This window comes from Paenibacillus sp. FSL F4-0236 (genome assembly GCF_038000135.1).
Taxonomy (GTDB): domain Bacteria; phylum Bacillota; class Bacilli; order Paenibacillales; family Paenibacillaceae; genus Paenibacillus_AQ.
Genome location: NZ_JBBOBK010000001.1, coordinates 6,516,093 through 6,631,435, shown reverse-complemented (window position 1 = coordinate 6,631,435; position 115,343 = coordinate 6,516,093). Strand labels below are relative to the sequence as shown.

94 protein-coding genes, 1 pseudogene and 1 riboswitch (2 of these 96 cut by a window edge) are annotated in these 115,343 nt (G+C 45.2%); of the genes and pseudogenes, 9 read left to right on the top strand and 86 right to left on the bottom strand.

What is annotated here, in order from left to right; genetic code table 11:
- From fliW to fni, 61 genes and pseudogenes are all read right to left on the bottom strand, one after another.
- A protein-coding gene (fliW, locus tag NSQ29_RS29535; protein ID WP_341126665.1) for a flagellar assembly protein FliW crosses the window boundary here: on the bottom strand, positions 1 to 86 show its start. The gene continues 370 nt to the left of window position 1, outside the view; 86 of the gene's 456 nt are visible here — the first part of the coding sequence; its start codon is at positions 84 to 86; its stop codon lies beyond the left edge, outside the window.
- Positions 87 to 194: 108 nt separating this feature from the next.
- Positions 195 to 761 carry a DUF6470 family protein gene (locus tag NSQ29_RS29530; protein ID WP_341126664.1) on the bottom strand — a complete coding sequence of 189 codons (567 nt, stop codon included), beginning with the start codon at positions 759 to 761 and terminating at the stop codon, positions 195 to 197.
- 16 nt (positions 762 to 777) lie between these two features.
- A complete protein-coding gene (gene flgL, locus NSQ29_RS29525; RefSeq protein ID WP_341126663.1) occupies positions 778 to 1,695 on the bottom strand; it encodes a flagellar hook-associated protein FlgL in 918 nt (305 codons plus the stop codon).
- A 15-nt stretch (positions 1,696 to 1,710) separates the two neighbouring features.
- On the bottom strand, positions 1,711 to 3,294 hold the full coding sequence (gene flgK, locus NSQ29_RS29520) for a flagellar hook-associated protein FlgK (protein WP_341126662.1): 1,584 nt from the start codon (positions 3,292 to 3,294) through the stop codon (positions 1,711 to 1,713).
- A gap of 54 nt (positions 3,295 to 3,348) precedes the next feature.
- A complete protein-coding gene (locus tag NSQ29_RS29515; protein WP_042192416.1) occupies positions 3,349 to 3,849 on the bottom strand; it encodes a flagellar protein FlgN in 501 nt (166 codons plus the stop codon).
- A gap of 12 nt (positions 3,850 to 3,861) precedes the next feature.
- The gene (gene flgM, locus NSQ29_RS29510; RefSeq protein WP_042192418.1) at positions 3,862 to 4,146 is read right to left on the bottom strand and encodes a flagellar biosynthesis anti-sigma factor FlgM; all 285 of its coding nucleotides are present in this window, start codon (positions 4,144 to 4,146) and stop codon (positions 3,862 to 3,864) included.
- A 102-nt stretch (positions 4,147 to 4,248) separates the two neighbouring features.
- Positions 4,249 to 4,659, bottom strand: coding sequence for a TIGR03826 family flagellar region protein (locus NSQ29_RS29505; RefSeq protein ID WP_076285720.1), 411 nt, complete (start codon positions 4,657 to 4,659; stop codon positions 4,249 to 4,251).
- A 168-nt stretch (positions 4,660 to 4,827) separates the two neighbouring features.
- Positions 4,828 to 5,646 (bottom strand): ComF family protein, encoded by an 819-nt coding sequence (locus NSQ29_RS29500; RefSeq protein WP_341126661.1) that lies wholly within the window; start codon positions 5,644 to 5,646, stop codon positions 4,828 to 4,830.
- Positions 5,643 to 7,130 (bottom strand): annotated as a pseudogene (locus NSQ29_RS29495) (helicase-related protein); the annotation flags it as partial. The gene NSQ29_RS29500 and the pseudogene NSQ29_RS29495, both read right to left, overlap by 4 nt.
- 643 nt (positions 7,131 to 7,773) lie before the next feature.
- The gene (locus NSQ29_RS29490) at positions 7,774 to 8,220 is read right to left on the bottom strand and encodes a glycosyltransferase family A protein (protein WP_076285666.1); all 447 of its coding nucleotides are present in this window, start codon (positions 8,218 to 8,220) and stop codon (positions 7,774 to 7,776) included.
- Between the two features lie 237 nt (positions 8,221 to 8,457).
- Positions 8,458 to 9,180: a response regulator gene (locus tag NSQ29_RS29485; protein WP_042131342.1), complete on the bottom strand. Its 723-nt coding sequence runs from the start codon at positions 9,178 to 9,180 to the stop codon at positions 8,458 to 8,460.
- Positions 9,181 to 9,184: 4 nt separating this feature from the next.
- Complete coding sequence (locus tag NSQ29_RS29480) at positions 9,185 to 10,345, bottom strand: sensor histidine kinase (protein ID WP_042131343.1); 1,161 nt, start codon at positions 10,343 to 10,345, stop codon at positions 9,185 to 9,187.
- A gap of 57 nt (positions 10,346 to 10,402) precedes the next feature.
- Positions 10,403 to 13,135, bottom strand: a complete 2,733-nt coding sequence (locus NSQ29_RS29475) for a stalk domain-containing protein (protein WP_341126660.1) — start codon at positions 13,133 to 13,135, stop codon at positions 10,403 to 10,405.
- 228 nt (positions 13,136 to 13,363) lie between these two features.
- Complete coding sequence (locus NSQ29_RS29470) at positions 13,364 to 17,404, bottom strand: Ig-like domain-containing protein (protein ID WP_341126659.1); 4,041 nt, start codon at positions 17,402 to 17,404, stop codon at positions 13,364 to 13,366.
- Positions 17,405 to 17,605: 201 nt separating this feature from the next.
- Positions 17,606 to 18,808: a methionine adenosyltransferase gene (metK, locus tag NSQ29_RS29465; RefSeq protein WP_339799151.1), complete on the bottom strand. Its 1,203-nt coding sequence runs from the start codon at positions 18,806 to 18,808 to the stop codon at positions 17,606 to 17,608.
- 343 nt (positions 18,809 to 19,151) lie between these two features.
- Positions 19,152 to 19,418: an alpha/beta-type small acid-soluble spore protein gene (locus NSQ29_RS29460; protein ID WP_076285662.1), complete on the bottom strand. Its 267-nt coding sequence runs from the start codon at positions 19,416 to 19,418 to the stop codon at positions 19,152 to 19,154.
- A 153-nt stretch (positions 19,419 to 19,571) separates the two neighbouring features.
- Positions 19,572 to 20,108 carry a hypothetical protein gene (locus NSQ29_RS29455; protein ID WP_234530610.1) on the bottom strand — a complete coding sequence of 179 codons (537 nt, stop codon included), beginning with the start codon at positions 20,106 to 20,108 and terminating at the stop codon, positions 19,572 to 19,574.
- A gap of 85 nt (positions 20,109 to 20,193) precedes the next feature.
- Positions 20,194 to 22,968 carry a hypothetical protein gene (locus tag NSQ29_RS29450; protein WP_341126658.1) on the bottom strand — a complete coding sequence of 925 codons (2,775 nt, stop codon included), beginning with the start codon at positions 22,966 to 22,968 and terminating at the stop codon, positions 20,194 to 20,196.
- 826 nt (positions 22,969 to 23,794) lie between these two features.
- The gene (locus tag NSQ29_RS29445; RefSeq protein WP_042131350.1) at positions 23,795 to 24,136 is read right to left on the bottom strand and encodes a hypothetical protein; all 342 of its coding nucleotides are present in this window, start codon (positions 24,134 to 24,136) and stop codon (positions 23,795 to 23,797) included.
- Positions 24,137 to 24,396: 260 nt separating this feature from the next.
- Positions 24,397 to 28,296: an S-layer homology domain-containing protein gene (locus tag NSQ29_RS29440; RefSeq protein ID WP_341126657.1), complete on the bottom strand. Its 3,900-nt coding sequence runs from the start codon at positions 28,294 to 28,296 to the stop codon at positions 24,397 to 24,399.
- Positions 28,297 to 28,502: 206 nt separating this feature from the next.
- Complete coding sequence (locus NSQ29_RS29435; protein WP_060625958.1) at positions 28,503 to 29,630, bottom strand: glycosyltransferase family 4 protein; 1,128 nt, start codon at positions 29,628 to 29,630, stop codon at positions 28,503 to 28,505.
- 116 nt (positions 29,631 to 29,746) lie between these two features.
- On the bottom strand, positions 29,747 to 30,502 hold the full coding sequence (locus tag NSQ29_RS29430; RefSeq protein WP_042192439.1) for a WecB/TagA/CpsF family glycosyltransferase: 756 nt from the start codon (positions 30,500 to 30,502) through the stop codon (positions 29,747 to 29,749).
- A 6-nt stretch (positions 30,503 to 30,508) separates the two neighbouring features.
- Entirely contained in the window at positions 30,509 to 31,645 is a 1,137-nt protein-coding gene (gene csaB, locus NSQ29_RS29425) for a polysaccharide pyruvyl transferase CsaB (RefSeq protein ID WP_340973225.1), read from the bottom strand.
- The gene (locus tag NSQ29_RS29420) at positions 31,621 to 33,657 is read right to left on the bottom strand and encodes a DUF5693 family protein (RefSeq protein WP_340973226.1); all 2,037 of its coding nucleotides are present in this window, start codon (positions 33,655 to 33,657) and stop codon (positions 31,621 to 31,623) included. Before NSQ29_RS29420 ends, csaB begins: the two co-directional genes overlap by 25 nt.
- Before the next feature lie 134 nt (positions 33,658 to 33,791).
- Positions 33,792 to 35,513 (bottom strand): phospho-sugar mutase, encoded by a 1,722-nt coding sequence (locus NSQ29_RS29415; protein WP_341126656.1) that lies wholly within the window; start codon positions 35,511 to 35,513, stop codon positions 33,792 to 33,794.
- Between the two features lie 47 nt (positions 35,514 to 35,560).
- Positions 35,561 to 35,983, bottom strand: coding sequence for a 3-hydroxyacyl-ACP dehydratase FabZ (gene fabZ / locus NSQ29_RS29410; protein WP_042192447.1), 423 nt, complete (start codon positions 35,981 to 35,983; stop codon positions 35,561 to 35,563).
- 257 nt (positions 35,984 to 36,240) lie between these two features.
- Entirely contained in the window at positions 36,241 to 36,477 is a 237-nt protein-coding gene (locus tag NSQ29_RS29405; protein ID WP_042192450.1) for a DNA-directed RNA polymerase subunit beta, read from the bottom strand.
- Positions 36,478 to 36,487: 10 nt separating this feature from the next.
- Positions 36,488 to 37,309 (bottom strand): flagellar hook-basal body protein, encoded by an 822-nt coding sequence (locus NSQ29_RS29400; RefSeq protein ID WP_076285654.1) that lies wholly within the window; start codon positions 37,307 to 37,309, stop codon positions 36,488 to 36,490.
- 51 nt (positions 37,310 to 37,360) lie between these two features.
- A complete protein-coding gene (locus NSQ29_RS29395) occupies positions 37,361 to 38,239 on the bottom strand; it encodes a flagellar hook-basal body protein (RefSeq protein WP_340973229.1) in 879 nt (292 codons plus the stop codon).
- 47 nt (positions 38,240 to 38,286) lie between these two features.
- Entirely contained in the window at positions 38,287 to 39,285 is a 999-nt protein-coding gene (locus NSQ29_RS29390) for a rod shape-determining protein (protein WP_042192456.1), read from the bottom strand.
- 129 nt (positions 39,286 to 39,414) lie between these two features.
- On the bottom strand, positions 39,415 to 39,702 hold the full coding sequence (spoIIID, locus tag NSQ29_RS29385; RefSeq protein WP_019915029.1) for a sporulation transcriptional regulator SpoIIID: 288 nt from the start codon (positions 39,700 to 39,702) through the stop codon (positions 39,415 to 39,417).
- A gap of 276 nt (positions 39,703 to 39,978) precedes the next feature.
- Positions 39,979 to 40,713, bottom strand: coding sequence for a M23 family metallopeptidase (locus tag NSQ29_RS29380; protein WP_042192459.1), 735 nt, complete (start codon positions 40,711 to 40,713; stop codon positions 39,979 to 39,981).
- Positions 40,714 to 40,774: 61 nt separating this feature from the next.
- Positions 40,775 to 41,926 carry a stage II sporulation protein D gene (gene spoIID, locus NSQ29_RS29375; RefSeq protein WP_341126655.1) on the bottom strand — a complete coding sequence of 384 codons (1,152 nt, stop codon included), beginning with the start codon at positions 41,924 to 41,926 and terminating at the stop codon, positions 40,775 to 40,777.
- Between the two features lie 335 nt (positions 41,927 to 42,261).
- Entirely contained in the window at positions 42,262 to 43,638 is a 1,377-nt protein-coding gene (gene murA / locus NSQ29_RS29370) for a UDP-N-acetylglucosamine 1-carboxyvinyltransferase (protein WP_339243784.1), read from the bottom strand.
- A 201-nt stretch (positions 43,639 to 43,839) separates the two neighbouring features.
- A complete protein-coding gene (locus NSQ29_RS29365) occupies positions 43,840 to 44,097 on the bottom strand; it encodes a DUF1146 family protein (protein ID WP_042131364.1) in 258 nt (85 codons plus the stop codon).
- 196 nt (positions 44,098 to 44,293) lie between these two features.
- Complete coding sequence (locus NSQ29_RS29360; protein ID WP_042131365.1) at positions 44,294 to 44,710, bottom strand: F0F1 ATP synthase subunit epsilon; 417 nt, start codon at positions 44,708 to 44,710, stop codon at positions 44,294 to 44,296.
- A 103-nt stretch (positions 44,711 to 44,813) separates the two neighbouring features.
- Positions 44,814 to 46,214 carry a F0F1 ATP synthase subunit beta gene (atpD, locus tag NSQ29_RS29355; RefSeq protein ID WP_042192466.1) on the bottom strand — a complete coding sequence of 467 codons (1,401 nt, stop codon included), beginning with the start codon at positions 46,212 to 46,214 and terminating at the stop codon, positions 44,814 to 44,816.
- Between the two features lie 261 nt (positions 46,215 to 46,475).
- The gene (gene atpG / locus NSQ29_RS29350) at positions 46,476 to 47,345 is read right to left on the bottom strand and encodes an ATP synthase F1 subunit gamma (protein WP_042131368.1); all 870 of its coding nucleotides are present in this window, start codon (positions 47,343 to 47,345) and stop codon (positions 46,476 to 46,478) included.
- Between the two features lie 153 nt (positions 47,346 to 47,498).
- Complete coding sequence (atpA, locus tag NSQ29_RS29345; protein ID WP_341126654.1) at positions 47,499 to 49,010, bottom strand: F0F1 ATP synthase subunit alpha; 1,512 nt, start codon at positions 49,008 to 49,010, stop codon at positions 47,499 to 47,501.
- Between the two features lie 11 nt (positions 49,011 to 49,021).
- Positions 49,022 to 49,573 carry a F0F1 ATP synthase subunit delta gene (locus NSQ29_RS29340; protein WP_042192468.1) on the bottom strand — a complete coding sequence of 184 codons (552 nt, stop codon included), beginning with the start codon at positions 49,571 to 49,573 and terminating at the stop codon, positions 49,022 to 49,024.
- Positions 49,570 to 50,058, bottom strand: a complete 489-nt coding sequence (atpF, locus tag NSQ29_RS29335) for a F0F1 ATP synthase subunit B (RefSeq protein ID WP_042131371.1) — start codon at positions 50,056 to 50,058, stop codon at positions 49,570 to 49,572. The genes NSQ29_RS29340 and atpF overlap by 4 nt, the downstream gene beginning before the upstream one ends.
- Before the next feature lie 97 nt (positions 50,059 to 50,155).
- The gene (gene atpE, locus NSQ29_RS29330; protein ID WP_039877624.1) at positions 50,156 to 50,368 is read right to left on the bottom strand and encodes a F0F1 ATP synthase subunit C; all 213 of its coding nucleotides are present in this window, start codon (positions 50,366 to 50,368) and stop codon (positions 50,156 to 50,158) included.
- A 104-nt stretch (positions 50,369 to 50,472) separates the two neighbouring features.
- Positions 50,473 to 51,240, bottom strand: coding sequence for a F0F1 ATP synthase subunit A (gene atpB / locus NSQ29_RS29325; protein ID WP_042192471.1), 768 nt, complete (start codon positions 51,238 to 51,240; stop codon positions 50,473 to 50,475).
- 29 nt (positions 51,241 to 51,269) lie between these two features.
- A complete protein-coding gene (locus NSQ29_RS29320) occupies positions 51,270 to 51,638 on the bottom strand; it encodes an ATP synthase subunit I (RefSeq protein WP_341051388.1) in 369 nt (122 codons plus the stop codon).
- A gap of 1 nt (position 51,639) precedes the next feature.
- Positions 51,640 to 51,873, bottom strand: coding sequence for an AtpZ/AtpI family protein (locus NSQ29_RS29315; RefSeq protein WP_042192476.1), 234 nt, complete (start codon positions 51,871 to 51,873; stop codon positions 51,640 to 51,642).
- Between the two features lie 177 nt (positions 51,874 to 52,050).
- Complete coding sequence (gene wecB / locus NSQ29_RS29310; RefSeq protein WP_042192480.1) at positions 52,051 to 53,211, bottom strand: non-hydrolyzing UDP-N-acetylglucosamine 2-epimerase; 1,161 nt, start codon at positions 53,209 to 53,211, stop codon at positions 52,051 to 52,053.
- A 60-nt stretch (positions 53,212 to 53,271) separates the two neighbouring features.
- Positions 53,272 to 53,901 carry a uracil phosphoribosyltransferase gene (gene upp, locus NSQ29_RS29305; protein ID WP_042131376.1) on the bottom strand — a complete coding sequence of 210 codons (630 nt, stop codon included), beginning with the start codon at positions 53,899 to 53,901 and terminating at the stop codon, positions 53,272 to 53,274.
- A gap of 423 nt (positions 53,902 to 54,324) precedes the next feature.
- The gene (gene glyA, locus NSQ29_RS29300) at positions 54,325 to 55,572 is read right to left on the bottom strand and encodes a serine hydroxymethyltransferase (protein WP_042192482.1); all 1,248 of its coding nucleotides are present in this window, start codon (positions 55,570 to 55,572) and stop codon (positions 54,325 to 54,327) included.
- Positions 55,573 to 55,685: 113 nt separating this feature from the next.
- Positions 55,686 to 56,270, bottom strand: coding sequence for a TIGR01440 family protein (locus NSQ29_RS29295; protein WP_340973238.1), 585 nt, complete (start codon positions 56,268 to 56,270; stop codon positions 55,686 to 55,688).
- 74 nt (positions 56,271 to 56,344) lie between these two features.
- Positions 56,345 to 56,427: riboswitch (ZMP/ZTP riboswitch) on the bottom strand.
- Between the two features lie 48 nt (positions 56,428 to 56,475).
- Positions 56,476 to 57,063: a low molecular weight protein arginine phosphatase gene (locus tag NSQ29_RS29290; RefSeq protein WP_042192486.1), complete on the bottom strand. Its 588-nt coding sequence runs from the start codon at positions 57,061 to 57,063 to the stop codon at positions 56,476 to 56,478.
- Positions 57,064 to 57,110: 47 nt separating this feature from the next.
- On the bottom strand, positions 57,111 to 57,683 hold the full coding sequence (locus tag NSQ29_RS29285; RefSeq protein ID WP_341126653.1) for a manganese efflux pump MntP: 573 nt from the start codon (positions 57,681 to 57,683) through the stop codon (positions 57,111 to 57,113).
- A gap of 127 nt (positions 57,684 to 57,810) precedes the next feature.
- Positions 57,811 to 59,052, bottom strand: a complete 1,242-nt coding sequence (locus tag NSQ29_RS29280) for an L-threonylcarbamoyladenylate synthase (RefSeq protein ID WP_341126652.1) — start codon at positions 59,050 to 59,052, stop codon at positions 57,811 to 57,813.
- A gap of 207 nt (positions 59,053 to 59,259) precedes the next feature.
- Positions 59,260 to 60,015 carry a stage II sporulation protein R gene (spoIIR, locus tag NSQ29_RS29275; RefSeq protein ID WP_341126651.1) on the bottom strand — a complete coding sequence of 252 codons (756 nt, stop codon included), beginning with the start codon at positions 60,013 to 60,015 and terminating at the stop codon, positions 59,260 to 59,262.
- 83 nt (positions 60,016 to 60,098) lie between these two features.
- Positions 60,099 to 61,283 carry an FtsW/RodA/SpoVE family cell cycle protein gene (locus NSQ29_RS29270; RefSeq protein WP_076285647.1) on the bottom strand — a complete coding sequence of 395 codons (1,185 nt, stop codon included), beginning with the start codon at positions 61,281 to 61,283 and terminating at the stop codon, positions 60,099 to 60,101.
- 199 nt (positions 61,284 to 61,482) lie between these two features.
- Positions 61,483 to 62,667, bottom strand: coding sequence for an FtsW/RodA/SpoVE family cell cycle protein (locus NSQ29_RS29265; RefSeq protein WP_076285646.1), 1,185 nt, complete (start codon positions 62,665 to 62,667; stop codon positions 61,483 to 61,485).
- A gap of 140 nt (positions 62,668 to 62,807) precedes the next feature.
- Positions 62,808 to 63,806 (bottom strand): peptide chain release factor N(5)-glutamine methyltransferase, encoded by a 999-nt coding sequence (prmC, locus tag NSQ29_RS29260; protein WP_341126650.1) that lies wholly within the window; start codon positions 63,804 to 63,806, stop codon positions 62,808 to 62,810.
- Positions 63,799 to 64,872 (bottom strand): peptide chain release factor 1, encoded by a 1,074-nt coding sequence (gene prfA, locus NSQ29_RS29255; protein WP_042192496.1) that lies wholly within the window; start codon positions 64,870 to 64,872, stop codon positions 63,799 to 63,801. The genes prmC and prfA overlap by 8 nt, the downstream gene beginning before the upstream one ends.
- A 234-nt stretch (positions 64,873 to 65,106) precedes the next feature.
- On the bottom strand, positions 65,107 to 66,207 hold the full coding sequence (ychF, locus tag NSQ29_RS29250; protein ID WP_042192499.1) for a redox-regulated ATPase YchF: 1,101 nt from the start codon (positions 66,205 to 66,207) through the stop codon (positions 65,107 to 65,109).
- 143 nt (positions 66,208 to 66,350) lie between these two features.
- Positions 66,351 to 67,703 carry a S41 family peptidase gene (locus NSQ29_RS29245; protein WP_341126649.1) on the bottom strand — a complete coding sequence of 451 codons (1,353 nt, stop codon included), beginning with the start codon at positions 67,701 to 67,703 and terminating at the stop codon, positions 66,351 to 66,353.
- 168 nt (positions 67,704 to 67,871) lie between these two features.
- Entirely contained in the window at positions 67,872 to 68,345 is a 474-nt protein-coding gene (locus tag NSQ29_RS29240; RefSeq protein ID WP_231573354.1) for a GNAT family N-acetyltransferase, read from the bottom strand.
- Positions 68,346 to 68,384: 39 nt separating this feature from the next.
- Positions 68,385 to 69,524 (bottom strand): type 2 isopentenyl-diphosphate Delta-isomerase, encoded by a 1,140-nt coding sequence (gene fni / locus NSQ29_RS29235; RefSeq protein ID WP_341126648.1) that lies wholly within the window; start codon positions 69,522 to 69,524, stop codon positions 68,385 to 68,387.
- A 187-nt stretch (positions 69,525 to 69,711) separates the two neighbouring features.
- Here fni and NSQ29_RS29230 point away from each other — a divergent pair, with 187 nt between their 5' ends.
- Positions 69,712 to 71,241, top strand: a complete 1,530-nt coding sequence (locus NSQ29_RS29230; RefSeq protein WP_341126647.1) for a phospholipase D family protein — start codon at positions 69,712 to 69,714, stop codon at positions 71,239 to 71,241.
- A 57-nt stretch (positions 71,242 to 71,298) separates the two neighbouring features.
- On the opposite strand, the gene cls is transcribed toward NSQ29_RS29230, so the two are convergent.
- The gene (cls, locus tag NSQ29_RS29225) at positions 71,299 to 72,807 is read right to left on the bottom strand and encodes a cardiolipin synthase (RefSeq protein WP_042192502.1); all 1,509 of its coding nucleotides are present in this window, start codon (positions 72,805 to 72,807) and stop codon (positions 71,299 to 71,301) included.
- Between the two features lie 227 nt (positions 72,808 to 73,034).
- Here cls and NSQ29_RS29220 point away from each other — a divergent pair, with 227 nt between their 5' ends.
- The 3 genes from NSQ29_RS29220 (at position 73,035) to NSQ29_RS29210 (ending at position 77,403) form a co-directional block, all read left to right on the top strand.
- The gene (locus NSQ29_RS29220; RefSeq protein ID WP_341126646.1) at positions 73,035 to 73,952 is read left to right on the top strand and encodes a TetR/AcrR family transcriptional regulator; all 918 of its coding nucleotides are present in this window, start codon (positions 73,035 to 73,037) and stop codon (positions 73,950 to 73,952) included.
- Positions 73,953 to 74,066: 114 nt separating this feature from the next.
- Positions 74,067 to 77,228 (top strand): efflux RND transporter permease subunit, encoded by a 3,162-nt coding sequence (locus NSQ29_RS29215; protein WP_340973249.1) that lies wholly within the window; start codon positions 74,067 to 74,069, stop codon positions 77,226 to 77,228.
- Positions 77,229 to 77,253: 25 nt separating this feature from the next.
- A complete protein-coding gene (locus NSQ29_RS29210) occupies positions 77,254 to 77,403 on the top strand; it encodes a hypothetical protein (protein ID WP_341126645.1) in 150 nt (49 codons plus the stop codon).
- Between the two features lie 383 nt (positions 77,404 to 77,786).
- On the opposite strand, the gene NSQ29_RS29205 is transcribed toward NSQ29_RS29210, so the two are convergent.
- Complete coding sequence (locus NSQ29_RS29205; RefSeq protein ID WP_042192508.1) at positions 77,787 to 78,479, bottom strand: TorD/DmsD family molecular chaperone; 693 nt, start codon at positions 78,477 to 78,479, stop codon at positions 77,787 to 77,789.
- A 413-nt stretch (positions 78,480 to 78,892) separates the two neighbouring features.
- On the opposite strand from NSQ29_RS29205, the gene moaA reads away from it, so the two are divergent.
- Positions 78,893 to 79,894, top strand: a complete 1,002-nt coding sequence (moaA, locus tag NSQ29_RS29200) for a GTP 3',8-cyclase MoaA (RefSeq protein ID WP_341126833.1) — start codon at positions 78,893 to 78,895, stop codon at positions 79,892 to 79,894.
- A gap of 91 nt (positions 79,895 to 79,985) precedes the next feature.
- Here moaA and NSQ29_RS29195 read toward each other — a convergent pair whose 3' ends face one another.
- The 4 genes from NSQ29_RS29195 to NSQ29_RS29180 form a co-directional block, all read right to left on the bottom strand.
- A complete protein-coding gene (locus tag NSQ29_RS29195; protein ID WP_341126644.1) occupies positions 79,986 to 83,408 on the bottom strand; it encodes an S-layer homology domain-containing protein in 3,423 nt (1,140 codons plus the stop codon).
- Positions 83,409 to 83,538: 130 nt separating this feature from the next.
- Positions 83,539 to 84,591, bottom strand: coding sequence for a sensor histidine kinase (locus tag NSQ29_RS29190; RefSeq protein WP_341126643.1), 1,053 nt, complete (start codon positions 84,589 to 84,591; stop codon positions 83,539 to 83,541).
- Positions 84,588 to 85,265, bottom strand: coding sequence for a response regulator transcription factor (locus tag NSQ29_RS29185; RefSeq protein ID WP_076285637.1), 678 nt, complete (start codon positions 85,263 to 85,265; stop codon positions 84,588 to 84,590). Before NSQ29_RS29185 ends, NSQ29_RS29190 begins: the two co-directional genes overlap by 4 nt.
- Positions 85,195 to 87,051: an ABC transporter ATP-binding protein gene (locus NSQ29_RS29180; RefSeq protein WP_341126642.1), complete on the bottom strand. Its 1,857-nt coding sequence runs from the start codon at positions 87,049 to 87,051 to the stop codon at positions 85,195 to 85,197. Before NSQ29_RS29180 ends, NSQ29_RS29185 begins: the two co-directional genes overlap by 71 nt.
- 368 nt (positions 87,052 to 87,419) lie before the next feature.
- Between NSQ29_RS29180 and NSQ29_RS29175 the strand changes: the two genes are divergently transcribed.
- Positions 87,420 to 88,652 carry an MFS transporter gene (locus NSQ29_RS29175; protein ID WP_405175197.1) on the top strand — a complete coding sequence of 411 codons (1,233 nt, stop codon included), beginning with the start codon at positions 87,420 to 87,422 and terminating at the stop codon, positions 88,650 to 88,652.
- 80 nt (positions 88,653 to 88,732) lie between these two features.
- Here NSQ29_RS29175 and NSQ29_RS29170 read toward each other — a convergent pair whose 3' ends face one another.
- Entirely contained in the window at positions 88,733 to 90,439 is a 1,707-nt protein-coding gene (locus NSQ29_RS29170; protein ID WP_339243816.1) for a glutamine--tRNA ligase/YqeY domain fusion protein, read from the bottom strand.
- A gap of 230 nt (positions 90,440 to 90,669) precedes the next feature.
- Here NSQ29_RS29170 and NSQ29_RS29165 point away from each other — a divergent pair, with 230 nt between their 5' ends.
- A complete protein-coding gene (locus NSQ29_RS29165) occupies positions 90,670 to 91,218 on the top strand; it encodes a GNAT family N-acetyltransferase (protein WP_076285633.1) in 549 nt (182 codons plus the stop codon).
- A gap of 87 nt (positions 91,219 to 91,305) precedes the next feature.
- Here NSQ29_RS29165 and NSQ29_RS29160 read toward each other — a convergent pair whose 3' ends face one another.
- From NSQ29_RS29160 to NSQ29_RS29075, 18 genes are all read right to left on the bottom strand, one after another.
- Entirely contained in the window at positions 91,306 to 91,950 is a 645-nt protein-coding gene (locus NSQ29_RS29160) for an MOSC domain-containing protein (protein ID WP_341126641.1), read from the bottom strand.
- Positions 91,931 to 92,461: a GNAT family N-acetyltransferase gene (locus NSQ29_RS29155; RefSeq protein WP_341126640.1), complete on the bottom strand. Its 531-nt coding sequence runs from the start codon at positions 92,459 to 92,461 to the stop codon at positions 91,931 to 91,933. Before NSQ29_RS29155 ends, NSQ29_RS29160 begins: the two co-directional genes overlap by 20 nt.
- 77 nt (positions 92,462 to 92,538) lie before the next feature.
- Positions 92,539 to 93,759, bottom strand: coding sequence for an MFS transporter (locus tag NSQ29_RS29150; RefSeq protein WP_341126639.1), 1,221 nt, complete (start codon positions 93,757 to 93,759; stop codon positions 92,539 to 92,541).
- 433 nt (positions 93,760 to 94,192) lie between these two features.
- The gene (locus NSQ29_RS29145; RefSeq protein WP_042192534.1) at positions 94,193 to 95,020 is read right to left on the bottom strand and encodes a formate/nitrite transporter family protein; all 828 of its coding nucleotides are present in this window, start codon (positions 95,018 to 95,020) and stop codon (positions 94,193 to 94,195) included.
- Between the two features lie 275 nt (positions 95,021 to 95,295).
- Positions 95,296 to 96,660: an FAD-dependent oxidoreductase gene (locus NSQ29_RS29140; RefSeq protein WP_076297929.1), complete on the bottom strand. Its 1,365-nt coding sequence runs from the start codon at positions 96,658 to 96,660 to the stop codon at positions 95,296 to 95,298.
- 337 nt (positions 96,661 to 96,997) lie between these two features.
- Entirely contained in the window at positions 96,998 to 98,632 is a 1,635-nt protein-coding gene (locus tag NSQ29_RS29135; protein ID WP_340973266.1) for a formate--tetrahydrofolate ligase, read from the bottom strand.
- A gap of 250 nt (positions 98,633 to 98,882) precedes the next feature.
- Positions 98,883 to 99,359: a glutathione peroxidase gene (locus NSQ29_RS29130; RefSeq protein WP_339243824.1), complete on the bottom strand. Its 477-nt coding sequence runs from the start codon at positions 99,357 to 99,359 to the stop codon at positions 98,883 to 98,885.
- Positions 99,360 to 99,507: 148 nt separating this feature from the next.
- Positions 99,508 to 100,371, bottom strand: a complete 864-nt coding sequence (locus NSQ29_RS29125) for a M15 family metallopeptidase (protein ID WP_341126638.1) — start codon at positions 100,369 to 100,371, stop codon at positions 99,508 to 99,510.
- A 201-nt stretch (positions 100,372 to 100,572) separates the two neighbouring features.
- Positions 100,573 to 102,378: a DEAD/DEAH box helicase gene (locus NSQ29_RS29120; RefSeq protein WP_339799224.1), complete on the bottom strand. Its 1,806-nt coding sequence runs from the start codon at positions 102,376 to 102,378 to the stop codon at positions 100,573 to 100,575.
- Between the two features lie 388 nt (positions 102,379 to 102,766).
- On the bottom strand, positions 102,767 to 104,434 hold the full coding sequence (locus NSQ29_RS29115; RefSeq protein ID WP_042192546.1) for an ABC1 kinase family protein: 1,668 nt from the start codon (positions 104,432 to 104,434) through the stop codon (positions 102,767 to 102,769).
- A complete protein-coding gene (locus NSQ29_RS29110) occupies positions 104,435 to 104,782 on the bottom strand; it encodes a phasin family protein (protein ID WP_042131416.1) in 348 nt (115 codons plus the stop codon). It lies immediately after the preceding gene.
- A gap of 95 nt (positions 104,783 to 104,877) precedes the next feature.
- Positions 104,878 to 105,516 carry a ThuA domain-containing protein gene (locus tag NSQ29_RS29105; protein WP_042192549.1) on the bottom strand — a complete coding sequence of 213 codons (639 nt, stop codon included), beginning with the start codon at positions 105,514 to 105,516 and terminating at the stop codon, positions 104,878 to 104,880.
- Between the two features lie 206 nt (positions 105,517 to 105,722).
- Positions 105,723 to 106,535 carry a uroporphyrinogen-III synthase gene (locus NSQ29_RS29100; RefSeq protein ID WP_341126637.1) on the bottom strand — a complete coding sequence of 271 codons (813 nt, stop codon included), beginning with the start codon at positions 106,533 to 106,535 and terminating at the stop codon, positions 105,723 to 105,725.
- A 121-nt stretch (positions 106,536 to 106,656) separates the two neighbouring features.
- On the bottom strand, positions 106,657 to 108,642 hold the full coding sequence (locus NSQ29_RS29095; RefSeq protein WP_341126636.1) for a methyl-accepting chemotaxis protein: 1,986 nt from the start codon (positions 108,640 to 108,642) through the stop codon (positions 106,657 to 106,659).
- 236 nt (positions 108,643 to 108,878) lie between these two features.
- A complete protein-coding gene (locus NSQ29_RS29090) occupies positions 108,879 to 109,274 on the bottom strand; it encodes a Fur family transcriptional regulator (RefSeq protein WP_042131422.1) in 396 nt (131 codons plus the stop codon).
- Between the two features lie 91 nt (positions 109,275 to 109,365).
- Positions 109,366 to 110,463 (bottom strand): Ger(x)C family spore germination protein, encoded by a 1,098-nt coding sequence (locus NSQ29_RS29085; RefSeq protein WP_341126635.1) that lies wholly within the window; start codon positions 110,461 to 110,463, stop codon positions 109,366 to 109,368.
- On the bottom strand, positions 110,460 to 111,560 hold the full coding sequence (locus NSQ29_RS29080) for a GerAB/ArcD/ProY family transporter (protein WP_341126634.1): 1,101 nt from the start codon (positions 111,558 to 111,560) through the stop codon (positions 110,460 to 110,462). The genes NSQ29_RS29085 and NSQ29_RS29080 overlap by 4 nt, the downstream gene beginning before the upstream one ends.
- Positions 111,560 to 112,918 (bottom strand): spore germination protein, encoded by a 1,359-nt coding sequence (locus NSQ29_RS29075; protein ID WP_341126633.1) that lies wholly within the window; start codon positions 112,916 to 112,918, stop codon positions 111,560 to 111,562. The genes NSQ29_RS29080 and NSQ29_RS29075 overlap by 1 nt, the downstream gene beginning before the upstream one ends.
- Before the next feature lie 157 nt (positions 112,919 to 113,075).
- Between NSQ29_RS29075 and NSQ29_RS29070 the strand changes: the two genes are divergently transcribed.
- Entirely contained in the window at positions 113,076 to 114,623 is a 1,548-nt protein-coding gene (locus NSQ29_RS29070) for an FAD-dependent oxidoreductase (protein WP_341126632.1), read from the top strand.
- Positions 114,624 to 114,796: 173 nt separating this feature from the next.
- A protein-coding gene (locus NSQ29_RS29065; RefSeq protein WP_042192563.1) for a 3-ketoacyl-ACP reductase crosses the window boundary here: on the top strand, positions 114,797 to 115,343 show its 5' portion. 173 nt of this gene lie beyond the right edge of the window; 547 of the gene's 720 nt are visible here — the first part of the coding sequence; its start codon is at positions 114,797 to 114,799; its stop codon lies beyond the right edge, outside the window.

Genomic DNA, 115,343 nt, shown 5'->3' with positions numbered 1-115,343 from the left:
GGAATTCCTTTGGAAAAATAATAGATCTGTTCCTCAGTTACTTCAAGTTTTCCCCAAGATAGTGTTTCTATAATCAAGTTGTTCACTCCTCAAAAGTTTTGCATAGCAAAACTGGTTCTTAACTTACCTCGTTCGGATTCTAAATAACAGAAAAGCTATAGAGGCGCTTTCCGGCACACCTATAGCTTAAGAAGCTACAATTGAACATTCAATTCTGGTGGAATAAACTGAATCGAAGCGTATTGCTGCATATATATGTTTAACTTTCCGCGAGTATATTCAATCTCTGGATTATGCCTCTCCACCTGAATATCTACTCTTGCTGCTCGAAAATCGATTTGTGGGGCTCTCGTTTCAATATGAATATCCACATTGTCGTAGGATGCTGGACCACGAATCTCTGGAAACGAATTTGGTTCGGTATCAGTGCCATACACTTCTGCAATTGAATTACCAGGTCTAAAAAACTGAGCCATTCGATTCCCTTGCTCGACCTTTCTGGCAATGCCCTGAAGGTATAACTGTTGAATGCCAGAATAAATCCGTTTGTTCATATCCAGCATCTTTCCACCGTTATAAGCCTCCCAAGCACGGGCCTGATCTATTGTCAGCTCAGGCCTAGTGGATTGAACTGTTAGTTCACCCGGAGTGGTTGTTACACTAATCTCAGCCTTAGGCTGACTGATCGAATAAGAGCCCGGGTCAGCATCAATACTCATTAGAGCAGGCGTCTGACGAATTTGCAATATCGGCTGCAGCAAAGAGAACCACCTCCGTTTATCTGATAAAGTCTACGAGAGTTGTGGATATAATCTTTGCCCCCACAGACAAGGAAGCATTATAGATATTCTCTTGGATCTTCGAATTCATAATTAAACCTTCATAATCGGCATCCTCTGTTTTTGCCTGTAGATCCGTCAGGTTAATATTCAGATCACTAAGCCGATCCTGCATCAATTCAACGCGGTTAGTCTTTGCCCCTATTTCGGAACGTGCCGATAAAATCGTCTCCATGCGCGTATCGATTATATCAAGTTGACCAGATACAGCCTTAAGATCACCAGCCTTTAACCCAGCTGAAAGATTATTAATAATTGCAAACAGATTATCCGTATCCCCAGTCTTACCGAATACGTCATTGCCAGTCATACTGATTGGCATACGCACATCTTCACCTACAATAAACTGAATCTGCCCGATATCTGTTGTAATCGGCTTAGATACATCATACGTACCATCTGCACCTTTAGTGAAATCATAAGGTTTCGTGTTGTATTGCTCGCCATTAAAGATATACTTACCATTCAACGTACTGTTAGCAATATCCACAAGTTGGTCTTTTAACTGCAATACTTCTGCATTGATACTGTCAAGTGCTGACTGCGGATTAGTACCTGTCGAAGCTTGTACGGTCAATTCACGAATCTTTTGAACGACATCTCCGGCTTGACCTAGGACTGTATCATTATAATCCAACCATGAAAGAGCGCTATCTACATTTTTGGTATATTGCTCGTTAGAGGAAAGCTCCGCACGATAGCGTAGGGAATACGTGATCCCTACCGGATCATCAGAGGGCTTGTTGATTTTGCGTCCGCTTGAAAGCTGTAGCTGTGTGTCGTTCATCGTCCGAGCATTACGGTTTAGGTTAAGCAGAAGCTGTGAATTCATCATGTTAGAGGTTACTCTCAACATATGCTATATCTCCTTTTATCTGCCGACTGTGCCGGTGGAATTAATCAATTTGTCTAGCAATTCATCAAAAGTAGTCATAAAACGCGCTGCGGCACTATAAGCGTGCTGGAACACGAGCATATTCGACATTTCCTCATCCAGAGACACACCGCTAACAGATTGACGACGGGAATTAACTTGCTCTACAAGATAATCTGAGTTATCGGTTTGACGCGCAGCCTCTTGTGATTGAATACCTAGCTGACCCACCATGGAGCCAAGAAGTCCACCAACAGTATTGCTAATGCTACCGTCCGGCGTAGTGAATTTACTATCCTTCAGATTCGTAAGCAAGAGCGCCAAGGTGTTATTTCCTTTAACGACCTGCGTATTCCCAGCTGCATCTACATTCGTGCGCAACGAGGTAGCAAATAAACTAACATCAGCAGCAATTTCGGGATTTAACTTGATCGTTCCAGCGTCACCAGAGGTTACAAAGAAATCACGACCAGAGCTTCCATCCATCGCATAACCTAACTTGTGAAGTCCGTTCAAGCCTTTGACTATAGTCTTAACATCTTCGTTTACAGAAGCGCCCTTTGGCATAGCTTGTCCAGCAGCCAATGTAACTACGGTGCCATCTGCTTGCTTAATCTTGGCATCATTAGTCAACACCGTACCTTCAGGAAGATTAGAACCTGCCGGTATTGTAATCTCAACGTCACCAGTAGCAATCGTACTAGCCATATCGTTGAGTTGTTTTTTGTAGTCGGTAACATAAGTGTTTTTGGAGAAAATCATTCCGTAAGCCTCGCCGCCCTTCAAGGTTCCAGCGGCATAAGCATTATTAAGAAATGCACTATCTACGGTTGCAGTAACTTCTCCACCCTCTACCAGTGGCTGTCCACCCAGAGAAACGTTATAACCAGCTTCTGTCTCCACGACGGTAATATTAACAATCTTGGATAGCTTGTCTGCCATCAGATCGCGTTGATCGCGTAAATCATTTGCCTGATCGCCCATACCTTCGATCTTATAGATCGATTTATTCAAGTCTGCGATAGCGGTTAGGTAACCCTGAGCCTCTTTTGCTTTAACTTCAATATTAGTAGTTAGATCCCGTTCAAGATTATCTAATTGCGTGCTCATATAATTCATGGCATCAGTCAAAGATTGTGCAGTTTGTACTACAATCTTACGAGCAGTAGGATCTTCAGGGTTCTTACTAAGGTCAGACCATGATTTCCAGAAGTTATCTAGAACGGTACGAATACCTGTATCCGATGGTTCGTTAACAATCGCTTCTAGTTTAGAGAGGGTATCTGCTTGAAGCTTCCAGTTTCCAAATGCAGAATTCTCACCACGGTACTGATCATCCAGAAACATTTCCCGAATCCGATCGATAGATGAGAATTCCACCCCTGTACCCATTTGACCAGGAACGGTAGATTTATTAAATCCGTACGCTTCAATAGGTAAAGCAGCCTTCATATTTACACGTTGACGAGTATAACCCTCGGTATTCGCATTTGCGATATTGTGTCCAGTCGTATTAAGAGCTGCGGTCTGAGTAAAAAGGCTGCGTCTCGCCGTCTCTATCGAGTGAAAAGTGGATGTCATGCTGCTTACTCCTCCTTATGTTCTGCTCTGACAGAACACTTCATCAGTACAATTCTAGCCTCGTGCATCAAAAATCCCCGACCGATTTACGCCATTGCCTTTGTCGGACGGACGATGATATGTGATATCCTGATTCGGTCTTCCGACCAGCAAATCCAAAGAATAATCTATAAAAGTAAGCGACTGCTCTATCAGCTTCTGATTAAGCTCATTTGCTTCTTTCAAGCGGTGCAAAGTGCCAGAAAGCTTCTGCTGAATATGCAGCAGTCGTGCCTTGTCTTCAGGGTCAAATATAAGTCTGGACAGCTCAGTTAGGTTCAGGTTCAGGTTGGAACGAATACCTACGCCTTGCAGAACGGTATATGCCGCCGCGATTCGCTGTTCCTCGAGCTGTCCAATCAGTTTCATTAACTTGGACTCACGGTTCAGGATGTCGATTAATGCATCCACCTTGTTGTCCATAATCGTCTGTTTTTTCTCAGCGGCCAGCTCCAGCATTTGATTATGCACTTCGTCCAGCCGCTCCAATAGTTCTATTAATGTCGTCAATGCCATGGATGGTTTCACCTAATTCTCGGAGGATTGCTTAAAGTAAGGGGCGAGTTTCTCTGCTAGCTTAGCTGCATCTACTTGATAGGTACCTGCGGAGACCTGTTGCTTCAAACTGTCGATCTTAAGTGCACGTTCAGCATCATTACCAGAATTCTGTGCTTGCAAGAGCTGAATCGCTTCATCAGAGATCGAAACCTCATCCTTGCGTGAACTTTTCTTCATTTGTTCCTGCCTTTGCGCATCCGCGCTGCGTTGATACGGATTCATCGCGTTAATTCGTCCGGTCTCGTTAATTTTCATAACTTCACCTTCCTTCTAATATAAAAAAGCCGATAATCTTTACTAAGTTTATCGGCGTAGACTGAAACATTCTTTATAGCTGCAAACGTTTTTTTGCAGATTTTATAGGTCACGCAACTTGTCTATGGCACGATATGCACCGTCTGTTGTCTTTTTGGTAGAATCCTCAGCAGCACTTTCCTTGGCGGCATTGGAGAGATCCTTCCTTAGCCGAGAACGGCAGCTATCACACATATGCCCATCGCGAATCAGCGTTCCACACACCTCGCAGGGATACATCATATTAGGAGCATTAGCTATAGATATCCGGCCCTCTCGAATAAAGCGGGTGATCTCCTTAATCGAAATTCCTGTAGCATCGGACAACTCTTGAATGTTGGTTCCTTTGTTCTCCCGCAAATAATCCACGCAGATCTCATATTCATGCTCCAGCTCTTTGATGCAGGGCTGGCACAACCCCATAAGATTCTTAACAAACAACCGGCCGCACCTTGGACAATTGTCTAGATTCATAACAAGCAGCCGCTCCTCTCCGTACATTCTGTACAACGCATAATATCCTTATGCTCCTAGATTACATGATTGCAAAGAATTCGTCTATGGGACGGAAGAAACGCTATTACGGGCATGGATCTCTTCAAAAAGTGAATGGGCTGTTCACAATCATGCATTTCGCTCTCCTCAGGAACGTGCCCAAGTTAGGCTATACACCTCTACCGCATAACCATAATCTGAGCCCATTTGTTGTATGATCTCAGCGCACGCACGAATGGTACTGCCCGTTGTATAAATATCATCAACAATAATAATCCGAACAGAACGATTTAGAGGGACCCCCCTTTTCATCCAATCCGTAAATTGTGTTGTTACTGCTGGATTCTCCGCAAAAGCGTGCTTCATATCTGTTAGTCGTTCCGCTCGGCTCTTAAAACTCTGCTTTCCCGTATGATGTGTGCGGATCAGCAGCGGAAGTTGTGGAATCTTCCTACATCTAGCTAGCACATCAGCCAATCTTTCCGCTTGATTAAATCCTCGCTCCATAAGCCGGGAATCACTGACAGGCACTGGCACTAACAAATCAGCAGACCAAGAACGATGGATGATGGATGGTTTTCGGGATAAAAGAGCGCTCTGCTTCTCTTTTTTTAGGGTTAGATAGGCTCTATCCAGCATGAGGCCAAGTAAAAGGGCATATCTTTCATTCCCGCGATATTTATACTGACCCAACCATTCTCGCATAACACTAGTGTAAGCCACTGCACTTCGATTACAAATAATCGGTGACGGTTCACTACTTCGGGTACAGTCAGGACAGCCCACATGCCGACCACATTTCAAGCAGCGTAGGGAACGTATCCAAGGAATGGATTCTACGCAATTCCTGCAAACTCCAGGAAATTGCGAGGATACAGGGTTGCGCTTACCGCAAGTTAAGCATGGAGTTACGGAAGGGGACAAGAGTGCCTGAGATTTGGTTAACCATGAGAACAGGGCACTCATCTCAGTGTCTCCTTGCTAATATAGCCTTTTCGGCGAGCAATGACGTTCATAGTACGAATCTGGCAGATCGCTCCTCGCTGGGATCGAGTCCACTGGAGAGAGGCAAATACAACCCGCCCTGCAGGATCATCCTTAGATCGCCCGGCACGCCCCGCCATCTGAGCCAATGAGGCTTCGTCAAAAAGATCGCTGTCCGCATCCAAAATAAAAACATCGCTACGAGGCACTGTAACTCCCCGTTCCAGAATCGTAGTCGTTACTAATAGGGAGATGGCACGGTTGCGGAAAGCAGTTATCTTCTCTGACCGGAAGGGATCTTTAGAGGAGGTACCCTCGATAACTACGCCGGGAAAGTTCCGACGAAGCAGAACCAGTAATCCTTCAATATGTGCAATACGCGACACAAAACAAAAGATTTGCGCCTCGCGCTCGAGCGACCTACGAAGCGTATGTATGATCGATCTAGGTAAGTTCCCACGCTTTAGGCATGTTTGAACAGATGTCATAGACAGATGCTGCGGCACAGGCAAAGGATGACCATGGAAGCGGACAGGTACTCTGGCATGTGGAAGTCTGCCTGACCGGACCAACCGCTGCATTTCTTGTGGTGGAGTGGCTGATAAGTAGATAAAAGAACCCTCTACCTTACAAGCTTGTTCTGCGGCATATGCCAGCATAGGATCATTGTGGTAGGGGTACGCGTCCAGCTCGTCTATGATAACGAGATCAAAGGCTCGATGGAAGCGCAGCAGCTGATGGGTAGTCGCGAGCGTTAAGCGACCACTCACCCAGCGTTCTGCGCTGCCGCCATAAAGCACGGCGAGAATCTCCGCCGGGAAAGCCCTCGCGAGCCGCGGAGCGAGCTCGAGTACGACGTCGCGTCGCGGCGTCGCTACGAGCGCCCGCCCACCGGCGGCGAGCACGGCCTCTAGGAGCGGGAAGATCATTTCTGTCTTCCCGGCTCCCGTTACCGCCCAGAGCAGGAACCGCTCTGGGCACGAATTGGCGGAGCGCTCACGCCGCTCCGCCAGAAAACCCAGCGCAGCGCCAGCGGCTCCCGCCTGCGCTGGGCTCAGTCCCCACCGGCCTGCGGCCGCGGTGGGGTCAAGGGCGGCCGTGCACCGCACGGCCGGAAGCGCTGCGCTGCGCAGCAGCAGCGCGCAAGCCCGGCTGCGCCCAAGTGCGAGGCAGGCCTCGCAATAGGCGCAGCCCATAAGGCCGCACGCGGCGCATGCCGTGCGGCCGGTGGGAGCGCTGCCGCAGCGCAGGCAGCGCGAAACCGCGCGGCGGGCGACAGCGCCGCGCCACAATACGTGCGGCAACTTAGCCGCCGCACGCGCCAGAGCGCCAGCTCCCTGCGGGCGCTGGCGGGCCCACGCCCCATGCGCAGCCGGGGCGTGACTACCAACGGCAGCTGTCAGTTGCAGCCGCCCCTGCAGATGCGCCAGTTGTACCGCCTGACGCCAACGACCCGTCAGCTCTGGAAAGCCCTCTGCCAGCAGCGCTTCTATTTCCGGCTGAAGTAAAGAGCGGCCGGCCACCGCATGTACGAATTGTTCTACCTCCGATTCAAGCAAAGCATAATCGAGGTCATTTCCTCTGCATTCATTGTTCTTTCTAGACTGTTCTATAAATCGCCCACTTATTTCAGAAGCCTGCCATAGCGATACCCCATCACTAAGCCACCCTTCCTTTCCCGTTCCTCCTGCTTCCCTTTCCTCCTTCAACTCAGGCTCAAGAACACTGCTTACGTATTGCCCCCACTCCTTTGCCCCCCAGTTCCTCATTCCGTCCCTTTGTTTAAAATAATCGCGCAGCTTCACCGCCCACCCCAGCGGCAGCGCAGGAGATAATAAAACCAGCTTGTCCTCCGTTACTAAGCCTCTACCTTGACTCTCCAGCCCAGCGCCAGACCACCACCATCTATCTACTGTAAGATCTAAAGAAATCCAAACACTCCAGATCCCCCTACATTCCAAGGCATATACAGCAGCTCGCATAAAATCGGCCTCCTTTAAGTCTCACCATTAATCACTCTTGCCCACACCACTTTCCCAGCCTCTAACGCAAAAAGCACACTCCTCCATTTCTTGGAGAGTGTGCTTCACCCGTTACTCACATATTCACTTAAAATCTGTCGCGCTTTGATTCGCATCCCCTACTTCCTGCCATCCCCATAAAAGGCAACGAAACAGACTGCCCTGACAACCGCAAGTCTACCACAATCCCTTGTTGCTGCAACTCTTCTTCACTCACCTGAAAAGTGTACATAGATGTTGCAAGATCGATAGAGCAGCCACTATCAGCCAGCCTGGAAACAATTCCAAGGGTTCCATCGCTCGAGCCATCATCCATGAACGTTACTCGAAATCGTTTTCCGGTTAAAAAAGCTTGAAATGTCAGCGCCCGAATGTACCATTCCACAACAGATGCATGATTGCGGGTAATCAAAATATAATGAATCCATTTCACGGACTGCGGTGTCTGCCGCACCTTCTGCCGATTATGCAGCATATGAATAATCACTGCAGCGGATACATAAACAGCCGCAATCCATATCAACTGGGCTACCATGGAGATGCACCTCCTCTGTATACCAACACTATATGCCGGCTTTAAAAGGTCGGTGACTGCCCAGAGTTCCTATCAAGCATAAACGCCTTCGGCGTCCTTGCAAGGACGGTAAGCGTTTAAGCGAGAAATATAAGACATAAAGTATGGATTGAAACTTATACTTTCTTATATTTTAAAGGAACAAGCTGTGCTCTCCTTGAATTCATTCCTATATGTACCGTAAATCTGTAAATATTCTTATAAGGTTACCCAACCATATTTGATCGAGTTAATTACAGCTTGCGTACGATCATCAACTTCCATTTTTTGCAAAATACTGCTAACATGGTTTTTGACCGTTTTTTCACTAATAAACAAATACTCACCGATCATTTTGTTACTCTTACCTTCCGCCATCAGCCGCAGTACTTCTGCTTCACGACGTGTTAGAGGATTGTTGTCACCGGCCACAAACTTAACACCGGCTTCCTTCACTACCGTATCAGCAGCTACTCCAGTCTCATTAAGGTAAGTCATGCGCCGCAATTGATTGATTAGCTTTCCGGTAACCTTTGGATGAATAAAAGCGTGTCCCTCACAGACCGAACGGATCGCATTAATAAGGGATTCAGCCTCCATATCCTTTAATAAATAACCATTGGCACCCTTACGAAGGGTTTCAAACACATAACTCTCATCATCATGAATCGATAAAATAATTACCTTAACCTCCGGGAACATTTCCCGCAGTTTTTGAGTGGCCTCCACGCCATTCTCAATAGGCATATTAATATCCATCAGTACGATGTCTGGTTTAGTTCCGTTACAGAACTCTAATACCTGGATACCGTCACCACATTCACCGATGACTTCGATATCCTCCTCCATATTCAAAATACGTTTCAGCCCTTCACGAAAAAGCTGATGATCATCCGCCAAAAGAACTTTAATGGGCGTTTTAGTAGAGTTTAAGTTCTCCATCACATTACTCCTTCCCTTTCTCCACGTTCGTCGGAATGTGGATCACGATTGTTGTCCCCTGATTCTCGGCTGATATGATTTCCATTCTGCCTTCAAGCAGTTCTACACGTTCCCGCATACCTACTAGCCCGAAGCTTTCACGATTGCCCTGCGGATTTTTTAATTTCTGCACATTAAAACCTAATCCATTATCCTTAATCACAATCTTAATTAACTGCGCTTGGTAAGTAATCTCTACCAATACGAAACTCGGGTAGGCATGTTTAGCTGCATTAGACAAAGCTTCCTGGACCAATCGGTATACCGCTGCCTCCATGGCTGAAGATAGTCGATGTTCCTGACCTCTGGTTTCCAAGGTCGTCCTCAGCTTCGTCTTCTCCTCAAAATCATGCACATATTTCCGCAAAGTCGGAATTAATCCCAAATCATCGAGAGCCATCGGTCGTAAATTAAAGATGACCTTACGCATTTCTTCCAGGCTGTATCGAACCTGTCCTTTCAAATCTATTACTTCGTCCTGCACCAACCCAAATTCCTGCTTTACCAGCATTCTTTCTACAATTTCCGTCCTAAGGACTAGATTCGCCAGCATTTGAGCAGGACCATCATGAATTTCCCGGGCAATTCTCTTCCGTTCTTCCTCTTGAGCCAGGATTATCTTGAGTCCTATCATCTGTCTGTTCTTCGCAGATTCGACAATTCTCGTCACCTGACCTAGTTCTCCCGACAAATATTCGAGCACTACGCTCATTTGTGAACCAATTGACTCTGCGCGCTCTACAGAATTTTCGACACTGCGCACTCGCATTTGTAATTCATCACGTCTTGATCGAAGATAGACCTCTCGCTCACGCGTCATCATGAGTTCGAGCTGTAGCTCCGTAGCCTTCTCATAGGCAATACGGATATCCTTCTCCGAGTAGCGGACAAAGTCCCGGCTGACCTCTGTCAGCCGGATTCTGGAGCGGTGATACTGCAGCTCCAGCTTGTCTACTTTTTTCAATGTCTCATCCGTTTCGTCCATGACCCGCTGCAGTTCTTTGTTGAGTGCAGCAAGTTCATCACGCGCAACCTGCAATATTTCAAAAATCTGATACTTGCTGCTCTCCATCACGTCGATGGTATTTTTAATGACGCGATCAATCGCATCGGCTTGAAATTCCACGGATGCTTGCCCCTTTTCTATCGAATCGTTTTAAAGGTTTTCCTTTATATTAACATATCACGATTCGATAGTTACGGTCTTCGTTTTCTGTTCCCATTTTACAGTTAATCCTAGCTGTTCAGAAACTAGTCTTAACGGTACTAAAGTCCTACCTTGTAAAATGATTGGTGCTACTTCAGCACTCTGACGTTTACCGTTCAGCAGATATTCTTTTTTATTTACGGTAAGATCCAGTGCCTTGGCCCCGCGTAATACCATGATCTTCTTATTCACCTGATCCCAAGTAGCGCTGCCTCCGAAAGCATCAAGGACATACCGAATTGGCACATAAGTACTGCCGTCTTTTACAATTGGAGCTACATCAATAGCTTTCTTATTTCCGTTTACGGTCATTGCCTTCGAGCCAATGCTCATAGAAGCTGTCCCTTTTGGTAAGCCTGCATCACTGGAAAGTGAAGGCATTGTAAAGGTGATATTATCAAAGGCAACTGTACCCGTCTTCGCCCGTTCATCCTGGCCTTCTTCTACGTTGACTACATAGAGTCTCTTCAGTGTTGCTGGGAATTTAATGCCTGAGCCTGACAAGTCAATGTTAATGTTCTTCCAACCATTCCAATCGATGATCTTCGCAAGATCCACATAAGCTGTAGCTCCACTGTTGTCTACAAATTCAGCACGCAGCCAATTCAAGCTCATATCGCCCATCACATCAACCGACATCGAAGTTGCAAGTGCTGGAACTGTTTTACCGCTTGTACCATTAAGCTGAGCATAAGCATACATTTTGCCGCTACCAGCTGTCATATCATAACTGAGTGATAGAACCTTGGAGCCTACTCTTTCAGCCGTTCCATCCACTATCGTTGCAGTACCCTGTACCGCTGGAACATTGGTAGTAAAGTCGATTGGATAGCTTACTTTCTCGAAATCTTCCCATGTTGTAGCTGCTGCTGTTGATAATACAACCACTGCACTAAATCCATCATAACGGGCAATAGCATAACCTGTAGTAACCCCTGCATCAACGGCGTTTACAGTAAGCTTGCCATCTTTCACGGCTCCTTTAAAGCCTACAAACTCCCACTTCAGTGCTGAATCCGGAACATTGATAGTTGTTCCACTCTTCGTTGACGCTGTAACAGGGACAGACACAGTAGTTCCGGCTGTCAGTGGCGCTGTAGCTGTACCTACACTCATACTGGATAGATCATTGCCACCCAGAACTGTAACTGTTGTAGAGGCGCTTGCGGCACCGCTTTTAGCCGTTAAGGTAACGGTACCTGGCTTCACTGCCGTTACTTCACCTGCACTTACCGTTGCGCTTCCACCGCTTGATACCCAAGTAGGATTACCTGCTGCTACATCAATAGGGTTGTAGTACGTGTCATAACCTTTTAAAGAATACGTTGCCTTTTGTCCAACCAGTAGTGTGGAACTTCCGCTAATTTTGATCCCTTTCACTTCACCTTGCGGTGCGTTAGTGTAGACACCAAGCCCGTTAACGATGCTGCGTTGCTCTGTGCCATACTCTGTATTAAAAGTGAGTGTAGTAGAGGTTTCACCGAGGGGCCTGTCCACCATCGTTGTAGAGCCGCCTCCATCGAGATTAAGACCTTTCCAGACTCCAATATTCGTCATAAATGATTGCAGTTCGGTTAGAGACATCCCTGAACTATTGCCATTTTTCTCAGCAGCAATTATATATACATAACGTCCGTCTTGGGAATATCCTAAAGCCGTACGAGCACGATAGCCTCCAATGCTGCTAGTAGAACGAGAGAACGTTGCTGCTTTTCCGTTATTTACTAGAATCGTATGTCCGCCAATCATTGTTTCCAGATTCGCAGGATCTAACGATTGCTGTGTAGTCTTAGATTTCAGGGAATACACACTTGTTACAGGTTGTCCTACCGTCAAATGGGCAGTAACATATCGTGCGGCTAAGCCATGTGCCCGCAAAATATAAGCTCCCTTTGGAACCGCCATAGGAAGTGCAGCATTTTCAGAGATTTGAGTAACTATACCATTCTCAACAAGTACCTCAGTTGGAGTGGTGGAGCTATTTTTAGGACGATCAAGTGCAGTCCATACATCTGTGTAAATATACATAGCATTAGCATGACTATAAGTCGAGCTTCCGCCTTCAGGGCTATAAGCACCTTTATTGATACCTGAGATCTCAAACTGTGCGCCATCTGGCGCGGTTACCATCCCCTCGAAGCTGTACTCGTCAATAATAGGTTTGCGATCTTTTGTCACTGCAAAGGCATACATTCCATCCAATTGTGAAGGGGTAGACACCAGTACTCCACCTGATACTTGTCCACCGATCGGAGCACCCTCTCCACCTGTATTAAAATAATCGCCATTTACTGCGGCCACGGCTCCAGTTTCCTTAGCCATACCACCAGTACTTTGCCGTGTAGTCAGGTTTCCGCCTTTACCAGTCATCACATCTAAAGAAACATATGGATTGTTAAGATCTACTCGAATAACATCCGCTAGACCAGAAGCACTTGCCCCAGAACGTGTAGTAGTATATTTATATTTCATCATAATGGCGCCCGAAGTAATTACTTCTTCTCCCAGCTTACTCACCTTAAAAGGAGCTGTAGCTGCAGCCGCAATTGGTGCAGATCCCTGACCAAAAAGCATCATACCTTCACTGCCGATTACCGGCATAATCCATAACACACCAGCCAATGAAGCAGCAATCCACTTTTTAGTGGAAGATAATCTTATTCCCCGTACAACCTCGCTACTCTTCTTCTCCATGAAAACTTCATTCATTTCAACGTAACTCTCCCATCTCTTTTGTACTCTATCAGTCCATATCAATGTCTGGAAACTGGTTCCTATTTTTCTAGTACTCTTTTAATAGACTGAAAATAAGCCAAAAAGTTGCGAAATTGAGAGATTTCAAGCTTTATAGAGTCAAAACTGTCATAATTAGACGACAAAAAAAGCCCGGCATAATTGCCGGGCTTTACCAATTGTTTGGTTATCTATAAGAGTTGTTTACAAGTAATCAGCCTGTTTCAGCATCCGTTGTAACATCACGGCAGCTTGAGCACGGGTGGCATTGCCTTGGGGCCCAAATTCACTTACTGTCATGCCCAAAATAATCCCTGATTGCACTGCCTTTGCGACGAACTCCGCACTTTGATTCTGAATCTTTGCCTTATCCTTGAATCTTGCAAGTGTTGAGGCAGAAGTACCGCTTAGTGTAATAGGATGATTGGTATATTCCATCGCACGGATCATCATGATCGCCATCTGCTCGCGTGTTATATTATCATTCGGACGGAAAGTACCATCCGTATTCCCTGTAATAATTCCTGCCTTAGCCGCTGCACCAATATAATCTCCTGTTTGTGTGAAAGGCCGCACATCTCGGAAGCGTTGTGCTGTCTCACGATCTCCAAGCAAACCCAGACCCCGACTAAGCATAACAGCAAACTCAGAGCGGGTAATTTTTTTCTCCGGATTAAACGCATTGCCGTAGCTGCTATCGATAATACTCTTAGCGCCAAGCTCAGCTACAATCGCATTACTCCAGTGCTTACTCATATCCGTGAAAGTCCGGAGGGACAAGAAGGTCCCTAGCACCTGATTACCATTGGTTCGAGCACGAATAATCGTATAGCTGCCTACCGTACTGATTTTTGTGGGTAGATAAGCTGCATCGTCATAAGAAGGATCTAATCTGACTACAGATGTCTGCGCACTATTTAACGAGGAAGTAGTACGTACGGTGTATTCTCCTGGTACAGCCAGTGCCTTGGAATTCGAATTACTGCCGCCAACGATCGCCGTCACACGAACATCCATGAGACTAGTAACGGTTCGCATTCCCAACGTTTGCAGCTTTTGCTCAAAAGGTGTAAACGTGCCTGCTGGAACTTTATCCAAGCGAAACACGAGCGAAATATTTTTACTTTCCGAGTTCAGGCTGCTTGCAAGCCCGTTCATATCCATATCATTGAGCCCTACGCTAAATAGGTTATCTCCATGACGAATCATAAACTTAGTATTTTTATTACGATTTACCGCATCGAGCAATGGTTTTAGCGGAACGGATACAAAAGCTGCTTGCTCGGTGGAAGGAACTTCAAAAGCTAATATATCATTGTTCATCTTATTCAGATATTCATAACTTGCAGCTATTCGATCTGCGTTTATAGTATATCTTTTTACGGATTGATTGTATAAAGAACGGTCATCCACAATTTGTGAGGAGTCGCTCTTTATCAGTAGATACTCTTTTCCAAACTCACTCGTTGCAAGTGTTCCCAGATAGGATGGACGACTTCCAGATCCGGTGGTCACGCCGGTTAGATTCTGAACTGATAATGCTGAGAATGAGGATAGTATATTCCCACTCAAATCCTTAATCATACCGTTACCAGACATATAGGATAAGTCGACAGCTTGCCCGGTTTTTACAGCTGAGGATAATGTTATCTTCAGAATATTGCCTGAGATATAGTAGGATTGCACTCCTACGCTGCTGCTATCTGCTCTAACTCCGAACTGATTGGTGAAGAGGGAACCGGATGCCTGCATATTTTTTGCAAAAGTAACTGTTAGCTCGTCACCCGACACGGCCGCTGAATTAATCTCCGGAACAGTGGTTCCGCTATTCTCCGAAATGGATACAGGCTGCAAGTTAATATACGCCGCTCGGTTTCCATTCAAATCGCTCACCCCGGCAGAACCCGGCACATAAGATATGGTCACATTCTGATTCAACGTCAGCGCTTTCTGAAGCGTTAAAGTAACCTGAGTGCCGCTGACCGATACATTAGTTACATAATTAGGCGTGCTGCCCACTAACACAGAGAATTGGCTATTCAGTGGGAGATTGGTTGTAGACAAGCCTTCATTATAATTCAGAATGATTTTAGTGCCGCCTCCGGTTGCACTTTGAAACACTGGCGCAATCGTATCGTTACTGTTACGGATATTGAAATCAGTAAAGTCCGCAATATTTTGTCCATAAGAATTTTGCAAAGGATAAGAACCTGCATAATAGGATACCCGAACATTCTGTCCATTTGATGCTTCACTAGCCAATGTTAAATATACTGTATTACCACTGGAACTGATCGAGTTGACCCCAAGTGAGCTTCCATCTGCAGTCACTGAGAACTGGTTATGAGCGTAATAGGAAACTGATTTTAGTGTATCGTTAAAGTTTAATACTACGGATCTCCCTGTGATTCTCCCATCTTTAGGTGTCGGCATGGAGGACTCGATGGAGTTCGTGATCTGTTTAGAGCTAAAAGTGCTCGCCGCATTTCCGCTTGGATCCTGAATCGTCCGCAGTCCGCCATTATAGCTGACCTTTACAATCTGCCCAACAGCTACTCCTGTACTCAGCACCAGATAAGCGCTGTCTCCCTGAATATAGACGCTTTCAATCGCTCGATTCTCGTCATTCACCGTAACTCCAAAGCTTGAGGTCAACAACGCTATGGATGAATTAAGCGACTCATTATATTTCAGACGAATCGTTCGGTTATTCTCAAGCTGTGCAGATGTGAGCTGTGGAGCAGTTTTGTCCAGAGACAAGGTCTTGAAGCTCCATGAATTCTTACCACTTAATCCTTCATATAGAACGTTGGCATCACTTGCGTCTACAAAAGCCCCTTTAGCGATATCAATGTAATAAGTTGAATCACTATCTAACGCTACAGAAGGTGTGATTATAAATTCTTTAGCTGTAGTGGTACTCCGAGTAACGTTAACCGGCACCTGAGATCCTCCGCTTTTATATAGAGCCACACCATTGACCACTGCACTGTTATAATTCACATCCCGATTAAAAGCGATCGAAAAGGATCTGTTGTTAGCAATAGATTCACTTCGATCAGATGGATTCAAAGCACTTACGCCAAGTCCAGTCAAAGATACCGTTGTGAAGGTCCAAGTGTACGGGCCCGAGGCAGGAAATACATTTCCATCTTGATCATAAAAAGCACCCTGGGGGATCGTAACTGTATATTGTGTGCCGTTTAGCAGAGGTGAGGCTGATGACGCTGGATTCAATGTTATGGTTCTGCTGCTTCCTCCAGTAACGGCTGGGGAGTTCACATCAAGCCATCTCGTTCTGGCATCGTTAGCAGCCCCTGGGGACACCGTAATATAACCTGATGCAGGCATCATAGGACGGTCAAAAGTGAGCTGTAGCGCTCCCGTGGTAGATATACCACCTGCACCGTTAGCCGGTGATGGGGTTACTGGAATTTCAGCTACACCTTTCGTAGAAAAACTCCATACATTCCCACTAGAAATACCAGCAAACGTTCGATTATCAACATCTTTAAAAGCGTAGGCATCTATTAGAACATAATAACTTCCTCCGGCTGCCAAAACTTTCTCCAACGTTAATTTAACTGTGGTAGAGTTTGCATCAGTTTGAACGTTAACTCTAGTGTCATCATCCTTTATTCTGAACTCTTGCACTGTTGTATTATCTGCTGAGGACAAGATTCTAATAGAGCCCCCACCTTTTAACAGCTGCTTATTTAGTGTCAGACTAAGTTCCTTTAAACTCCCGGCATCTACTCTTGCATTACTAGCCGGTGAAAAGTTGCCTGCCGTGATAGCCGTATTACTCTCGGGAGCGGTGGTAAATACCCATGAAGTAAGTCCTGATTCATTACCCTCGTTATCTTTGAACAATCCTTTGGGAATTGTGACCGTGTATGCCTTATTCGGAGTGAATTGTTGGTTTGGCCCTAATTTAAGCTCGTAATCTTTTGAACTACCAATTAAACCATAACTACCAATAGGAATCGTCACAAAAGGTGTACTATCACCCTGACCCGTGATGGTAATTTCTCCAGCCTGTGGGTTTACTTGACGATCAAAGCTTAATTTAAGAGATGACCCGATATTTACATAGGTTGCTCCAGGTGCTGGCGACACACTAATGCCAAATTCCGCTGCAGCATGTACTGCCGATATTCCAATTCCGATAGAAGGATACCCTGCTCCAAGTACCAGTTCTCCCGCTAGAAAAATTGCCGTCCATATTGAAATTTTTCTTTTCATGCCGTGATAGACTCCTCTCAAACCATACTAACGTCTTTATGTATATTCTTATATTTCGGTTAAAGGGCTTACAAAGTTTAGTAGTCTACTTCTCTATGATTAGAATCAATCCTAATTCTGCCCATTACATAAAAATAGCCCGCAGAGCTGACACTAAGTGCCAACTTGCGGGCTTAACGAATTATAAGAACATATAATTAACTACAATCCTGCTTGACCTCTGAGTAATTCCGCTTTATCTACGCGTTCCCAAGGAAGATCAACATCAGTCCGTCCAAAATGGCCGTATGCTGCAGTCTGTCTATAAATTGGTTTACGTAAATCAAGCATGGAGATAATACCCGCAGGGCGAAGATCAAAGTTGTTGCTGATCAGTTGAACCATCTTTTCCTCACTGATTTTACCTGTTCCGTATGTATCCACATTAATCGAGACAGGAGTAGCCACACCAATGGCATAAGCAAGCTGGATCTCACATTTATCAGCTAGACCCGCAGCTACAAGATTCTTCGCCACATAACGAGCAGCATAAGCCGCAGAACGGTCCACTTTAGTTGGATCCTTACCAGAGAATGCGCCGCCGCCGTGACGAGCGTATCCGCCATACGTATCAACGATAATCTTCCGTCCAGTCAGACCGGCATCCCCTTGAGGACCACCAATCACAAATCGTCCTGTTGGGTTAATAAAATATTTAGTTTCAGTATCAAGCAGTTCCGCAGGAACAACCGGCATAATTACATGCTCTTTAATATCTGCTTGAATTTGTTCAAGAGAAATTTCTTCCGCATGCTGTGTAGATACTACGATAGCATCCACGCGCACAGGCTTCTCATCTTGATACTCGATCGTAACTTGTGTCTTCCCGTCAGGACGCAAATATTCCAAAGTTCCGTTCTTACGAACTTCAGATAAGCGACGAGCAATACGGTGAGACAATGCGATCGGTAACGGCATCAGTTCAGGTGTCTCATTCGTAGCAAAACCGAACATTAAGCCTTGATCACCCGCACCAATATTTGCCGTTTCTTCAGCCAATTGTGCTGGATCACGGTGCTCGAGAGCAGAGTTTACACCTTGAGCAATATCAGCTGACTGCTCGTTAAGTGAGCTCAATACTGCACAAGTATTATAATCGAAACCATATTTTGCACGAGTGTAGCCAATTTCTTTAATGGTATTGCGTACGATGGCAGGAATATCTACATACTCAGATTTAGTACTGATTTCCCCGATCACCAAAACAAGACCAGTTGCTACTGCTACTTCGCAGGCTACACGTGCATTTGGATCATTAGCTAAAAACGCATCCAATACCGCATCGGAAATCTGGTCACAGATTTTATCCGGATGCCCTTCCGTCACGGACTCAGAAGTAAACAAATGACGCCCTTTAATAGACAAGTATAACAACCTCCCTTATGGTTAGTCTGACACTGTATAAGGAGTTCCTTAATAATCACAGGCCAAATTAATAAAAAAATATAAAACAAAGAAACTCAGGGGCCTGTTCTTTTTATGAAGGATGATTGCAGTATTTCATGTTTATATTCACTAAACTCTTCAAAAAAATGAACCTTTCCCATATGGAAAAGGTCTAAGGCTTTCCTCAAAAGTCATATTATCTTATTTGGGAGGTGGTGTCAATTACTCCGAAGCCCCTCCATCACAGTATAAATATTGATTCCACGGTATTAAAAAGAAATATCAGATAGGATTAATAAGAATTCTTTCACCCCTGATATTATTAAAGAAGAGACTGTTCTGCTTGCTTAATGAGTCTCTTCGTGATTTCTCCGCCAACAGAGCCATTATCTCTTGAGCTAAGATGTCCAAGATACTGGCTACGGCCAGAACCACTACCTCCTATTGCTCCTAATTCAGAAGCAAACTCCGTGTCTGCTCCGCCTCCATAATGCGCTCCATATAAACCAAATTCAGCTGCAATTTCATATTGCATTTGCTTCAGCATTGCCCGACTTTCCGGTACCACTGTACGATTGTTACGTGCCATGTTACAGCACCTCCTGTGAATTTGTAAGATTACAGGAATATTGTGCGTACAACATCTACTCTTCAATCGCGCCAATGATTTGTAACTTTGGAAATCAGTTTGAAGGTATGATTAAGTACTTTTACGGGCATTATGAATATATATTATTACAAATTATTTTAGTGTATATCCACCACGAACCATGACAACAAGCCCAAGAGTTTGTCCTGATTGCACAGTAATACCACGACCATCACGAGGGAAAGATAATAAATGGTTAGTCGGCGCAGCTACTCCATTGGCAAGATCTTTACCATCCGTTAAATCAGCAACACCATTTGCATCCTGAGAGTAGATAACCGCTTTACCCGCACGAACGATAAATTCAGCGCCTGCGGAAGCAATTAAGGTTTGTCCTGGTTTTACATCGACAATTACGGATTCATTACTGCTAGTAGTCGGGTTTGTTGTAGCTGTTGGAGCTGAGCTTGGACTCGGAGTAGCTGTAGCTACTGGAGCTGTACCTGTACCACCTGTAAGTGCTTTCTGAATTTGCTGATCAACATAGCTTTTGGTAACCACAGGGTCATCTGCTGTTCCAGGCTGTGAACCCACACCTGCACCTTCAGCAGTAACATTCAACAGTGATCCAGCCCATACACCACCAGCCAGCAATACAGCTGCTGTTGATACTTTCCATACCGATTTCAATGAAGTTCCTCCTCTTATGGGGGTAAAAACCTATAAAAAAAGAATAGCCTCCGAAGAGGCTATTCTGTGCTTCGGTAATCGGAGATTACTTAGCGGAGATTTCTGTTTCACCTTTGATAACGTTGTAATCAGTATCAATAAGTTTAGCGTCTTTAATGACTTTAACTACGATTCTGTTAACATCATTACTATTAAGGTCAAGTACTTCGTTTGTTGTTACTTTGTTGTCGATGGCATGTTTTTTGAACTTAACAGACCATTTGCCTTTGTCAGAACCATACTCAATCTTAGTGATTGAAACGATATCGTTTTGATCAACAGCGGTTGTATCGGAGTTGATGAAGAATTTCAGGTCTCTCAACATATCAACTTGAGTAGTCTTCTCGTTCAGATCCTTAGTGAATCCGAGGATCAGTTCAGTAGAACTACCGCTGGATACTACAGCAGAAGTGAAGACTGGAGCAATTCTGCTAGTCAACTTACCTGTTTTCTTAGAAGCGGAACCATCAATTGGGTTGCCCGCTACATCAGTAACACCATTAACTACGAATTCATAGTTATCAGTCTTCTCAACACTGGAGCTTGGAATGTGTACATATGCACGAGCATAAGTTGGGTTAGTTGCACTTTCAATCTTCGCACCACTAGCATTTAAAGTATCGATAGTTACGAAAGATCCTGCAGGTAGACCTTTGTTACCTAATGTGTAACTATTGATATCTTGCATAGAAGCACTATTCAAGCCACCTGCATCATACAGATTGACTTCGATTGTGATATCGCCATAAGTTGATGTTCCTACAGTCAGTTGGCTATCTTTGAACACGATGCCACTGTTATCAGCATTGAAGCTGTACAATGCTGGTACAGTAGTATCATTCGAAGCACTACCGATAGAAACAGTCAATACAGTTGCAGTGGACTCATTACCCGAGAAGGACTTATCTTTGAATAGTCCTTGTGGCAAACGTACAGAGTACGATCCAGCAGGAACATTCACGCCAGTCAATGTAAATGTTTTGCCGCTTCCCACTACGCTACTAGCGCTGTGTGTCAATTTAGTGGAATTACCATTTTTATCGTTGATCAGGTATACATCACCTTTACCATTATAAACGACATCTTCGGAGAATTTAAGAACAAGACCTTTATTAGTTGCAGTAGTTGTGTAAGTTGCAGTAGTTACTGTAGGAGCTACTGTATCCTTAGTAAAGGTGATATCTTTTTTAGTTTCAGTTCCTAGGATGTTACCCAGAGTATCCTTCACTGTTGCTCCGAAAAGAACTGATCCAGTAAATGTACCAGAGCTAGGGAAGCTGCTCAAAGGAGTTTCCAAAGTGAACTTCTTACCATTGTCAGAAGTAACTACACGGAAAGTACCTTGGCTTTCACCTACAGCGTTAAGCAAACGAACATTACCTACTAGGGAAGCACGCTCAACGGTTTTATCGAATTCAACTTCGACAAATTTGTCGCTGATAGCTGTTACGCTCTTAATTACTGGAGCAGCTACATCAGACACTACAGTAACTGTAGTTTTGATTGGGTTAGGGTTAGCTACATTACCAGCATAGTCAGTAACGTTTGTAAGCGATACGTCATAAGTCTTACCGCTTTCCAAAGTATCTGCAGTCAATTTGAACTCAGTGTAAGTGTCATTTTGAACAGATACAGAAGCACTCTTACCATTTACGTAAGCAATAATACCAGTTGTTTTAACCGGCTCGCTGAATTTAACATAAACATCTTTAGTTGTTGCTTTAGCAGTGGAGCTAACAGATGCAACAGTTGGTGCAACTGTATCAGCTACAGTCAACAACGAAGTGAATGCAGGAACCTTTTCACCAGCAGTAGTAGCCACAGCGTCACTTACAACAACTGTGTAGTTACCTTTAAGTGCTTTAACGCCCGGCAAAGTAATTACAGCTTCAGTGTTGTCTGCATTGAAAGAAACATTTGCATTAGCAACTTCATCTTCTTTGTTGCCAACCTTAGTTACTTTTACAACGCCATCGATAACTTTACTGGACTCAGCCAAAGTATCAGTATCGATCGAACGGTTGAATTTAACTACAACTTGCTTAGCATTTGGAGCTTCTACAGAAACAACCTTAGGAGCTGCCAAAGTTACTTTAGTAGTGTAGTCGTGATCGTTGTGCTTGAAGTTAATTGTAGTTTCAACGCCTGCTACAAGAGCAGTAGTCAATTCAACAGTTGTAGTAGTTTTGTCAGAGAAAGTAACAACTACTTTAGTTGGGCTTACTGCTTCAGCAGAAGCTACAGTAGGAGCTGCTGTCAGTTGATCAACTGCATAAGCTGTTTCAACTACCAAAGAACGGCTAGCGTTAGCTTTGAAGTTAGTGTCTTTAGCAATCAGACCAGCATTGATTACTGCTTGAGCATAACCTTTAGCCCATGCAGATGCAGTGTTGTCAGTTGTAGCTGGTGTTTCAAGTTTCAAAGCGCGGAACAATACAGCCGCTACTTCTTCAACTGTTACTTTACCATTGTAGTCGAAGATACCTTTAACAGTATCTTTACCTTGCATCAAGTTAGCTGCAGTAACAGCTTCGATGTAAGGAACTGCCCAGTTCTTAGCGTTGTAACCTTTGTCTTTGTAAGACAATTTGTTAGTTACTTCAGTAAGATCGAACAATTTAGTAACGATCTTCGCGAATTCAGCGCGAGTAAGATCTTTTTCAAGGTGAGCTTGACCATCTGGGTACCCATTGAGAATACCTTTTGCTGCCAAAGCGTCAAATTTTTGTTGCGGGGTTGTTGCTGCGTCACCAAACGCTACAGAGGCAAACATCGAGAATGCCATTGCTGTAGATAATGCTACGGATAAAATTTTCTTCATAACCTTTTTTTCTCCTCCTTGGACGTTCATAAACTGAGATTTTTCTTTAGTTGAGTAGCTCGTGTCACTCATTAGCCGATGCACCCCCTTTCCAGAGTTGAGCAAATTAAGTATAAATAATGTCTGTGACGGGTATCACAGAAACTGGTAAACAATGATCAGGACATGACAATACTAGATTCCTAATTATACCTAAGTATTATACAATGTGCCTCAAGTCACGTAAAGCTAATTTTTCCATTTTGTAAAATTCGCTTTACCACCGGTTAATTTCAACTGCCTGTGTAAATGACTCTACACCTTAAACGCAGAAGATTTGGAAAAGTTGCGGTTTCTCAAAAAAATCTTTTCTTTTTTTGTTTCCCGGTACAATCCCAATAGAAGATACATATGTATGTTCTACTAACTATTGTTAATCATGGGTTGCCACGGAAAATAGTATACCATAGTCGTTTTCTAAACGTCATTATGCAATATTTACTAAGTATCATTAACACTAGTGCCATTTATTTAAACATTCCTACAAATTTTGAGTATGCAGAAGAGGATCTCCTTGATTTCTCAAATCACCGTACGGCGATTATATGAGGTTCTCCTTTTGAGACTCGCCCCAGTTCTAAAGCTGTAACCTAGAAAATTTTTCTTCTAGGTTCCGATCTAACTCGCTCATTCTTCGTTAGCCTTCTGTTTCATTCTTGCATCGATGATTCTTAAGCTAATGAATACTACTTACCTTCACCTCGCGAAGCTTCCCATACAGATAACATCCATGCAGAACGCAACAAAAAAGCGCCGTTGCCGGCGCTTGCTTCTATTACAGTAGGGTCTAACGAATCTTCATAGATAACTGGATCAATTCCTGACGCTTTTCAGGACTTGAGTTTACATTGTCATACATTGCATCAATAGCTGCACGATTCTCTCGGTAGCTCTTCTCATGTTTGATTGTAGTATGAGACCATTCGATCAGGGCATTCTCAGCCACAACAAGCTCGTTGTATGAATCATGGAATCCTGTAGCCTGCACAAGCTCCTCCATGACCTCTTGTGTAATTTCCTGTAGTGCCCGTTTAGCCGCAATTTCCTTTTCTAACACTTTTGCTCTATTCTCAAACATATTCTTGGCTTTCATGTAATCCAACTGTGCTTTTGCTAAAATCGGTTTCATGGTTGGCTTTCACCTTTCAGAAAATAATATTTTCTACGTTATTGTATCGTAAATCGGCGCAGATTACAAAGATGTCTAAATGGTAATTTAAGCTGTATACATCCACGTGCTCTTCAAAACTTTGCATTTTTCTTTTTTCATTATACCCAAATGGTAATCAGATATAAAGTATACCGAATATATAGTGGCTGATAAATGAACAAACAGAGGGCGACTAAACAGCCCTCTGTAATAAAATCATACAATATGAAGCTTTCCCTCTAGCTCAGGTTTTTAGGGAATATTGTAGTACTCTTTTTCAATAGCTCAACAGCAATTTTTCCAGCTTCAGCTCTGGTCATGTTGGACTTAGGATTAAAGTTATATGAAGGTTTCTTCTGTCCTGGAGTGTTCACTTCAGTTCCATTCATGATTTTGGCTTTCGATACTGCTTGGACAGCAGACAATGCATAGGATTCTATCTTACCGGAATCCATGAACGACTTGGCGACATTGTCTTTTAATTTCTGATCATTCACTGCCAGCTTCAGTTTAAGTGCTCTGGCGATCATTACAGCTGCTTGTTCCCTGGTAATCGACTGATCTGGTCCGAATACACCATCAGAGAGTCCAGTAACGATACCTGCTCTTGCCGCTGTCTCAATATGGGCATAGTCCCAAGTAATTGAGCTTGCTCCGGGTACAAGATCCGCATATGTCTTCTTATCATCATAATTAAGCGGAAGGTTCAATCCTTTAACAAGAAGTGTTGCGAACTCTCCTCTTGTCGTCTGATCATCTGTTCCGAATTGCTCAAACCGAAGATTATTCATAATTCCTTTAGAGTACAAAGCATTCAAAATATTTCTGGCCCAAGCATGATTCGTAACATCGTTGTATCCTCGGCTCATCTTCATAACGGTATAGTATCCAAATTCATCAAACGGAACGGTGATTGTGTGTTTATTGGTATCTACAGTACCTCCAATATTTTCCCATTCCCGTTTATCATTATATTTGAATACAGTAACTTGGGTACCTGCCTCCACTACTACATTAGAGTCAAACGAAAGGGTCAGTGTACCGCGTTTGGATGGTGTAATTCTGCGTTCAGCGGGAATCTGGGGATCACCAAACAAACCATCTACAGAATATGGAGCTAATCCGTTTGTAGCAGGAATGTATCCTGCAGTTGAGACTGTGCCCAACTCCCCTAACCCACCACTAATCCAGTACATTTCCGAAATGCGTCCAAAGTTATTCGTCTCATAATCGGAGCTAAAACGAAGTGTAAACTCATCAGGAATCTTCCATGTAGGAATACCGCTATCCTCAAACGTCTCAGGGAAACCAATAACATTTCCATAATCATTACGGCGTTCTACTACACCTGTCTTCGGCTCTGCAATCCCAAAACGCAGCTTCGTGTCAGGATAATATTTCGTGAGGTTCCGTCTATCTGTACTTTGCATTACCGTTCCTTTAGGGAAGTTTAATTCTAATGCCTTGTTAAATACGCTGTATTTATCCGCTACCTTAGGTGCCATGTACTGCGAATCGACACCTACAGTCCCCGTATAGAATACGGAAATGGTATCTGTCGTGGTTGCTCCTCCGCGAACAATCGAAATCTTAATAGGATTGGCTTTGTCTTGTTTTAAGCCCACATAATCTAATACAAATCTATTAGCCCCTAAGTCAGTACGTCTAACCGCACGTTCTTTATCTACGATAACATCTGTAGCTCCTTCAGCCTCAATATCGAAGTGAATGAAGTTTTTGTTCACAACATATTGAGTCCCTACAGAAGGCTGAGGTGAAAGAAGGCGATACGCACTTACTTCTCTAACAATTTCTAGCTTCCGACTAGTCTTGGCTCCTGTGCTGTTAATCAGTTCAAGTGTGTATATATACGTTCCTGGTGCATCATTAGTGAGATCTTGGATTCGCATAATAAAGTCCTTTTGATTTCCTGCAAAGCTATAAGTGTATTCACCACCTGGAGGAAAAGTAGGAGTCTCAGACGATTGTGAATTTGTAGGAATATCAATAGAAACAATATTTTTAGTTCCCAAATTCAAATTGAGCTTAACCGCTCCACTTCCTCGAAGTACTAAATCATACGTCTTCAGACTTGTTGTATATACATTATCTTTATAAATGAAATCTGGTGTTAAATTAAAAAGTTTGGCAAGTCCTGGATCGGTTGATGGAAAATCTCGAGCCGGAAAGTCCGGTCTTCCTGTACCAACAGCAGGTTGGAACTTACTAATCGTTGACACATTCTCATCAATAATATATATACGCAATTCCTTGCGCACTTCTCTTGTCTGTCCTTTGTCATCAATACCTGTTGCAGTAAAAATGATTTTGTTCTCTCCATATACCAACGGACCTGCTGTAGCGTTAACCGCTAGTGGAACTTCAAAATTACCTGTTTGTTTGTCCACCCAAGCATCGGTGCTTGATTTAACTTTTAGTCCATTAACATACATTTCGGCTACAAAAAAAGCACTTTTTAGATTTTGGAAATCAATGTACTGCCCTTTAACTGTGAGTGTTTTGTTTGCGCTTGAATCAATAGTATAAGTCTCTCCATCAGTGAGGTTAGCGACATAGATGTAGTTCTTTGATGCAAAGGAAATATTAACATCTTTATTTGCTGTAGAACCATCGAAATTAAAGCGGACCGTCTGATTACCATTTTGAAAATCCTTTATTTTGTATATATAATCAGTATCTGATATCGTCCTAACCCACTCAGGAACTAAATTCTTAGTGGATAAAGGTAAGTAACTAGCAAGTAACGTAGTAGTATTAGGTTTGCTGTTAGTTTTGACCCGAATATAAAACTCACTGGAGTTCACCTTTGCTCCATTTAACGATACACCTGGTGGAATAGTAGCATTAGGATCTGAGAAATCAGATCCTTCTAAAAGTCTCATATCTGTGATAACTGTTTTTCCCTGCATATATTGAAAATCCACGGAACGATTTATTGTTTTAGTCCCATAAGCGACCGAAAGAGCGTGAACTTGATCTACTAAAATATTGGCTGCCGTGTCTTTCACCATAGTGAGTGGAATGCTGAATGTAACTAGACGATATGAAGGCGAATCTTTCTTCGGAGAAGGGACCAAAATTTCAGACCCAGTAGTTAAAGACAATTTACCACTAGAATCAATAGTCATCCCACTTCCATAAGAAGGGGTAACAACCGCATTATCAAGCTTTACAATTGCAGAACCAGCAAATGGAATCCCGGCATTGTCCGGAACCATCATTTGAACAAATACTTTGGCGGTATCCGCTTTCTCCGTAAATATCGGCTGATCTTTGCCAAGCAGATCCTGTACATAATTAGACGAATCCCCTAAGTATAATTTAACAATGGGATTCTTCTCATCAAAATAAAATATCGTATATTGAAAGGACAGCGTATCAGAGCCGTTCATTACGACTAACTTCAGCTCATTCACACCTGGTTTAAGTTGCATCCGCTGTGAGAAGAAGGTTCCGTCCTGCAATAGAGAGGTAGCTGATGCGCCCTCACCGTTAATGGAAACAGTAACCTTTGTTGCATTTTGTGCTTTACCTTCCAAAGTGATTTCTGAGTTCGCTACTACAAGCTGCGCACCTTCGTTCAGGTCAAGCTTATCTGAACCGCCTAATACTTGAAGCTTCTCAACATAAGGTACCTTATCAAAAAGAACATAAAAAGCCTCAGAACGATCGTTACTTCCCTGTGACCCGGTCAACGTAATCCGATTAATTCCCGGATACAGAGTCAAATTCGCGGTAAACCGGTTATCCGGGCTATCAACATCCAACTGAACAACACCTGGCATCACATGTGTAGGGTCTTCAACCCACTTTCCAGCTTGCTGATCCCAGCTCAATAGTTGTACATTTGCTCCCAGTGTAGAGCTGGTTACCTTTGTATAGGTTCCTGAAACCTTCAAGCTCGCATCGGTTACTTGCAATACATTAGTTCTGGAGATTTGAGTAGTTGTAGTTGTTGACGGTAATAGTGTCAGATCAACTGTATTTCGTAAAACTTTATTATCTGGTGTAAAATAACTGGTGGGCTTATCTGCCGCCTCTGCGGTGTTCATGAGTCCAGTGGGGACTAAAGTTACTACCAAAGCAAACAGTAGCGACCATATAAATGTCTTTCTCATGCGCTGCATGTCATTAATCTCTCCCTTTTGTTGACGTTAACTATTTTATCGGTACATAAGATGATAATTTGAAGGAATACTGCTTAATAATTTTATAGAAAAAACATTTTTCAGCTAATTTTAAGAACGTAAAAGCCCATCCTGTAACAGGATAGGCTTTTACGTAATGAGAACTAGTTGTTTCTATAATTATTATAAAGTGCAGCTTACAGCTTAGATCCGCGTTCCTGACTCACTTTCATGCGCATTCTTAAAAAGAAATTAATTACTGGACGCTTAGTCTTACCAATCAAACCAGTAATTTCAGCACCTATCTGCAGGAAGAATAGCATGATGCAGATGACTACGAACGTAACCCAGTTCGCTTCATATAGAGCTGCGGATGATTGAATGACAGCTAGAATACCGAAAAACGCAGCAATACCATAAATAATGAGTACAGTCTGGCGGTGGCTAAAGCCAAGCTCGCGTAGACAGTGATGCAAGTGACCTTTATCTGGTGCGAAGATTGGTTTCTTCTGCAGCTTACGGCGCACGATCGCAAAGAACGTGTCCGACAATGGTACACCGATAATAAGCAAAGGTGTAATAAACGAAACCACTGCAATCTGTTTAAATCCTAGCAAAGCAAGTAATGCCAAGCAAAAGCCTAAGAACAGCGAACCCGTATCACCCATGAAAATCTTAGCAGGATGGAAGTTAAAGAACAGGAATCCGATGATGCTACCCAGAAGCAACAGACACAGCATTGCCACCATGGTGTTTCCCATCACGAAAGCCATTGCCGCAATCGTAGCAATTGCAATTCCTGATACACCAGCCGCAAGCCCGTCCAGCCCGTCGATCAGATTAACGGCATTGGTGACACCGACAATCCAGAAAATCGTTAGCGGGATAGCAATCCAGCTCTCCAGTGAGGAATACGTATTGTTAAATGGAATATTCACAAAATCTACAGTAATACCAAAGCCGAAAACAACGATACAGGCTGCGATAATTTGGCCCAGTAGCTTCACTTTTGCTGATAATTCGAATCGGTCATCGAGTGCCCCGATAAGTACAATCAGTCCGCCACCACACAGCAGCGCTTTGATGAAGTTGACCTCCCGCGGAGTGAACTCGTATGGAATAATCGGCAATACGGCAAGCAGGCCTAACACAAACGCTAGAAAAATAGCTAATCCGCCAAGGCGGGGCATAATTTTCGTGTGCACTTTACGAGCATTCGGCACATCTGTTGCACCAATCTTAATGGCGAATTTCTTCACCAAAGGTGTGAGGCCAAGTGCGAGTCCCATGCATACGATAAATCCAGCGATGTATATGATTAACATTTGATCAGTCGACCCCCATTTCTCTACCGCATTGAATTATACGCTGTTACAAAAACAAATTCCAATCCTTTATTTAGGCTATTTATCTCATTTTCTAGGTGAATATCGGCATTTTGCTAGACTTTTGTTACTTTATCTTTCTCACGCACCACTTTTAATGCGAATTTCGGCAGTGCAAGCATTCGTTTGTACCGTGTAGGTTCTTTTAGGAGACGGTACAACCATTCAATTCTCATTTTTTGGAAGGCTATTGGCGCTCTTTTGCTCTTCCCAGAGATCACGTCAAAGCTGCCGCCGACCCCCATCATGATCGGAACGCCCAGTTTGGACTTATATTTAGCAATCCAAGGTTCCTGACTATCTGCACCTCTGGCAACAAATAATAAGTCAGGATTAGCTTTAACAATTCCAGCAACAATTTCTTCATCTGCATCCGGGCCAAAATAACCGTCGTGATATCCTGCAATGATAACACCCGGATATTGCAATTGTAACCTTTCAGCGGTTTCCCGAATCACTTCAGGCGTAGAACCTAGGAGATATACCTTCCAACTATATCTTTCACCCTGCCGCATCAATTCATGTAACAGATCATAACCTGCTACCCGTTCTGATACCGGCTCATTACAATAATTAGCAGCCCATACAACGCCTGTCCCATCGGGGACAACCAATTCAGCCGATTTCATAATATCCATATAAGCTGGATCTTCCAGTGCAGCCATAACCATAATTGGATTAGCTGTAATCACTTGATGCGGGATACGGGTATGAACAGCCTCCGTCAAATAGGCAACTGTTGCTGCCATATCAACTTTCGAGACTCTAATTCCAAAAATAGGAACTGTAGGTACCGCGCTTTCTGCTTTCACTTTAGATCATCCTTTATGGTGAAAATATTCTACGATTTGCCGAGCTGGTGCCTCTGCTTCTTGAATCAACTTGGAAATGACATCTTCCCGTGCCACTCTCCATTCCTGCCCTGTATTCAAAAGATGGACAGTCTCGGCAGCAACATGTTCAGCATCAAGTGTGTTCGTTGCTCCAACAGGGTGGCACTGAATTCTGTCCAGAAAATGATCGATCTTCGGATCATAAGAAATACCAATCAGTGGAACACGTCTTCCAGCTGCGTAGATCAAGCTATGAAGTCGCATACCAATCAGAACATCGCATTGTCCCACTTCCCGTAGCATATGCTGCGGGTGAATGGCATCCTCACAAATACTGACCTGCCCACCATGCTCGGTTATACTTCCCTTCAGCTTATCCATCAGATAACGTGAAGCCTCATTGTCCGAAGGGGTGTGAAAAGGGAGGAATCGCAAATGTAACGGAACCTCACGGTTGGCCTTAATCAAGCCTTGTGCAAGAGCCTCCAGTTCTCTGCGGTCTTGCTCCCAAAAACGTACCGATATCCCAATCAACGGAAGTGAATCAGATAATTCTGAAGATTGTGTAGTAGCATCCGTGTCCTCTGGCAAAGACAAGCCCATAACCGGGTCGGGAACAACCTCTATCTTTTTCTGTTCCAGTCCCATAGATAGGAGAAGCTCGCGGGATTGTTCATCCCGCACAGATATATAAGTACATTTACGAAACACGGATTTGATTAAAGGGTGAAAAAGCTTGCGATTCACTGGCCCGATACCTTGAGCATAGATAAAGGTTGGTCTCCCCATCCACTGCGCAAGCTTGATAATACCTAAATAGTAAGGAATACTCTTGCTACCTGTGACATCCTGCAGCAAGCTGCCCCCACCGCTGATCAGACCAGCGCTCTCATAAATCGCTTGACGGACTTCAACAAGCTTCATCCGGTGCACGGATTTCACTCCGTATGTGGCGCTCGTCCACTCAGGATCAATGGACAGCACTATAGGCTCAATGGATATACCCAAAGCTTGAGACTGTTTCTGCAGTGCAATTAGAATAGACTGCAACACCGCCTCATCTCCACTGTTACGGAAACCATAGTAACCAGAGATAACTATCTTTTTAGGAGTGGCGACCATCGTTTCCAACACCCTTCTGCAATCTGCCATACGATTACGGCAATTATACCAATGATCAGTCCGAGTCCAAGACCGAGCAATCCACGAACCAGCGAGATCAGAACAGGTGAATGAATATGCGCAAAGGTATCCACCATGGAGAGCTGACCAATTACGGCAATGATCATGATAAATGCTGCATTCCGATATCTAAAGGCCAGGAATGCACCAAGAATTAATAACGGATGTGCGAGCAAAAACTCTTTATTACGCGGCCGGACACCAACCGTATTCTCTAGGAATGTACGGAAGGCCATTTCTAGAGGTGTTACGTTACCACCATTTCCAGTACGGCTTAAATAATACATACCTACGACCCCAAGAACCATAGCGGCAAGAACCATAGCTAATGTGATTGGTGTACGCAGCAGCTTACCTGTCTTGTTAAAGACAAACTCTCCACGATAGAGGAGTACATAAAGTGCTACAAGGCCGATAGGCGCCATATGGAGCAGACTAACACCACGGAACTGGTCCAGCACGAGACTGTAGGTTATGTTGTTGAGCAGTGCGATCACGAATGGCACAGCGCTCAAAGAAATTAATGAAGTCTTCAAATAAAGCACCAGACTATGCGTAAACCGACGTTGCGGGCTCATAGCCTTATAGGTAAGGGTATTGCTCCGTAGAGGAGGTCCCATTTCATTGACCTTACGAATGGCAAGTACAACTGCCAGAGTTGGTGCACTTATCGCAGCCGCTAGCGCCAGTGCCTGCTCAAACAGCTCTGGTTTCAAGACCAGCAGGCCTGCACTTCCCAGTAATCCTAGCACCCACGCCGGGATCGTAAGCCAAGGAATAAAGTAAGAAATCAGCAGCGCTACTAAAGAGACTGCGCCAACTACCGCAACTAACTTGAAGTAACGCTGATAAGACGAATCTACAACCTCAAAAGCCGTAGCTTGTCCTAACTTAAACCCATTGTCTTTGATCTGCTCAACGGCACCACCAGGATCACTCAGACTCGTGACAAGGTTGTCTAGCGTATCTGTAATCTGTGCCTTAGCTGTATTCCGTGAAGGAATCGTATTTAAATAAATCATGCGGATATTGCGATCCTTTGTTGCCAGCGCAAAACGATCTGAGATCACTTTTGGATCTAAGGCAGAGTCCCCTTCGCTAAGGGAGTATAACCGTGTTACGTTATAGTCCAGCAAATAAGCAAGCTTGTTAAAGCCCTTCTGCTGCTTCTTAATATTTTCAATTGCTGCAATTCCGATTCCACGTTCCTTAAGGAGATTTGCAAAGTCAGTGATACTAGCCGTATCGGCATCATCATTAAACCCTTTAACGGACTCTCCCTCGAATAGGATTCGTTTTACACCCAATTCTTCATAACGATCTAACAGCTTCTTAACTGTTGCTTTATTATAAGTCAAAGAATCCACAAGACGCGGTACAATGGTGAACCCTTTGTCATGCAGCATCTCCAGTGTAAATGGATCCGGCTGAAGTGGCTTCAGTGTAGCATCTTCTATTGGAGTCTCAATAATAAGACCTTGTTGTCCGCGGAAACTCCATTCCTTCGAAGTAATCCCAAGATTACCGAATGCCTCTTTAATGACAGGCGCCAGGGCCTGGTAGTAATCAGGATTAGTAAAAAGAACATAAGTATAGTTCTCATTCACCGGAATGATTGTATCCGTAAGATTAGCGATATCAGCCGCACCCCACATCATTAGACGACGCGCCTTCCGATAATCTTCCAGCGTGCTTTCGTAAATCGCCATACTCTGAACACCAGCATCTTTTAGACGATCTAACTGTTCGGAAATATAATCCTGCGGATTTGCACGATAGCTTGCTACTTCAACTAAATCACGGTAATCAAATACAAATTCCACTGTCTTGGAAGACTTCTCCGTCTGCAGACGGTCATAGACAACTGGCAAGGCAGCTAAAACGCCAACCACAACTATGATCCACAGCCACTTTCGGGAAGAAATATTCCAACGTTGCCATTTTTGCTGCACCAAAAGTACCTCCTCTTTCACTTCAAAACTCTTTTTACAAAAGTAGAAACGGATCGTCATCCTTTTAGAGACGGTACCCGTTTCTACGTAAAAAATATAATTTCACAATATAGAGCGCAATCTATATTCTTATTTTATTGTTCCCCGTCAACACGAGCCATAACCTGCTTGGATAGTGTAGTTACCTTATCCTTAGCATTCTGCAAGGATTCACCCACAACCGCAAAATAAACTTTAATCTTTGGTTCGGTACCGGAAGGACGCAGGCAGAACCATGAACCGTCAGCCAACAAATACTTTAGTACATTTTCCTTCGGCAGACCATTCAAACCTAGCGAATAATCCAGCACCTCTGTAACGGTAGATCCCGCAATTTCTTGTGGTGCATTCGTACGCCAATCATTCATGATACCTTGAATTTGCGCAACGCCATCCTTACCCTTCAATGTACGGGACTCCAGGCTTTCCAAGAAGTATCCGAACTGCTCATACAATTCCTGAAGAACATCATATAATGTTTTGCCTTGAGCTTTGTAATAAGCACCTGCTTCAGCGATCAACATAGCCGCAAGAACGGCGTCCTTATCACGAGCATAGTTACCTGCAAGATAACCATAGCTTTCTTCATAACCGAAAAGATATGTGTAATCTCCGGATTGTTCAAATTGAGTCATTTTTTCCCCAATATATTTGAAGCCCGTTAGCGTATTAAATACAGTTGCACCATAATGAGAGGCTACAGCTGCCCCCATCTCGCTCGTCACGATAGTCTTCACTACTGCACCATTGCTAGGCAACTTACCTTGTTCCTGTAAACGGCTCAAATAATAATGAATCATCAAAGCTCCAGATTGATTGCCCGACAAAACAACAAATTTACCTTCATTGTCACGAACCACTGCCCCCATACGGTCTGCATCGGGATCCGTGCCAATTAAGAGGTCTGCATTCAACTCTTCGCCCAGCTTCATAGCCAGTGTAAAGGCTTCGCGTTCTTCTGGGTTCGGTGATTTTACAGTGGAAAATTCGGAATCTGGTTGTTCTTGCTCAGGTACAACATGCACCTGTGTGAAACCTATTTTCTCAAGCACATGGCGGACTGGCAGGTTACCAGTACCATGTAGCGGAGTGTATACGATTTTGAAGTCTTTTCCAAGCGTAGAGGCGATCTCTTCACTTGCAAGACTAACCGCAGCGACAGTATCGGTAAACGCTTCGTCATCCTTCTCACCAAGCCAGTGCAGCAGACCTTGACGCTCCGCTTCTTCTTGGGAAATCCGCTTCACACCATCAAAAGTGTCAACCCCTAATATGTAAGAAATGACCTTTTCGGCTTCGTCAGGGACAAGCTGTCCACCTTCAGAATTATAAACCTTATACCCGTTATATTCAGGCGGATTATGACTTGCAGTAATAACAATACCGCCCGTTGCCTTCAAATGGCGCACGCTGAACGACAATTGGGGTGTTGAGCGCAGAGAAGTAAATAAATGAGCCTCAATGCCATTAGCAGCCAATACAAGAGCAGCCTCAAGTGTGAATTCAGGCGAGAAACGACGGGAGTCATGAGCGATAACAACAGAAGGTCTTTCCTCTCCAGTATGCGTCTCCAGAATATATTTAGCGAAACCTTGTGTAGCTCTACCTACCGTATAACGATTGATACGATTACTACCTGCACCAATTACACCGCGTAGACCACCTGTACCGAATTCTAGATCTCTATAAAATCGTTCCTCGAGCTCCTGTGGCTCGTTCTCCAGAGCGCGCAGCTCCGCCTTCGTAGACTCATCAACAGATGCGTTCTCCAGCCAGCGAGATAAGGTTTCTGCCGCTTTTGGGCTTAATTGAGTCATTTAGAATCTCTCCTTCTCCATGTATAATATATATTCGCTAATTAATATTAGCTGAGCGCAAACATAATTTCCCCAGAGGCAACAACTTTCCCCTCAACCGACGCAGTAGCTTGTCCTTTTCCAATACTGCCCTTAAGGCGAGTAATCTCCACTTCAAGAGTGAGCGTATCTCCCGGTACGACTTGACCACGGAAACGGAATCCATCGAGCCCGGCTAAAAAGCCAATCCGACCGCGATTCGCTTCTACCCCTAGAATAGCAACCGCACCAACTTGTGCAAGAGCTTCTGTAATCAGTACGCCCGGCATTACCGGATAACCTGGAAAATGACCTGCGAAGAAAGGTTCGTTGATCGTTACGTTTTTAATGCCAACAGCTCGTTTACCCATTTCAATCTCAGTGATCTTGTCCACCAGCAGAAATGGAGGCCGATGGGGGATGATTTCTTGAATTTGGTTGATATCCAGCATTATTAACAAAACTCCTTTCGGATGTTACTTCATTTATTCTTCGCCGAACTGCATAAATTTAGGCAGCTTCGGTAAAAACTATATATATCCTTCACCACCTGCAGAAGTGGAGGTTGAGATAAGGGGCTTTCTCCACCGGATGCGATAGCATGGCGGAGAGGGCCCTTTTTGCTGCCCGAGGCCCCCCACCATTATACATTTATCCGTATAAAAAAGAAAACTCCCTTAAGCAAGAAGGGAGTCGTTATCATCTTAAATTATGGAGCAAAAACCAAATCATAGACATGTTTCCACGTGCTCCATTGTAGAACATCGCTAAACTCTTTTTTGCCAAGGACAACGTAACCGACAACCAGTCCGCCTCCAAGTGCAGCTATGAGAAGCAAAGGAATAAGAATCCACTGGATGAGTGTCCATTTTGATAATCCTCGCCGCTTCGGCTCTTTCTTGTCTTCTGGTTTGTCTTCCGACTTCACCTTTTTCTGACGTTCCATTCCTTCACCTCTACCCGCGCATGTTATTGGCCAGACCTAGCATCTGATCACTGGAAGAAAGCGCCCGAGCTGCGAGTTGATACGTACGTTGAATCTGCATCATTTCTGTCATTTCTGTGGTCATATCGACATTTGACTGCTCCAGCCACCCTGAGCGTACTCCAATTCCAGACGCCTCACCTGCCGCTCTTTGTACAAAAGCCTGCTGTGCTGTAACTCCATCGGCAAGCATATAGAAATTCCCGTCCACTGCCTTTAAAGCATTCTGTGTCTTAGGTTCTACAATCATTATAGTACCTGCTACCCGAACAGGTCCATTCTCTGACTGTTTCGTTAATACACGACCGGATTCATCGATAGCTGCATTCACGCCCACAGGGACCGTTAAAGGATTACCTGCTGTATTCAGTACCGGATTCCCCGTATTATCTACAAGGACCATTTTCGTTGCATCGGTGGTGTCAGGCGTAAAGTGAAAGTCACCTTGTCTTGTATAAGCTGTAGTTCCATTGACCTGAACTCCAAACAGCCCATTACCCTGAAGCGCCAAGTCGGTTGGATTACCTGTTTCTTTAAGGGGGCCTTCTTCCCAATTAGTCGTAATCGAAGGCACATAAGTCCCAAAACCGATATTAAAGCCTAGAGGTGTAGCGCGGCCCGGCTGATCATAGTCATCCGATTGCTGCTGCACACGAGTCAGCACATCCTCAAAGGAACCTTTCTTGCTCTTATAACCATTTGTATCCATATTGGCTAGATTATCCGCTATAATATCAAGCCGCTGCTGAAGGCTGGACATGGAGACTGCTGCACTAATCGTTGAGTTGTTCATAGATCAAACCTCCTATAAGCTGTACCTGTAAAACCATTTCATAAGCAGCACTTATACCCTGCCGACTTCAGTTACAGCCTTCTGCAAGCTGCTATCATAGTATTGGACGATCTTTTGGTTCGCTTCATACGCCCGGTATGCGGCATTCAAATCAACAGTAACCTGAGTAGGGTCAACATTGGAGCCCTCTAAATATCCTTGACGCACCTGTAAGTTATCAGTTGCATTGGAGTAACGAATGTCTGCCGCCGCTATATCATCAGCGTGAAACACACCTTTACCATCACGCACAAGCTCCTGCGGCTTTGTAACTACACTCACACCAATCTTGGTCCCTGTCGGAAGTCCTGTTACTGGATTTAGTACATTCCCCTGCCCGTCCACTTTAAGGGTGTCCTGATTTCCTGTCAAGACAAGAGGCTTGCCAGTGGAATCCAGAACCTTGAAGCCTCCACTGCTCAACACTTCTCCCGTAGCCGCGTTTACTGAGAAGTTTCCATTTCGGGTAAATAAGTTATTGCCCTCAGCATCCTGAACAGTAAAGAAAGCCTGTGGACGGTAAATAACCTCACCCTCAGGACTTACATATTTCCCTGAACCATCAAAGGCTATATTTTGACCCGTCACAGGGTCGGCGACTTGCAAATCTGTAGATAAAGCAAAATCCATAGACTTGCCGCTCTCCCTTAAATCACCCTGTAAATATTGGGATATTGACTGTTCTGCAAAAACTCCCGTGTTAAGGCGCCCCACCGGCGTGGTATTGCCATTAATCATAGCCGAGATCAAGACATCCGGAAAAGCATGATTAACACTGTCAACCTGCTTATATCCCGTTGTATTTAAGTTAGCGATGTTCTGTGTTGCCGTATCGTGTCTACGCTGCTGCGCAACCATACCTGCAGCGGCCGTATATAATCCTCTTATCATGAAGGTAGTCTCCTTCCGAATCTAATGCTACCTTTTATATCGGCTGCTTAGAACTTTTTCTTAACGACCTTGTCCAAATTGTCCAGCATAATTCCTGTTCCTTTTACCACACAGTGCATAGGGTCTTCCGCTACCCAAACAGGTACATGTAATTCTTCTGAGAGTAGCTCGTCCAATCCGTTAAGCAAAGCGCCTCCACCAGTAAGAACAACACCCCGGTCAATAATGTCCGCAGACAATTCTGGTGGTGTACGCTCCAGTACCGATTTTGCTGCAGCCACAATGGAAGAAACCGGATCCCATAATGCTTCCTTTACCTCAGCCGCCGTAATAGTGAGCGTTTGGGGAAGTCCGCTTACCATGTCCCGGCCACGAATATCCATTTCGGACTTCATCAAACCAGGTCGAACCGTACCAATAGTAACCTTAATATCCTCTGCTGTCCGTTCACCGATCAACAATTTATACTTTTGTTTAATATATCTTAAAATGGCCTCATCGAACTTGTCTCCAGCGACTTTAATCGAAGAAGCGGTAACGACGTCGCCCATAGAAAGTACGGCTACATCCGTCGTTCCGCCACCGATATCGACGACCATGTTTCCACTTGGCTGATAAATATCCATTCCCGCTCCAATCGCAGCGGCCTTTGGCTCTTCTTCCATAAATACTTCCTTAGCCCCGCTACGTTCTGCCGCTTCCCGAATGGACTTTTGTTCCACAGATGTAATATTTGTAGGGGCGCATATCAGAATGCGAGGCCGTGAATACCAGGTGCGACCGCCAACACGGTCGATAAAATACTTCAGCATCATTTCCGTGACTTCAAAATCTGCAATGACACCATCCCGTAAAGGACGGATAGTTGTTATATTTCCGGGTGTACGTCCAACCATGCGACGTGCCTGTTCTCCCACCGCAAGGACTCTCTTCGTATCACTTTCAAGTGTGACCACGGAAGGTTCATCCAGAACGACTCCCCTTCCCTTAACATGTATGAGCACATTGGCCGTGCCGAGGTCGATTCCGATATCCTTGCTAAACATAATGAAAGAGCCCCCAAAGTGTTATTTTAATTGAAAAAACAGCAGTTAGTACTAAATTTAAAAATAACATACTTTAGGGGAACTACACAATGTTTTAAAGCTGAATATTTCCTTAAATTTCCGAAAATCTTATGGCTTTGATGCTACAGCAACCTCACGTTTTTTCCCCGTCGTTTTTTTATATTTAATTTTTGTGGCTTCTCCCCCCCGAAGATGTCGGATGGATTTGTGATATTCAAGAATGTGCTTCACCTGATCGGCCAGATCAGGGTTGATCTCTGGCAGACGCTCCGTCAAGTCTTTGTGCACCGTGCTCTTTGAAACGCCAAATTCCTTGGCTATGGTCCGGACCGTATGCCTGGTTTCCACGATGCAGCGTCCGATTTTGATCGTACGTTCCTTGATGTAATCGTGCACGCTCCCGCCTCCCAACTGTGGATAGTTTGGTACATTATATGAGGGGCGGGCTTATATATTCGCGCTTTCAAGACATGACAAGCCTATGAAGGCTCATTTTATTTAATGGACAACCCAAGAAGCCTTGTTATTAGCAAGGCGGAATGTCATTAGTCCTTTAAAGACAATAACCGTTTCTCATAGAAAAATAAGGCTCTTTATAAGCATGCTGCTTACGAAGAGCCTTATTTACATACAAGCATAACAGGGGGCGTTAGCCCCCTGCAGTAAATATTCTTATCGACCTGGCAGTAACTCAGATGGATTAACTACTTTGCCATCCTTATACACTTCAAAGTGTACATGATTGCCAAGGTCCTTCTCGATTTCACTGCGACCTGCGGTTGCAAGCGTATCTCCTTGCTTCACAACATCGCCTTGTTTAACTTTCGTTTCGCCAAGACTTTGGTAGACGGTCTTCATATTACCTTGATGGGTAATCTCAATGACCTTACCTAACACTGCAACATCGTCCACTCTAGTAACTTCACCGCTAAGCGCTGCTTTGACGTCGAACGTATTGTTGTCTTCACGGGCAAGATCGATACCGACATTAGGAATAAATTTGTCGTTATACTGCACCATTGCGGCAACGTGATTGTCCTCTGTACCATTCTCATCATAATACGGTTTGACCACTTCTACTTCACCTGGATTGGCTACTGGCCAAACCAAGCTTTCCGCTGAAGCAAGAACTTCAAGGGCATCTGGATTACTGTTTGCAGTACCAGCTTCGTTAGTTGAAGCTCCTACTTGCTGTGATGTGGCGGCGGTGTCCAGCGGTTTTTGGCCGGCATCCTGATAGACCCACACCAAAGTTAGTATAATTGCCGCTGCCGCCGTGTAGACTGCTGGGAACACCCAACGTTTAGATAACATCTTGCTCCATGAAGAAGGTTTAGCACCTGAATCTCCCTGCGATTTTTTGAGAGATTCATCATGGTTTGTTTTGTTTTTGTCTTGTTCATTCATATGGTTATCACCTCAGTAACCAGTGTTACCGGGCTTCTATCTTTTATACGTATCTTTCAAGTTATTTTTTCAGAAGAGTTGAGATTTGCGTAAAAGAGATACCACTGTAATAGTGTTTGAGAATTTGAGTAGCCGTTCCGCCTTCCTTCGCCATCCCATTAGCTCCCCACTGACTCATTCCCACACCATGCCCATTTCCGAAGGTAGTTATATAGATTTTATTCCCTTTTCGCCCCCAACTGAATTGGCTGGAACGTAACCCTAGCTTCTCTCGCACTTCTCTTCCAGTAAAAATAGTACCTCCAATAGAGATTTCCTTAACCCGATGTCCAGTGGTGAGAGACAACACTTCTACCGGCAATTCAGAGGAAGTAGAGATATTTTTTGTCATGCCTGATTGGGTAGTATTTTTTGAAGCAGGAATTACTCTGTCGTTTAGCCCAAGTCTAGTAAGTATTTCCGAGATGGTGAATGTAGATGTCACCGCATAGTTTGGGGTAATCTCTTTCTCCCAAGGACTAGTTACACTGCGCAGATAGGGAATCGCTGCATTCCAGTATTCTTCCGAGTTCTCGGTATATCCTCCACTGGAGGCGAAAAAGGAGGCCGTAATCGGCTGCCCTTTATAGGTCATAATGACACCGCGCGTCTCAAGGACCGCGCGCTGAAGCTTTGCAAGGTCGGCGCTTCTTCCGCCGAGCTTCCACTTCCGTTCCAGCGTATCCTTAGATACGTAAGCCTGATGGCTTACCGTATCTGTTACATCCGCCCCCGGAACGGGGACGCCGCTTCTGTCGCCAGCCAGCAGGCGGCGAAGGATAAAGGTTCGGGCCGCTACGGCCTGCGCTTTGAGCGCTTCAAGCTCAAAGCTTGCCGGCATCTCGGCCGCAAGCACGCCGCTGACGTATTCCTCCAGCGGCAACGTCTCTATTTGTCCGCTACGCGACAAATAGACGGAGACCTTCGGCTGCGGCGCTTCCTGCGCAGCCGCCTCCGGCCCCGCTGGTGCGGCTGGTGAGGTCGTTACCGTCGGCAAGGCCGGAGGCGCCGGTTGTCCCCGGTGCAGCGGGACAACCGCCAGTGGAATCAGCAGCGCCGCCAGGATAGGCGCTGCGAGCCAGGCGGCGGGACTGAGGCGCCTGAGCCGGGGAGCAAGGGGACGCGAGTGCCAGCGCGTTGACTTATTACGTCGCAAGTAGCGGAAATCTTTCATCTCTATGGCTCCTTCCGTGAGTCACTGTTGATTCTTATAGATATGAATTTACAGCAACTACTAGAACAATATTTGAGAGAAAGAGACTAGCTTTCTCGTATCTATCACTATGCCCCGCGTTAAAAAATCACAAACGAAAAAAAATCCTCATTAGATGAGGATTCAGATTTACTTTCTAATAATACAAGCAAAAACGCCTTCTCTGTCCCTATAAGGACGGTAAGCGTTTATGCGAGAAATATAAGGATATTTTATAGCGTAGAACATATAAACTCTTATATTTAAAAAAAGAACAGGCCGCATCACTGCAGCCTGTTCTCACTTAATGACTGATATTATACCCAAGTTGCTTGAACCTGAAAGCGAGGTTTAACCTCATCGCTTTTGCTTGATTCGCTCTTGGCTACTTCTGATTTAAGAGTTTCGTCCTTCACCGTTTGCGCGGCTGTGTCTTCCATGGAGATACGCCATATTTCCGCACCTAGTCCAGACAGCTTCTCAGCCAAATGTACATATCCACGGTCGATATGATGAGTTCCGCTTACCTCAGTAGTGCCTTCAGCAACAAGACCTGCCAAAATAAGCGCAGCTCCCGCACGTAAATCCGTAGCACAAACCTTGGCTCCAACCAATTGCGCATTACCTGTAACGATTGCTGAGCGGCCTTCGATCTTAATCTCAGCATTCATGTTGTGGAATTCATCCACATGCATGAACCGGTTCTCGAATACAGTTTCTGTAACGACACTAGTTCCTTCAGAGCGCAGCAATAATGCCATCATTTGTGACTGCATATCCGTTGGAAAGCCTGGATACGGCAAAGTCTTCAAATCAACAGCTTTAAGAGGTTTGTCACTAATTACACGAACCCCATTCTCATCAGGAATAATGGTCACACCCATCTCTTCCATCTTAGCAATAACAGGTCCCAAGTGATCAGCGATTGCGCCTTCTACATATACGTCCCCACCTGTAATTGCTGCGGCAGCCATATAGGTACCAGCTTCAATACGGTCAGGAATCACATGATGTTTAACGCCATGCAGACGTTCTACGCCTTCAATACGGATAACACCTGTACCCGCACCGCGAACGATTCCGCCCATACCATTCAAATAATTGGCCAGGTCGACAATTTCAGGCTCCTTAGCCGCATTCTCAATCACGGTCACACCTTCGGCGAGTGCCGCTGCCATCATTATATTTTCGGTCGCACCCACGCTAGCTACATCCAAATACACTTTTGCTCCGCGCAGGCGACCGTTACTTTTCGCTTCAATGTAGCCCTGGCCGAGACTAATCTCCGCACCAAGCGCTTCAAATCCTTTCAAATGCTGATCAATCGGTCGTGTGCCAATGGCGCAGCCACCAGGCAAAGAAATTCTTGTATGACCAAGCCGTGATAACAGAGGACCCATGACTAAAAAAGATGCCCGCATTTTCCGTACCCATTCATAAGGTGCTTCACAGGAAGTGATGTTTGTAGCATCCACCTGGATAATATCGTTTTGATATGTAACCCCTGCACCCAGAGATTCCAACATTTTTGAAATCGTCATTACATCATCAAGCGGAGGTGCGTCCACAATGACGCTTACTCCTTCTTCTGCCAATAGAGAGGCGGCTATGATCGGTAATACGGAATTTTTTGCGCCGCTAACTTTCACGCTCCCGGTCAATCTGTTGCCACCGCGGACGATAAATTTGCTCATTTTCGGTTTCCCTCCGCGTCCATTATTTCTTAAATTATTTTTTTAGATTAAAAGTAATTGCAAAAAAATTCGCATACTCCATCAATACGCCCATTCAGCCGGGCATGTTCCTTAAAGTTCAGTGTTGACATAATAAAACCTTATTATTCGACACTTTTTGACCATTGCGACCTATGACACTTATAACCAAACTACATATTCCTAAAACATATAGCGGATCATCCCACTCCAGCTAAGGTAATCCAAAAAGAATCCTGCAACTAAACGACCAAGTACAATAGCCAAAAGCAAGTGCAGCAGCCTTCCTTGAGGACTCTTGGGATATCTTATGACCAAATCCAGCTTAAGGTTCTGCAATGCCCACCAAGATAATACAACACTGAGCAAAGAAACAATCATTGAGATCATGCTGCTGGTTCCAGCGGCACTAGACCATCCATTGGACAATATATCCCCCATGCTAACCCTCCGTGTTCGTATTACTCGGAAATCGACTCTTATATCATACTTGCGCAGGGCAAAAGAATCCAGTACTTTTACAAATTTTTAAACAATTCAATGCCAATATCCAAAAAAATGAAGAAATCTTAACCTTTACTACATAGATTACTATAACAAAAAAAGCAGTCAAGCTTAGAGCTTGACCGCTTATATCCTACTGTTGTCCTTTACCAGTGGACACTTTAATCCGTGTAACAGCGCGTTGCAGCGCCAACTCCGCACGGCGGTGATCGATATCATCTTGTTTGCTACGAGTCTGGAGACGGCGCTGAGCGCGTTCTCTAGCAGCCTCGGCGCGTTCAACATCAATATCCGTTGGCAGCTCAGCACTTTCGGCCAGCACTGTTACTTTGTCCTTATGCACTTCAACGAAACCGCCATGAACGGCGATGGAGATCGTAACACCGTCCGATTTGACGGATAACGGAGCAACCTGAAGTGGAGTCACAAGCGGAATGTGTCCCGGCAAAATACCCAACTCGCCTTCGACTCCCCGTACTGTCAAGCTATTCACTTGTTTAGAATAGACGAGATGCTCCGGCGTGACAATTTCCAACAAAAAGGTATTCACTTCCATTCCTCCTTAAAGCTTTACGAAGTAAAGCTCTCATCGAAAGCATACACTTAGCTTTACGAAGTAAAGCCCGCTTCGAAAGCATTCACTAAGCTCAGTGTTACATCGATTTCGCTTTTTCAACCGCTTCTTCGATTGTACCCACAAAAAGGAACGCTGCTTCTGGAAGATCATCATGCTTACCATCCAGGATTTCCTTAAAGCTACGTACAGTTTCTTTGATTGGCACGTATTTACCCTTGAAGCCGGTAAACTGTTCAGCTACGTGGAAAGGCTGTGACAGGAACCGCTCAACTTTACGAGCACGAGCTACGATAACCTTATCATCCTCACTCAATTCATCCATACCCAAGATGGCAATGATGTCTTGAAGTTCGGTATAACGTTGCAGCAATTGTTTAACACCTTGTGCCACATTGTAATGCTCTTCACCAACAATTTCCGGAGCTAGCAGACGCGAGCTGGAAGCCAGTGGATCAACCGCTGGAAAAATCCCCTTCTCGGAAATCTTACGCTCAAGGTTAGTTGTTGCATCCAAGTGAGCAAACGCAGTTGCCGGAGCAGGGTCAGTGTAGTCATCCGCTGGTACGTAGATTGCTTGAATGGAAGTAACGGAGCCTTTTTTGGTAGAAGTGATACGCTCTTGCAACTGACCCATTTCAGTAGCCAGGGTTGGTTGGTAACCTACCGCGGACGGCATACGTCCGAGAAGAGCGGATACTTCGGAACCCGCTTGGGTAAAGCGGAATATATTATCGATAAAGAGCAGCGTATCGCGACCTTCTACATCACGGAAATATTCCGCCATAGTAAGACCGGTCAAAGCTACGCGCAGACGCGCGCCTGGGGGCTCATTCATTTGTCCGAACACCATTGCTGTTTTCTTAATAACGCCGGAGTCCGTCATTTCGTGATAAAGGTCATTACCTTCACGAGTACGTTCACCCACACCTGCGAATACGGAAATACCGCCGTGTTCTTGGGCAATGTTATTAATCAATTCTTGAATCGTTACTGTTTTACCTACACCGGCACCGCCGAACAGACCAACTTTACCGCCTTTAGCGTAAGGTGCAAGCAAGTCGATAACTTTAATACCCGTTTCCAAAATTTCGGCTTGTGTCGACAATTCATCAAATGTCGGAGCCAAACGGTGAATCGGGTTCTTTATTTCAGCAACAACTTCACCAGCGTTATCAATTGGATTTCCAAGTACGTTAAATACCCGGCCTAATGTCGCTTCCCCAACAGGAACCGAAATAGGACCACCTTGGTCAATCGCATCCAGTCCGCGAACCAGACCATCTGTAGAAGACATCGCGATACAACGTACCAAATTGTCTCCCAAGTGATTGGAAACCTCAAGTGTTAGGTTAATCTGGCGACCATTGTCCAAGACGGTTTCAATTTTGATAGCGTTGAATATCTCGGGCAATTGGCCGCGTTCAAATTCAATATCGACAACCGGACCCATAATGCTTACAACGCGTCCTTTGTTCATCTTCATTTCCCTCCTCGAAAGCTATTACATCAAGAAGAAACGACGTTGTCGTCATATAAAGATGACAACCGTTTCTCGTAGAAATATAAGCATTTTGTATAGTGTAAAACCTATACTTACTTATATTTTAAGAAGAACTGCAGTGCCGTTCTTAAGGAGCCATACTCCAGAAGCGGGCGATACTATGTATCGCTCCACGCGGCACTGTTTCTCGTAAAATACAAGGCAAGTCAAGCACGCTGCTTAACTGTTCTTGTATTTTTAAGACTGAGCGTTCGCTCCGGCCACGATCTCGGTAATTTCCTGCGTAATTGCCGCCTGACGGGCACGGTTGTACGTAAGGGTAAGTTCTCCGATCATTTTCGACGCGTTCTTTGTTGCACTGCCCATCGCTGTCATTTTCGCACCCAGCTCACTGGCCTTGCCATCCAGAATTGCGCTATAAATCAAAGTTTCGGCGTATTTCGGAAGTAGTACTTCGAGTACGCCTTCTGGTGAAGGTTCATATTCGTAATTTGCAGTCGCTTCATGATGCTCATGATTCCCTACGCCTTCCATAGGCAACAGTCGATCAACGGTTGGGATCTGGGTAATCGCATTGACGAATTGGTTGTAGCAAACGTACAACTCATCATACGTACCATCTACAAACTGTTGTACTGCCGAATTAGCAATAGACTTAATGTCAGCAAATTTCGGCGCATCCGATAGCTCAGTAACTTCCTGTACAATCGGATATTCACGGCGGCGTAAGAAGTCACGGCCTTTACGACCGATAACGAACAAGGCGTACTCATCTTTGGATTTATGTCGTTCCGCGATGAGCATCGTCACCTTACGTAAAATATTAGCGTTGTATCCTCCCGCAAGCCCTCTATCAGAGGTCACGATAAGATAACCAGTTTTTTTCACAGGGCGACTGACCAGCATGGGATGCTGAACGCCTTCTGTACCGGCAGCAATGCTCGATACAACCTCTTTCAGCTTCTCAGCATAAGGACGGGCGGCAATTGCCTTCTCCTGGGCTTTTCTCAGCTTGGAGGCGGCTACCATTTCCATCGCTTTTGTGATCTGTCTTGTGTTTTGAACACTCTTAATTTGACGTTTAATATCACGCATGCTTCTTGCCATGATTTCACCACCTTAAAGCTTTAACGGAGTTAAAGCTAACTTCGTAAGCATCTTCTTAGCTTTGACGAATTCAAAGCCAACTTTATAAGTAATAGCCTGAGCTTCGGCAGAGCCAAAGCTCACTTAGTAAGAATCGTTTAGGTACGATCTATATTAGCTAGTAGCAAAGCCTCTTTTAAATTTATCAATCGCTGCTTTAAGAGCGGCTTCGTTATCTGCTGTCAAATCCTTGGTATCTCTGATGAATTGAGCAACTTCAGCAGCACTGCTGTCCATGTAAGCAAGGAATTCCTTTTCAAAACGTTTTACGTCTTTAACAGGAATATCATCCAAGTATCCTTTTACAGCTGTGTACAAGCTAAGCACTTGATGTTCAACAGACAACGGCTGATTTACACCTTGTTTCAGAACTTCCATCATACGTGCTCCGCGATTCAGACGAGCAAGCGTGGATTTATCAAGATCTGAGCCGAACTGTGAGAAAGCTTGAAGTTCACGATATTGAGCAAGATCCAAACGGAGCGAGCCAGCTACCTTCTTCATCGCTTTAATCTGAGCGGATCCCCCTACACGGGAAACGGAGATACCGACGTTGATCGCCGGACGTTGACCAGAGTAGAACAGATCGGATTCAAGGAAGATTTGACCATCTGTAATCGAGATTACGTTCGTAGGAATGTAAGCCGATACGTCAGATGCTTGTGTTTCGATGAACGGAAGCGCGGTTAATGAACCACCACCAAGCTCATCACTAAGCTTAGCCGCACGTTCCAAAAGACGGGAGTGCAAGTAGAACACGTCACCAGGGAACGCTTCACGACCCGGTGGACGACGAAGCAGCAAGGACAATTCGCGATAAGCCGAAGCTTGTTTTGAAAGGTCATCATAAATGATCAATACGTGTTCGCCCTTGTACATAAAGTACTCGCCCATTGCGCAACCTGCGTATGGAGCAATATACAACAGTGGGGATGGCTCTGAAGCCGAAGCAGTTACAACGATTGTATATTCCAACGCGCCATGACGGCGGAGAGTTTCTACAACCTGTGCTACTGTGGATTGTTTTTGTCCAATGGCAACATAAATACATTTCATTCCGTTGCCTTTTTGGTTGATAATCGCATCGATTGCGATTGCAGTCTTACCTGTTTGACGGTCACCAATGATAAGTTCGCGTTGTCCACGACCAATTGGTACCATCGCATCAATCGCTTTAAGACCAGTTTGCATTGGCTCATGAACCGATTTACGGTCGATAACACCAGGAGCATTATTCTCAACCGGACGGAACTCCGTCGTTTGAATTGGGCCTTTACCGTCAAGCGGCATACCGAGTGCGTTAACAACACGACCCAGAAGGGCCTCTCCAACTGGAACTTGCATGATTTGTCCAGTACGTTTTACTTGATCGCCTTCACGAATTTCCTTGTACTCACCCAGAATTACAACACCGACGTTGCTTTCTTCCAGATTGAGCGCCATGCCCACTACACCGTTGGAGAACTCTAGCAACTCGCCTGCCATTGCGTTTTCCAGACCGTAGACACGAGCGATACCGTCTCCGACTTGAATGACGGTGCCCACTTCGGCAACTTCGATATCGGCTTTATATTGCTCAATTTGACTTTTGATCAAAGTGCTGATCTCTTCAGGTCTGATGCCCAATATCCTCACCCCTATCTTCTATGCTTATCATTAAAGGATTTCTCGAGACGTTCCAATTTACTAGAAAGACTTCCGTCATACAGCGTATCGCCGATATAAACCTTCAGTCCTCCCAGCAGGCTTGGATCGACCACATTCGTAACCCGAATTTTACGGTTTACTAGCTGGCCGAATTCTGCAGCTACAGCCGCTTGTTCTTCTTCACTTAAAGAATAAACGGAGTATACCTTAGCATCACCAATGCCAAGAGCGTCTCCTTCAATCTTGATATACGTATCCAGCAGTTCGGCAAAAATATCGGTTCTGCCTCGCTCTACTAACAGTTCTACAATGTTCATCACAATAGGAGAGAGCTTATCTTGAAGTGCTGTGCGCAGCACTTTCAGCTTGTCGGACTCCGAGATACGTGGTGCAAGAATAAACCGCTGTACCTCTTGGTCTAAATGTAATACTTCGACCACTGCCTTGAGCTGTTCTTCTACTTCAAGGGTAATCCCCTTCTCTACCGCTGCACTGTACAATGCTTTAGCGTAGCGCTTGGCAACTACCGTATCGCGGCTCATGATCGGCCTCCTACCTCATTGAGGTATTGGTTCACAAGCTGCTCCTGCTCACTGCTAGCACTAACTTCTTTCTTAAGAAGTTTAGAAGCAATACGAACAGATGCCGTTCCAATTTCGCTGCGCAACTCTTCCACTGCTTTATTCTTCTCGTTCTCGATATCGCGCACGGCCTCTTCTTTGACGCGTGCAGCTTCAACTTTAGCTTGCGCCAAAGCTTGTTCTACCTGTTGATTACTAGTAATTTGCGATTGTTGAATAATCTGTTGAGCTTCCTGGCGTGCACTGTTCAGCGCCTGCTTCTGCTCTTCCACATACGCGACCGCTTGCTCTCTAGTCTTCGCAGCTTCATCCATTTGCTGCATTACCAGCTCACGGCGTTTCTCCATAACTGCGAACAGTTTGCTGAACGCATACTTACTGAGCAAGAAATATAGAATCCCAAAGGCTACAATTGAAAATACGATGTTTGTCCAAACAATTTCCACTGAGGTCACTCCCTTCCGTTACCGCGTCATGCGGACGTATACAAAAGTAAGGCGCGGATGGCATCGGCCGTCCCCGCCAAACCGTAAATACGGTTTATTAAGAAAACATGATCAGGAATGCGATAACTGTTGCTGCCAACGGAATAACTTCGACGATACCTACACCGATAAACATTGTTGTTTGAAGCGCGTTACGAGCTTCTGGTTGACGAGCGATGGACTCAACTGTTCTACTAACGATCATACCGTTACCAAGACCTGCGCCAAGTGCACCCAATCCAACCGCTATTGCTGCTGCTAAAAATTCCATTTGTAAATATCCTCCTTTAATTTCGGTTCATAATGTGTTTAATGATATAAGATATCTCCCGCGAAAGAAAATTAGACAATAACCGTTCCCTTCGCAGCAGTTCATTAATGTGCTTCTTCTTCGTGAATCGTCATCTGTGCGATATAAACCATCGTCAGAATCGTAAAGATAAACGCTTGTAGTGCCCCGACGAAAATACTGAAGCCTTGCCATACAGCCAGGAACGGAATACTGAGAATCCCCAACTTCAAAATGACTGTAATCAGTACTTCTCCGGCAAAAATGTTAGCAAATAGACGAATAGCCAGCGCTACTGGTTTTGCCAGGTTCTCGATAATGTTCAGTGGCAAAAAGATTGGAAACGGCTCAATATAGTGTTTGAAATAATGCTTGCCGTTGAGCTTAATGCCCAGGAAGTTCATCAGTATAAACACAATAATTGCCAATCCTGCAGTGATATTAATGTCAGCAGTCGGCGACTTGTACCATAAGATCTCAACATGATCACCATGCGCCAAGTTCCTGGTTGCTTCAATCACATGGCCAAACACGGTTACAGGTCCATGTGCTTCAGTTACAACTGAGAAAGGCAATCCAAGAAGGTTGGAAACAAAGATAAACAGAATCAACGTTAGCCCCAAAGATATGTAAGGTTTTCCTTTCTTCAGGTCCATGGCACTGCTTATGACACCCTCTACAAATTCAACAACCCATTCCATAAAATTCTGAAGCTTAGATGGATTCTCAACCGAAAGCTTACGAACCGACAGCATCACCAGCACAAATACTACTGTACAACTGATCAGAAGCATCAATACGGCTGATATATCTATCGGTATTCCCCCGACAAAGATTTTCGGCATCTCATGCATAGTATCATCCCCCTTTCTCTTTAATCTGGTTAAAGTTTGTTCTTCACACTCAGATATATCCCCGCAGGAATGGCGAGAAGCTGAGGAATGAATACGCCTGAAACAGTTGCTACCAGGGAGAAATGCTCAATCTTGACCGCGAACATAGTGACCAAAATTGCGAAGCTAATCCGTGTAACAAAACCGAGGCTGAAGGCATTCCCTTCGTTGCTCGCAATCGACTGCGTTACCCGTCGAACCTTGACGGCCAGATAACGAAAGTTTACCAATCCCGCCACCAGACCCAGAGTCATGCCCAGTGTAAAATCCCTGGTCTCATGATGAAGCGCCCAGCCCATTAAGAGTCCTGCCATAAGGACGAGCGTAACTCTAGTGACGGTATTGATCATGGGAGTCATATTATCCATTCTGCTCCCCCAAAAATTTTTTAATTAACAGGACGACGTTCACAATTCCCAGAATCATTCCGGTTATAGTGCCAATAGCGAGCCAATATTTTGGCCCCTCCATCAAGTCTTTCAGCCACCTTGCCGCAAAAAAACCAATAACAATGTAAGCGGCGAGTATAGTGCCTGCACTTCCAATGATAAGCGCGGTCTGTAACAAGCTGTCCCTGCTATTTTGTTCTTTCATGGCTACAATCCCAACTAATTTTACTGAATTTCTGGAGTCTTTGTCAATTCATTGAACATTGCCCAAAAACCCTTGAAAACATGAAAATAATCACAGCAAAATGTTCCAAAACCATATAAACCGTACAGTTTCACTGTATGTTGATTTTAATCAGATCAGATATTACTTTAAATGAAATTATTTATTTTTTGTGAACATTCTGTGAAACTCTTCAGGACGCTCCTTATTCACACCAAAATGGTGCAAAATCGCATTGACAATTCGTTGGGAGGCTTTGCCATCTCCGTACGGGTTGGCGGCCCGACTCATCGACTGATAGAGCTCATTATCAGTCAAAAGAGCATGTGTCCGTGCATACACCTTCTCCTCGTCCGTGCCCACAAGTTCTAGCGTTCCAGCGTCTATCCCTTCAGGACGCTCCGTCGTATCACGAAGCACAAGTACTGGTACTCCGTATGAAGGAGCTTCCTCTTGTAAACCGCCAGAATCGGTCAATATCAAGTGGGTATGCGGATAAAAATTATGCAAATCCACGACATCCAGCGGATCAATCAGCTTAATTCTTGGATGTCCACCCAAAATTTCATGTGCAGGTTCCTTAACGGCAGGACTCGGATGCACAGGATAAACAATGGCTACATCTTCGAATTCATCAGCGATTCTTTTGACAGCCCGGAAGATATTCCGATGTGGTTCACCTTGCGATTCTCTACGGTGAGCAGTCATCAAAATAAGTTTTTTTCCTGAAGCAAAATCCAAAACAGGATGCCGGTAATCAGGCTGTACGGTATATTGAAACACATCGGTTACAGTGTTGCCTGTGATATAAATACTTGATTCTTTTTTGTTCTCATGTCTCAGATTACTAGCTGACCAATCCGTTGGAGCGAAATGCAGGTCTGCTAATACACCTGTAAGCTGACGGTTCATTTCTTCAGGATACGGAGACAATTTGTTCCATGTCCGAAGTCCTGCTTCTACGTGCCCAACCTGAATTTGCTGCAGGAAAGAGGCATAGCTTGCAAGGAACGTCGTTAATGTGTCCCCGTGCACCAATACGAGATCAGGTTTAACCTCTCTGAGTACAGGTTCCAGGCCTTCAAGCACTCGAATAGTAATCTCATTAAGCGTCTGACGATCCTTCATCACATCCAGATCGTAATCAGGAGTGATATTGAACACTTCCAACACTTGATCGAGCAACTCCCTGTGCTGTGCTGTTACACATACAATTGACTCGATGTGCTCAGGATGCTTCTTCAGTTCAAGAACTAGAGGAGCCATCTTGATCGCCTCGGGGCGCACTCCGAAAATAGTCATCACTTTAATTTTGGACATAACCCCTACCCTCTCATCAAAAAATAAACAAATTTCTTATATCCTATTATGAATTACTATTTACTTAGTTCCGTACAAACGATCTCCAGCATCGCCAAGTCCCGGAACGATATATCCATGCTCATTCAAATGATCATCCAGCGCAGCTACATAAATATCAACATCTGGGTGAGCCTCTTGAACCGCAGCAACACCTTCTGGAGCTGCAATCAGGTTCATCATTTTAATTTGTGTACAGCCACGCTTCTTCAGCGAGGTAATAGCAGCAATCGCAGATCCCCCCGTAGCTAGCATTGGATCAATTACGATCAGCTCACGTTCCTGTACATCTGTAGGAAGCTTGATGTAATACTCAACCGGTTGAAGCGTGTCCGGATCACGGAATAAGCCAACATGTCCTACTTTAGCAGCAGGAAGAAGCTTCAGAACGCCCTCAAGCATACCCAGACCAGCACGAAGAATAGGGATAAGCCCAAGCATTCTTCCAGAAATCACTTTGCTTTCCGTTTCAGTGACCGGTGTTTGTACTGTAATGGTTTCTAGAGGAATATCACGTGTTATCTCATAAGCCATCAATGTGGCAACTTCGTCAACATGCTCTCTGAAATCCTTCGTGTTTGTTCTTACGTCGCGAATAAATGTTAGTTTGTGTTGAATTAAAGGATGATCGCAAATCACCAATTTTCCCATTTCCTGTCCCTCCGGTAATTGTAAGTCGTGTCTATAACCCTAGAAAGCACTTTTGCTTCTCTATGGCTAAATCCTGTCTATTATAGCATTCCCATCGCCGCATTTCACCTAGAAAGGCACATGTATCCATATTGAACCCCTACCCCTGTATCTTCCTTCGCTTATAAAGGTAAGGATTGGTAATTCCATTGCCTTTTCTGGAATAAAACCTAGATTAGGTTGTGCAAATTTGCATTTTTCATACTATTCACATTTTTTTCACTATTGTTTATGAAAGTTCCATGAACTTTCATGATTGATTTCATGATTTTCCATCAATTTACCCAGATAATATTGTGAACAATAAACAACAAAAAACCTCCACCAAACCCTAAAATCAGGACTCGGTGGAGGTGAATTTATTAATGAATACGAGAATAAGAACTAGTACTTCAGTTCTGGATAAAGTGGGTACTGATCCGTCAAATCAGCAACTTGACGAGCTGCCTCAGCTAATTTCACTTCATCCTTCGGATTCTTCAGAACATTAGCTATAATGCGGCCAATAACCACCATAGCTTGCTCGTCCATACCACGGGAAGTAACCGCAGGTGTACCAATACGAATACCGCTTGTTACGAAAGGACTTGTAGGATCAAATGGAATTGCGTTTTTATTCACAGTGATTCCGATGGAATCTAGTACTTTTTCCGCATCTTTTCCGGTAATGTTCAGGTTGCGTGTATCAAGCAGCATCAAGTGGTTATCTGTACCACCGGATACAATGTTAACCCCTTCGCTAATCAGTGTTTCTGCAAGAACATTTGCATTCTTCACTACATTCTCAGCATAGGTCTTAAAGGATGGCAGCAAAGCTTCACCGAATGCGACTGCTTTTGACGCAATGACATGCATCAGCGGTCCACCTTGGGAACCAGGGAATACGGCTTTATCGATAGCAGCTGCCCATGGCTGTCTGCACATAATCATACCTCCGCGGGGACCGCGTAAAGTCTTATGTGTTGTAGTTGTAACGAAATGAGCATGAGGAACCGGGCTCGGATGAAGACCAGCAGCAACAAGACCTGCGATATGGGCCATATCTACCATAAACAACGCGCCGACATCATTGGCGATAGCACCAAGTTTTTCGAAATCAATAATGCGCGGATACGCACTTGCACCAGCAACAATCAACTTAGGACGGTGCTTGAAGGCTGCTTTGCGTACTTCGTCATAATCAATTAGGAAAGTATCTTCTTGTACACCATAAGCTACGAAGTTATAGAGTAATCCAGAAGCATTTACTGGACTACCATGCGTTAAATGTCCGCCATGCGCCAAGTTCATGCCAAGAACCGTGTCGCCCGGGTTAAGTGCAGCGAGATATACAGCCATATTCGCTTGTGCTCCAGAGTGAGGCTGTACGTTGACATGTTCCGCACCGAACAATTCTTTTGCACGATCACGAGCCAGATTCTCAACGATATCCACATCTTCACAGCCACCATAATACCGTTTGCCTGGATAGCCTTCTGCATATTTGTTCGTAAGCACTGAGCCCATGGCTTCCATTACGGCTTCGCTAACGATATTCTCTGAGGCAATAAGCTCAATGTTGGCACGCTGACGTTTCAGTTCCAGTTCCATTGCTTCCAGTACTGCCGGGTCACTCTTACGTAATTGTTCCATGTTCTTATTTCCTCCCTAGTGTGTGTAGATATGTTGTATTTAAATAGAAACGATTTGCCCGCCACGAAAAAGCTTTAGGTCTACGTTTCTGCAAAAACATAAATCTAAGTCCATCAATCACAAACCTGTGAATCACTCTGTTCAAGAGTACGGTAAACCGCACGTTCGCCGCCAATTAGCGGAGGTCTGGCCCATGCCGCGTTCACTCTAGCTGCTCCAATGTACCGTAAGGTCGGCCGAAAAGGAACTGCCACGCGGCGCAAATGCATACCTATAAGAGTCTCACCAATGTCTAAGCCAGCATGCGCTTCTATCGTTTCCGCCAGAACAGGATCTTTCATAGAGCGATAAGCAGCCGCTGCCATCGAACCGCCAGCACCAGGTATAGGTACAGCTGAAACTTGACTTAGCCCAAGCGACTCTAGCAAAGAGCGTTCCATTACAAGCGCACGATTCAGATGCTCGCAGCACTGATAAACGAGATGAAATCCTTTTTCCGCTGCGACCAAACGAGCCCCTTCAAGCAGTTGCTGTGCGACTTCAAGCGCACCACCGGTTCCAATACGGACACCAGCGACCTCACTTGTGCTAACTCCTAGGACAACAATTTTACCAGATCCAAGGTTACCAGCTTCCGCCAACTCCCTTAACACAGTGACAGTAGCTTCAGTTAAAGATAACTCCACAACTTTGTCCATCACCCTACCTCCTCAAGCTTCAAACAAGCTTCATTTAAACAAAAAAGAGCAGTCCGCAGGTAGCTGCGGATTTGCTCTTTTGCCCAGGCGACCGGCCGTTTATTCCGATGCTCCATCGTGGTTTGATCCACATTTGTCGCCAGTTACATCGGAACCGATTAGTTGTACTTTCATCTTAAAGCAAAGCCGACTGAAAATCAACCATTTACAAATGGCGTAAGGATTCCAGTTTATCTAATAAACTAAACAACGAAGTGCGAATCTCAGCAGCAGTAAGCTCATAATCTTCACGCGTACCCCCGAATGGATCAGAAATATCAAAGCTTGGGATACGCTGGCGGATTTCAATCATTCGTTGTAGATCCGTTGCGTTGGGTTCACCACCTAGAGCTATGCTTAACTCAGCATCTGCATAAAGGCTGTCCAATTCTTTAATATCCTCAGTCACAGCTTCTTCGTTATGCACGTATTCCTTCAATGTATATGTTTTTGTTACGGCATCCGGAAAATACTGTAGCAAATGCTGCTTATGTCCACTGGTTAAGGTAAGCACAAGATCGGCCCAAGCGACGGATTGCCCCGTTAATTGCGACGACTCTAAATGATCATGAATGCCTTCTTCTTGCAAAATAGCTGCAGCATGTCTCGATATAGAAGTACCAGAAATGGCAGATACACCTGCAGACCGCACTTCCAGGTCGATTCCACGTTCCTTCGCAAGCTTTCGTAAAAGCCCCTCAGCCATAGGACTACGGCATGTATTACCGGTGCAGACGAATAAAATATGCAGCATGCTTTTGCACCCCCATGAAATTAAAATATTGTAATGCCGTTATTGTATCAAAAGATGAATAGCAAGCCAAACCCCAATAAAATAGCCCCGCCCAGTGCTTCCCCATATTCCCCGAGTCCACGACTGACATGCCGCCCAAGAAGCAGGCCGATAATTGACATCAGACCTCCACAGGCACCAAAAGCTAGTATAGTCAGAAGTACACCATTCACAAACATCCCTAAGGATACCCCAACGGAAAAAGAATCCACACTTACACTGAGTGATAGAAGCAGCATTCCCCATAAGGTTCGGTGATTCATAGCTCGCGTACCTACCACTTCCCTACGAAAGGAGTTATACACCATATGTCCGCCTAACAGCACAAGTAGCCCTCCTGCGGCATAAGTTGTTACTTGACCTAGCAAATGTCCGACATAACTTCCAGTCAATAAACCTAGAAGAGGCATCAGCATATGAAAAAAAGCAATGAGCACACTCATTTGCAGAATATGCAGCAGACGAATCCCTTTCATCCCGATCCCTACTCCGAGCGAAAAGGCATCCATCCCTAATGCAATCGCCATTATAGCAATAGTAACTGTCTGTCCCCAACCGGCATATACATCTCCTATGCCCATGCTTAACCCCCCAAGTCCGAAATATCTTGTACAACAACGATATGCGGACAAGGGGGTAATCATGACTTCATAGGAGATTTCAGATTCGAAGAACCTATACTATAGCTGGATAGAAAGGTCGCCGTGGCTATCCGGCATCAATGACGGAACCACCGGCTGCCTTCATAAGCCGGTTCATAATAGCTACGCCGAGGCCCGTATACGGACAAGCCTCGGCCAAGATGTAAGTCGCTCCCGCTTCATCGAAGCGCCGCAGCGCGGCATATAGGGAGCGCGCCCCTTCCTCCGGCGAGGATAACGAGCCGAGGGAAAGAACGCAGGCGGCAGGATCGGCGGGATAGAGGGGCTTATGCTCCTCGAAGAGGAGTAAGCCCGTTACTTCGCCGTTCAGCTGTGCCGCCTGAAGTAGACTCGCGGCTTCATCCGCAACACGTTGCGGAGAAGATCCGCTCACCACACCGAGCCAGCCGCGCGGCGCGTAGTGCGTGTACTTCATGCCCGGCGCGCGTGGCGCCGAGCTGGCGGAAACAGCTTCTGCACCGTGGCGCTCCTTCGGTGCAGTGACTACTGGAGCTTCCGCTGCTGCGGAAGCTCCAAATTCTTTAACCACAGCTGGCTCAGCAGCAATGGCTTCTGCTCCCACTACAGCAGTTAACTGCTCCAAAGTAATCCCACCAGGACGAAGCACGGCAACCTTTCCATCAGGCTGCACCTGCACAACAGTTGACTCCAGTCCAACTCCGGCCGCGCCGCCATCAAGTACACCGCCAATGTATCCGGCCAAGTCTTCCATCACATGTGAAGCTAAGGTCGGACTCGGACGACCGGAACGGTTAGCACTAGGTGCCGCAACGGGACAGCCCGCTGCACTGATCAGCGCCAAAGCTACCGGATGATCAGGCATACGAACACCTACCGTGTCCAGTCCTGCCGTTACACAGGGTGACAAAACACCCTCACGAACAGGAAGAACAACTGTCAGCGGTCCTGGCCAATAAGCATCCATCAATACCGCAGCCGTAGGATGCACTTCTGTAACCAGCTCGTCCAGAGCACCTGGATCGGCAATATGCACGATAAGGGGATTATCAGACGGTCGCCCTTTTGCCGCAAAAACAGCCTCAACTGCCGCAGTATTCCGTGCATCCGCACCAAGTCCATAGACCGTTTCGGTTGGAAAAGCGACCGTTCCACCTTCACGAAGCATGGCTGCCGCCTCCACGATGGCTAACTTATTCTCCTCACTTGGCTGAAGTACACCGGAATCCGAAGCTGCATCTTCCAGCAAATCCAGTTCCCAATATACAGTCTCATTTCTATTTCCACTCCGCCGCTGAACGGCGAATAAAGGGTCGTGTGGTTCATTCATTCTCATCACAGGCTTTCTACAGGATATATATTGAACAATAGCTTTTCTTGCAATCTTAGGATAAATACTCTGGAGGTTCATTAACTCTAATCCTACCAAAAAGCGGCCCCAATGAAGGCGCCGCAGTCGATCTGCTTATGAAATAGTAACATATCTAGATTCAAAACTATAGACCATTTCCACAAAACCAAAGGGCTAACATCAGCATTACGACCATAATCCGCTAATCCAGTTCCAAAGGTTTTGCAGCAGTTCCCAAACGAAGAACCGTACCTCTGGCTCTGCGGAATCCGCTGCCACAACATCCTTCGCCGAAGAATCTGCTTGTACAGCTGTTCCTACTGCTGGTTGCGCCTTAACTCCGCTATCTGCCCCGGCAGCCGAGACGGTCTTCGCCCCTTTATTAGCAGCAGGCGCTGCTGCATCTCCGGAGCCCGCATCGATAAAGCACAGCGGCGGAAACAGTACACACCACCAGTTCTGACCCTTTCCTTCGCCCAACGTAACCCGCACAGCCTCGTATTCTCCGGCCGGATAGACTGTTCCACCGTATAATTTGGTCGGAAAAGGAACTACACCCAGCTCAACTTTATATGAATATTGAATGCCGCGTTTCTCTAGCTCCGATCCAACCAGTGCATTAAGCTCTGGAAGATGAGTTCTAATTAAAGCGCGTGCCTGCTCTAAACTCTGTGGGTCCTCAAGTGCAGTTACCCACTGGTTCATTTGCTCTACGATTGTATCGCGGATTTGCCGCTTCACTAGTTGATCTTGTGTTCCGTCCGAATTCGCCAGAATACGCAGCCGGATAGAATCCTGCGGAATCGATACTTCGGCTACTGCTGCATCGGTTTTTTGACCTTCCCAGGCCATGATAACGATCATAAAAAAACAAATTAAAATGGCAGTATACTTAAAAGTTACACGTAAGGAATCTCTTTTATCCATATGATTATCGTTCATTTGTCGCAGCCCCTCTCCTCTTAACTCTCATGCTAGTAGTATGTCCAGAGATGAGAGACTGCAAACCTATGAATCTATTAAATCTATAATTTTACAGCAAGCGCCTTAGGCAACTGCAAATCCTCCTCAACATCCCGACCATAAAGATGCACACTCATTACAATCCCCATGCAGGCCATATTAATTAAAAGAGATGTGCCTCCATAACTGATGAACGGAAGTGTAATTCCCGTAAGCGGCATTAGGCCGATAAAAGCTCCAATATTCTCTAAGATTTGATATAGCAGCATTGCCGTAATTCCAATAATCAAAAACGGGCCACTACGCTCCCTACTCTCTAGAGCAATCAGTATCATCCGGTGAAGAAGAATAAAAAAGAGTAATAACAGCAGCGCTGAACCTACGAACCCAAACTCCTCCGCAACCTGTACGAATATGGCATCCGAATAGGTATATGGAACACGGTTACTCTGCACAGAGCTTCCTTGCATGTACCCCTCGCCGCTCATCCCTCCGGAGGCAATAGCCACTTTAGCATTTTTCGTGTGATAGCTTGCATCATCTGACGCCAAATCAGGTACGAGCCAAGGATCAAAACGATCCACTAAATGCTTCCTGCCAAGGGTCTCCTCAAAAAAATATACCGCTTCATCATGATAGTGAATATAGCTCAGAATTCCTGCAAGACCCAATCCGCCAACGATTAGTAATCCGATGAGTGCATGTGAAATTTTGATATTCCCGATCCATAGAAGACCGATTAATATTACGATGTAGCTTAGCGCATTTCCGAGATCATTCTGTACAATAACTATGGCAAAAGGGAGCAATGTAAGAAGCGCCAGCGGAACGACTCCCTTCCAGAAGGTTAGCGTGGCTCCTTGTTTACGGACCAGTATGGACGCGAGTAAAAGAATCAATATCAACTTAAAAAGCTCCGCAGGTTGAAAGCTAAGTCCACCTATCTCTAGCCCTAATTGCGCACCGTTCTTTACCTTACCAAAAAAACTAACCGACACTAGGAGACCAATACCCAAGATGTAAATATAAAGAGCATATTTAACAAATATCCTATAGTCCACGAAGGTAAGCACAAAAAACGCTACAAACCCTACAATGTAGTATTTAAGCATTTGTAGATGGAACCCATCTAGTTTCTGAACTAATCTACCATTAGTCACGCTGTATATCGAAAGAATACTAATCACCATCAGCATAACTAGAACAATAAGAATCACGCTATCGATCTTCTTGAGCTTTTTAAGCATACGCAAACCCCTTACTCTATTAAGGTTCCAACCACCCTCACCTGAGGAAAGTCTCTCCTTTCTATTGTAGAGCATTCAAGGCCAGAATTCCAAATTTATGTAATACACCCGATATCAGAGATTCACATCCCAAAATAAAAAACCGCCAGTTCCCATCCTTAAAAGATGAGTTTCTGACGGTTATCTTTTGATTTAGTGATTAAACCTGTTTGGCGGCTGCATAAGGAGTAGGCTTAGGCAAATCTTCCTCTACATCTCGACCATGCAGACGCACGCTCATTACCAGCCCAATGCTGGCCATGTTAATAAGCAGGGAGGTACCTCCGAAGCTGATGAATGGCAATGTGATACCTGTCAAAGGCATCAGACCAATAAACGCACCAATATTCTCAAAAATCTGATACAGCATCATCGCGACAATGCCGACGATCAGAAATGGACCTGCTCGATCTCTGGCTTCCAGCGCAATCAGAATCATTCGGTGAATCAGGATAAAATACAGTAGCAGCACAAATGCAGAACCGACAAAGCCAAATTCCTCGGCAATCTGCACAAAGATAGAGTCTGAATACGTATAAGGCACCCGATCCGTCTGAACAGAGCTACCGTTCATATAGCCTTCTCCACTCATCCCACCTGAGGCAATCGCAAGCTTGGCGTTTTTGGTATGATAAAGAGCTTTCGCTGTCGCTTTATCCGGAACAAGCCATGGGTCGAAACGTTCAATCCAGTGCGAACGGCCAATATCGTTAAGAAACGTTTTAATTTCGTCATGATAATGGATATAACTCATAATTCCGGCAATCGCAGAGCTTGCTACAATCACCAAAGCGATTAATGCGTGAGTGTACTTAATATTTCCAATCCACAACAGACCTGCAAGAATCACGATGTAAGACAAGGCATTCCCAAGGTCATTCTGTGTAAGGACAATAAGAAACGGAAATAAGGTTAATAGGCCGAGCGGCACAACATCCCGCCAAAACAAGAGTTTACTCTTATTCTTACGAACAAGCATCGCTGCCAGAAATAGAATCAATATTAGCTTGAATAGCTCGGCAGGCTGAAGGCTCAGTCCTCCAGGGAGGGACAACCAGCCTTGGGCATTATTCTTGGTCTCGCCCAAAAAGCTGACGAGTACCAGGATACCTATTCCAAACAAATAAATATATAGCGCGTATTTCACTAAAATTCTGTAATCTAAAAAGGTCATTCCAATAAAAGCAATAAAGCCAATTGCATAATACATCATCATACGGATATGATGTCCGTCCAGCTTTTCTCTTCCATGAGTCACACTATATATGGCGAAGATGCTGACAGTCATGAGCAATAACAGAACGACTACGATAGCACCATCAATTTTTTTAATCTTCTGAAGCACGTTCTGCCTCCCTACTCTAAATCTGGGCTTTCTTTTATGGTTCACCAAGAAGTCCGGTTAAATTCTATTGTAAAGGAAGTCGGGTTGAAAATACAATTTTACTCCCTGATCAACAGGAGTCCCCTGCACAGCATGCAGTATTATCGTGCTATACCTAGCACATGACGTGGAATTCCAGCCAGATCATTAATGGTGATGATCTCTTTCCAATGACCCGCCGCTTCCAGTAGCGCAGCCACCTGCTCGGCTTGTCCGAAGCCGAGTTCAAAACCAATCAGGCGCGGCGGTGCCGGGAGCAGCGCCAGCTGCTCCATCATGCGGCGGTACGGGTCCAGCCCGTCCGCTCCGCCATCCAGCGCAGTGCGCGGCTCATGGTCGCGCACCTCACGCTGCAGCCCAGCGATATCCTCGCCGGGAATGTACGGCGGGTTGGAGACGAGAATATCCGTCTCCATCCCCGCGAACGGCTCGAGCAGATCGCCGAGCCGAAAGTCCACGGCTGTGCCGGAGCGCATCGCATTGCGCTTCGCCACAGCTAGGGCCGCCGGCGAAATATCGCCGGCGCAGACCCGCCACGCCGGCGCTTCCGCCGCCAGCGTGACGGAAATCGCTCCGCTGCCGGCGCCGATATCGACGGCGGTCAGCGGCCGTACGGCGCGTCCACCTTCCGCGCCGCCCGCACGATCTTGCGCTGCTGCTAACGAAGCAGCGCCTTCTTCCTGCGCCGCTTCACTCGGCGCAACCGTGCCGTACGGCCAAAGCTCCGCGCCGTACCGCAAAATCGCCTCGACGAGCAGCTCCGTCTCCGGCCGTGGAATAAGCACATCAGGCGTCACTTCAAATGGGCGCCCATAGAATTCTTGCTCGCCGATGATATACTGCACCGGCTCACCCTTACTCCGGCGGGTAACTCCCGCTTCCCACTGTTCCTTGACCGAAGCCGGAAAAGAATCCGCCAGCGCCATATAATACGCTGCCCCGGACAAGCCAAGCACATGCTCCAGCAGTAATTGCGCACTGCGCTGCGGTTCATTACAACCGCTCTGGCTCAAAAAAGAAGAAGCCTCCACAAAGGCTTCCCGGATGCTTTTCACTTCCGACATGACAAATACGCCATCGTTCAAAGCATTATTATCCATTGTCCATACTATCCATCAAATCAGCTTGTTCAGCAATTGAAAGAGCCGAAATAATTTCAGTGATTTCTCCGTTCATAACCTGCTCCAGACGGTGCAGTGTCAAGCCAATACGATGATCTGTAACCCGGCTCTGCGGGAAGTTATACGTCCGGATACGCTCACTACGATCACCCGTACCTACTTTGCTCTTCCGTTCACCAGCATACTTCGCTTCTTCTTCCTGCCGTTTCATATCAGATATACGGGCACGAAGCACTTGAAGCGCCTTTTCCTTATTGGAGTTCTGTGACTTACCGTCCTGACAGGTAGCAACGATGCCCGTAGGTACATGGGTTACACGTACTGCAGACTTGGTCGTATTTACAGACTGTCCGCCTGCACCACTTGAACAGAAGGTATCCACACGAATATCTTTATCATGGATTTCAATCTCAAATGCTTCAGCTTCCGGCATCACCGATACTGTAGAAGTAGAGGTATGAATACGTCCACCGGATTCAGTCGCTGGGATACGTTGTACGCGATGCGCACCACTTTCGTATTTCAGCTTACTGTATGCACCGCGGCCGTTAATAAGGAAGATTACCTCTTTAAATCCACCAAGATCACTCGCGTTGACATCCATTAGCTCTACGCGCCAGCCTTGTGAATCTGCAAACCGAGTGTACATCCGATAAAGGTCGGAAGCGAACAATGCCGCTTCATCTCCACCCGCTGCACCACGAATTTCGACGATTACGTTCTTATCATCATTCGGGTCTTTAGGCAGTAGCAATACACGGATTTGCTCTTCCAGCTCTACCTGACGTTTGGAAAGGTCGTCAATTTCCATCTTGACCATTTCCTTCATCTCATCATCAAGCTTTTCGCCTTGCATCTGCTTAGCAGCTTCAAGCTCTTCCATTACACTCTTATATTCAGTATACGCCTCAAATGCAGGCTGTAGGTCTGATTGTTCTTTGGAATAATCCCTCAGTTTCTTACTGTCGTTTGCAACATCCGGATCACAAAGCAGTTCACTGAGCTTCTCATAGCGGTCCGCCAGGGATTGCAATCGGTCCAACAAGGGAATTCACCTCTCCTAGTTCAATTTCAAATTCGCAAATAAAGCGATTAAAACATATGTCATAAAATTAGATATACGACTTTATATTATACCAAAGATATTGTGAAATGGCTACAGTTCTGTACGCGTAAATCCCTTAATAAATGTCTTATATTTTAAAAAAGGATCATCCCAGCAGTAGATACCCTCTACCGACTGAGATGACCCTCTTATCATTAGTATGCTTCAGTCCTCTTAAACGTTGAAACGGAAATGCATAACGTCGCCGTCCTGCACCAAATACTCTTTACCTTCTAGACGCAGTTGACCACGTTCTTTGGCACCATTCATTGAGCCTGCTGCCAAAAGATCTGCGTAAGCCACTACCTCAGCACGGATAAATCCACGTTCAAAATCTGTGTGAATTACACCAGCAGCGCCGGGTGCTTTAGTTCCTTTACGAATGGTCCACGCACGAACTTCCTGAACGCCTGCCGTGAAATACGTATACAAGCCTAGAAGCTTGTAAGCCGCTTTGATCAAACGGTTCAGGCCAGATTCTTCTAGCCCAAGTTCTTCTAGGAACATCGCTTTATCTTCGCCCTCAAGCTCGGCAATTTCAGCTTCTACTTTAGCACTGATCGGAACAACTTCAGCACCTTCAGTTGCTGCAAATTCACGCACTTGCTGCACATAAGGATTATTCTCAGCACTTGCTACTTCTTCTTCACTTACATTCGCTGCATACAGCACTGGCTTCAATGTTAACAAATGAAGATCACGGATAATAAGCTTCTCGTCATCGGACAATTCTATACTACGTGCAGGTTTATCTTCGTAGAGCACTTCTTTGACACGTTCAAGCAGTTCAACTTCTTGAGCGTATTTCTTGTCGCCGCCTTTGATGTTCTTACGGGAACGTTCAATCCGCTTCTCAATGCTCTCAATGTCAGCAAGAATCAGTTCCAAATTAATGGTCTGAATATCGCTGATCGGATTTACTTTACCATCCACGTGGGTAACGTTCTCATCTTCAAAACAACGAACGACATGAACGATAGCGTCTACTTCGCGAATATGAGCTAGGAACTTGTTGCCTAGTCCCTCACCTTTACTCGCACCGCGCACAAGACCAGCGATATCAACAAATTCAAAAGCTGTAGGTACAGTCTTGTTGGGTTGTACCAGCTCTGTCAGTTTATCAAGACGTTCGTCCGGAACTTCAACGACACCAACGTTAGGGTCAATCGTGCAAAAAGGGTAGTTTGCGGATTCTGCTCCCGCTTGCGTTATCGCATTAAACAATGTGGATTTTCCTACGTTAGGAAGACCGACGATTCCAGCTTTCAAAGCCATTTATATGACAACTCCTATTTTCAGCAAAATTGATCATCCGAATAAGTAATACGATCTAAACCATTATATATTAGAACATATTCTCCAGCAACACCGGATGTCTTACAGTTGTGTCAATCCAGCCTTATCCAAGCGAACCCATTTCAATAGGATTTGGCAAGTTCCAATACTTTTTGCACCGCCGGCTGATCCAATAGGGGCTTAGAAGTATCTGGATCAACCTCCACATCAGGGACTGTCTTCACTTCCTCGTTGCAGCTTCCATCAGAGTTAAGTCCCATCTCAAAGGAAAATCTGAATACATAACCGCTATTAGGCAATGCAACGACAAGTGGATCCATACCTAGTCCGTCCCCACCTGTTCTGCCACCAACAACCGTCGCAAACCCGGTGCCTTTTGCAAATGCTGCAAAACCTTCCGACGCTGAATACACAGAGCTATCTACCAGCAAATAGATCTTTCCTTTAAAACCAACGGATTCTTGAGGGATTACTACATCTGTATTTTTACTATATGTCTTGAACATTTTTAATGCTTCCGATGGTAAATTAGGCAACTGTTCGTCTTTGATGTTGGTAATAGGCTGCTGCCCCCTTGTGATCTGACGTGCCTGCATAAAGGTCTCAGCATAGTTGCCTCTTGTATAAAGTAAGTATGTATTGTATTCGATAGGTTTATTAATCAGCAGAGGAGCAATATGAGCTCTCCAGTAATCGCTGTTTCCTCCGCCATTTCCGCGGATATCTAGAATTAGTGTCTTATAATCTTTAACTTCTATTAAAAAATCACGAATCTCCGAACTATCCATCTCCATGAGACTTCCGGCAAAGCTTCGCATGCCTAGATACGCTATTTGCTCTGGCTCTATAATAACCTTTTTTACATTCCCGGAAGTCTTTCCTGTCTGACTCCCTGCCTCACCACTATTCATATCGTTAACGATGCCATCAGAGCTTTGCTGCTCCGCTAAAGGTTTCTGGTTGTAACGAGCCAACACATTTGGCTGTTGAAACACGTTGATCCAAGGCTCATAACCAAAACCTGCCTGAACATAGGCATTTAGAAACCATGGATATTCTTCCTTAGATAAAAAATTCGTATGCCCATTATTTAACCTGCTAAGTACGAATTTCATTCGTCTAAAAAACTCATCATCTGTCTTCACTGCTGCAATTTCATTACGGTACGCCTCTTTGTTCGCAAGCCAATCCTCTCCATTTAGACGCTTATTTACCTCTAGGAAAGGGTAGTTCTCCTCAATAATCTTCCACATATAATCAAAATCCTCTAATCTTTGTTCCACTGTCAATGGAGACAACGCCGCTTCTAGCTGTTTTTCCGCTACCTTTGAAGAGGCTACCGGCGCAACCGGACTTGCCTGAACTTGCCCCGACGCAGATTGCTTTTTCCCTGGCAAATCCCCACGGTTGCAACTAACCAGTAACAGTATTGCAGCTACAGATAAAGCCGCTGGTAATACAAACCTTGGTCTCACCTTAATCCCCCTTCCAATATTCCATATAGCTGAATCCATTTTCAGGAATTTATTTAATAATCATATTTTTCTATTCCTCCTAATTCAAATATATTTATCACAATTATTTACATTAGTTTTCTTAGAACAACACAAAAAAGACCTCCTTCGAGGTCTCCACGTTAAGTATTACAAATCTTTAGACATCGTAATGTCAGTTACGGTATATCCCATTTTTTTGTAGAGCTCAAATGCACGATTGTTCTGACCGAAGACATGTAACCCGATTTTGGTGACGTTCATCTCACGAGCTTCTTCATCGAGTGCGACCATAGCCTGCTTGCCATAGCCTTTACTCTGATACGGTTCAAAAACATAGAAATCATAAATGAAAGCTTCTCGGCCGCTGCGGCCTTCACTTACATTAAACCAGATGTATCCTACCTGGATATCACTACTTATTTCTACTATAGAATATAGATAAGCGCCATCTGTGCTCAACCCTTTAGGTAAAGACTGTGTTATAGCTTCCTCAGACAGCTTCATCGCGATTTCAGGGTCCCAAGCGCCGGCTTTAATCTTATCTTCAGCGTAATCACGAGTAGCTTGACCTAAGAAAAATTGAAAAGCAGACTCATCCATATGAACCAATTTAATCATCATCTTTTTTCACTTCCTCACTTCTATATTTACCATATACTTTTATTTACGTATTAAACGGGAAGTCCCACGTAAAGTTGCTAAGTCAGAAGCTCCGATGCCGAACATTGCTATCTTAAGCTCCAGCTCTACCTGAGCCAGTGCAGCATCTAGCGCCTCTTCAGAATCTACTGCCGGTCCTAAAAGATTGCGTCCAAAGCCTGCTAAATCAGCACCGAGGGCCAATGCCTTCGCCGCATCCACACCATGCTTCAAGCCGCCGCTGCCAATCAATGCCCCCTTCGGGGAGACAGCACGTACCTCTGCAATGCAATCTGCGGTTGGAGTACCCCAGTCTGCGAAAGCTTCAGCCGCTGCGCGCCGTATAGGGTCTCTACTCCGAAACTTCTCGACCTGACTCCAGGATGTTCCACCTGCACCCGCTACATCAACAAAAGCTACCCCTGCATTATAAAGATGTGCTGCTGTATCACCGTCAATGCCCCAGCCGACTTCTTTTACACCTACAGGAACCTCAAGTGCACGGCATACTTTTGCTATCTGCGATAGTAAGGAAGCAAAGCCAGTATTCCCTTCAGGTTGGAAGACCTCTTGAAGACCATTGAGATGCAGTACAAGAAAATCCGCACCAGCAATATCCACAGCCCGGCGACACTCCTCAATCCCGAAACCATAGGACAGCTGTACGGCGCCAATATTAGCGATAACCGGTATATCAGGTGCTTTGTCCCGTACATAAAAGGTTTCGGTTAGCTCAGAGCGCTCCACCGCCGCTCGCACAGAACCAACCCCCAGCGCCCATCCACGACGCTGTGCTGCCTCTGCTAGTCGGGCATTGATGGCTCCTGTAGCTGCACTGCCGCCTGTCATCGAGCTGATCAGCAGCGGTGTACGCAGTTCACGTTCCAGGAACGTGGTCTGCAATGATATATCATCGAAATTCAGCTCTGGAAGAGCATTATGCCGAAATCGGTAATGTTCAAACCCCGTAGTCACACCGACGCCACCGACTTCTTCATTTAGACAAAGGCGTACATGCTCTATTTTGCGTTCACCTGTCCTTGATGCAGGCAATAAAGAATTCTTGTCCGAAACCTCTACAATTGGTAGGCCATTGCCATGATCCGCGCCAGACTGCCTATTCGCATCATATGGTACGGCCTCTTCTGGCGTATGATTCATGCTCCGTTCCTCCTATTCCTAAACTGTACTTATTATAACATATCCCTCCAGATGAATTTACAATATGAAGTGAGTGAAATACGAGGGATGCTTCATTTCTACCCACTAGGTGTTAATAGGTTGGTACACGCCGGAGCATAATAATTATAAAGGAAGTGCTCTGCAATACTTTCAGGAGGAACTTCCGATGAGATCAGATCGTGAACAACCCGTTCAGCCCCAAGTGATACAAGATAGAACCCATGCTTTTGCTCCAAAGAAACGCACCTCTTCACGACGCCGCAAACGAGTGATATGGGCTTGCGTCATTCTAATTCTCTGGTTAATCGGCGTCATGATATACCAGACACATAAACCTCTACCCGTTGGGATTTCCTATGAAAGTCCCATATACAAAGTGAATAATATATCCTTCTGGCATGACCTAACCTATCCAGACGGTACGGACACAGGTAAGCAGGAGAGTGAAATTCTTCCGAGAATGCTACATATTATCGAGGAGTCAAGGGAGTTCTTAGTCATCGACTTGTTCCTGTTCAATGATTATACCCATAAAGATCAGTCATTCCCTCCAGTCAGTCGAATGCTGACAGATAAATTAATCTCACAAAAGCAAACCTATCCCGAAATGGAGATTGTCTTCATCACCGATGAGGTCAATACCAATTACAACTCAGCGCCCAATCATCTTCTGGAAGAAATGAAGGCCGTGGGGATCCGAGTCATCATGACCGATGTTAATGCGCTGCGAGATTCTACACCTGCCTATTCAGCCGTCTGGCGCACCTTCATTCAATGGTTCGGACAATCCGGTAAGGGCTTTATCCCCAATCTTATGGCCAGTGGTGGACCGGATATTACCGCTAGATCTTATCTAAAGCTGCTGAATGTGAAGGCGAACCATCGCAAAGTAATTGTCAGTGAGAACACTGCACTAATTTCCTCTGGAAATGTTCACGATGCCAGCGCCTGCCACTCCAATATTGCTTTGGAGGTACAAGGTCCAATTATTGCCGATATTCTCCAGACCGAGCAGGCGGCAGCCAATCTTTCAGATGCAGGTCCATTGCTACTTCATAAGCCCAATTTCACCCAAGAAAAGAACCTACCATCAGCGGAAGCTCTAGAAGTTCGCTATTTAACAGAAGGAAAGGTATACAAATATGCGCTGCAAGGCATTAGGTCCGCCCGGAAGGGGGATACCGTATGGATGGGGATGTTTTATCTTGCTGATGATGCCATTCTGGATGCGTTGGTAGAGGCTACATCACGCGGGGCTAAGGTAAACCTAATCCTGGATCCAAATCAGAACGCCTTCGGGCGTGATAAAATCGGGATCCCCAACCGTCCAGTTGCCATGGATCTGAACAAACGCACGAACGGTGAAATCTCTATTCGTTGGTACAATACAACCAAAGAGCAATATCATCCAAAGCTGCTCTTTATCGCCAAACAAACCGGCAGCTCCATCGTTCTTGGCGGTTCCACCAATTTCACCACTCGCAATCTAGATGACTACAATCTAGAGAATGATCTGTGGATTTCTATGAAGCGAGATCAGCCTCTGTTCAAAGATATGGAAGCCTACTTTTATCGGCTATGGAATAACGAGGGTCATACGTTCACTTTACCTTTTGAGGCCTATCAGAGCGATGTGACCTGGTTCAAGTACATCCTGTTCCGGCTGCAGACTAACCTGGGCTTTACTACTTTTTAAACAAAAACCACCGCAGAGAAGGCAGCACCCTCCGCGGTGGTTTAATCTGTAATGAAGTTATAGCAGTGGAGACATTAATCTGGCGGCAGATTCCAGTATACGTACCACCATGCGTTTATTCATAAAGGTCTCATGCACAATCTGAGTGGTGGACAATAAATCGCGTTCAAAATCAGCAACGATTCGTGTAACACTCTCTGTCTGAAGAAGCAATGCGTTTACCTCAAAGTTAAGATGGAAGCTCCGCATGTCCATGTTTGCTGTACCAATAGTCGCTATTTCACCATCCACGATTAACAGCTTAGAGTGTATAAAGCCCTTCTCGTATTCATAAATCTTCACTCCAGCCTCCAGCAATGCCGGGAAATAAGAATGCGAAGCCAGAAACGGAATCCATTTATCTGGCTTAGCAGGGAATAACAAGCGAACATCTAAACCAGATATAGCCGCTACACGTATCGCAGTCAGGATATCCTCGTCCGGAATGAAATAAGGGCTGGCAATCCAAACTGATTTCTCAGCTGAGGTGATCATGGAGAAAAATATATTTTTGAGTGCACGGCGCTCATTGTCCGGCCCACTCGCTATGATCTGTACTGCTCCGTCCCCTGTCATAAAGTGTAGCTGTGGTGTTAGATAATCCTGCTCCAGTATTTTTTCACCTGTAGTATGCATCCAATCTTGCAAGAAGATGATTTGCATCGTCCGTACCGCTTCACCTCTAACTAACATATGGGTGTCACGCCAGAATCCATAAGTTTTGCTGCGGCTTAAATATTCATCCCCCACATTCAGTCCACCCATGAACCCGACATCACCGTCGATGACGACGATTTTTCGGTGATTCCGGTAATTAACCCGGCTAGAGAAAAAGGAGGTGGAATTACCGTACGATGCCACTTGTACTCCAGCATCAACCAACTCTTTCAAAAAAGCTTTAGAAAGCTGAAAACTCCCCACAGCATCATACATAAATCGGACAGATACACCCGCACGCGCCTTTGCGATCAAAATCTGTTGAATACGCGTTCCAATGTGATCTGCACGGAAGATGTAATACTCCATATGTATGTGGTGCTTCGCTTGTCGCAGCTCTAGCAGTAATGTTCCAAACGTCTCTTCACCATTGGTAAGGATGCGCGTCTCTGAAGCAAAGGAAATAGGAGTACGCGCTAGAGTCTTGGATAATAATAGTAGTTTTTGACGCGAGGGGTCAAAGACCGACCAATCTTGATGCGTACGCAAAGCGTCATTCTCAATCCGCTCATAGGCCATAAGATCTCTTTGTGCTTTTTTATCATATTTACGACGTTTAAATACATTCTGTCCAAATAGAAAATAAAAGACCAACCCGAGCACCGGAATCAACGCAAGCAAAAGAATCCATGACATCGTAGTAGAAGGATTACGATTCTCCATAAAAATAGCTAAGCTAATTGAAACGACTGTCAGTGTGGAGAAAATACTAATAATTGTTCCAGCAGTACTCCCAAAAATACCAAAACCAAAATAATAAAATGCTATGAAAGCCCCAATAATAATTATTGATTGAAGTCCTCTTCTCATATTGTACCTACCTTCTTATTCATAAAAGCAACACCAAAATGACACATTTTATATATTACATGAAGAACCTATATCTTCCTAGACAATTACTGTGTAAAAATCTATTTACAACAAAACTGTAACCCTTCTGTTCTGAAATTTGTAATGACAAGATGGATCGAATATAATTATTTTGACCGATTAGTCAATTATAGAACTGGGTAGTCAGAAAGGAGGTTATCCCCCCAATGAGCGATAAAACTGTGGACAAGCAGGAACAGATTATTAAGATCGCCATGCAATTATTCGCTGTGAAAGGCTCCTCTTCCACGTCCATGCAAGAGATCGCCGAATTATGCGGAATTTCGAAGGGAAGCTTGTATCTAGTATTCAAATCCAAAGAAGAACTGGAACGCAGTATTTTTCTCTATTGTTACCGAATGATTCGTGATCCCTTATTACGTGAAGAACAAGAAACCCAAAGAACACCGCGTGAGAAGCTTAGGAATCAAATAGAAATTCTACTGAGTCATGTGTACGAATTACGTGAGTTCTTACAGCGTCAAATTCAGGAAGTTGCCGGAAAAGGATTTGATACTGAAGTACCGGAATGGCTGCGTAGAAACAACGCTTCCTTCTTGCGCTGGTTTCAGGTGAAGATGGAGACCCTTTATGGAAAAGACATCATTCCCTATACCGGAGATTTATGTATTGTAGGTCATGGACTAATCAAGTCATATATTGCGGTTATTTTTCGTCAGGATACCCACTTGTCCCTTGCCGTTATGGCTGATCATCTAATGAATCTACTAGATATTATTGTAGCTGGTCTTCTTAAAAGTAAGCAGGCTCCTCTCATCAACTCTACCATTCTTGCAAGCTGGATGGAGGAGAATGAGGAGAGTAAGCGCAAGAATCCACTGCAGATCATTAAGGACATGAAGACTGCGGTCAGTAAATTAGATAGTATAGAACCCGAAGAGTCAGCCGATTTGCTGGAATCACTCAACATTCTAGAAGGCGAAGTTCTCTTACCACACCCACGCAAAGCAATCATACAGGGGATGTTGTCCAACCTCCAATCCTGCTCAGAGCTCACTACATCATTGGAAGAATTGAGGAAGCTGGTTACCTCTTTTTCAAATCATTCATGCGTATTTCGTTAATTGCTCTATAAAGAGTTCATGAGAGAGAAGAACATGGATAGCGAGTATTATAAATTTTCAAAATGGCGCCCTATTTCGTAAAGAAAAGGCCCGAGAGGAGCAGAAACAACACTTATGAAAAGCTTAATTAATTTCTCGCTCAGGAACAAATTTGCCATTTGGCTTCTGACGATAATTATTGTATTTGCCGGTTTGTATAGCGGACTGACAATGAAGCAAGAAACCTTACCTAATATTAGTATACCCTATCTTAGCGTAACAACTATTTATCCGGGGGCTGCACCAGAAGGCGTCGTTAATGATGTCAGTAAACCGTTGGAGCAAAAGCTGCGCAATGTGGATGGTGTAAAGACAATCACCTCCACTTCTCTGGAGAATGCCTCCAGTATCCAAATCGAGTTTGATTATGGAACGAATCTGGATAATGCTACAGCAGCTGTTCGCGAAGCGCTGAATGAGGTCTCATTGCCAGACAATGTGCAAAAGCCTTCCATTTCACGTTTTAGCCTTAGCTCAATGCCTGTCGTCTCCCTTAGTTTATCGAATGGAGATTCAGAAGATCTCGAGGAACTAACCCGTATTGCCGAGAACGATATTCGCCCTGCCCTTGAAGATGTTGAGGGTGTTGCTTCTATTCAAATCTCTGGACAATACGTCAAAGAAGTTTCGCTTAAGTTCAATCAAGAGAAGCTCAAGCAATACGGACTGACCGAAGATACGGTTAAAGGGATCATTCAAGGCTCTTCCCTCCGTGTTCCACTAGGACTGTTCGAGATGGACAAAGCTCAAAAGGCAGTTGTCGTGGATGGCAACATCACCACCGTTGAAGATCTTAAAAATGTGACCATTCCAGTTATGCCAACTGGTGCAGCGAGCGCTGCTGGCGTTGGGGCTCCTGGAGCTGGCGCTGCCGATGCAGGTGCTGGAAGTGCTGCTGGTGCAGGCGCTGCTGGCGGAGCTGCAAATATGGGATTGCCAACCGTGAAGCTGGGAGAGCTTGCTACAATTGAGGTTGTTGGTAATTCTGAATCGATCTCCCGTACGAATGGTAAAGAATCGATCGGTATCCAGATTGTCAAAGCCAACGATGCCAACACTGTTGATGTCGTAAATGGTGTTAAGGACAAAACTGAAGAATTAAAAGCACAATATAAAGGCATTGACCTTACAGTTCTGCTTGACCAAGGTAAGCCCATTGAGGACTCCGTAAATACAATGTTGTCAAAAGCTGTATTTGGCGCCCTTTTCGCAGTAATTATCATTTTGGTCTTCCTGCGGAATATTCGTTCGACAATCATTTCTATCATCTCTATTCCTTTATCATTGCTGATCGCAGTGTTATGTCTGCGTCAAATGGACATTACGCTTAATATGATGACCCTTGGTGCGATGACCGTTGCCATCGGACGGGTAGTCGATGACTCGATTGTAGTCATAGAGAACATATACCGGCGACTCTCGTTATCTGGCGAGAAGCTAAAAGGCCGGGAATTAATCAGTGCAGCCACTCGTGAAATGTTCGTACCAATCATGTCCTCTACGATTGTAACCATCGCGGTATTCTTACCGCTTGCTCTAGTAAGTGGTATGGTTGGAGAGCTGTTCTTGCCTTTCGCTTTAACTATGGTCTTCGCCCTGCTCGCTTCGTTGGTAGTTGCGATTACCCTGGTTCCTGCAATGGCACACTCCCTGTTCCGCAACGGATTGAAAGGTAAGAAGACGCATAGTGAGAAACCAGACAGAATGTCTGCCGGTTACCAAAAGATTCTGAACTGGTGTCTTTCCCATAAACTCGTTACGTTCGGAGTAGCGGTTCTGCTCCTGGCGGGCAGCTTGTTCCTGATCAAGCCTATCGGCGTTAGCTTTATGCCTTCCCAAGAGGATAAAACGGTTATGCTAACCTACTCACCGAAGGCTGGACAAAGAACTGAAGAAGTTCAAGAACAAGGCCTGAAAGCTGAGAAATATATTTTAGCGCAGCAGCATGTAGATAAAATGCAATATTCCATTGGTGGCGGCGGCCCGATGGGTATGGGCGGATCCAGCAACTCAGGACTCTTTTTCATCGTTTACGATAGTAATACTCCTGATTTCGAAAATGTAAAAGAGAAGTTGATCGAAGGTTTAACCGCAGAAGTCCCAGATGGTGTGTGGGGCGATATGTCCGCGATGATGAGCGGAGGTATGGGTGGAAGCACGTTAACCGTGAATGTATTCGGAGACGAACTAGATCAAATTAAGCCGGTAGCGGATGAGATCGCCAAGATCGTACAGGCTGACACCACTAATTTCAAGGATGGCGAAACAAGTCTCAAAGAAGCTTACGATCAATATACGATTGTAGCGGATCAAGAAAAGCTTAGCTCCCTTGGACTTACAGCGGGACAAATTGCGATGAAGCTTGCTCCTGCAGGTACACGTCCAGTACTCACAGAAGTAGAAATGGACGGCAAGAACTACAAAGTCTATATCGAAACTGATAAAGAAACGTATAAGAGCATTAAAGAAATGGAAGAGGCTACATTGACTTCACCACTAGGCATTTCCGTGCCAATCGGGCAAGTCGCTAAAATTGAAAACGGCTCTTCCCCTGACTCGATTACTCGGATGGACGGTAAGATGAAGGTGGATGTCACTGCCGAGATTATTTCAAGTGACGTCAATAGTGCTTCAAACCTCGTGAAGGAAAAAATAGATGCTATGGAATTACCAGATGGCGTGACGGTTAGCTTCGGTGGTGTAACCGAGCAGATCAATGACACATTTGGTCAATTAGGTATTGCTATGGCGGCTGCTATTGCCATCGTATACTTCGTGCTTGTGGTTACGTTTGGCGGTGGATTAGCTCCATTTGCTATCCTGTTCTCACTTCCTTTCACCATTATCGGGGTACTCGTAGCCCTTCTGATCGCTGGGGAAACCTTAAACGTCTCCTCCCTCATGGGTGCGCTGATGTTGATTGGTATCGTAGTCACGAATGCCATTGTCCTCATCGACCGCGTTATTCATAAGGAAAAAGAAGGAATGACCACACGTCAAGCCTTGCTTGAAGCAGGCGGCACACGTTTACGTCCAATCCTGATGACTGCACTTGCAACGATTGGTGCATTGCTGCCACTGGTTACAGGACTTGAAAACAGTGCAGGGATCATCTCCAAGGGGCTAGGTGTTACCGTTATCGGCGGCTTGATCAGCTCCACGCTGCTGACACTTGTAGTAGTGCCAGTCGTGTATGAATTCCTGATGAAATTCCGCAGTAAAAAGGTAATTGACTAGAACACTTGATGCATATCAAGTAAACATGCTAAATGAAGAAGCTGTCTACAAAGTAGTGAATACTACTTATGGGGCAGCTTCTTTTTTATGGAATGGGCAAAGTAACCCAGTAGACTTTTGTAGGTGGGAGATGAGTGGTTGGACGGGCGGGGGATTGACGATAGGCGGTGCATGATTTGCGATGGGTAGTTGTGCGGTGGACAGTAGGTCTAAACTAATTATGGAAAAACTCCCTAAAAATTTCCGATAATCACTCTAAATGTACGAAATTAGGGAATCCCTCCCTAAAAAATAGCTAATTCACCTGATTTAGCGCCAAATCAGGTGAATTATAGGGAGGTTTTCCCTAATTACATGTCTTATGACCAATAATTTCAGAGTTTTAGGGAGAAATTCCCTAATTATTCTTCTAGAGCTTCACTTGGATCGTCATTTGGGACTTCACTCAGATCTTCATTTCATCGCTCCACTTAGAGCTTCAATTAAATCACTATTTACACTTCCACAGCAAGAAAAACCCGACCTAATTTATAGGCCGGGCACTGTATTATAGTGTTGTTATACCATTGCTGTTGCACTGCTCTCCAGCGAAGCTCTCCAGGAACGCAGCATCTGCAGATCAAGGGGTAGAAACTCAGCGAGCATATGGGAAAGTCCCAAATACAACGTACTATTCGTTGCTGCATTTAACTTCTCACAGAACTGTGGAGTCCATTGCAGTAAATGATCTTCCAAAAAGGCTACCTGAATATCAAGTAGATCCATAGCACTTCTAATTGAGAAGCTATTGTACAACATCCGCTCATGCATTACTGCCATAAATTCCAGCTCAATAGCAATATGATCATCAGCTTCACCATTACATTTGTTAAATACAATTCCTGCGGAAGTATACACATCAGCAAGCACGTTGCAGAAATCTTCAGAACGACCAAGAATAGCAGCTTCACGTAATTTAAAAGAGCTTACTGTCTGTTCGTGCATAAGCCGTTTATATTCTTGGGTCTCTTTCTCACATATATGGGGTAGCTTATTCGGTTCCTGACTCAGATAGCGCTTCAGTTCCCGTCCGCCTTCCGTCATCTCTGCAGCAACACTCATCTTGCGATTGCGGCTCCACTGAGCCACAAGTGAGAGTGATGGTTTTCTACCCAAAAAATCCACTAAAAGCTGATATATTAATCCCCGACTTTCCAACCAATGGCTAAATGCCTCCGGCACGGCGAGCGATGGAACAGTTTGCATAGTCATTTTGCAAATCCTCCTCATTGGGTTTCCCGGTCACACACCGTCACATGATCGACGTGCAATTTCCGGTATCCTTTCTGTTTTCGCAAAAGTGAACGTAAAAGTAATCCGCACCTAGATTATATCGGATATTAAAAACGCTTTCCGTGAGCATTCTATGACTAATCACTTCATTTGTCGTACTTTTGTCACATTTTCGCAAGTCTATTTCGGCTTTGTCATTCTATTTAGTTTGTCCATTATTATGCAATTAAATCACAACCCTCCTTAATCAAATAGGGGGAGTTTAACCCGTTCAATAGTTTGCTCATTGACGTACCCGCGAGCGATCTTTAAAATTCTAAACAAGTATAAACACCTTCGCCTCCTCTTAAGACGGGAAGCATTCAAAACACCAACAAATGAAGGGAGCAACTATGGAGCCGCTGACGGACCCTTTTGGACGTTTACATGACTACATCCGCATTTCGGTTACCGACCGCTGCAACCTGCGTTGCATTTATTGTATGCCAGCGGAAGGGATGGAATTCCAGCAGCAGGACGAGATTCTGAGCTATGAGGAAATCACCGCAGTTGTGGAATCGCTAGCACCACTTGGATTACGCAAGGTACGGCTAACAGGTGGAGAACCTCTTGTACGCAAAGACCTGGAGAAGCTAGTAACTATGATATCCGCCATTCCGGGGATCGACGATATTTCACTGACTACGAACGGATTAATGCTTCCAGCTAAAGCAGCGCTGCTAAAAGAAGCCGGGTTGTCACGGGTGAATATCAGTCTGGACTCTTTACGGCAAGATCGCTTCTCTATGATTACACGCGGCGGTGAGGTCTCCAAGGTACTAAAGGGGATCGAGGCAGCACAAGCTGCCGGGCTGGAGCCGATCAAGCTTAACGTTGTATTGATGAAAGGGATTAATGATGACGAGATCAAAGACTTCATCTCCCTTACGTTGAACAGTCCACTAAATGTACGTTTTATTGAATATATGCCCATCGGAAGTGCTACTGATTCTTGGCGCCAATCCTATCTGCCGCTGGAAACTGTAATAGAAGCTTGTACTGCAGCTGGTTGGGAAACCGAGGAAGCTGAGATGCCATCTGGTAATGGCCCTTCCCAGAATCGGCGGGTTATTGGAGCGCAAGGAACGTTCGGATTAATCCATCCCGTAAGCGATCACTTTTGCGATAACTGCAATCGACTAAGACTAACAGCAGATGGCCATATCAAAGCTTGTCTGTATTGGGAAGATGAGTACAATGTCCGCCCCCTAATAAGCGATCCCGCAGCAGTGCAGGCCTTATTCCGCAAAGCTCTGGGTAACAAGCCACATAACCACGAAATGGCATTAGCCTTGGAGAAAAAAGCACAAAGCCACACGCCGACGGCTCGGCGTATGTCTCAAATTGGAGGCTAGTCCGTCTCATTAAAAACGCCGCTTTCCCCAAGCCATCTGGGAAAAGCGGCGTTTCATTTAGAGATTAAAGGATAGCCTTCACCATCCACTATTATAGATATAGAGCCTCGAGCAGCTTGTAAAGCGTCGTTGCTGCCTCCGCTCTTGTAGCATTGTTCTCAGGTCTGAATGTGTTATCCTCGAATCCACCCAAAATCCCCGCTTCAACACCCGCTTTTACAGATGCCTGTGCCCATTGTGGAATGGAGGTAAGATCCGCAAAGTCCCCCTCTTTATCCGTTTGCTTATGGGCATTAGCCTTCAAAGCATTCGCGAGCATAACTGACATTTCGGCACGGGTAATCTTTTCTGAAGGCTCGAAGAACATTTTGCCGTTCACATCATATCCACGAAGGATTCCGGCATTTACCGCCGCTGCTACATCATCTGCAGCCCAAGCTGGAATTGCACTTTGATCCGCGAATTTCACTGTGCTACCTGTTGATTGCAAACCAAGCGCCCGTACAATCATAGAAGCGAACTGTGTCCGAGTAACATCCTCATTCGGACGGAAGGTATGATCCTCGTACCCTTTCATGACACCCATACCGATTAGACGGTCTGTAAACGCCGTGGACCAATGAGTATTCAAATCGGTAATCGATGGGGCCTGATAATTAAACACAGCATATTTGGCAAGCTGATTTAAGCTTGCAGTTATAGTTCCACCCGTTTGACTCTGACCACCAACATAAATCCACTTTTTAAGCTGCTCGTTGTAATAGTAGATAGCTGCTTTATGCCCCGATGTAATCTTGGCCGCATCGTAATTGAGGGACAGTTCCACAGGCTTATTGAGCATGCCTGCCTTGTCACTAGTAAGCTCTACTGCTGCACTCACAGCCTGAAGAGCGCCCATTGCTGGTGTCTCATCAGCAGCAATAACCGAAAAGGCAATTTCGCTGTTACCAGACAACGCTCCAGCCGGAATCGTAAAGCTGCCCACGTCTTTAAGTGTGCCCGTTCCTCCCTGCTGTGCTTTTACCTCCAATTCCACACGCGGAGTTGTAGAAGGCTGCTCTGTAGGAGATGGCGTCGCGGTTGGAGATGGAGTTGCAACTGGTCCGTTGCCTCCTCCGTTATTATCCCCCCCTCCACTGCTAGTGCCCGCAGTTACAACTACTGTGCGTACAATCTCAGTAGCTGCATTGCCAGCCAAATCTGTCGCATTGTACTTCAGTGTATAGGTTCCTGGAGTCTGAACATCCACTGTTCCTGTCACCAGGATAGAGCCTGCAATCCCAACCTTGTCAGTAACGTCTGCGCCCGGGTCCTTGAAGTCATCCCCTTGGGTCAGACTAAGACGGCTATCCCCCTTCAGGGTAATCACAGGTGCTGTACGATCGATATTCACAGCAAGCGGCAATGTTGTCTTATTTTCTAAAGAATCCGTTGCCTTGAATTGCAGTTGATGTTGGCCTTCTTCCGAAATCTCAACCACTTTCCCACTTTCATAGGGCAGGAAATTTCCGTTTACATCAGTCGCTAATTGAATGGATACATCCGCACCAGGAATATATACGCTAGCATAAACGCTTACCGAAACACTCTGATTCGTCCAGTCACCACTCAAATAAGCTTGTCCGTTCTCAGTCTTTAATGTGCTATGAAGCACCAATGGGGTGATACTATCATCTCCGCTTAGCGTTACTTCAAAAGTCTTCGTTTCCGTAGCTAATCCCCGCTTAATTGTAGCTGTTAAGGTCAGCTTCGTATCCTTCTTAGGTTGGAAGATGATTTTACCTTCGTTCGTCATTAGAACCGGATTGGAGCTTTTCCACACAATACTTGTCCCGTGTTTGCCTTCGGTAGGCAACGTTAGATCAGAAGTTACTGCGCTTGTGTCTCCTAGATCTAATGCAGTCATAGTATCGTTAACTGCTTGCTGATCGCTGTACGACTCCACATCCACAAAAATCGGATTGGAATAAAACCACATATCACTATAATTACGGGCGTTGATTTCTTCGAAACGAGTCAGGTTATCGACGGTATTATTTTTTGGATCAATCTGCGGTTCACCGTTAACCGTTTCTCCCGCAACATCAGTTCCAAGGTTAGTCCCTCTTAACCGGAAATAACGATCCTTGTCCGCTGCCTCTACCTTATACTTAATAACATTGTAGCCTTCGGAATCTGTAGTCCAGTCCTCGCTTGTGAAGCGTTTCAACACTTTTGTTGTATCGTTAGTCGCTTTGGTGTAATCAGGTGTACCTGGATCAACCTTGCCATGGACTTCACCGGAGATCAAATCTACATGATCTACCTTAACAGCGTCGCCATTATTATTTTGCTGTGGACTTTTGAAACGGATCGTAAGCTCTAGGTCGTCCCCTTGTTTTACGTCCAGTTCGCCACCCATTTCTTCCTCTTGTCCATCTCCAGACACGTTAAACTCTAATGCGTTGATGAGATCCCCAAAAACAGAGAAGGATTTCCCTGACCGCATGCCATCTACGACAGCGTTAATATCGGAGCCATCCACCCAGGTATAGTTCTTGGAATATTCACCAGGCCAGTAACCGCTGGAAAATTGATCATTTTTTGTTTTGAAATGAAAATCAGAGTTAGCAAAATTCCAAAATCTGCGGCCCTCGCCCAGCAGTGCGTCCCACATTCCTCCAAGCTGTGCAACCTTGACGTCTGTACCTCCGTAAGTCTCAGGCGTCTCTCCCCGATCACTCGCCATCTGATTGCCCAGCATACCTTCAAAGCCGAAGACAAGATTCGGATTGATATTGTTAAAGTCACGGATATCCTCTATTTTAAGCTCCGAGCTTGTACCATTTTTTCTGGAGGGGTGATTGATCAGTACATAGCTATCTGGATAATGACTACTGAGCCATTTCATAGCTGTGCGAGTATCTTCTTTTGTAGAAAAAGCTCTCGTATCCGCCGCACTCCACTTAGCCACATCTGCCGGATCGAACATACTTACATCACGATTAGTAAATAAATATTCAAATTGATTAATAGCCTTCAAAGCTTCTGCGGACCCTGGATGATCTGTAACAATCCCAACTGCAGCATGATCGTATTGAGGCATATCCCACTCAAAGCCTGAAAAAATAATTTTTCCAGCATATTTGCCTTCTGCCTGTAACTTCTTAATTTTCTCATTCTGATAATCCACAATACCTTGAGACATCGGAATGGAGCCGCCAGGTAGATTCACCCCTTCGTCATCCCGGTCAGATACCCGAAGGTGATCAGCCAATGCCATCCAGTCAAAACCATTTTGTTCAAATGCAGCATCGAGCACACTTTTCAATGACTCCTGAGCATCGTTCGATTCAAACGTATGTGCATGGTATTCACCTGTCATCCATTTCCCAGAATGTTCAGAAGCAGTAGACGTGATATCAGGCGCTGATTCTCCTGAAGCACCATAAACTGTCTGTAATGAAAAGTTGGGTGCTAACAATAATACGGCAAGCGAACTAGTTAGAAAAACGCGAATTTTGCTCTTCTTCAAAATGATTAATCCTCCGATGTCTTTTGGATTTTCGTAGATTCTATATTTAGAATAGTAGAAAATTGTAAAGACATGTCGGATTTTGTTGCATGTTTATGTAAATATTCATATTTTCATAAACAATGCCGATTTATTTCTTTGGCATAGGCAAGCTCACTACAAAAGCCGTTCCTTCACCCGGTCGGCTGGCCACGGTTACTTTACCGTTATGCAGCTCAACGATCTTCTTAACCAGTGATAGGCCCAGGCCACTACCGCCCCCGCTCGCTGTTCTAGCTTTGTCTGCCTTATAGAAGCGATCAAAGATGCGAGGTAAGTCTTCTTCAGAGATACCAATCCCACTATCTTGAATCTCCACCTCTACCCGCTCATCTACCGTTCGAAGCTTGATATGAATGCATCCATTCTCGGGAGTGAATTTAATGCTGTTATGAAGAAGATTGGTCCAGACCTGGGTCATTAAATCTTTTACCGCAGTTACATTCACTTCTTCCAGTTCGGCCTCTACCTCAATATTTTTCTCCAGCCACTGTGGCTCAGAAGCCAGAATTGTATCTCTAAGCTGTTTATCCAGACGATAAACCTGATTTTCAAACGGAAAATTACCCGATTCGAGCGCTGATAGCTTCAATAAATTATCACTGAGCCCAGATACGCGGGTACTCTCAGCCACAATAATATCAATATAGTGCCTCTTACTCTCCATACTTAAAGTTTCGTCCTGCAGCGCAAGTGCAAACCCCCGAATGGAGGTTAGTGGGGATTGAATTTCATGTGATACATTGGAGATAAAATCCTGGCGCATGGTCTCCATCTGACTCAGCTCACTAGCCATTTCGTTAATGCTCTCTACAATTTCGCCGAATTCACGGTATTCCCTATTTTGTTCAAGTACAACATCAAAGTCTCCCTTGGAAATACGGCGAATTCCTTCAATAACCGATTTATAAAAGACACGTTCCCAGCCACGAAAGAAAATAGAAAATAAGAAAAAGACCAGCAGTAGAATCACAAAGCCAACTAGAAAGGTGACCAATTGCAAAACATACTTCGAGGAAGGCCAGCCATATGCAGCATTCACTTGGTTCATTAGAAAATAAGCCGCAGTCCAGCAAAGCGCAGCTGCAGCAAGAAAGAGAATAAACATCAAAACATGCTTCACAATATCTTTAAACAAGTTCATGCATGCCCCTCCAACCGATACCCTAGACCACGGATCGTACGAATAACGAATCCATAGTTATCCTGATTGAACCGTTCACGCAAACGGTTGATATGCACATCGAGTGTCCGCTCATTCCCTTCAAAATCATAACCCCAAATTTCTTCGATCAGCCTGTCTCTTGTCAATGTTTGCCCCGGATAGCTGCCCAGCTTAAACAACAGCTCAAATTCCTTAAGCGGCAAGGTAATTTCCCCATACTCTGAAGAGACCTCGTAGGTTTTGCGATTCATACGCAATCGGCCTACGGTCACACTTTGCGCTGCAGAAATCTGATATCGTTTAAGCAGCGCCTTTACTCTCGCAATAAGTACAACCGGCTCAAACGGCTTGACCAAATAATCATCACTACCCAGCTCAAAGCCTTTTACAATTTGTGAGGTTTCCCCTTTGGCTGTCAGCATTAAAATCGGGAAATCATAGTTCTGGCGCATCCGCCGGCATAGCTCCCAGCCGTCCATGTTGGGCATCATCACATCAATAATAGCTAAATCTATGTTATTACCTTCCAGAATCTGAAGAGCCTCCAGTCCATCGGAAGCTCCATAGATCTCATCCATTCCTTCAGCTCTCAGAAATACTTCTACCAATTCGCGAATGTGCGGATCGTCGTCCACTACTAGTATTTTTGTCATGTAGCACTGGAGCCTCCTCTTCAATGTCCTGAACCTCGGGGTTATTCATCTGTAGCTGCTGGGTGGCAAATTCACGATACAGCTCATGGTTTTCCAGTAGTTCCTCATGATTTCCCTTTCCGGTAATTTGACCTTTTTCCATAAAAATAATCTGCTCTGCATTTACAACAGTAGCCAAACGGTGCGCAATTACAATCGTAGTCCGACCCTTCATCAGATTGGACAGTGCCTTCTGCACCACGGCTTCTGATTGGCTATCCAGACTGGAAGTGGCTTCATCAAGCATAAGAATCTTCGGGTTCCGCAGCAGTGCTCTAGCAATAGCAATCCGTTGCCTCTGTCCACCAGACAGCTTCACGCCTCTTTCGCCGACATCCGTATTATATCCTTCAGGAAGTGCATCAATAAAACCATCTGCATAAGCCATTGCTGCAGCTGCGTGCATCTCCTCCCTGCTAACGTCACGATCCAATCCATAGGTTAAATTCTCAGCAATCGTACCAGCCAACAGTGGACTTTCCTGCGAGACATACCCTATAAGCTTCCGCCACGAACGCAATGAGAATGTAGACACTGGCTTGTCACCCAGCTTTATCAGACCTGACTGAGGCTCGTAAAAACGTTCTAGCAACGAGAACAAAGTGGTCTTGCCGCCCCCGCTCGGTCCGACAATAGCCGTCACCTGACCAGGAAGCATCTGGAAGCTTACATCATTCAATACCTTCTCACCATTTTTATATCCAAAGCTTAATCCCTCTACTGAGATCGGACCTTCTGTGCCATTTGCCTCTTCCTGTCCCTCATATACTTCCTCTTCTGCTGCCAAGGTCTCAATAATACGCTCTGAGGCACCCTTAGCTTTCTGAATCTGTGTGAAGAACGTAGTCAGTTGAGTAAGTGGCATAATAATCTGAATAAGATAAAGAATAAAGGCGACCAGTTCTCCAGCCGTCAAGACACCGGAAGATACCTGCATCCCACCATAACCGATAATGACCACAAGCAGCATCATAAAAACAAAGGAGACGAGTGGACTGATCATCGCGCTAATCTTGCCTTCACGAATACCAAAGGAAAGCAGGTTCATAATTCCAGTCTTGCCTGCCTCGTACTCTTTTTTCTCTGCGCCTGAGGATTTGACCAGACGGATCTCAGATAAAACACCACTAAGTGTAGCAGTAAAAGAAGCTGTCTCGTCTTGCATTCCCTTGGAAATTTTGTACATCTGCCGCCCAAGTGGTACTAGTATCAGCGCCGAAAGTGGAAGAACAGTGAATAGAACAAGTGTCATTTTCCAATTTAAAAATAGCAGAACTGAGATCGAACCTACAATGGAGATCACTCCGGTAAATAAGCTGGCTAGATGTTCAGAAATCAGCGTTTTGATGATCCCTGTATCATTCGTCATGCGGCTGACACTTTCTCCCGTTCTGTTGTCATTATAATAAGCCACAGGCAGAACTAGAAATTTACGCCACAGTCGGTCCCGCAGACCTGCAACCATCTTCTGACCTGCATAATTGAGCAGATAGATAGAGATCCCTCCCGCAATGGTCTGCGCAATAAACGCAGCTGCTATACCCGCAATCTGCAGCTTGCTCACGGAGGCCAGGGAGAAGCCATCCACTAAGTTCTTAGTGAACATCGGGATGACTAGACTAACCAATGTCGATATCATGCTTAACGCAATGGCTATAGCCAATAAGCCGTATGAAGGCTTGGTTTCTCTTAGTAGCGATAAGAACGGCTTCAGCGCCATCTTTCGCTTGGATTCGGATTTCTTCATGACAATGACTCCCCTTTTCTAAATAGCTCTACGAGAAAAGCTAGTAATATCTTTCTCGCCTTACACCCATCCTATCTGCAGATTGTAAACTGAAGTTAAACGCGCCGATCAGACAATACTGCCTTGTCATTTCCCATCCTGCGGGAATAGTCATAGGCCAAAATAACGCCCGTTACACTTAGCGTTTGTACCTTCTACGCACGCGTTCACGCATTTTTTGTCGCTTATCGTCTCAAACATAAATAAAACCCAAAATAATGTAAAAAAGTAAAAAAGGGTGTTTGTATCCCTTTTCAACACGTGTTACAGTGATAGAAGGGCCTACTATTGGCCACTCTACTCCATGCAAGATATTTAGTGAGAAAGGAGTGAACCATTTGCGAAAAGGCGTTATTCCATCTTCTATCACGTCTTTAAAATGGTTCAATTTTTTTGTATATGGAACCATGGTCCTCTTCACCAGCTTCTTTCAACTATACCTGCTGGATGTAGGGATGAACAAATTAGAGATTGGTGTCTTATTCTCTATGGGAGCGCTAGTATCCATATTTGCAAATCCATTTTGGGCGTTCTTAACAGACCGTTCTCAGAATATACGGCGTATCGTTTTGCTAATGTTATTCGGAACGCTAGTGTTCTCACAGTTTATGTTTCGAGCAAATACATATGAAACGATCTACAACGCCATTATTTTGTTCTATTTCTTCCAAGGACCACTATTTGCTCAAAGCAACACGATGATTCTCAGCTATATTGACGGAACTAATCAGCGCTTCCGTTCTTTCCGGCTTTGGGGTTCAATAGGGTGGGCAGTGATTGCGATTGTCGCCGGCTTTATCCTGGATTGGGCTGATGTATCCATCTTGACCTATCTGCTTACAGCGTTACTAGGTGCATCAATCCTATCCGTTCTTGTATTACCTAAAATTAACCATACCATTATGAGAGCTCCGATGCCGTATAAGGGCTTAAGTAAGTTGATTTTCAATCCTTTTTTCTTGTGTTTTTTATTGTTTGGTATTCTGGTATCCATTCCAAACACTATGAACACCACATTTATATCCTTGTATATTACGGATCTGGGCGGCTCTAAAAAAATGATTGGTCTTGCCGTATTCCTCTCCTCCATTTTGGAGGTAGGCGTATTCGTTCTCTGTGACCGGTTCCTGAAACGTAAAATTTCTGTTCTGCTCGGCTGGCTTGCATTGGTCAGTGGTTTGTTCGTTCTGCGTTGGTGGTTTATGGCTGATGCGACTACTGCCCTTCAAGTGGTGTTCATTCAAATTTTACACTGCATAACGTTCGGCGGCTTTTTCTATGTAGGTACCCAATTGACGATGCTTCTGATTCCACGGCCTTATCGCTCTTCCGGACAAGCGCTCTACACCCTAAGCTGGAGTGGGATATCCGGTTTCATTGGAGGTATTCTCGGAGGTTGGATGTATCAGTATCTGGGTGCACAAAGCATGTATCAGACGGGTGTATTCTTGACGCTTATTGGAACGCTTGGCTTTGGTTTCATGTGGCTCTTTGTTAGCCGTGGAGGGTATCGCCCCCCTTCAGAGGAAGATGAAGAGATCTTCGACATCGAAGCATTATAATCAACAAAAAGCAGGCTCAAACGTACCTATTCGGGACGTTTGAGCCTGCTTTTTGCTGTTACCTTGATTAATTTATCTGTTTAGCCTTGTTTAGGAGGCTGAAATGAACTCTTCAGTGAAACGATAAGATTGAATACGAGATGTCCAGGCGCCGAATATTTGCTATCCACATTAAAATAGCCATGACGGAAGAACTGGAATTTATCCTGAGCCACGCTATCCTTAAGCGCAGGTTCAACAAATCCTTGCAGGATTTCTATGGACTTAGGATTAAGCTGATCTAAGAAGCTAGGCTCCGATTTCTCTACCGAGGAATCCAAACCTTCAACCTCCACAGCCTCATCCGCATCTTCAGCAGAAATCAGAGGCTCGTATAGACGGAATTCCGCAGGAACCGCTTGGCTAGCTTCAACCCAGTGCAACGTACCTTTTACCTTGCGGCCTGTAAATCCACTTCCACTCTTCGTTTCTGGATCATACGTACAATGCAGCTCCACTACCTCGCCATTCTCATCCTTAATAACCTCATTACATTTGATGAAATAAGCATGCTTCAGACGTACTTCATTACCAGGGAACAACCTGAAATATTTGTTCGGCGGATTCTCCATAAAGTCATCACGCTCAACATAAATTTCACGCGAGAATGGAATTTGACGTACGCCCATTTCCTCATTCTCTGTATTATTCTCCGCTTCAAGCCATTCTGTTTGACCTTCAGGATAATTGGTGATAACAACCTTAAGCGGTCGTAACACAGCCATAGTACGCGGTACAGTTAGCTTAAGATCCTCACGGATAAAGTGCTCCAGCATTTGCAGGTCCACCAGACCCTGACTCTTAGAGATACCCGCTTCATACACGAATTTACGAATCGCTTCCGGCGTATATCCTCTACGGCGTAGACCAGAAATCGTAGGCATCCGTGGATCATCCCAACCATCCACATGTCCTTCGTCTACAAGCAGCTTCAGCTTACGCTTACTAGTCATCGTTTGAGCCAGATTCAGACGCCCAAATTCATATTGATGAGGGACAGCTGGCATCTCACATTCAGCTACAACCCAATCGTAGAATGGACGTTGATCTTCAAATTCGAGCGAGCAAAGGGAGTGAGTAATCCCCTCAATAGCATCTTCTAACGGATGAGCGAAGGTATACATTGGGTAGATACACCATTTATCGCCTGTGTTATGGTGATGTGCATGTGTAATCCGATAAATTACAGGATCACGCAGGTTAATGTTCGGTGACGCCATGTCAATTTTGGCGCGAAGAACCTTCTCACCGTCCTTGAATTCGCCTGCACGCATACGCCGGAACAGATCCAAATTCTCTTCGATACTACGATCACGATGCGGACTGTTCTTTCCTGGTTCCGTCAGCGTTCCACGCAATTGACGAATTTCATCCGCACTGAGGTCATCGACATAGGCTTTGCCCTTTGTAATTAATAATTCGGCACGTTTGTACATTTCCTCAAAATAATCAGATGCAAAACGCAGCTCTTCCCATTCATAACCGAGCCACTTTACATCTTCCTGAATCGAGTTTACATATTCCGTATCCTCTTTAGCCGGATTCGTGTCGTCAAATCTTAGGTTAGTCTTGCCACCGAACTCGTCCGCCAGTGTAAAGTTAATCCAGATCGCCTTGGCATGTCCGATATGTAAATAACCGTTCGGCTCCGGCGGAAAGCGTGTGATAACTTCCTTTACTTTACCGGTACGGAGGTCTTCGGTAATAACATTCTTAATAAAATTGGAGGGGGTGCTACGGTTCTCCACAGCTATCAACCTTTCATTCTGTAGTGTTACACTACTTCTTGTATAAACATGTTTCCTACTAATATACCCGTTAACCGTAGATTGTTCAATAAAAGGGGGCACAAGGCACGGATCATTTTTTAGTGTCTTTAGACCTTTTGACTTCTGTCAGGGCGATAGAGTAGCATGATAATCATAAGAAATAATCCATAATCATACATAAGGCCTTGTGCCAAAAAGGAGGCAACCGCTTGTTTAATTATGTCATCGATGAAGAGCTGATGTTAAAGCCGCTAATGCCAGAGCACGCTCGGCACATGTTCGCGTTAGTAGAGCACTCACGGGAACGACTACGACAATGGCTCCCTTGGGTGGATGCCGTTACGGAACAGGCCCACACTCTAAATTTCATCAAAAATGCGGTTAAACAAAGCACTGACAATGGTGCTTTTACCGCTGGACTATGGGTTCGCGGTGAGCTCGCCGGTGTTATTGGGTATCACCAAATTGACTGGCATAACCGATCTGTTGGGATCGGCTACTGGCTGGGTGAAGGATATGAAGGTAAAGGGTATATGACCAGTGCCTGTCGGGTTCTAGTAGACTATGCACTACTGGAAATGGAGCTGCAGCGTGTAGAAATTCGCTGCGCGACCGGAAATGTTTCCAGCCGGGCGATCCCGGAACGGCTTGGTTTTGTCCTTGAGGGTGTGATTAGACAGTCAGAGAAACTGCCTGACGGCTACGTCAACCATGCCGTATACGGTCTATTGCGTAGTGAATGGCAGCTGCTCGGCTAAGTTAGGCTAAGCAAGCAACACGCTCATAAATAGAAATAAACCTGGAAGGCACACGCCTCCAGGCTTATTTTGGTTTGTAGATAGTGTTTAACTCTCCGGCAGACCCAGCTGTTTTCTAAACTTGTTCCGCACTACGGCGGAGAGAGTTTCTAGCTCCGCAAGAGCTGCCAGTGCAGCTTCCTCTTGCAGCCCTACTTGCATTAAATGTAGTACATGCGCCACGGACGCACCGCCAGCTCCACTTTCTTTTTTGACAATCTTATCTCCTGTTGAGATCTTTCCTTCACGAAGCACACGCAAGTAAAATCCGCTATATCTAGTGTCCAGCACTTGAGCCGGGAGATCTGCCGGGCCATGCTTTTGTGAGATTTTGAAGCAAGGATAACGTGGCTGGCTGACCTGCAGCACAGTGGTACCTATTTCGTACACATCGCCAATGCACACATCTGTCTCTAATAAGCCGGCAGTTGTTATATTTTCCCCGAAGGCAGAGTATTCCAGTTTCTTCCCAAGCTGCTGCTCCCAGTAGGGATAATGCTCGATGGGGTAGGCACAAACTGCCTTGTCAGGTCCCCCGTGATGTTTAAGGTCTGCTTGCCCGTCTCCATCAAATCCGCTCATATGTAGCTGAACTGATCCTTCGACAGGCATTTTATAAATCCCAGTCTCCAAAGGTTTCCCCCGATAATCCACTGTTACCGGCCGCCCCACATTAAGCGAGATGATCTCCATATCCTTCTCCTCCTGTCAGCATGCAGCACATAAAGATTTCATCCACATATCGACCGCCAAGATAAAACTCCTCCCGCAGACGTCCCTCTTCCACAAACCCGCATTTACGATAAAAAGAAAGCGCTGATTCATTACAGGATAATACGCGCAGACGCAGCTTACGAATGGCGTTATCTGCGGCATGTTCCTTAATAGCCTCTATGAGCTGCCGACCAATACCTAAACGTTGATAATCCGGATGAACAGCAATATTGACCTCGCACACATGCCTGTTACTCTCCATTCGACTAGGGCAGCCAAACCCAACATATCCGCATAGCTTGTCATCCTTTAGTGCTACTAGCTGCGAACCCGGGGGAGCATTCAGTAGATAATCCTCTTGGGAACGCCACATTAATGGCCCCGGGCTAGTGTTCTCCGTCCAGATCATATGATCCAGATGAATCAGTTCCCGCACGTCTTTAATCTCTGAGAACCTTATTATAAACCTATCCTTGTTGCTAAGTTTCATAAAGATGTACACCCCTTGCCTTGCACCTCTATAGAATTCACAGTAGATCATTTGAATCCACTATGCTCAACTCTCAACTATCCCATTGACCGCTCCAATGAATTTCCTCGGCGGTTGATATACGCATGAACGATAAAGAATCCTACGGACAGCAGTGCCATCGCACATGCCAACCATGCGGTAGGCGCTAAGCCTCCACTATCGTATAACCTACCCATTAAGTATGGTCCAATCACCCTGCCGACTGCCCCCATGCCTCCACTTAGCCCTAAATAAAAAGGAGCACTGCGACCTGCATGATCCGAAATAAAGGAAGGCATGGCCGGAGATATCAGCATTTCCCCAAGCGTAGCGAGTACCATCCCAAGCACTAGACCTGAATAAGTCGGCATCCATAAAAGAACAGCATACCCACCCAAATAAAATAGAGCACTTACTGTCATTTGCGCCGTTGAGGTAGATGCGAACCAGCGTTTAATTACTGTTACGAGCGGCTGAGCTGCAAAAATGAGAATTCCGTTAAGCGTCCAGAGAAAACCATAAGTCTTCTTAGGCCAGCCCTCAGAAATAATGAACGGAGATACCCCTGTATTCCAGATAGAGTTCCCTAATAGTAGGAACATCGAGGCAATACCCATATAAAGATAAATTCGTGTATGCCCCATTAGCTTCCAGGTAGATTGTTTGTCAGGACCAGCCTTCTGGTGTTCTGCGACCTCCTGTGGAGAATCTCCTCCGACTTTCTTGAGATATACAAAAAAGAATACCGCAAATACCGCTGAAGTTACGCCGTTCATCACAAAGCTGAGCATATAAGAAATATCGGCCAAAAAACCACTTAACGCCGTACCCAGTGCTACACCAATATTATTAGCGACATAAATAACATTAAACAACTCTCCGCGCTGCTTCGTAAAACGAAAGCCGATAAATGCCTGAATCGCAGGTAAGGACAGTGAATTAAAGAGCCCTACCAGTCCCATCGCGACCATAAATAACGTCCAGTTGTTACTTGCTGCCGGCAAAGTGAACAGAGCAAGTGCATTCATGCCCAGCGCTCCAACAATTAGCCGGTTAACGCCTACCTTATGATAGAGTGAGCCCCCGAGTAGTTGACCCACAATTCCTCCAACTGATTGAATAAGAATCACTAATCCGGCATCCGACATGCTGCGTCCAAGCTCATCAAAAACATACATTGTAACCAATGGCCACATCAGCGCACTACCCGTTGCATTAATAAGACTAGCAATTAAAAATATCTTAACCTCTTTAGGATAATTCTGTAAAAACTTCATAAGTAGTGTACATCCCCTGTAATATATGTGTCATTATTCCATCCAGTATTATCCCAAAACAGGGTTCAGGGCAAGCAGACGCATTGACGTGCTATCGTGATAAAGTCTCAGTATACTTCACCTCTTATTTAGGACTAACTTCTAACGTAGCTGAGAAAAAAGTAGCACCTTTCACGTCCGCAGTCCTCCCTATTTCTACTATCTATTTATATTTTATAGTTGCCGCTGTCTTCCGTAAAGTAGACTAAACAATAATGAAGTGTTTCGTTATTACAAAGTCGGGGTAATAGAGCCTAGAAACACTCCCCCTTTTAAAATTCGCTGTGCATCCGAATTCGTTCCCCCGAGCTCGGATACATCACGGCGGATTTTATTTGTCTATACAGCAAAAAGCACCCCTCAACTATTCTAAGGAGTGCTCTATAAGATAGGTTTAGGCGTGTTTTTTTACACCGCTGCCGGACATGCTGTCCACGGACTGAATAGATGCAGGCTCTTTGCGCAGGTAAGCCATCCAATAAGCTGCCGCAACAAAGATCGCACCGCCCGTCAAGTTTCCTAGCCATACCGGAACAAAATTGTTGAAGTACTCTCCCCATGAAAAATAACCTTCAAAAATAGCTGCCGGAATTAAGAACATGTTGGCTACAACGTGCTGGAAGCCGATAGCTACAAAAGCCATCGTTGGGAACCAGATACCGAGGATTTTGCCACTGAAGTTATCTGCTCCATAGGAGAGCCATACCGCCAAAGCTACGAGCCAGTTACAACCGATACCGGAAACAAATGCCGGCAAGAAGTCTGCCTCAAGCTTATGTCCTGCCATCTCCACTAATTTTTCCAAATACACACCGTCAGAGGTTAAACCAACCACGTGACCGAAAAAGTAAGCTACAAACAAAGCTCCCGCTAAATTGCTCAGGGTAATCAATACGAGATTCTTAACCACTTCCCAGAAGGATATCTTTTTCGCCATAAAAGCAAGTGGCACAGCCATCATATTGCCTGTCAGCAGTTCTCCTCCTGCAAGCAGTACTAGAATCAATCCGACAGGGAAGACAGCTGCCCCAATAAAGTTAGCGATGGATCCCCATTCATGTGGTGCGCCAGCAATGACGCGAATATCCAGTAAAAATCCGAGCGCGATAAACGCTCCTCCCAGAAAGCCCAGAATTAGTACGGTGCTTAAAGGATTGTGCGCCTTTTTTATGCCGTTCTCGACCGTGACTGCGGCAATCTGCTGCGGTTTATTATAAGCCATGATTCCTATCCCCTTCATCTATTTACTTAAAATTTGTTCCTTTACGACCATTGTAGCGTGTCATAAAACACATTAACGTGATAATTATCACTTAATGAAAAACTAAGTGAAACTTTTCACTGACATGTCAAATTTAACGAAGCACATCCATAATTACATTTGTAAGAACAGGCTCCATATTATTTTAAAGGTAAATAGTACCAACATCAATCACAAAAAACCGGAGCCATATATGGCTCCGGTTTACCCAACTTTATTGTTCACAGGCAATTAAATTATACGGTTACTGCCTCTTTGCTTGGTACTGATGCCGGTAGCGATTCGAGGCCTACTGTATTCAGGAAGTTCCAAGGCTTGTTGTAATGAGGTTGGAAGAAGAAATCGATAAAGGCAAGCTGATCGATTGTCATTTTATTTTGAATACATACAGATACTGTGTTGATCGATTGCGTCAAATCCGTCTTGGACAAGATTTGCGCTCCGAGAATGCGGCGTGTGGCGCGATCAAATACCACTTTTAATTGCACCTGCTCGAAGGTTGGCATAAATTCTGGACGGTAGTTGTCAATAATCATGGTAGTTTCTACGTCCATTCCTTCAGCCTTAGCCCCTTCTTCCGTAAGACCGGTAGCAGCGATATTATCTTCATAAATCTTAATGCCCGAAGTCCCTTGAGTACCCATATAAGGAATCGTCTCTTTCACTAAGTTACGTGCGACCAAAGTGCCCATCCGTACTGCATTGGTTGCCAGTGGAATATAAGCGTGCTTACCCGTAGGGTTGTAATGAATCGCGCAGCTGTCACCAGCGGCATACACATCTGGGCAACTAGTCTGCATATAATCATTAACCAGAATTGCGCCATTAGGCAGCATATCCACTTGACCTTTTAACAGCTCAGTATTCGGACGGAAGCCGATGCAGAGAATTACAAGATCCGCCTCATGCTCCCCTTCGCTTGTGATAACCTTGGTAACTTTACCACCTTCACCAGCAAAAGAACTTACCTTCTCATTCAGCGCTAATTTAATACCATGATCCTTAAAGGATTGTTCGATCGGCGCAGTAAACTCTGGGTCCAAATATTTATTCAAAATACGATCTTCGCCATCAATCAGCGTAACTTGCTTTCCGTTCATTTGGAAGGCTTCCACCAACTCAACGCCGATATACCCAGCGCCTACGACTGTGATTTTATTCGCTTGTTTAGCTTTTTCTATAATGGTATTGGAATGATCATAGTTCTTGCAAAGCAAGACGCCTTCCAGCTCAATCCCTTCGAGCTTTGGTACAATCGGCCATGATCCCGTAGTCATAATCAGCTTATCGTAGGTATCGTCAAACTCCTGTCCGGTTACCAAATTGCGAACACGCAATGTTTTGGACTTCGTATCTACAACGGTCACTTCATGACGCATGTTGGTCTTTACACCAAGCTCAGCAAGCTTCTCAGGGGAAGAATAGAACAGCCCGTGTGGGTCCTTGACCACTCCACCTACGTATAAAGCAATTCCACAAGATAAGAAAGAAATATTATCATTACGCTCATAAACCGTAATCTCGGCTTCCGGGTGAAGCTTAGCAGTATTTACAATTGCGGCAGTTCCGGCATGGGTACATCCAATGACAGCTACTTTCATTATTTTCTTCCTCCTTCAAATGGACAACCTGGTTATATATTCGAATTGCTTGACTGACCAAATTAGATATCTGATCACCGATGAGTTAATTGTGATTTATTTCACTTTATAAACTGATTATATTGTGATATTTATCACATTACAAGTCTTTTCGCCTATATTCTCAGATTGTTCACAATTTTAAGCATTTTCCGTCACTGCTGCCGATTGCGACCTCGTTAGCTTTGCCATGGGCGTAGGACATTATGTTCTGCCCCCTCAGGATATACTTTCTTATAACGCGCAAAAAAAGGCTTCCCCCTAAACCAACAGGGAAAAGCCTGATCATAAACTGAATCTACACCAAACCGTGAATCACGCCATCCTCATCCATCCATAGTGCCTCAGCAGCTGGCTTAGCCGGTAGACCTGGCATCGTAACGATATTGCCCGTAATCACTACAGCAAACCCTGCACCGAGCGAAAGGGTAATATCACGGATACCTACCGTGAAACCTTCTGGAGCGCCAAGCAATCTAGGCTGATCTGAGAAGGAATAAGGGGTCTTCGCCATACATACTTGAAGATCATTTAACCCAAGACGCTCAATCACCGCTAGGCTGCGTTTGGCCGCAGGGGAAAAGTTAACCTCCGCACCACGGTAAATTTCGCGAACAATCTTGGTGATTTTGGAAGAGATGTCGAGTTCATTCTCATACAAAGGAGCAAAACGTTCAGTGTCGCTATGATCCAGAAGTTTCTTTAATTCCGAAGCCAACTCTTGTCCGCCCGCACTACCTTCTGCCCATACCTTGGATATTGCCGCAGGAACGTTCAATCGGCGACAAGCCTCCACAACGTCATTAATCTCTTCTGGGCTATCGCCTTCAAAATGATTAATGGCAACAAGAACAGGCACCCCAAATTTGCCGAGATTCTCTACATGACGCTCCAAATTAGACAATCCAGAGCGCAGCGCCGTCCGGTTCTCCGTTTGGAGCTCATTCTTAGGTACACCACCGTTATATTTCAAGGATTTCACCGTCACGACAAGCACTGCCGCTGAAGGGGTTAGACCCGCTTGCCGGCATTTGATATCCATGAATTTCTCTGCACCAAGATCCGCTCCGAAGCCTGCTTCCGTAACCACAACATCTCCCAGCTTGAGTGCATAACGAGTACCAATAACACTACTGCAGCCATGGGCGATATTCGCAAATGGACCACCGTGTACAATAACAGGAGTGCCCTCCAAGGTCTGCACCAGATTAGGCTTAACTGCTTCCTTCAGCAGCGCTGTCATCGCTTCAACTGCCCCTATTTGCTCGGCCGTTACAGGCTGTCCCTCTTGGTCATACCCAATCAAAATACGGTTCAGACGCTTTTTGAGATCACTCAGATTATCGCATAGGCATAATACAGCCATAATCTCAGAAGCTGTTGTAATCTGAAATCCACTTTCCCGCACGGCTCCATTTCCATCTCCGAGCCCTGTCACTATATTCCGCAGACTGCGATCATTCATATCCATCACGCGTTTCCAAACGATACGCTGCGGATCAAGACCCAGCTCATTACCTTGGAAGATATGATTGTCAATCATCGCAGACAATAAATTATGTGCAGAAGTCACAGCATGAATATCACCCGTAAAGTGCAAATTAATCTCATCTGCCGGAATGATCTGTGACTTGCCGCCGCCCGTGGCACCGCCTTTCATGCCTAAGCATGGTCCGAGGGATGGTTCGCGCAAGGCAGCCACGGTCTTTACTCCTGCTGCGTTCAATGCCTGTGCCAGCCCAATGGTTGTTAAGGTCTTCCCTTCGCCAGCAGGGGTTGGATTCACCGCAGTGACCAATACCAGCTTACCATCTGGTTTGTTCTTCATGTCTTCCCATAAGGACGGTGAAAGTTTACTTTTATATTTGCCGTATAGTTCCAGATGCTCTTCGCCAATTCCCGCTTGTGCTGCTACCTCTGTAATTAACTTCATGCTTGTATTGAACCCTCCTGCCGTTATTATCCTGCTGTATTCCACGCTTTATGCATATTTTGCATGGGCATTACATTCTCTTCAAAGAATACATGGTCTCTGTAAAGCGTCAAGTATAATTTATCACAACAAAATTTAAGGCGCCTATTCTATATTCCTATGTAAAAAAAGAAAATCCCGTCGAGGCTCGGCCAAAGACCGAGGTCGAAAGGATACTTGTAAAATAACAATTCATCAGTCCCTAAATGATCTACAGTAAGGACTCAATCTGTTCTGACATCGTTTCTGGCGATTCCTTTGGCTCCACACGAGCTACTACATTACCGCCACGATCAATAAGAAACTTCGTGAAATTCCAGCTGATATCACTGCTGTCGCCAGTACCCGGCTGCTGCTCTTTTAAATAATTGAAAAGAGGGCTGGCATCCGGTCCATTCACATCCACTTTGGCAAACACAGGAAATGTAACGCCATAATTAATCTGACAGAATTCTTCTGCCTCTTCACTTGTACCCGGCTCCTGACCCGCAAATTGGTTGCAGGGGAATCCTAATACTACAAGTCCCTGATCCCCATACTGCTCGTATAGCTTCTGGAGATCCCCATACTGCGGTGTAAGTCCGCATTTACTAGCCGTATTGGCAATCAGCACTACCTTACCTTCATACTCTGTAAATGACACTTCTTTACCCGAAGGCGTAACGCCGGAAAAATTGTAGATCGACATCCTAATTCCCCTTCCTTCCATGTACTTAGACTACACTACGTATCTTACCCGAATTGTAACAGAATGCAACTTATCGACACTTTCTGTAAACACTAAGATAAAAAAAAGCAGCCCTATGTATTTCTTAGGACTGCTCTCTATCACTCTGTTATTTGGATACGGGTACGACATCATAATATTCTTCCAGCGTAATCCCTTTATCCGCAATATAAGTAGCTATATCCTTGCCCACATAACGGATATGCCAAGGCTCATACTTATATCCTGTAATGTCCTGCTTTCCTTCTGGAAAGCGGATGATATAACCATATTCGGTTGCATGCTGCGCTAGCCACTCCGCTTCCTTCGTTCCACCAAAACAGCTCTCCGCAGCACATTTCCCGTCACTTCCTGAGACATCGATAGCAAGCCCTGTCTGATGCTCGCTATAGCCAGGCACGGCACTGTAAGTACGAGCCAGTTCTTCTCCGTCTTTCTCAACATAACGATTGAACAGCCTCGTTTGGGTTTCCTTAGAACGGTAGGCTGAAACGCCAGCCAAGTAAATCCCGTCTTCCTCTGCGCCTGCGAACAGTTTCTCTAATGCTTCGGCAGCTTCCTTACGCATCATACGCTTCTCGATTTTCTCTTTAAATGTAAACCGCACTTCCGGGTAGACTAGATCCGTTGGCTTATAGTTCCCCGGCAATCCATACTCCTTATTCACCATCACAGCTATGCTGTCAGGCTCTTTAAAAGAATCATCAGTGCTATTTCCCTTGCCGTTACTATCCGGTTCGGACGGATCAGAGGGATCCGTTGTATTAGATGGGTTAGCTACCACTGGGTCTGTTATGCCCTCTTCGGTGCTATTTCCATCTTCACCAGGCTCAGCTTGAAGATCATCCTGCACATTTATATTGGAACCGCTACTATCTGAAGCAGAAGGAGAAGGCGTCGTATACTTCCCAATCCCCCACCCAACAGCAATAACGACAATTAACAAGATTATTATTTTTAATTTTTTAGACATCTGCAAGATCTTCCTCCTCGAAGTCGAAACACTCTATTTATCTATTAGACAAGCTTTCCTTCAAAAATGTTACACTAAGATCCTTTTTTAGACAAATATCGCTCGAATAATTGTGCCTATAAAATAAAGTTACCATAGGGAGTTAGCTTGTCCGCTAACTTCCCTATGGTAACAAGTTTTAGTTATGAAATTCCACTCACATTATCTGGATGTGCCTCTGCCGCCGCTTTTAAAGCCGCCGGAGCTGCCGCGTCCACCCCGTGAGGAACCCGTATTTCCGCTGTTGCGGCCGCCTTTACCAGCGCCACCCTTGGCACCGCTATAGCCGCCTTTGCTACCTTTACCACCTTTGCCGCCGCCTCTAGACGGGCCCGTACCGTAGCCGCTGCCTAAGCCGCCTCGTGGTGTGCCGCCAACGTAAGCGCCGCCGTCTGCACCTCTGGCTACGTTCTCGCTGTAGCCAGTGCTTGGGCCGCCCTTCCGGTTCGCACCGCGCGAACCGGTGCTGCTAGGCGCTGCTGCGTTGCCGCTAGCTGGCGCATCGCCTCTGGAGGCGAAGGCGCCATAGCCGCCGCCTACTCGTACTACGCCGGCAGCCTTGCCGCCGCCCTTAGGTGCAGCAGCGTCAAAGCCGCTGCCGCCACGCTTGCCAGCCGCCGCATCAGAACGACCACCGCGGCGACCTTCTGCAGGCGCGCCCCAGCCGCCTGCTTCCTTACCGCGGCCGCGGCCACCTTGCCGCGCTCCGCCTTCGCCGCGCGGAGCACCGCCGCGGCCAGAGCCGCCGGTCTTCGGTCCGCGGCCCGTGCGCGCTGCCTCAGCGCCGCCGCTTTGACGACCGCCGTGCCGTCCGCCGCCTTGTACTGCAACGAATTCGCCAACGCCGAATTCATCTTTGTCGTAACGGCGGCGATCCAGGCGCTGCGAAATGCCGTGCTCGATCAAGTCTAGTCCATCTTGCTCACGTGGAGAAGTGAACGTAATTGCAAGCCCTTTGCCTCCGGCACGGCCTGTCCGGCCGATCCGGTGAATATAGCTATCCACATCAAGTGGCATATCGTAGTTAAAGATATGAGTGATACCTTCGACATCCAACCCCCGAGCCGCTACATCTGTAGCTACAAGAAGCTGCAGCTTCGCATCACGGAATCTCTTCATTACACCTTCGCGTTTACCTTGAGACAAATCACCGTGCAGCTCATCACAATCATAACCTGCTGCTTGGAGTGCTTCGTTCAGCTTGGACACCCGACGTTTGGTCCGGCAGAAAATAATAGCCAAGTAAGGACGATCCCGTTCAATCAATGTTTTGAGTGCCTCTTCTTTATTACGATCCGAGACTTCCACGACTTGCTGTTTGATATTATCCAGCGGAATCGGAGAACCACTCTTAATAATGATATCCAGAGGCTCTTTCATGTAATTAGCTGCGAGACGTTTAATCGGATCTGGCATCGTCGCAGAGAACAACATCGTTTGACGGCGATAAGGAACAGCCGTAATAATGGTCTCTACATCCTCCAAGAATCCCATATGCAGCATTTGATCCGCTTCGTCCAGAACGAGCATCTTAACGCCACTAAGATCGAGCGTCTCCCGGCGCATATGATCTAGCAGTCTGCCCGGTGTACCGATAATAAGATGTCTGCCACCTTCGAGCTTACGCAGCTGCTTCTCAACATCCTGACCACCATAAACGGCCAAGATTTTAATATCCGTATGACGCGCCAGCTTACGTGCCTCTTCTGTAATCTGCAAAGCCAACTCACGTGTTGGGGCCATAATTAGCGCCTGCGGATAAGCTCGCTCCGTGTGGATCTTGTCCATAATTGGCAGCAAGAAAGCTAATGTCTTCCCTGTACCTGTCTTCGCTCTTGCAATTACATCCAAACCCTGCACCAATGGCGGTATTGCTTCCTGTTGCACTGGTGTAGGCTTAACGATGCCTTGACCTTGAAGCAATGTACACAGTAATTCTGAAACACCTAATTCTTTAAATCCCGGCAAATTCTCCACCTCACTATTTTCTCAGTTAAATTTGATTACATCTCTTACTTAACTTCCGTCTTCCAAAGCCCTATTCAGGCAGCCCTAACCCGACTGTCCTTTTGGGGGCGTATGCTTCCGATTCAGCTATATTCAAACAAAAGCGGAAGAACCCCGTCACCGGCATTCTTCCGTCCCATGTATCCCTTGACCCGTTAAAAGAGTGCGGTCAAAGTTCGGTTTCTGGGCAGCAGCGATCCACCGGACGTTTAGACGGCACTCCATTTGCGTTCCATTCCACTTTATACAATAGAAGTAAAGTTAAGCTTAGAAAGTTATCTTTTATATTGTACTTGATAGAACGGCATTTGTGTGAACCTGCAGAATAATAATTATTCTATCCTGCAGGTTAGAACCTTCCCGATTTAAAAATCGCATAGATCAACCATAGGAACATCAGAAGCGCTATTACGCCGCCAATCTCCACTGTAGGAAAATTCCATAACACTGAAGGCTGACCCCGCATCGCAGTGCCTATAATGAGTCCAACCATGATGATACTGAACGCAAGCATCACAATACTAAATGCTAAGCGGTTCCCAACCCGGTCCAGCTTTCGCTCCAGATGCTCGAGCTCAGGTGCCGCAATCTCTACCTTTAGCTTTCCCTTAGTAATTAGCGCAGATAACTGCCTTGCCTGCCCAGGAAGCTCTAAAAGACTCTCCGTTAAATCGGCTACGCCTCCAAGGAACTTGCGCTGCAATCGGGGACCACTAAATCGCTGCTTCACAAGTTCACGTCCAAAAGGCTCTGCCATCTCTAAAATGCTAATCGTTGGATCTAAATTGCTAATGACACCCTCAAGCGTCAGCATCGTCTTACCAAGCATCGTTAGATCCGGGGGAAGAACTAATCGATGCTTGCGAGCAATGCCAAACAGATCATTTAGCGCTTTGCCTATGCTCATCTTACTGAACGGAACATCATAATACTCTTCGCGAAGTCGATCCATATCATTATGCAACGCTGCTCGATCAGCATCCTCAGGGATGACGCCGAGACGCAAAATTGCCCGGACCATCGCATCCGTATTCTTGCGCATTAGGGCGATGACAAGCGCAGACAGCTGCTCTTTCATCTCTTCGTTCAGCCGCCCCATCATGCCAAAATCAATCAAAGCCAGCTTCCCATCAGCCATTCGTATAACATTCCCTGGATGCGGATCCGCATGAAAAAAGCCATGAATGAAGATTTGCCTTAGCATCATTTCCACGAGCTGCTGAGCGATAACCTTAAGTTTAACTCCGTTACTCAATAACTCATCGCGACGACTCAGCGTAATCCCTACCACATATTCCATCGTCAGCACCCGTTCTGACGTATAGTCCCAATGAATATCCGGTATGTATACTCCGTCATAATCCATCTGTTGAGCAATTTTCTCTGCATTGCGTCCTTCTTGGCCGTAATCCAGCTCGCCAAGCAGAGATTTCGAGAATTCCTCTACCATACGGGACAACTGATATTGCCTCGCCCAGCCTAGCTGCTTCTCAGCAAGGGCGCTTAGATCTTTGAGAATTTCCAAATCCCTACTCATCGTTCGCAGTATACCAGGGCGCTGAACTTTAACAGCCACGACCTGCCCACTGTGAAGAACAGCTCTATGCACTTGACCGATCGACGCAGCCGCAAGGGGAGTATCCTCAAAGGAATTAAAGATCTCATCCATCCGTTGATCGAGTTCATGCTCCACAATCGTGCGCACGCGCTCCACAGGGAACGGGGGCACATTATCCTGTAGTTTTACCAATTCTTGAATAATAGAATCAGGCAGCAGATCCGAACGGGTACTGGCGAGTTGTCCAAGCTTAATAAAGGTTGGGCCCAAATCCTCCAATACGAGACGAATCCGCTCCCCGAGTGTAAGGCTTGTATGAGCTTCTTGCGTTACAAGACGGCGTGGAAGGGATAATAAATGATAGAGCCCCAGCTCCTCCACCATATAGCCAAAACCATGGTGCATAAGCGCCATGGCAATGGACCGGTATCGTCCGGCATGTCTGATACGTACTGCCATTTAGTCCGTACGCGTTTCCGCCGATGTTCCTTCTAGATGGGAAATGCCCTCCAGCTCGGCCAATCGACGCTCCAATACAGCAATTCGGCCTTCCAGCTCGTCAATATCACTTTGTACAGGAACCTTCATTTCCTTCAACACGCGTTGTACTTGTTCTTGTACAACAGACTTGAGCATACCTCGCTCTTCCTCACCGCGTTCAATCAGACGGTCAACAAGGGCCTTAGACTCCGAAGGAGCAAGCTCCCCACGCTTCACTAGTTCCTCAACAACCTTTTCTACTTTTTCCTTACTAACAATGGTGAGGCCCACTCCTAAAGAGATCGCTTTTTTAAACAAATCACTCATAGTACTTCCTCCCAAAGATTCCGTTTCGTTACAAACGGAGTTGATGATTAAAGTATACCTCACTGTGTGCGTATTTCAAAAAAACGCAAAATCCCTTAGTTACTTACCGGAATACGTGCAGCCCAAGTAGCTGCCTGTAAGATCAGTTTACGTAGTGCTGGATGGCGGAAGGATGGCTCATGATGCCCAGGCATAAGGAACACTACTCGTCCTAAACCATAGCTGTGGCACCATGCAGCTGGAAGCCATTGACCCTCCGATTCATACTGAAGAAGAATAGTCCGATCTGTGAACGGATCAAATTCGAAATGATAAGGCTCTTCATCCAGCTGGAAGTCTTCAACGCCCTCAGTAATGTCATGCTCTAGCACCTTAAAATTCATTGGCTCGTAAGCAGTGTGACCATTAAAGCGTCCACCGATCAGCTGAGCTAGTTCGTTACGCTTCGTCAATGAAGCACCTGTATGAAGAACAATCAGTCCTCCACCACCGCTCACATAGCTGAGTAGGCCAGCGGTTTGCTGAGGAGATACAGTTTCATTCCATAATTCGTTGTAGGCAATGCATAAGTCATAACTTCCCAAATGCTCAATGCGCATCATTTTTTTATTTTCTGAACACTGAACGGTTAATAAATCATTTAAGATCTCGCTAATTTGTTGGTCCACTCCTTGAAGTGGATGGAAACGGGGATGGGTATAATCACCAAGTAACAGACATTTTCTTTTGTCCATGGGGATCCTCCTCCTTATTCATTGTTATTATTCATCACATGTTGCCTATATTCTAAGGAAAACTGCTGCGAATGTCCATGCAGATGGCAGGTTTACTACTCTTAAGGCATCCTCTTCCGGGTAAAAAAGCATCCCCACCCATTGAATCCGGCGGGAATGCTTCTGAATAGTAACGTAAATCTTGTAAAGCTTCCGCACACTGTGGTCTAGCGATTCGCCGCCACATATTTGCCCAACTCTACAATCATGCTTCCCATCCGTTCATGCTCAGGCATGATGATACGTTGTAGGCCCTCTTCTTTTAGAGCCTCAGAGGTAATACGCCCTACAGATACAGCAAGCACTTTATCCTCGAAAGACTTCAGCATCTCCTCCAGCTTGCACTGTTCCCGAGCAAATTGAGAGAGGAAACGAAATTGTGGCGCACTTGTAAAAGCCACGGCATCAATCTTACCTTCTATGATTTCTGTAAGCAATCTTTCAAGCTCACCCGATTCTGGTAGAGTATGACGATACGGCAGCACTTGGCGGGTATTCGCCCCAGCCTCCTGCAGCCATGCGAGCATACGAGGAGCTGGATCGCCGTGCAGCTGCAGTACGACCTCCTTGCCCTTCAAATCCAGAGATTGAAGCCCACGAATCAATCCGATCGTACTTCCGTCGTCGTCACGAATCTCCGGCGTAAGTCCTCTTTTTTTCAAAGCATTCACTGTCTTATAACCCCGTGCAGCAATAATAGAACCAGAAAGGACCTCTAAGAAACGCTCAGCGATATTAAGGCGTTCAGCCGTTTGGAAGAGAGCATCCAGTCCCATGCCTGTGGTAAGGATCACCAAATAAGGCGCATGGCTGATCCATGAATTCAATCCTTCCTCCAATGCCTCATCATCAAGAAAGACAGTACCCTGAGCAGGTCGACATAACGCCGTCCCCCCCATATTTTGCACCAGCTTGGCCATTTCTTCCGATTTGCGCGGACCCGCCAAGGCGACCGTGAACCCCTTCAGTTGCTCTGCCATGTACTATTATCTCTCCTCTCTCCGTTGCCTAACCCAACATTATTGTTTACCAGTATACTTGCAAAGGGCTGCAAAAGGGAAGATAAAAGCATCGTTTTCCTATATGAAATATATATTATTACTAGGAAGAGTGTATTTTAAAGCTACTCACAAGCTTTTGCAGTTCCTCCGCAAGACGGCTAAGGTCGGTAGACGAAGACGCCATCTCTTCAACAGAAGCAAGCTGCTCTTGCGCTGCCGTCGCGATGGTCTCTGTATTCACAGCCGCTTCTTCAGAGATGCCACGAATCTCTCCTATAGCCTTCTCCATGTGATCTGATTCCACCAATAAGGTCTGTACAGCCCCACCCATTGCCTCAATCTTCTCTGCGGCACTCTTGACCGCTCTACGGATACGGGAGAAGGAACGTCCGGAAGTATCCACGGCCTCTATCCCTTCGGTTACGCGCTGCTTTGTGTCTTCCATCGTATGAGTCACCAGCTTCATCTCACTATTAATGGCGGTAATCTGCTCTGCAATCAAATGCGCTGATCTCTCTGATTCCTCTGCCAGCTTACGCACTTCAGCAGCGACAACGGCAAATCCACGGCCATGCTCTCCAGCTCTGGCCGCCTCAATAGAAGCATTGAGAGCTAACAGATTGGTCTGACGGGCAATCCCTGTGATTACGCCGACAATGCCCTCAATTTGACCGGTTCTTTCGTTCAGCTTGTCGATTACACTGCCAAGCTCTCCCACCGTTCTATCGATACCATTGATCTTATCCACCACGCTGATGACGGAATCATTTCCTTCCGAAGCAGAGAGTGAAGTCTTGTCCATCATCGCAGACACCTGCTCCATATATACGGAAATATGATCCACTTCGCTTGTCGTCGCCGCTGTACTATCCATTCCTTTGCGTACACCGATTACCTGCCGTTCCGTCCCTGCCGCTACCTCCTGAATCGCTATCGTCATTTGTTCGATCGTTTGGGCATTCTGCTCCGCACTGGCAGTCAGCTCTTCGGCTGAAGAGGAGACATTACTCGTCATCTCCTGCACACCTATGATCATCTCGCGCAGGCTGAGCACCATTAATTGAAAGTTCTCGGCTAGCATGCCAATTTCATCTTTGCGGAAAGCTCCCATGTCTTCGGACAGATCCCCTTTGGCTATCACGGCAGTTGCTTTCCGCAAACGGATCAGAGGCTTCAAGATAGATTGAATATTAAAATAGATTACGATCAGTGCAAGCAGAACGGAAGCTACAATTACAAGCAGTGCTGTATTGCGGATTCCACTCGTTACTGAAGTCACTTCATCTATGCTTATCGTGCCTCCGATTCTCCAGCCCGTAAGCTCATTTACCATAAACGTCATCTTTTTGTGCGTACCCTTGTAGACATAATCAAAAGTACCTTGATCTTCCTCAAACATTTTCTTTATAAAGTCATCGGATGACTCCAGCCCAATAGCCTCTGTTGGATGAACAAGATATTTCTTGCTGTTATCCAGGATAATAATATATCCTTCCTTGCCCACCTTAGTCGCGGTCAATTCTCCTAATGCAGATAGATTGAGATTCAGGGTTATTACCCCGTCACCGCTCTTCAGGACCGTTGATATCGCGATCGCCGTTTCCTGATTCACAGTTTGAAAGGCCGGAGAAATCACAACACCTTTCCCGTGCTTCAGAGAATTAATATAGGCACTTTCCTGCCTGGGATCATAGCCTTCGGGCAGCTTGGCTTCCGAAGCATGGATCGATTGCCCTCTGCTTGTACTAACATAAATATTTAGCACATCAGGATGTAGCACAGCATATTCCTTTAATCTGTCCTTCATAGAAGCTACCGTCTCTCCATTTGCCTCACTGTTGGTCCCCTCAGCGGTGAACTCAGCAGCAAAATAAGAAATAGCATCTATTTTCGATTGAATATTCGAGTTGATGATTGCATCTACTGCCTCAACACTTTCGGTAGCATTGTTCACCAGTTGATCTTCCACTTCATGGCTAGCAGATTGATAGGTTCGCCAACCGATAATGATACTGGGCAACAGTAGAACTAATAGGTATGTCAGAATTAATTTGGTTCGGATACTCATACCCGCTTTTTTGTTCATAGATGTCATCACACTCTCTCTCTTCGAGTCTTAAAGAAGGACTTATTTACCAGACTTACTATATAATTATATATCCTCCTTTGGAACCGATTTTCCTCCTATCTTTCTTCATTTTTCTCATCATTCTTAAAAATTGTCATATAAACGCAACAAAAAGACCGCCTCAAAGAGAGCGATCTACTCAAATAAGCCTATTTCTTATCATTACCGTAGCAAAAGGCTCCGGTTCTTTCATCCTAGTTCACGTTCTTATTCTTGCAGTTCGGGCAGACGCCTCCGAATACCACATGAGCATGACCAATGGTATAACCTGTATCCTTGGCCACTGTGTTCATCCAGTCTCGTGGAACTTGGTTCATTACCTCATCAACCGCACCGCAAACCTCGCAAATGATATGCTGGTGATCATCCATGCGGGCATCATATCTGCTGGCAGCCTCACCAAGCTTAAGCTCACGAATCATTTGTTTATCTGAAAGATAACGAAGAGAGTTATATACAGTACCGTATGCTAAGCTATGACCTTGTTCTACTAGCCGGTTCATTACTTCCGCAGCAGTGGGATGGTCATGTGAATTAAGGACGATATCGTAAACGGCTTGACGTTGGGAAGTCAAATTTAGACTTTTCATTGCTATCATCCTCTAACTTGTTTTTAGATCAAGTATAAATCGTGAAGGTAAGAACGTCAATCCCACTTTTATCCACTCATTACTTTCTCAGTTACTTAATCAATCCTGAATATTTGATGTTAACATCAGCTTTGACCTGAAAATTGAGCCCGGCATAGAGCCCCTTCCACACTTCCATTTCGGTATCATTATTAAAATGTCTAGCTCCATAGTGCAGCCCCCACCCAAAAGGATCCAAACCGCTCGTATGAATTTTTTTCAGTAATGCTAAGATATCATCTTCCAATTCTTTCTCGCCAGCTGCCTGAATTTTTTTCAACTTGCTATGTGTCACCAAATCCGGGCTGCTACTCTCTTCGAGGATCCCTTTAATCTTAATATGGTATCGAATAGTAGCTTTTCTGCTCTCCGTATTTAGTATCTTGTAGTCCGAGGATGATCTCTCTGTGTAATACTGATACATGACCCCCTCAATATGGGCTGGCAAATTGGTCCGTAAGTTGGAGCGCGACAGCAGATTGTATAGCCGGGTTTCGTTCGGTGTAAGCACCATCTTGATTTTCTCGCTATCCAGTAGAGCGATTTTATCAATTAAGAACTCGCTCTTCCCTTTGGCCTCGATAATCGGCAAGATCGGATCAATACCGTTCTCATAAATATTTCTCATCAGCTGAAAGGAATACACACTAGCAATAAATGGAGATTCCGTTCCCTGACCACTCATCGCCAGAATAAGAGAATTCGATGGGATACGCTCCGATTCGGGTCGTACCTGCAGCACTTGAAGTGCCTCCGGACGCCCGACTGCAAAATTCACAATAAGCTGGACATCTCTGCGCCGCACGGCCCAATCCATAACATGCTGAATATCTTTACGTGCGATCCCTTCTCCCAAAATAATCGATTTACAATGGGAATAATCAAGCTCCTTCTCCACTTTTGACTTCATTCTGCGGAGCGCTTCCGAAATACTAGGGGACTCTTCGGTTAATATCTGCATCTTCTCATCAATCTTAGTAACTTCCCCCTGTGGGATGGCCAGTTTCAAGCTGATCTTGAAAGTCCCTTCTTCTTCACCAGGGTCAACACCGATCGCCAGTACGAATATCCTTAAATCAATTTCTTTGAAGTCACAGCCGGCAAGGAGTAGCAGTAACACAATTCCTATTGCACTAAGTGCTTTTCTCACAACCTCTGCCTCCTTACTTTGCGATAACAATAAAACAGCAGAGCGATTAAGAACATCTCACCAAACCAGCGGATCTGTAGAAACCAAATGCCCAACACGTTGAGCTGATATTGATCCATCCATATTAAGGAGAGGACCACTCCGCTAAACAAGCACAGGATGAGCCACTCTTTCCACTGCTCTGCCTTCTGGGATTTTTTTTTCGTAGATGAAATAGCATCTTTGAATAATCCTAACCCTACATGCCAATGAACAATTACACTCACCAGAGATAAAGTCATGTAGGCAAAATAAAAAATAAACAACATCCGTTCAATAATAAAGGATTCTATCCGGATACTGTCTGCCGTCGAGAACCACGTATATACATGTCTCTCAATCGCAACAGTACCGAAATAACCGATAGGGACCAAAAAGGTTACGAGCAGTACGAGAAGTCCTTCCACCCCTAAAATCCAGGCATGCTTTAGCTTTAACCCATGAAATACCCGATTAAAGATGGCTAGATTAATATAACCACTAAAAGAAAAGGTAGCTGCCGAAAGACTCATCAAATCCGGCTTATGCCAGATGTATGTAGTGATCTGCAGAACAGAATCCCAATTGAAGTCCGGATTGGTCAGCGCCTTTACAATGCCATAGACAATTAACGGTAATGTAACGAAAAGAATGATTTCAAGACCATACAAAAGTGATAGTGAATCAAAGCGACAGCAGATGCAGACCAATATCAGAAAGCCGATCACGACAGTATATGGGCTTGAATTCGGACTGACATATCTCAGCGTAATATCTACAAAAGAAAGCAAGGTAACCCCCCCAGCCACACACCATAAACCCGCAAAAAAGACAAGTAAGGGTTTGACTAGCAGCTTAGGAAGAAGAGGGTTAAATATTTCCGGAAATCCCTTTCCAGGAAATTTAGCAATCAATACAGTAAATATATAGACAAACAAAGTACCAAGGATCGTTGCAATTAGTATAGAGAACAAAGCACCGTCAAAGCGTCTGTCTATTAGTTCCCTAGGAACAAAATTAATGATGTTGATCAAGCTGTTCATCAGAAAAAGACAGTAGAAATAACGGCTTTTGGCCATCAATGTTCCCCGCCCTTCTTCTTACCAAGGTTATCAAGAAAAAACAATCTGAAATAAGGTTGTCCAAAGCTACGCTGATTGCATAAATACATTGCGAATCCCACAACACAGACCACTACACCAACCATTCCTAGAACAGCGGCAGCTATAAGAAAAATGTACTTCAGCACGCGTATCGACAAGCTCATCATATTCAGAGGAATCAGAAAATTGGATATCGCAACGGCAGAGACCAATATAATCATAATATTACCTACAAGCCCTGCCGCCGTAGCTGCCTGACCTAAGATTAGACCTCCGACCGTCGTGGCCGTAGGACCAATCGCTTTGGGCAGCCGTAAACTCGCCTCGGTCAGAAATTCCATCATCATAAGCATTAAGAGCACTTCCACAAAAGATGGATAAGGCACGGTCGCGCGACTACCCGAAATGAGTAGTGCAACCTGCACACGAATAATCTCTGGGTTATACGAGGTAAGTGTTACATAGATCGCAGGCAGCCATAACGTCATGCACACACCGATAATTCGGAGTAGCTTTAAGAAACGGCCCACAATAGGAAATTGGATCTTATCATCCATGGATGTAAAAAAATCGTTAAATATGGAGGGCAACACTATCGCATATCCCGTTGTATCCAGGAGTATCGCTACTTTTCCTTCAGACAAATTAAACACAACTCTATCAGGTCTTTCAGTAATAATAGACTTAGGGAGTATTCTCAATTTATCACTGCTTATAAACTTCTCAAGTTCTCCCGTAGCCTGTAAAATATCAACCTTTAGGGTATTCATCTTCTCCCTTAATTCCGCTAATACATTATGATCAACACGACTGATGTCGTATAGGATGGCCACTTTTGTTTTGGAGACATCGCCGATGATCATGGTTTCCATTTTGAGATTAGTGGATTGATAGCGACGGCGAATCATGTTCAGATTAACCGCAATATCCTCCGTTAGTGCATCTGAAGGTCCCTGTGAAATGCTTTCTGCAGACGTTTCACTAACACCGCTGCTCTCTGTACTCATCGCGTCAAAAAAACAAATCACATCATTTATGCTAAGAAGAACGTAGCCACTAAGCAAAAGATCGATCGCTATTTCCTTCGTAGTCTCCTCTTCCGTGCCCGGATACGTCGTAATGTAATCAAGGTAAGCGTTAGTATCCCCCATCTCATAGAACGGCGTAATCACATGGCGACTGAGCGTCTGCGAATCTGTAACGCTTTTAATATAAAGTAAGTTGATCTGCCCAAAAGGTGCAACGAGCGTTCTATCAATTAAATCGGCAAATCCGTCCAACTCACCCTTGATCCATTCCAGAGAAACATTGTGCTTATCCTGTTGAACTGACATGGATCATCCCTCCTATTTATCCTGCGCTTCCCGGATGCCACCTTATTTTGGCACTATTTCTCTGAATTCATGCACTGCACATATGAATACAGAGTTTCTTTTAACGGGACTGTGGTAATAAATGAAATGAGCATTGTACAGATGGAGGGATAATAAGATGGATCCACACCGTAAAATAACGCAAGGTCTTCCGCAATTTCCAGAATCAATATGGCGTGACACTACAGATTTACCGACCTTTCCAAAGCTGACTGAAGATATTTCTACAGATGTCGCTGTGGTGGGCGGCGGTATTACAGGGATTACAACAGCCTATCTCTTAAGCAAAGCCGGATACAAAGTCGCACTCTTGGAGGCAGGGGAAATCCTCAGCGGTACTACGGGCTTTACAAGCGCCAAGATCTCCACTCAGCACGGATTAATCTATCATCATTTGCTGAAACATTTTGGGGCGGAGAATGCGCGGCGCTATTATCAATCGAACAATGAGGCTATGAATTGGATCTTAAATACGGCTGAGGAACTGGAAGTGTCTTGTGGCATGAAACGTGAAGCGGCCTATTTATACGCAGATGCTGAAGATCATAAAACGCTTAAACAGTTGGAAGAAGAGTATCAAGCCTATGAACAATTAGGCCTGCCCGGTGAATGGCTGGATAACGTCTCTATCCCCCTGATGGCGAGCGATGCGATTAAATTACCAGGACAAGCTCGCTTTCACCCCCTGCAATATCTGAAGGCCTTGTTGAGGGTTATCGTGGAAAAAGGTGGCGTGATCTATGAGCATACAATGATGGCAGACAAGGTGGAGAAGAACGATACGCTTACGCTTTTTACGGAAAAGAATGACTACCGCATCACCTGCCGTTACGCTGTGTCAGCTTCTCATTTCCCCTTCTACGACGGAGGTGCGTTATATTTCTCGCGACTGCATGCTGAACGTTCCTACTGTCTGGCGATCCAGCCTGAAACGGATTTTGAGGGTGGAATGTATTTAAGCGCCAGCGAACCAACCCGTTCTCTGCGTGCAGTGGAGTGGGGAGGCCAGAATCTGGTTATCGTCGGGGGTGAGAATCATAAGACGGGCCAAGGCATTTGCACGATAGGTCATTATGAGAATCTGGAACTGTTCGCAGGCCACTTGCTGGGTATCAAATCGATCCCTTACCGCTGGTCAGCACAGGATTTAATTACGCTGGACAAGGTCCCCTACATCGGCAAGATTTCGGAGAACGAAGAGATTTATATCGCTACCGGATTCGGAAAATGGGGCATGACAAGCGGTACCTTATCCGCTCAAATTATCTCCGATCAGATTCAGCGTAAGGATAATCCATACACAGAGCTATACGATCCATCCCGCTTCAAAGCTGGCGCCAGCCTAAAAAGCTTCTTCGTTCAAAATGCCAATGTGGCAAAAGAGCTTGTAGCGGGCAAAGTAGAAATCGTCCATAAAAAGACAAGTGATTTGAAAGCAGACGAAGGGGCTGTTGTCTTCCATGACGGCAAACGTGTGGGAGCTTATAAGGATCCGGAAGGGACGCTTCATCTGGTAGACAGAACCTGTACACATATGGGCTGTGAATGCGAATGGAACGATGGCGACCGTTCTTGGGATTGCCCTTGCCACGGCTCCCGTTTCTCCTATGATGGAGAAGTCTTAGAGGGACCCGCATCCGTGCCGCTGACGAAGCTTTACGAATAAATCATTTCATTCGAGGAAACAAATGATGGATTCATGGAAAATAACATCGCTATACATGGAAGTTTTCAAATCGTTTTCCTTCGGCGATTGTGAATGCCCTATAGCATTCAGGTATAATAGGACATGAACGAAGCATTAGCTTCAAAAATGTTTAAAGGAGCGTGACGTTAGAGATGGATTTGAGAGGAAAGAGTGTTGTGATTACTGGTGCAGGCAAAGGGATCGGCAAAGCCTTAGCCATGGCACTAGCTAAGGAAGGTGCTAATTTGGGCCTGATCTCCAGAACTTCAGGCGATCTCGAAGCGTTAAAATCAGCCTTAATGGAAGTATACGACGTGAAAGTCAGCGTCGCCGTAGCAGATATTGCTGTACGCGAAGAAGCTGAACGTGCGGTTGCTTACCTGCAAAACGAGCTAGGAACATTTGACGCATTAATCAACAATGCCGGAATTGCAAAATTCGGCACTTTAGTAGAAATGGACCCTGCCGATTGGGAAAGTCATATCCAAGTCAATCTTTACGGTACGTATTATGTAACTCGCGCTGCACTGCCAGCTATGATTGAGAAAAATGGTGGAAATATCATCAATATCTCTTCTACCGCTGGAGAACGCGGTTTCGCGACAGGCTCGGCTTACTGCGCATCCAAGTTCGCACTGATGGGCATGACCGAAGCTCTCGCACAAGAGGTACGTAAGCACAACATCCGCGTCGTAGCCT

Bases quoted from the DNA above. Each gene is read 5' to 3' on its own strand.
- flgL (WP_341126663.1), bottom strand. From the start codon at position 1,695: ATGTTGAGAGTAACCTCTAACATGATGAATTCACAGCTTCTGCTTAAC.
- flgK (WP_341126662.1), bottom strand. From the start codon at position 3,294: ATGACATCCACTTTTCACTCGATAGAGACGGCGAGACGCAGCCTTTTT.
- NSQ29_RS29515 (WP_042192416.1), bottom strand. From the start codon at position 3,849: ATGGCATTGACGACATTAATAGAACTATTGGAGCGGCTGGACGAAGTG.
- flgM (WP_042192418.1), bottom strand. From the start codon at position 4,146: ATGAAAATTAACGAGACCGGACGAATTAACGCGATGAATCCGTATCAA.
- NSQ29_RS29505 (WP_076285720.1), bottom strand. From the start codon at position 4,659: ATGAATCTAGACAATTGTCCAAGGTGCGGCCGGTTGTTTGTTAAGAAT.
- NSQ29_RS29500 (WP_341126661.1), bottom strand. From the start codon at position 5,646: ATGAGTGCCCTGTTCTCATGGTTAACCAAATCTCAGGCACTCTTGTCC.
- NSQ29_RS29490 (WP_076285666.1), bottom strand. From the start codon at position 8,220: ATGGTAGCCCAGTTGATATGGATTGCGGCTGTTTATGTATCCGCTGCA.
- NSQ29_RS29485 (WP_042131342.1), bottom strand. From the start codon at position 9,180: ATGGAGAACTTAAACTCTACTAAAACGCCCATTAAAGTTCTTTTGGCG.
- NSQ29_RS29475 (WP_341126660.1), bottom strand. From the start codon at position 13,135: ATGAATGAAGTTTTCATGGAGAAGAAGAGTAGCGAGGTTGTACGGGGA.
- NSQ29_RS29470 (WP_341126659.1), bottom strand. From the start codon at position 17,404: ATGAAAAGAAAAATTTCAATATGGACGGCAATTTTTCTAGCGGGAGAA.
- NSQ29_RS29460 (WP_076285662.1), bottom strand. From the start codon at position 19,418: ATGGCACGTAACAATCGTACAGTGGTACCGGAAAGTCGGGCAATGCTG.
- NSQ29_RS29450 (WP_341126658.1), bottom strand. From the start codon at position 22,968: ATGAAGAAAATTTTATCCGTAGCATTATCTACAGCAATGGCATTCTCG.
- NSQ29_RS29445 (WP_042131350.1), bottom strand. From the start codon at position 24,136: ATGAAACCGATTTTAGCAAAAGCACAGTTGGATTACATGAAAGCCAAG.
- NSQ29_RS29440 (WP_341126657.1), bottom strand. From the start codon at position 28,296: ATGAGAAAGACATTTATATGGTCGCTACTGTTTGCTTTGGTAGTAACT.
- NSQ29_RS29435 (WP_060625958.1), bottom strand. From the start codon at position 29,630: ATGTTAATCATATACATCGCTGGATTTATCGTATGCATGGGACTCGCA.
- csaB (WP_340973225.1), bottom strand. From the start codon at position 31,645: ATGGTCGCCACTCCTAAAAAGATAGTTATCTCTGGTTACTATGGTTTC.
- NSQ29_RS29415 (WP_341126656.1), bottom strand. From the start codon at position 35,513: ATGACTCAATTAAGCCCAAAAGCGGCAGAAACCTTATCTCGCTGGCTG.
- fabZ (WP_042192447.1), bottom strand. From the start codon at position 35,983: ATGCTGGATATCAACCAAATTCAAGAAATCATCCCCCATCGGCCTCCA.
- NSQ29_RS29405 (WP_042192450.1), bottom strand. From the start codon at position 36,477: ATGGAACGTCAGAAAAAGGTGAAGTCGGAAGACAAACCAGAAGACAAG.
- NSQ29_RS29400 (WP_076285654.1), bottom strand. From the start codon at position 37,309: ATGAACAACTCAACGATTAGTGCAGCAGTCTCCATGTCCAGCCTTCAG.
- NSQ29_RS29395 (WP_340973229.1), bottom strand. From the start codon at position 38,239: ATGATAAGAGGATTATATACGGCCGCTGCAGGTATGGTTGCGCAGCAG.
- NSQ29_RS29390 (WP_042192456.1), bottom strand. From the start codon at position 39,285: ATGTTTAGCAAGGATATCGGAATCGACCTCGGCACGGCCAATGTGCTC.
- NSQ29_RS29380 (WP_042192459.1), bottom strand. From the start codon at position 40,713: ATGAATGAACAAGACAAAAACAAAACAAACCATGATGAATCTCTCAAA.
- spoIID (WP_341126655.1), bottom strand. From the start codon at position 41,926: ATGAAAGATTTCCGCTACTTGCGACGTAATAAGTCAACGCGCTGGCAC.
- murA (WP_339243784.1), bottom strand. From the start codon at position 43,638: ATGAGCAAATTTATCGTCCGCGGTGGCAACAGATTGACCGGGAGCGTG.
- NSQ29_RS29365 (WP_042131364.1), bottom strand. From the start codon at position 44,097: ATGGGGGATATATTGTCCAATGGATGGTCTAGTGCCGCTGGAACCAGC.
- atpD (WP_042192466.1), bottom strand. From the start codon at position 46,214: ATGAACAAAGGACGCGTTGTAAGCATTATGGGTCCGGTTGTCGATATT.
- atpG (WP_042131368.1), bottom strand. From the start codon at position 47,345: ATGGCAAGAAGCATGCGTGATATTAAACGTCAAATTAAGAGTGTTCAA.
- NSQ29_RS29340 (WP_042192468.1), bottom strand. From the start codon at position 49,573: ATGAGCCGCGATACGGTAGTTGCCAAGCGCTACGCTAAAGCATTGTAC.
- atpE (WP_039877624.1), bottom strand. From the start codon at position 50,368: ATGGAATTTTTAGCAGCAGCAATAGCGGTTGGATTGGGTGCACTTGGC.
- atpB (WP_042192471.1), bottom strand. From the start codon at position 51,240: ATGCATGAGATGCCGAAAATCTTTGTCGGGGGAATACCGATAGATATA.
- NSQ29_RS29320 (WP_341051388.1), bottom strand. From the start codon at position 51,638: ATGACTCCCATGATCAATACCGTCACTAGAGTTACGCTCGTCCTTATG.
- NSQ29_RS29315 (WP_042192476.1), bottom strand. From the start codon at position 51,873: ATGAAAGAACAAAATAGCAGGGACAGCTTGTTACAGACCGCGCTTATC.
- wecB (WP_042192480.1), bottom strand. From the start codon at position 53,211: ATGTCCAAAATTAAAGTGATGACTATTTTCGGAGTGCGCCCCGAGGCG.
- upp (WP_042131376.1), bottom strand. From the start codon at position 53,901: ATGGGAAAATTGGTGATTTGCGATCATCCTTTAATTCAACACAAACTA.
- glyA (WP_042192482.1), bottom strand. From the start codon at position 55,572: ATGGAACAATTACGTAAGAGTGACCCGGCAGTACTGGAAGCAATGGAA.
- NSQ29_RS29295 (WP_340973238.1), bottom strand. From the start codon at position 56,270: ATGGACAAAGTTGTGGAGTTATCTTTAACTGAAGCTACTGTCACTGTG.
- NSQ29_RS29290 (WP_042192486.1), bottom strand. From the start codon at position 57,063: ATGCTGCATATTTTATTCGTCTGCACCGGTAATACATGCCGTAGTCCT.
- NSQ29_RS29285 (WP_341126653.1), bottom strand. From the start codon at position 57,683: ATGGGCATAGGAGATGTATATGCCGGTTGGGGACAGACAGTTACTATT.
- NSQ29_RS29280 (WP_341126652.1), bottom strand. From the start codon at position 59,052: ATGAATGAACCACACGACCCTTTATTCGCCGTTCAGCGGCGGAGTGGA.
- spoIIR (WP_341126651.1), bottom strand. From the start codon at position 60,015: ATGAACGATAATCATATGGATAAAAGAGATTCCTTACGTGTAACTTTT.
- NSQ29_RS29270 (WP_076285647.1), bottom strand. From the start codon at position 61,283: ATGCTTAAAAAGCTCAAGAAGATCGATAGCGTGATTCTTATTGTTCTA.
- prmC (WP_341126650.1), bottom strand. From the start codon at position 63,806: ATGGATAATAATGCTTTGAACGATGGCGTATTTGTCATGTCGGAAGTG.
- ychF (WP_042192499.1), bottom strand. From the start codon at position 66,207: ATGGCTTTGAAAGCTGGAATCGTCGGTCTTCCTAACGTAGGAAAATCC.
- NSQ29_RS29240 (WP_231573354.1), bottom strand. From the start codon at position 68,345: ATGATGATTAAATTGGTTCATATGGATGAGTCTGCTTTTCAATTTTTC.
- fni (WP_341126648.1), bottom strand. From the start codon at position 69,524: ATGAATCATACGCCAGAAGAGGCCGTACCATATGATGCGAATAGGCAG.
- NSQ29_RS29230 (WP_341126647.1), top strand. From the start codon at position 69,712: ATGAGATCAGATCGTGAACAACCCGTTCAGCCCCAAGTGATACAAGAT.
- cls (WP_042192502.1), bottom strand. From the start codon at position 72,807: ATGAGAAGAGGACTTCAATCAATAATTATTATTGGGGCTTTCATAGCA.
- NSQ29_RS29220 (WP_341126646.1), top strand. From the start codon at position 73,035: ATGAGCGATAAAACTGTGGACAAGCAGGAACAGATTATTAAGATCGCC.
- NSQ29_RS29215 (WP_340973249.1), top strand. From the start codon at position 74,067: ATGAAAAGCTTAATTAATTTCTCGCTCAGGAACAAATTTGCCATTTGG.
- NSQ29_RS29210 (WP_341126645.1), top strand. From the start codon at position 77,254: ATGCTAAATGAAGAAGCTGTCTACAAAGTAGTGAATACTACTTATGGG.
- NSQ29_RS29205 (WP_042192508.1), bottom strand. From the start codon at position 78,479: ATGACTATGCAAACTGTTCCATCGCTCGCCGTGCCGGAGGCATTTAGC.
- moaA (WP_341126833.1), top strand. From the start codon at position 78,893: ATGGAGCCGCTGACGGACCCTTTTGGACGTTTACATGACTACATCCGC.
- NSQ29_RS29190 (WP_341126643.1), bottom strand. From the start codon at position 84,591: ATGAACTTGTTTAAAGATATTGTGAAGCATGTTTTGATGTTTATTCTC.
- NSQ29_RS29185 (WP_076285637.1), bottom strand. From the start codon at position 85,265: ATGACAAAAATACTAGTAGTGGACGACGATCCGCACATTCGCGAATTG.
- NSQ29_RS29180 (WP_341126642.1), bottom strand. From the start codon at position 87,051: ATGAAGAAATCCGAATCCAAGCGAAAGATGGCGCTGAAGCCGTTCTTA.
- NSQ29_RS29160 (WP_341126641.1), bottom strand. From the start codon at position 91,950: ATGGAGATCATCTCGCTTAATGTGGGGCGGCCGGTAACAGTGGATTAT.
- NSQ29_RS29155 (WP_341126640.1), bottom strand. From the start codon at position 92,461: ATGAAACTTAGCAACAAGGATAGGTTTATAATAAGGTTCTCAGAGATT.
- NSQ29_RS29150 (WP_341126639.1), bottom strand. From the start codon at position 93,759: ATGAAGTTTTTACAGAATTATCCTAAAGAGGTTAAGATATTTTTAATT.
- NSQ29_RS29145 (WP_042192534.1), bottom strand. From the start codon at position 95,020: ATGGCTTATAATAAACCGCAGCAGATTGCCGCAGTCACGGTCGAGAAC.
- NSQ29_RS29140 (WP_076297929.1), bottom strand. From the start codon at position 96,660: ATGAAAGTAGCTGTCATTGGATGTACCCATGCCGGAACTGCCGCAATT.
- NSQ29_RS29135 (WP_340973266.1), bottom strand. From the start codon at position 98,632: ATGAAGTTAATTACAGAGGTAGCAGCACAAGCGGGAATTGGCGAAGAG.
- NSQ29_RS29130 (WP_339243824.1), bottom strand. From the start codon at position 99,359: ATGTCGATCTACAATTTTTCCGGCGTTACGCCTTCGGGTAAAGAAGTG.
- NSQ29_RS29125 (WP_341126638.1), bottom strand. From the start codon at position 100,371: ATGTCTAAAAAATTAAAAATAATAATCTTGTTAATTGTCGTTATTGCT.
- NSQ29_RS29115 (WP_042192546.1), bottom strand. From the start codon at position 104,434: ATGGCAGTACGTATCAGACATGCCGGACGATACCGGTCCATTGCCATG.
- NSQ29_RS29110 (WP_042131416.1), bottom strand. From the start codon at position 104,782: ATGAGTGATTTGTTTAAAAAAGCGATCTCTTTAGGAGTGGGCCTCACC.
- NSQ29_RS29105 (WP_042192549.1), bottom strand. From the start codon at position 105,516: ATGGACAAAAGAAAATGTCTGTTACTTGGTGATTATACCCATCCCCGT.
- NSQ29_RS29100 (WP_341126637.1), bottom strand. From the start codon at position 106,535: ATGGCAGAGCAACTGAAGGGGTTCACGGTCGCCTTGGCGGGTCCGCGC.
- NSQ29_RS29095 (WP_341126636.1), bottom strand. From the start codon at position 108,642: ATGAACAAAAAAGCGGGTATGAGTATCCGAACCAAATTAATTCTGACA.
- NSQ29_RS29090 (WP_042131422.1), bottom strand. From the start codon at position 109,274: ATGAAAAGTCTAAATTTGACTTCCCAACGTCAAGCCGTTTACGATATC.
- NSQ29_RS29080 (WP_341126634.1), bottom strand. From the start codon at position 111,560: ATGGCCAAAAGCCGTTATTTCTACTGTCTTTTTCTGATGAACAGCTTG.
- NSQ29_RS29075 (WP_341126633.1), bottom strand. From the start codon at position 112,918: ATGTCAGTTCAACAGGATAAGCACAATGTTTCTCTGGAATGGATCAAG.
- NSQ29_RS29070 (WP_341126632.1), top strand. From the start codon at position 113,076: ATGGATCCACACCGTAAAATAACGCAAGGTCTTCCGCAATTTCCAGAA.